General features: G+C 58.0%; 99 protein-coding genes, 2 tRNA genes and 1 other RNA gene (1 of these 102 running past the window's edge). 61 read left to right on the top strand and 41 right to left on the bottom strand.

All coding sequences use genetic code 11. From position 1 onward, the window contains the following. Positions 1-346, top strand: partial view of an enoyl-CoA hydratase-related protein gene (locus GFN93_RS00505; RefSeq protein WP_153501740.1) — the end only. Its footprint begins 416 nt before the window's first position; 346 of the gene's 762 nt are visible here — the last part of the coding sequence; its start codon lies beyond the left edge, outside the window; the stop codon is at positions 344-346. A gap of 102 nt (positions 347-448) precedes the next feature. Here GFN93_RS00505 and GFN93_RS00500 read toward each other — a convergent pair whose 3' ends face one another. Next, a complete protein-coding gene (locus tag GFN93_RS00500) occupies positions 449-910 on the bottom strand; it encodes a flavodoxin family protein (RefSeq protein ID WP_153498501.1) in 462 nt (153 codons plus the stop codon). A gap of 181 nt (positions 911-1,091) precedes the next feature. Next, positions 1,092-1,586: an Lrp/AsnC family transcriptional regulator gene (locus GFN93_RS00495; RefSeq protein ID WP_153498500.1), complete on the bottom strand. Its 495-nt coding sequence runs from the start codon at positions 1,584-1,586 to the stop codon at positions 1,092-1,094. Between the two features lie 299 nt (positions 1,587-1,885). On the opposite strand from GFN93_RS00495, the gene GFN93_RS00490 reads away from it, so the two are divergent. Next, positions 1,886-3,565: a 2-isopropylmalate synthase gene (locus GFN93_RS00490; protein ID WP_153498499.1), complete on the top strand. Its 1,680-nt coding sequence runs from the start codon at positions 1,886-1,888 to the stop codon at positions 3,563-3,565. Positions 3,566-4,055: 490 nt separating this feature from the next. On the opposite strand, the gene GFN93_RS00485 is transcribed toward GFN93_RS00490, so the two are convergent. The 3 genes from GFN93_RS00485 to mtgA all read right to left on the bottom strand — a co-directional run bounded on the left by GFN93_RS00485 (position 4,056) and on the right by mtgA (position 7,199). Then, entirely contained in the window at positions 4,056-4,754 is a 699-nt protein-coding gene (locus GFN93_RS00485; protein ID WP_153498498.1) for a type 1 glutamine amidotransferase, read from the bottom strand. A gap of 178 nt (positions 4,755-4,932) precedes the next feature. Beyond that, positions 4,933-6,297: an META domain-containing protein gene (locus tag GFN93_RS00480; protein ID WP_153498497.1), complete on the bottom strand. Its 1,365-nt coding sequence runs from the start codon at positions 6,295-6,297 to the stop codon at positions 4,933-4,935. Continuing rightward, positions 6,294-7,199, bottom strand: a complete 906-nt coding sequence (gene mtgA, locus GFN93_RS00475; protein WP_153498496.1) for a monofunctional biosynthetic peptidoglycan transglycosylase — start codon at positions 7,197-7,199, stop codon at positions 6,294-6,296. The genes GFN93_RS00480 and mtgA overlap by 4 nt, the downstream gene beginning before the upstream one ends. Before the next feature lie 193 nt (positions 7,200-7,392). Between mtgA and GFN93_RS00470 the strand changes: the two genes are divergently transcribed. From GFN93_RS00470 to ahpF, 3 genes are all read left to right on the top strand, one after another. Beyond that, a complete protein-coding gene (locus GFN93_RS00470) occupies positions 7,393-9,558 on the top strand; it encodes an EAL domain-containing protein (RefSeq protein ID WP_235901606.1) in 2,166 nt (721 codons plus the stop codon). A gap of 154 nt (positions 9,559-9,712) precedes the next feature. Continuing rightward, positions 9,713-10,276, top strand: a complete 564-nt coding sequence (ahpC, locus tag GFN93_RS00465; protein ID WP_153498494.1) for an alkyl hydroperoxide reductase subunit C — start codon at positions 9,713-9,715, stop codon at positions 10,274-10,276. A gap of 94 nt (positions 10,277-10,370) precedes the next feature. Further along, on the top strand, positions 10,371-11,978 hold the full coding sequence (ahpF, locus tag GFN93_RS00460; protein ID WP_153498493.1) for an alkyl hydroperoxide reductase subunit F: 1,608 nt from the start codon (positions 10,371-10,373) through the stop codon (positions 11,976-11,978). Positions 11,979-12,317: 339 nt separating this feature from the next. Here the strand turns inward: ahpF and GFN93_RS00455 are convergent, their stop codons facing one another. The 4 genes from GFN93_RS00455 to GFN93_RS17510 all read right to left on the bottom strand — a co-directional run bounded on the left by GFN93_RS00455 (position 12,318) and on the right by GFN93_RS17510 (position 16,333). After that, a complete protein-coding gene (locus GFN93_RS00455; protein WP_153498492.1) occupies positions 12,318-14,213 on the bottom strand; it encodes a collagen-like triple helix repeat-containing protein in 1,896 nt (631 codons plus the stop codon). Continuing rightward, positions 14,210-15,010, bottom strand: a complete 801-nt coding sequence (locus GFN93_RS00450) for a collagen-like triple helix repeat-containing protein (RefSeq protein ID WP_153498491.1) — start codon at positions 15,008-15,010, stop codon at positions 14,210-14,212. Before GFN93_RS00450 ends, GFN93_RS00455 begins: the two co-directional genes overlap by 4 nt. Continuing rightward, positions 15,007-15,444 (bottom strand): collagen-like triple helix repeat-containing protein, encoded by a 438-nt coding sequence (locus tag GFN93_RS00445; RefSeq protein WP_153498490.1) that lies wholly within the window; start codon positions 15,442-15,444, stop codon positions 15,007-15,009. Before GFN93_RS00445 ends, GFN93_RS00450 begins: the two co-directional genes overlap by 4 nt. A gap of 88 nt (positions 15,445-15,532) precedes the next feature. Continuing rightward, on the bottom strand, positions 15,533-16,333 hold the full coding sequence (locus GFN93_RS17510; protein WP_153498489.1) for a helix-turn-helix transcriptional regulator: 801 nt from the start codon (positions 16,331-16,333) through the stop codon (positions 15,533-15,535). A gap of 149 nt (positions 16,334-16,482) precedes the next feature. Between GFN93_RS17510 and GFN93_RS00435 the strand changes: the two genes are divergently transcribed. The 4 genes from GFN93_RS00435 to GFN93_RS00420 are packed head-to-tail and all read left to right on the top strand — an operon-like array spanning position 16,483 to position 21,090. Further along, on the top strand, positions 16,483-18,003 hold the full coding sequence (locus GFN93_RS00435) for a cryptochrome/photolyase family protein (RefSeq protein WP_328594059.1): 1,521 nt from the start codon (positions 16,483-16,485) through the stop codon (positions 18,001-18,003). Beyond that, the gene (locus GFN93_RS00430) at positions 18,000-18,170 is read left to right on the top strand and encodes a DUF2256 domain-containing protein (protein WP_153498487.1); all 171 of its coding nucleotides are present in this window, start codon (positions 18,000-18,002) and stop codon (positions 18,168-18,170) included. Before GFN93_RS00435 ends, GFN93_RS00430 begins: the two co-directional genes overlap by 4 nt. After that, entirely contained in the window at positions 18,167-19,588 is a 1,422-nt protein-coding gene (locus GFN93_RS00425) for a DASH family cryptochrome (RefSeq protein WP_153498486.1), read from the top strand. The genes GFN93_RS00430 and GFN93_RS00425 overlap by 4 nt, the downstream gene beginning before the upstream one ends. Next, positions 19,585-21,090, top strand: a complete 1,506-nt coding sequence (locus tag GFN93_RS00420; RefSeq protein ID WP_328594057.1) for a deoxyribodipyrimidine photo-lyase — start codon at positions 19,585-19,587, stop codon at positions 21,088-21,090. The genes GFN93_RS00425 and GFN93_RS00420 overlap by 4 nt, the downstream gene beginning before the upstream one ends. A 95-nt stretch (positions 21,091-21,185) precedes the next feature. Here the strand turns inward: GFN93_RS00420 and GFN93_RS00415 are convergent, their stop codons facing one another. Continuing rightward, positions 21,186-22,994, bottom strand: coding sequence for a S8 family serine peptidase (locus tag GFN93_RS00415; RefSeq protein ID WP_153498485.1), 1,809 nt, complete (start codon positions 22,992-22,994; stop codon positions 21,186-21,188). Between the two features lie 135 nt (positions 22,995-23,129). Further along, positions 23,130-23,486 carry a roadblock/LC7 domain-containing protein gene (locus GFN93_RS00410; RefSeq protein WP_153498484.1) on the bottom strand — a complete coding sequence of 119 codons (357 nt, stop codon included), beginning with the start codon at positions 23,484-23,486 and terminating at the stop codon, positions 23,130-23,132. A gap of 141 nt (positions 23,487-23,627) precedes the next feature. Here GFN93_RS00410 and GFN93_RS00405 point away from each other — a divergent pair, with 141 nt between their 5' ends. Both GFN93_RS00405 and GFN93_RS00400 read left to right on the top strand, forming a co-directional pair. Beyond that, complete coding sequence (locus GFN93_RS00405) at positions 23,628-23,924, top strand: hypothetical protein (protein WP_153498483.1); 297 nt, start codon at positions 23,628-23,630, stop codon at positions 23,922-23,924. A gap of 38 nt (positions 23,925-23,962) precedes the next feature. Continuing rightward, a complete protein-coding gene (locus GFN93_RS00400) occupies positions 23,963-24,736 on the top strand; it encodes an HNH endonuclease (protein WP_194285723.1) in 774 nt (257 codons plus the stop codon). 67 nt (positions 24,737-24,803) lie between these two features. On the opposite strand, the gene GFN93_RS00395 is transcribed toward GFN93_RS00400, so the two are convergent. The 3 genes from GFN93_RS00395 to ssrA form a co-directional block, all read right to left on the bottom strand. Beyond that, positions 24,804-26,600, bottom strand: a complete 1,797-nt coding sequence (locus tag GFN93_RS00395; RefSeq protein WP_153498481.1) for an ATP-dependent nuclease — start codon at positions 26,598-26,600, stop codon at positions 24,804-24,806. A 6-nt stretch (positions 26,601-26,606) separates the two neighbouring features. Then, positions 26,607-27,653, bottom strand: a complete 1,047-nt coding sequence (locus GFN93_RS00390) for a DNA cytosine methyltransferase (RefSeq protein WP_153498480.1) — start codon at positions 27,651-27,653, stop codon at positions 26,607-26,609. Between the two features lie 154 nt (positions 27,654-27,807). Then, positions 27,808-28,164: a transfer-messenger RNA gene (ssrA, locus tag GFN93_RS00385) on the bottom strand. A 380-nt stretch (positions 28,165-28,544) separates the two neighbouring features. Here ssrA and GFN93_RS00380 point away from each other — a divergent pair. After that, entirely contained in the window at positions 28,545-28,814 is a 270-nt protein-coding gene (locus GFN93_RS00380) for a hypothetical protein (RefSeq protein ID WP_153498479.1), read from the top strand. Between the two features lie 50 nt (positions 28,815-28,864). Here GFN93_RS00380 and smpB read toward each other — a convergent pair whose 3' ends face one another. After that, complete coding sequence (gene smpB, locus GFN93_RS00375; RefSeq protein ID WP_153498478.1) at positions 28,865-29,344, bottom strand: SsrA-binding protein SmpB; 480 nt, start codon at positions 29,342-29,344, stop codon at positions 28,865-28,867. Positions 29,345-29,487: 143 nt separating this feature from the next. On the opposite strand from smpB, the gene GFN93_RS00370 reads away from it, so the two are divergent. Both GFN93_RS00370 and GFN93_RS00365 read left to right on the top strand, forming a co-directional pair. After that, on the top strand, positions 29,488-31,071 hold the full coding sequence (locus tag GFN93_RS00370; RefSeq protein WP_153498477.1) for a sodium-dependent transporter: 1,584 nt from the start codon (positions 29,488-29,490) through the stop codon (positions 31,069-31,071). Beyond that, complete coding sequence (locus GFN93_RS00365) at positions 31,071-31,373, top strand: RnfH family protein (protein WP_153498476.1); 303 nt, start codon at positions 31,071-31,073, stop codon at positions 31,371-31,373. The genes GFN93_RS00370 and GFN93_RS00365 overlap by 1 nt, the downstream gene beginning before the upstream one ends. Positions 31,374-31,399: 26 nt before the next feature. Here GFN93_RS00365 and GFN93_RS00360 read toward each other — a convergent pair whose 3' ends face one another. Beyond that, positions 31,400-31,807, bottom strand: a complete 408-nt coding sequence (locus GFN93_RS00360; protein WP_153498475.1) for an outer membrane protein assembly factor BamE — start codon at positions 31,805-31,807, stop codon at positions 31,400-31,402. Positions 31,808-31,993: 186 nt separating this feature from the next. Here GFN93_RS00360 and fur point away from each other — a divergent pair, with 186 nt between their 5' ends. Then, on the top strand, positions 31,994-32,395 hold the full coding sequence (gene fur, locus GFN93_RS00355; RefSeq protein ID WP_153498474.1) for a ferric iron uptake transcriptional regulator: 402 nt from the start codon (positions 31,994-31,996) through the stop codon (positions 32,393-32,395). Positions 32,396-32,865: 470 nt separating this feature from the next. Here the strand turns inward: fur and recN are convergent, their stop codons facing one another. Both recN and GFN93_RS00345 read right to left on the bottom strand, forming a co-directional pair. After that, positions 32,866-34,533: a DNA repair protein RecN gene (gene recN / locus GFN93_RS00350; protein ID WP_153498473.1), complete on the bottom strand. Its 1,668-nt coding sequence runs from the start codon at positions 34,531-34,533 to the stop codon at positions 32,866-32,868. Positions 34,534-34,562: 29 nt separating this feature from the next. Next, positions 34,563-35,078, bottom strand: coding sequence for an RDD family protein (locus tag GFN93_RS00345; protein ID WP_328594054.1), 516 nt, complete (start codon positions 35,076-35,078; stop codon positions 34,563-34,565). 124 nt (positions 35,079-35,202) lie between these two features. Here GFN93_RS00345 and hrcA point away from each other — a divergent pair, with 124 nt between their 5' ends. From hrcA to greA, 17 genes are all read left to right on the top strand, one after another. Next, positions 35,203-36,252 (top strand): heat-inducible transcriptional repressor HrcA, encoded by a 1,050-nt coding sequence (hrcA, locus tag GFN93_RS00340; RefSeq protein ID WP_153498472.1) that lies wholly within the window; start codon positions 35,203-35,205, stop codon positions 36,250-36,252. 384 nt (positions 36,253-36,636) lie between these two features. Next, positions 36,637-37,209 carry a nucleotide exchange factor GrpE gene (gene grpE, locus GFN93_RS00335; RefSeq protein ID WP_153498471.1) on the top strand — a complete coding sequence of 191 codons (573 nt, stop codon included), beginning with the start codon at positions 36,637-36,639 and terminating at the stop codon, positions 37,207-37,209. A 144-nt stretch (positions 37,210-37,353) separates the two neighbouring features. After that, positions 37,354-39,273, top strand: coding sequence for a molecular chaperone DnaK (dnaK, locus tag GFN93_RS00330; RefSeq protein WP_153498470.1), 1,920 nt, complete (start codon positions 37,354-37,356; stop codon positions 39,271-39,273). Positions 39,274-39,373: 100 nt separating this feature from the next. Then, positions 39,374-40,501 carry a molecular chaperone DnaJ gene (dnaJ, locus tag GFN93_RS00325; protein ID WP_153498469.1) on the top strand — a complete coding sequence of 376 codons (1,128 nt, stop codon included), beginning with the start codon at positions 39,374-39,376 and terminating at the stop codon, positions 40,499-40,501. A gap of 290 nt (positions 40,502-40,791) precedes the next feature. Next, complete coding sequence (locus GFN93_RS00320) at positions 40,792-43,092, top strand: efflux RND transporter permease subunit (protein WP_153498468.1); 2,301 nt, start codon at positions 40,792-40,794, stop codon at positions 43,090-43,092. Between the two features lie 142 nt (positions 43,093-43,234). Continuing rightward, positions 43,235-44,206, top strand: a complete 972-nt coding sequence (locus tag GFN93_RS00315) for a UbiA prenyltransferase family protein (RefSeq protein ID WP_194285722.1) — start codon at positions 43,235-43,237, stop codon at positions 44,204-44,206. 32 nt (positions 44,207-44,238) lie between these two features. Next, positions 44,239-46,968 (top strand): phosphotransferase, encoded by a 2,730-nt coding sequence (locus tag GFN93_RS00310; protein ID WP_153498467.1) that lies wholly within the window; start codon positions 44,239-44,241, stop codon positions 46,966-46,968. Then, complete coding sequence (locus GFN93_RS00305; protein WP_153498466.1) at positions 46,965-49,691, top strand: phosphoenolpyruvate synthase; 2,727 nt, start codon at positions 46,965-46,967, stop codon at positions 49,689-49,691. Before GFN93_RS00310 ends, GFN93_RS00305 begins: the two co-directional genes overlap by 4 nt. Next, complete coding sequence (locus GFN93_RS00300; RefSeq protein ID WP_153498465.1) at positions 49,681-50,799, top strand: hypothetical protein; 1,119 nt, start codon at positions 49,681-49,683, stop codon at positions 50,797-50,799. Before GFN93_RS00305 ends, GFN93_RS00300 begins: the two co-directional genes overlap by 11 nt. Next, the gene (locus GFN93_RS00295) at positions 50,800-52,464 is read left to right on the top strand and encodes an AMP-binding protein (protein WP_153498464.1); all 1,665 of its coding nucleotides are present in this window, start codon (positions 50,800-50,802) and stop codon (positions 52,462-52,464) included. After that, positions 52,461-53,075: a CDP-alcohol phosphatidyltransferase family protein gene (locus GFN93_RS00290; protein WP_153498463.1), complete on the top strand. Its 615-nt coding sequence runs from the start codon at positions 52,461-52,463 to the stop codon at positions 53,073-53,075. The genes GFN93_RS00295 and GFN93_RS00290 overlap by 4 nt, the downstream gene beginning before the upstream one ends. 4 nt (positions 53,076-53,079) lie before the next feature. Continuing rightward, the gene (locus GFN93_RS00285) at positions 53,080-53,634 is read left to right on the top strand and encodes a cytidylyltransferase family protein (RefSeq protein WP_153498462.1); all 555 of its coding nucleotides are present in this window, start codon (positions 53,080-53,082) and stop codon (positions 53,632-53,634) included. A gap of 156 nt (positions 53,635-53,790) precedes the next feature. After that, on the top strand, positions 53,791-54,957 hold the full coding sequence (locus GFN93_RS00280) for a hypothetical protein (protein WP_235901605.1): 1,167 nt from the start codon (positions 53,791-53,793) through the stop codon (positions 54,955-54,957). A gap of 102 nt (positions 54,958-55,059) precedes the next feature. Then, on the top strand, positions 55,060-55,887 hold the full coding sequence (gene dapB / locus GFN93_RS00275; RefSeq protein ID WP_153498461.1) for a 4-hydroxy-tetrahydrodipicolinate reductase: 828 nt from the start codon (positions 55,060-55,062) through the stop codon (positions 55,885-55,887). A gap of 311 nt (positions 55,888-56,198) precedes the next feature. Beyond that, positions 56,199-57,323, top strand: a complete 1,125-nt coding sequence (carA, locus tag GFN93_RS00270) for a glutamine-hydrolyzing carbamoyl-phosphate synthase small subunit (RefSeq protein ID WP_153498460.1) — start codon at positions 56,199-56,201, stop codon at positions 57,321-57,323. Between the two features lie 71 nt (positions 57,324-57,394). Beyond that, positions 57,395-60,613 carry a carbamoyl-phosphate synthase large subunit gene (gene carB, locus GFN93_RS00265; protein WP_153498459.1) on the top strand — a complete coding sequence of 1,073 codons (3,219 nt, stop codon included), beginning with the start codon at positions 57,395-57,397 and terminating at the stop codon, positions 60,611-60,613. A 65-nt stretch (positions 60,614-60,678) separates the two neighbouring features. Then, positions 60,679-61,155 carry a transcription elongation factor GreA gene (greA, locus tag GFN93_RS00260; RefSeq protein ID WP_153498458.1) on the top strand — a complete coding sequence of 159 codons (477 nt, stop codon included), beginning with the start codon at positions 60,679-60,681 and terminating at the stop codon, positions 61,153-61,155. A gap of 99 nt (positions 61,156-61,254) precedes the next feature. On the opposite strand, the gene GFN93_RS00255 is transcribed toward greA, so the two are convergent. Further along, positions 61,255-61,569: a YhbY family RNA-binding protein gene (locus tag GFN93_RS00255; protein ID WP_328594047.1), complete on the bottom strand. Its 315-nt coding sequence runs from the start codon at positions 61,567-61,569 to the stop codon at positions 61,255-61,257. Positions 61,570-61,684: 115 nt separating this feature from the next. Here GFN93_RS00255 and rlmE point away from each other — a divergent pair, with 115 nt between their 5' ends. The 16 genes from rlmE to GFN93_RS00175 all read left to right on the top strand — a co-directional run bounded on the left by rlmE (position 61,685) and on the right by GFN93_RS00175 (position 78,371). After that, on the top strand, positions 61,685-62,311 hold the full coding sequence (gene rlmE, locus GFN93_RS00250) for a 23S rRNA (uridine(2552)-2'-O)-methyltransferase RlmE (RefSeq protein ID WP_153498457.1): 627 nt from the start codon (positions 61,685-61,687) through the stop codon (positions 62,309-62,311). A gap of 133 nt (positions 62,312-62,444) precedes the next feature. Continuing rightward, complete coding sequence (gene ftsH / locus GFN93_RS00245; RefSeq protein WP_153498456.1) at positions 62,445-64,352, top strand: ATP-dependent zinc metalloprotease FtsH; 1,908 nt, start codon at positions 62,445-62,447, stop codon at positions 64,350-64,352. A gap of 155 nt (positions 64,353-64,507) precedes the next feature. Next, entirely contained in the window at positions 64,508-65,350 is an 843-nt protein-coding gene (gene folP, locus GFN93_RS00240; protein ID WP_235901604.1) for a dihydropteroate synthase, read from the top strand. Then, positions 65,350-66,684 (top strand): phosphoglucosamine mutase, encoded by a 1,335-nt coding sequence (gene glmM, locus GFN93_RS00235; RefSeq protein WP_153498455.1) that lies wholly within the window; start codon positions 65,350-65,352, stop codon positions 66,682-66,684. Before folP ends, glmM begins: the two co-directional genes overlap by 1 nt. A 94-nt stretch (positions 66,685-66,778) precedes the next feature. Further along, complete coding sequence (gene tpiA, locus GFN93_RS00230) at positions 66,779-67,525, top strand: triose-phosphate isomerase (RefSeq protein ID WP_153498454.1); 747 nt, start codon at positions 66,779-66,781, stop codon at positions 67,523-67,525. Positions 67,526-67,558: 33 nt separating this feature from the next. Next, positions 67,559-68,005: a preprotein translocase subunit SecG gene (gene secG / locus GFN93_RS00225; RefSeq protein ID WP_153498453.1), complete on the top strand. Its 447-nt coding sequence runs from the start codon at positions 67,559-67,561 to the stop codon at positions 68,003-68,005. A 10-nt stretch (positions 68,006-68,015) separates the two neighbouring features. Continuing rightward, positions 68,016-68,101: transfer RNA gene (locus GFN93_RS00220), tRNA-Leu, on the top strand. Positions 68,102-68,361: 260 nt separating this feature from the next. Beyond that, positions 68,362-68,438: transfer RNA gene (locus tag GFN93_RS00215), tRNA-Met, on the top strand. A 205-nt stretch (positions 68,439-68,643) separates the two neighbouring features. Further along, the gene (rimP, locus tag GFN93_RS00210) at positions 68,644-69,099 is read left to right on the top strand and encodes a ribosome maturation factor RimP (RefSeq protein WP_153498452.1); all 456 of its coding nucleotides are present in this window, start codon (positions 68,644-68,646) and stop codon (positions 69,097-69,099) included. A 38-nt stretch (positions 69,100-69,137) separates the two neighbouring features. After that, a complete protein-coding gene (nusA, locus tag GFN93_RS00205; RefSeq protein WP_153498451.1) occupies positions 69,138-70,640 on the top strand; it encodes a transcription termination factor NusA in 1,503 nt (500 codons plus the stop codon). Between the two features lie 230 nt (positions 70,641-70,870). Beyond that, on the top strand, positions 70,871-73,561 hold the full coding sequence (gene infB, locus GFN93_RS00200; protein WP_153498450.1) for a translation initiation factor IF-2: 2,691 nt from the start codon (positions 70,871-70,873) through the stop codon (positions 73,559-73,561). A 24-nt stretch (positions 73,562-73,585) separates the two neighbouring features. Continuing rightward, complete coding sequence (gene rbfA, locus GFN93_RS00195) at positions 73,586-73,996, top strand: 30S ribosome-binding factor RbfA (RefSeq protein ID WP_153498449.1); 411 nt, start codon at positions 73,586-73,588, stop codon at positions 73,994-73,996. Positions 73,997-74,024: 28 nt separating this feature from the next. Further along, the gene (truB, locus tag GFN93_RS00190) at positions 74,025-74,942 is read left to right on the top strand and encodes a tRNA pseudouridine(55) synthase TruB (RefSeq protein ID WP_328594044.1); all 918 of its coding nucleotides are present in this window, start codon (positions 74,025-74,027) and stop codon (positions 74,940-74,942) included. A gap of 94 nt (positions 74,943-75,036) precedes the next feature. Next, a complete protein-coding gene (gene rpsO, locus GFN93_RS00185) occupies positions 75,037-75,306 on the top strand; it encodes a 30S ribosomal protein S15 (RefSeq protein ID WP_153498448.1) in 270 nt (89 codons plus the stop codon). Positions 75,307-75,579: 273 nt separating this feature from the next. Further along, positions 75,580-77,673 carry a polyribonucleotide nucleotidyltransferase gene (pnp, locus tag GFN93_RS00180; RefSeq protein ID WP_153498447.1) on the top strand — a complete coding sequence of 698 codons (2,094 nt, stop codon included), beginning with the start codon at positions 75,580-75,582 and terminating at the stop codon, positions 77,671-77,673. A gap of 269 nt (positions 77,674-77,942) precedes the next feature. After that, a complete protein-coding gene (locus GFN93_RS00175) occupies positions 77,943-78,371 on the top strand; it encodes a hypothetical protein (protein WP_153498446.1) in 429 nt (142 codons plus the stop codon). Between the two features lie 95 nt (positions 78,372-78,466). On the opposite strand, the gene acs is transcribed toward GFN93_RS00175, so the two are convergent. The 12 genes from acs to dksA form a co-directional block, all read right to left on the bottom strand. Beyond that, on the bottom strand, positions 78,467-80,404 hold the full coding sequence (gene acs, locus GFN93_RS00170; protein ID WP_153498445.1) for an acetate--CoA ligase: 1,938 nt from the start codon (positions 80,402-80,404) through the stop codon (positions 78,467-78,469). A gap of 347 nt (positions 80,405-80,751) precedes the next feature. Next, positions 80,752-81,132, bottom strand: a complete 381-nt coding sequence (gene panD, locus GFN93_RS00165) for an aspartate 1-decarboxylase (protein ID WP_153498444.1) — start codon at positions 81,130-81,132, stop codon at positions 80,752-80,754. A gap of 88 nt (positions 81,133-81,220) precedes the next feature. Then, positions 81,221-82,078 carry a pantoate--beta-alanine ligase gene (gene panC, locus GFN93_RS00160; protein WP_153498443.1) on the bottom strand — a complete coding sequence of 286 codons (858 nt, stop codon included), beginning with the start codon at positions 82,076-82,078 and terminating at the stop codon, positions 81,221-81,223. A 126-nt stretch (positions 82,079-82,204) separates the two neighbouring features. After that, a complete protein-coding gene (gene panB, locus GFN93_RS00155) occupies positions 82,205-82,993 on the bottom strand; it encodes a 3-methyl-2-oxobutanoate hydroxymethyltransferase (RefSeq protein WP_153498442.1) in 789 nt (262 codons plus the stop codon). Between the two features lie 193 nt (positions 82,994-83,186). Then, the gene (locus GFN93_RS00150; protein ID WP_194285720.1) at positions 83,187-83,888 is read right to left on the bottom strand and encodes a deoxynucleoside kinase; all 702 of its coding nucleotides are present in this window, start codon (positions 83,886-83,888) and stop codon (positions 83,187-83,189) included. Beyond that, the gene (gene folK / locus GFN93_RS00145; protein WP_153498441.1) at positions 83,872-84,375 is read right to left on the bottom strand and encodes a 2-amino-4-hydroxy-6-hydroxymethyldihydropteridine diphosphokinase; all 504 of its coding nucleotides are present in this window, start codon (positions 84,373-84,375) and stop codon (positions 83,872-83,874) included. Before folK ends, GFN93_RS00150 begins: the two co-directional genes overlap by 17 nt. Before the next feature lie 58 nt (positions 84,376-84,433). Continuing rightward, positions 84,434-85,837 (bottom strand): polynucleotide adenylyltransferase PcnB, encoded by a 1,404-nt coding sequence (gene pcnB / locus GFN93_RS00140; protein WP_153498440.1) that lies wholly within the window; start codon positions 85,835-85,837, stop codon positions 84,434-84,436. Positions 85,838-86,429: 592 nt separating this feature from the next. Beyond that, a complete protein-coding gene (locus tag GFN93_RS00135; protein WP_153498439.1) occupies positions 86,430-87,758 on the bottom strand; it encodes a sigma-54-dependent transcriptional regulator in 1,329 nt (442 codons plus the stop codon). A gap of 81 nt (positions 87,759-87,839) precedes the next feature. Then, the gene (locus tag GFN93_RS00130; RefSeq protein WP_153498438.1) at positions 87,840-90,776 is read right to left on the bottom strand and encodes a sensor histidine kinase; all 2,937 of its coding nucleotides are present in this window, start codon (positions 90,774-90,776) and stop codon (positions 87,840-87,842) included. After that, positions 90,766-90,942 (bottom strand): hypothetical protein, encoded by a 177-nt coding sequence (locus GFN93_RS17210; RefSeq protein ID WP_007149317.1) that lies wholly within the window; start codon positions 90,940-90,942, stop codon positions 90,766-90,768. Before GFN93_RS17210 ends, GFN93_RS00130 begins: the two co-directional genes overlap by 11 nt. Before the next feature lie 245 nt (positions 90,943-91,187). Beyond that, on the bottom strand, positions 91,188-92,075 hold the full coding sequence (gene gluQRS / locus GFN93_RS00125) for a tRNA glutamyl-Q(34) synthetase GluQRS (protein WP_153498437.1): 888 nt from the start codon (positions 92,073-92,075) through the stop codon (positions 91,188-91,190). Between the two features lie 164 nt (positions 92,076-92,239). After that, positions 92,240-92,656 (bottom strand): RNA polymerase-binding protein DksA, encoded by a 417-nt coding sequence (dksA, locus tag GFN93_RS17250; RefSeq protein ID WP_153501731.1) that lies wholly within the window; start codon positions 92,654-92,656, stop codon positions 92,240-92,242. 118 nt (positions 92,657-92,774) lie between these two features. Between dksA and GFN93_RS17245 the strand changes: the two genes are divergently transcribed. The 3 genes from GFN93_RS17245 (at position 92,775) to sfsA (ending at position 95,484) form a co-directional block, all read left to right on the top strand. Further along, positions 92,775-93,467, top strand: coding sequence for a hypothetical protein (locus tag GFN93_RS17245; protein ID WP_208993705.1), 693 nt, complete (start codon positions 92,775-92,777; stop codon positions 93,465-93,467). A 134-nt stretch (positions 93,468-93,601) separates the two neighbouring features. Then, a complete protein-coding gene (locus GFN93_RS00110) occupies positions 93,602-94,768 on the top strand; it encodes an aminotransferase class I/II-fold pyridoxal phosphate-dependent enzyme (protein WP_153498436.1) in 1,167 nt (388 codons plus the stop codon). Continuing rightward, positions 94,765-95,484 carry a DNA/RNA nuclease SfsA gene (gene sfsA, locus GFN93_RS00105; protein WP_328594034.1) on the top strand — a complete coding sequence of 240 codons (720 nt, stop codon included), beginning with the start codon at positions 94,765-94,767 and terminating at the stop codon, positions 95,482-95,484. The genes GFN93_RS00110 and sfsA overlap by 4 nt, the downstream gene beginning before the upstream one ends. A 14-nt stretch (positions 95,485-95,498) precedes the next feature. On the opposite strand, the gene GFN93_RS00100 is transcribed toward sfsA, so the two are convergent. The 4 genes from GFN93_RS00100 to GFN93_RS00085 all read right to left on the bottom strand — a co-directional run bounded on the left by GFN93_RS00100 (position 95,499) and on the right by GFN93_RS00085 (position 99,354). Beyond that, positions 95,499-96,794 (bottom strand): NHL repeat-containing protein, encoded by a 1,296-nt coding sequence (locus GFN93_RS00100; RefSeq protein ID WP_153498434.1) that lies wholly within the window; start codon positions 96,792-96,794, stop codon positions 95,499-95,501. A 159-nt stretch (positions 96,795-96,953) separates the two neighbouring features. Further along, complete coding sequence (locus GFN93_RS00095) at positions 96,954-97,910, bottom strand: serine/threonine protein kinase (RefSeq protein WP_153498433.1); 957 nt, start codon at positions 97,908-97,910, stop codon at positions 96,954-96,956. A 61-nt stretch (positions 97,911-97,971) separates the two neighbouring features. Continuing rightward, positions 97,972-98,304, bottom strand: coding sequence for a Rieske (2Fe-2S) protein (locus tag GFN93_RS00090; RefSeq protein WP_153498432.1), 333 nt, complete (start codon positions 98,302-98,304; stop codon positions 97,972-97,974). Positions 98,305-98,349: 45 nt separating this feature from the next. Continuing rightward, a complete protein-coding gene (locus GFN93_RS00085) occupies positions 98,350-99,354 on the bottom strand; it encodes an adenosine kinase (protein WP_153498431.1) in 1,005 nt (334 codons plus the stop codon). A gap of 240 nt (positions 99,355-99,594) precedes the next feature. Between GFN93_RS00085 and mrcB the strand changes: the two genes are divergently transcribed. From mrcB to ybaK, 3 genes are all read left to right on the top strand, one after another. Then, positions 99,595-101,865, top strand: a complete 2,271-nt coding sequence (gene mrcB / locus GFN93_RS00080; RefSeq protein WP_328594031.1) for a penicillin-binding protein 1B — start codon at positions 99,595-99,597, stop codon at positions 101,863-101,865. Positions 101,866-101,930: 65 nt separating this feature from the next. Continuing rightward, positions 101,931-102,380, top strand: coding sequence for a tetratricopeptide repeat protein (locus GFN93_RS00075; protein ID WP_235901603.1), 450 nt, complete (start codon positions 101,931-101,933; stop codon positions 102,378-102,380). Continuing rightward, entirely contained in the window at positions 102,377-102,859 is a 483-nt protein-coding gene (gene ybaK / locus GFN93_RS00070; protein WP_153498429.1) for a Cys-tRNA(Pro) deacylase, read from the top strand. Before GFN93_RS00075 ends, ybaK begins: the two co-directional genes overlap by 4 nt. Positions 102,860-102,953: 94 nt before the next feature. Here the strand turns inward: ybaK and hemL are convergent, their stop codons facing one another. From hemL to hemJ, 4 genes are all read right to left on the bottom strand, one after another. Further along, positions 102,954-104,240, bottom strand: coding sequence for a glutamate-1-semialdehyde 2,1-aminomutase (gene hemL / locus GFN93_RS00065; protein WP_153498428.1), 1,287 nt, complete (start codon positions 104,238-104,240; stop codon positions 102,954-102,956). Between the two features lie 32 nt (positions 104,241-104,272). After that, positions 104,273-104,905 (bottom strand): thiamine phosphate synthase, encoded by a 633-nt coding sequence (gene thiE / locus GFN93_RS00060; RefSeq protein ID WP_153498427.1) that lies wholly within the window; start codon positions 104,903-104,905, stop codon positions 104,273-104,275. Continuing rightward, positions 104,902-105,660 carry a bifunctional hydroxymethylpyrimidine kinase/phosphomethylpyrimidine kinase gene (gene thiD / locus GFN93_RS00055; protein WP_153498426.1) on the bottom strand — a complete coding sequence of 253 codons (759 nt, stop codon included), beginning with the start codon at positions 105,658-105,660 and terminating at the stop codon, positions 104,902-104,904. Before thiD ends, thiE begins: the two co-directional genes overlap by 4 nt. Positions 105,661-105,743: 83 nt before the next feature. Then, entirely contained in the window at positions 105,744-106,187 is a 444-nt protein-coding gene (hemJ, locus tag GFN93_RS00050) for a protoporphyrinogen oxidase HemJ (RefSeq protein WP_153498425.1), read from the bottom strand. 119 nt (positions 106,188-106,306) lie between these two features. Between hemJ and GFN93_RS00045 the strand changes: the two genes are divergently transcribed. The 6 genes from GFN93_RS00045 to GFN93_RS00020 all read left to right on the top strand — a co-directional run bounded on the left by GFN93_RS00045 (position 106,307) and on the right by GFN93_RS00020 (position 111,205). Then, a complete protein-coding gene (locus tag GFN93_RS00045) occupies positions 106,307-107,716 on the top strand; it encodes a chloride channel protein (RefSeq protein WP_328594028.1) in 1,410 nt (469 codons plus the stop codon). A gap of 100 nt (positions 107,717-107,816) precedes the next feature. Then, a complete protein-coding gene (argC, locus tag GFN93_RS00040) occupies positions 107,817-108,872 on the top strand; it encodes an N-acetyl-gamma-glutamyl-phosphate reductase (RefSeq protein WP_153498424.1) in 1,056 nt (351 codons plus the stop codon). A gap of 2 nt (positions 108,873-108,874) precedes the next feature. Next, a complete protein-coding gene (locus GFN93_RS00035; RefSeq protein ID WP_153498423.1) occupies positions 108,875-109,603 on the top strand; it encodes a DUF6776 family protein in 729 nt (242 codons plus the stop codon). A gap of 9 nt (positions 109,604-109,612) precedes the next feature. Next, complete coding sequence (locus GFN93_RS00030) at positions 109,613-110,077, top strand: bactofilin family protein (RefSeq protein ID WP_328594026.1); 465 nt, start codon at positions 109,613-109,615, stop codon at positions 110,075-110,077. An 85-nt stretch (positions 110,078-110,162) separates the two neighbouring features. Next, positions 110,163-110,501: an iron-sulfur cluster insertion protein ErpA gene (gene erpA, locus GFN93_RS00025; protein ID WP_153498422.1), complete on the top strand. Its 339-nt coding sequence runs from the start codon at positions 110,163-110,165 to the stop codon at positions 110,499-110,501. Positions 110,502-110,671: 170 nt separating this feature from the next. Next, complete coding sequence (locus GFN93_RS00020; RefSeq protein WP_235901602.1) at positions 110,672-111,205, top strand: phosphatase PAP2 family protein; 534 nt, start codon at positions 110,672-110,674, stop codon at positions 111,203-111,205. A gap of 177 nt (positions 111,206-111,382) precedes the next feature. On the opposite strand, the gene GFN93_RS00015 is transcribed toward GFN93_RS00020, so the two are convergent. Then, the gene (locus GFN93_RS00015) at positions 111,383-112,471 is read right to left on the bottom strand and encodes an anhydro-N-acetylmuramic acid kinase (protein ID WP_153498421.1); all 1,089 of its coding nucleotides are present in this window, start codon (positions 112,469-112,471) and stop codon (positions 111,383-111,385) included. Continuing rightward, positions 112,461-113,783, bottom strand: a complete 1,323-nt coding sequence (locus GFN93_RS00010; RefSeq protein WP_153498420.1) for a peptidoglycan DD-metalloendopeptidase family protein — start codon at positions 113,781-113,783, stop codon at positions 112,461-112,463. Before GFN93_RS00010 ends, GFN93_RS00015 begins: the two co-directional genes overlap by 11 nt. Positions 113,784-113,955: 172 nt before the next feature. On the opposite strand from GFN93_RS00010, the gene tyrS reads away from it, so the two are divergent. Continuing rightward, entirely contained in the window at positions 113,956-115,155 is a 1,200-nt protein-coding gene (gene tyrS / locus GFN93_RS00005; protein ID WP_153498419.1) for a tyrosine--tRNA ligase, read from the top strand. Positions 115,156-115,343 lie beyond the last annotated feature (188 nt).

Genomic DNA, 115,343 nt, shown 5'->3' with positions numbered 1-115,343 from the left:
GGAAGCGGGTTCGGCCAAGCTGATGCCTGCCTGGATGGGCTATCAGCGTGCTGCTCGAATGCTGCTGCTGTGTGAACCGTTCACGGCGGCTCAGGCACTGGAAGCCGGTCTCATCGCCGACGTGGTCAAGCGCGAAGAGCTGGAAGCCACCGCCCGCCGCTGGGCCGTGACGCTGGCGAAGAAGCCACCCCGCGCTCTTCGCGAGAGCAAGCGCCTGATGCGCGAAGCCATCAACAAGCCGCTGCACGAAGTGGTGAAGGAAGACCTGGCGTTGTTCGGTGAGTTACTGCAGGGCGACGAAGCCAAGGCCGTGATTGCTGCCATGGTGAACAAGAGCAAAGGCTAAAAACAGTAACGAGTTTCGAGTGGCGAAGATCAGAAACTGTAATCGGATTTTCTGAAACAGTGTTTTGCCCTTCGCAACTCGTTACTCGCTTCTCGCTGCTAGCTAAAGAATTCCTGCATCCAGCCCCGCCGCCAGATACATCCCCAACTCCTCAACTTGCCCCTCAAACGCTTCCTGCCAGTCCCCCCGCAATACCAGAGGATCCTGTACCCAGTTCCAGCGCAGGCCGGTGATGATCGTTTCGATGGCGCGTCGGGTACCAGTGCCGTCGTGCCCGGCACGGATGTAGACGGCGCAGGGCAGGCCCTGCTTTTCTTCCAGCACCGGGTAATAGCTGCGGTCGAAGAAGTCTTTCAAGGCGCCGCTCATATAACCGAGATTCTCGGTGGTGCCGAGTAGAATGGCATCGCAGGCCATGACATCGTCAGGCCCAGCCTCCAGCGGCGCCTTGACGGTCACACTCACCGCTTCAATGTCTTCATGCCCGGCGCCGCGGGCGGCCGCCTCGCGCAGGCGCAGGGTGTTGGGAGAGGGGGCGTGGGCGACGATCAGCAGTTTTTTCATGGTCTGAATTTTCAACGCGGTCGATGCGGTCAGCATAGCAGCCAGAGGCGGGAGAGCTGTAGGAGAGCCGCTGGCGGCGCGATCAACAAGCGACGAGTAACGAGAAGCGAGTTTCGAAAATCAAATCCTGAAGACGGTATTGCTCGAAGGTTTTCGCAACTCGAAACTCGTCACTCGCTCCTCACGCCTCCACATAATTCAACGGCAGTGCCGCCGTATCCACCACCCGCCGCATCACAAAGCTGGAGTGCACCCCGCTGACGCCTTCAATGCGGGTGATCCGGTTGAGCAGAAAATGCTGATAGGCATCGATATCCGGCACGACCACCTTGAGCAGGTAATCGGCATCCTGGCCGGTAACCAGGTAGCACTGCTGCACCTCCGGAAAGCTGGCCACCTTTTCTTCAAAATTGGCGAAGCGCTCCGGGGTGTGGCGGTCCATGCTGATCTGGATCATCACGGTCAGGTCGAGCCCCAGTTTGCGGGCATCCAGCACGGTTTCCCGTTTGATGATGATGCCGGCCGCTTCCAGCTTCTGCACCCGGCGAGAGCAGGGCGAGGGGGAGAGGCCCACGGCATCGGCCAGTTGCTGGTTGGTCAGCCCGCCATTCCCTTGCAGGGCCTCAAGAATACGAAGGTCGGTGCGATCCAGTTTTGCCAGTTCTGTGCGTGCCATGATGTTTTATCTCGTATTTTGGCTTCTTGGGGCAATAATATTGCCCATAAAGCCGTTATTAGGTGGAAAAAGCAAGCACATTGCGCGGTCCGAGCCGTAAAGTATCTCTCGTAGGGCGACGACGCAGACAGCCACAAGCTGGACGCCTCTCCTTGCCGCTACCAGCGCCTACCGGCGCCCTGATCGAAACCCAAGATCACATTGAACGCCAGACGCTAGACGCCAAATGCCAGACGCGTAACCCGCTCGGCTTTCTAGCGTCAGGCGTCCAGCATCGAGCGTCCAGCGAGGAACCATCCATGAGTTTTGATCACCGCAAGTACCAGCCCTTTCCCGTTATCGACAAGCCGAACCGTCGTTGGCCCAGCCAGCGTATCGAGAAAGCCCCGCTGTGGGCGGCGGTGGACCTGCGCGATGGCAATCAGGCGCTGATCAAGCCCATGTCCGTGGCCCAGAAACGCCGCTTTTTCCAGATGTTGGTGGAGCTGGGTTTCAAGGAAATTGAAGTGGGTTTCCCTTCCGCCAGCCAGATCGATTTCGACTTCTGCCGTGCCTTGATTGAAGAGAACCTGGTGCCGGATGACGTGCACATTCAGGTGCTGACTCAGGCGCGGGAAGATTTGATTGCGCGTACCTTTGAATCCTTGAAGGGGGCAAAGAACGCCATCGTACACATCTACAATGCCACCTCTCCCACCTTCCGTGAGCAGGTGTTCAATGTGGACAAGGACGGCTGCAAGACCATTGCCGTGCGCGCGGCCGAATGGGTGCGTGATTTCGCGGCACAACAGCCGGAAACCCACTGGAGTTTCCAGTACTCCCCGGAAACCTTCAGTGCCACCGAGACCGATTTCGCCATTGAAGTGATCGATGCGGTGAATGCGGTGTGGCGCCCGGATCAGGGTCAGCGGGTGATTATCAACTTGCCCGCCACGGTGGAAGTGAGTACGCCCAATGTGTTCGCCGATCAGGTGGAGTTGGTCCACGAGAATATGCAGTACCGTGATCACGTGATCATCAGCGTACATACCCATGATGATCGTGGTTGCGGTGTGGCTGCTGCCGAAATGGCGGTGATGGCGGGGGCGGATCGTGTGGAAGGCACCTTGCTGGGCAATGGTGAGCGTACCGGCAACATGGACCTGATTACCGCCGGCATGAATTTGTACAGCCAGGGTATTGATCCGCAAATCGATTTCTCGCGCATGAAAGAAATCGTCGCTCTGGTGGAAGAGATTACCGACATCCAGACCCACCCGCGTCACCCTTACGCCGGTGATCTGGTATTCAGCGCCTTCTCCGGCAGCCACCAGGATGCTATTCGCAAGTGTCTGTCGCGTTACAACGAGGGCGATATCTGGAACGTGGCTTACTTGCCTATCGATCCGGCTGATGTGGGTCGCCGTTACGAGGAAGTGGTGCGTATCAACTCGCAATCCGGCAAAGGTGGTGTGGCCCATGTGCTGGAGCGTGACTTCGGCATCGACTTGCCGCGTTGGTTGCAGCAGGAGCTGGCCAAGGTGGTACAGAAGGATGCCGAGGCCGATGGTGGCGAGATCACCAGCGAGAGCGTGCATCGTCGCTTCAACAGCGATTACCTCAGCGTGCCGATGGGCTGGGCCTTGCGCTCTTACGACCTGAATCGCAGCAATGACCATGTGCAGGCGCAGATCAGTATTGGTGACAATGACCAGACAGTAACCTTGTTGTCTGGTCGCGGTGACGGCGCCATGTCCGCGTTGGTTGAGGCGCTCAATCGCCAGATCGGGCAGGACGTGAAAGTGGTGTCGTTCGATGAGTATTCATTGGGTGACAGTACCGAAGCCAATGCCATGGCCTGCGTGCGGGTTCAGGTGGGTGACAATGTGCAGAGTGCTGTGGCTACTGCGGCAGACACAACAGCGGCTGCACTCCAGGCCATTCTGTCTGCAGTGGGACGAGTCAAAGAAAACCGTGAGCAGTTGATCGTCAATCGCTAGGGACTGTTGTCTCTGTGGGTGCTGGGCTTCAGCTTTTGGAGCCCGAGCCTGCATGGCGGTGCGTATTGCGAGATAGCCCTTGAGAAAGGCAAAACCCTGGGCCAGACATCGGACCGGGCGTTTGATCTTTGCGTATCTTTTTTCTTCACCGAAGCTATCGCCATGCAAGCATAGCTCCTACGAGGAAAACGTCAGGGGATTCATCCAGCACTGGAGCCAAACGGCGCCTCTGTCACCGCTCACGAAACGAGCGATCACGCCCATCTCTGTAGGAGCCCATGCTTGCATGGCGATCTTGCGTGGCAAGGTGTGAGGTAGGCGTTTCGAAAGGCAACACCCCTGGCCAGTGATCCAATCTGGATTTTGACTTCGCTCGCGACACTCGCGCCCCTGGCTATCGCCATGCAAGCATGGGCTCCTACAGTAGGGGGCGTGCCCGTTCTTTTCAGCGAGAGGCGGATGAATCCCCAAGCATCAGTGTGCTGCCCGATCAGGGCTGCTTGCCGAGAAACGCGGTGAGCACCCGGCCCAGCAAATGGTGGGCGTCCTCGAAGCGCTGCTCATCGCCAAGTAGCGAATCTCTGTCTTCTACCCATTCCCCTTCAGCCAGATCGTTCGGGCAGGCGTCGCACAGGGCTGCGGCACTGTCGGCCTCCAGCTCAAGATGAAACTGTAATGCCAGCACGTGGTCGCCATAACGAAACGCCTGGTGGGAGCAGCCCTTGCTCTCCAGCAGATGCACGGCGCCCTTGGGAATGGCAAAGGTGTCGCCGTGCCAGTGCAGCACATGGGCTTGCGGGGAAAAGAGTTTGCCGATGCTGTCGTCCTTGCCGGCGGTGGTGGGGTAGACCGGAAACCAACCCACTTCCTTGTGTTCGTTGGCGGTAACGTCTGCACCCAGCACCCGGGCGATCAACTGCGCGCCCAGACACACGCCCAGCACTTTCTTGCCGGCCCCAATGCAGGCCTTGATCAGGGCTTTTTCGGCAGCCATCCAGTCATGGACATGATCATCATCGGCCCCCATGGGGCCGCCCATGACCACCAGCACGTCAATGTCTTCGGGGTCAGGAAGAGAGTCGCCCTGAAACAGCAGGGAATGGCTGATGGGCATGCCCCTGCGCCTGAACCAGGCCTCCATGGCGCCGAGTTGTTCAAACGGCACATGGGAAAGGTAGTGAATGTGCATGGAAATCCCTTCCTTACAATTATCTGGCGTCGCTATGACGCTACCGCAGCGGCAAAAACTGTGACGAGGTACGGGTCACGAGTTTCGAAAGGCAAAGCCTCCACCGGAAAGCGGTGGGCAGGGGCTCGGAACGCCAGGCCGGAGCCTCCGGGCTCCAGCCATCTGGCGCGGTTGGGATCTAGAGATAAACCGCCTGAAAGCTGGCCACCGGCTTGTCTTCACTATCGAACAGGGTCAGCAACTCGCCGTCGATACGATAGTGATCACTGCGGCCCAGCGCCTGATGGAAGGCCTGTTCGGTCTCCAGTGCCGGGCAAGCCATTTCGGTGCTTGTCAGTGACGTGAAGTTGAGGGTTTGCCCTTCCTGCTGGTAGCCACCCTGGAATCCATTGCAGCCGCCATGGCCGCGAGCCTGCGCTTCAGAAAGGGTCAGGAAAGGCGGTTTGCCGTTTTCAGGAAGGTCAACGGTTTGTTCGCCAAGATGGGTCAGCTGCCAGCGGGTGTTAGCCAGTTCTGCCGAGGGGATGGTGCAGTCTTCCAGAGAGCCCGCTGCGGAGAGACTGTAGCTTTCAACAGCAATGGCTGCCTGAGTGGCGCCTTGCGGGTCACCGGGAATCTTGCGGCGTACGCCACTGACGGTGGCAATGCGCGGCTGTTGCGGGTACGCCATGTTTTTGCGGATGTCATTCACCAGCGCCTCCCCCTGTGGGCCAGAAACCTGCAGTCGCTGGTCGCTGTTACAGAGGATGAATACCGGTGCGCTCTGCTGCCAGACCAGCGCGCCGCGCAGGGTCTCACTGTCGGTCATAACCGGATCCAGCGGCAGGGTGATGTTGTCAAAGCCATGCTCGTTGCGGTTCAGATCCGTAACGTCAGACTGATAAAAAATGCCGCCACCAGCCAGAATCTGGCTGCTGATCTGATAGGTCTGCTGGGGTTCCACGGCGGAGGCCGGGTAGTAGAGACGGAACGGATAGCGGTTATCACTGCCGTTGAGACGAATAACCCGGCGCAAGACGACATCACTCTCGCTGAGCAGGGTCACTGTCAGCACGGCCTGCTGGGGCAGTTCCGCACCGTCCGGTAGCTGTACCCGGCCGCCGAGATAGCCCACGGCATTGCTGTCACGCTGGTAATCACCAGCAAACAACAGGGAAGTGCTGTCTTGCGCTTCGTCCTGTTCAGCATCAGCGGCGGGCTCGACAGCGGGGGCATTATCCCGTGCGGTCAGTGTCAGGGTGTCGTCCTGCTGAGTGCCTTGCAGGGAGCGTTGCTCGATGCGCAGTGCATTGCTGTCCAGAAAGTGGAAGGTGAACTGGTTGTCCTGTTGTTCCCAGCTGAGGCCCTGGCGTAACGGGTCATTGGGCAGATAAAAGTCACCGTTGTTTTCCAGTACCAGCACCTGGTCATCCCTTACCCAGACCCCGCTCAGCGGGTTGTCGCTGCTCGCCTCGGTGGCGGGCGCAGAGGGGGTGGGCTCGCCGTCGCTGCAGCCGGTCAGGGCCAGAGCGGCAGAAAGGAGGATCAGGACGTACTGCTTCATTGAGGGGTTCCTTTTTCGGGCGGGGCTTGTTCGGTGTTGTCGTTGTTGTCCGGCGCGCTGTCTGGCGCACTGGAAAGGATCTGTGTGCTATCGGGCTGGGCCATGGTACTGGTGGCTTCAGCGTCCATTGCGGCGGTCTTTGTTGATTCGCCATCGCCAGGTATGGGAGGTGGGGCGCTGGCATTGGTCTCCGCAGGAATGGCGAGCGGCGGTAACGGTACATCAGTGGGGTCGGGAATGGCCACCAGTCGCATCTGCCCAAGGATCCAGTTTGCCCGTTCGGTGACGTATTCGGTGGGCCCGCGGAAGTCGTACTGGTTGGGCCTTGGCAAAATGGCGGCCAGTTGTGCGGCCTGTAGCGGGGTCAGGTCAGTGGCGCTGACGCCAAAATAGTGCCGGGAAGCCGCTTCTGCCCCATAAATCTGATGCCCCCACTGGACCATATTCAGGTACAACTCCAAAATCCGCCGTTTGCTCAGGCCGGTTTCCAGCGTCAGCGCGATGACCGCTTCCTTGCCCTTGCGCAGGTAGGAGCGGTCGCCAGAGAGGTACAGGTTCTTGGCCAGCTGCTGGGTGATGGTAGAGCCTCCGGCGACGGGTTTGCCTGCTTCCAGATTGCGTTTCAGGGCATAGCGAATCCCTGGCCAGTCGAAACCGCCATGACGGATGAACTGGGCGTCCTCGGAGATCAGGACTGCCCGTTTCAGGTAGTCACTGATCTGGTCGTAGTCACGCCATTCATGGTGTACCTGGCCCTGCTCCAGAGCCCGGGACATGTAGGCGCTGTCTGTGGGGTTGTGGTGTTGCAGCCTCAATACCTGGCCGAGATACCAGAGCGGGTAGAGGGCTGCGACCATGGCCAGCAGTACCAGCAGCTTTAGCAATCGTCGTCGAAACGTCATGGTGGGTACGGAATCACACCGAATCGCGCATACCTTTGTGAGTGGATGTGAGTGGAAGGCATTCTCCAGATTCTCACCTGAGTCCCCAATTGTCGGTGAAAGTTCCTTTTTTGTCAGTTGGCACTGGCCTACGGGTGTACACTATCTAAAGAATGCCCGGATACAACTATTCTAAAGCCATTGGATGGTCATCATGGGGATTACGCTGCTGGTAGCGATTGCTGCGGGGGCCTTGTTGCTTCTGATATGGCGTCGTCGTGCCCGAAACGCGGGGCAGCCGATCTGTGATGAAGACTGCTACCGGCTGGCCATGAATCATACCGGCGTGGGCATGGCCATGCTGTCGGCCAGCGGGGAGTGGCAAAACTGCAACCCTGCCATGTGCCGGATTTGCGAAACCCCCCAAGACATTCTCTTCCTGCGCCCTTTCACCCGACTTTTCCACCCTGACGACATCATCGCACTGACCTTGCCCCGGGAAGGAAACCGAACCAGCCTGGAAGCCCGGCTGCAGCTGGATTCCGGGTGGCACTGGATGAGGCTCACCCTGACCGGTATCGAAGGGGGTAATGGCTGTGTGCTGATGGAACTGGAATCCACCCAGGCCAGTCATGATGTCCAGGCGGAACTACTGGACAAGCAGCGCACCCTGGCCCGGGAGTCCGATCATCTGCGTGTCACTCTGGACGCCATCGCCGATGCGGTGATCGCCACCGACGAAACCGGGCGGATTACGTTTATGAACCCGGTGGCGGAGTCCCTGACTGGCTGGACGGAACAGAATGCGCTGGGTGTGCCTGTGGATGAGGTGCTTGAACTGGTGGATGACGATACCGGGGAGCGTCTGCCCAGCCCGGTTAGCGCCGCACTGGAAGGGCTACAAGTTTGCTATCTGCGCGACGGTAACCGGCTGCGCAGTCGTGATGGCAGTCTTTATGAAATTCAGGATTCCGCCTCGCCACTGCGCTCTGATGATGGCCAGTTGGTGGGAGCGGTGGTGGTGTTCCGCGATATCACCAGCCGGCGGGCCATGCAGAAGGCGCTGGATTTCCATACCACCCATGATGCGCTTACCGGACTGACCAATCGGCGTGGCTTTGAGTTGGCACTGCAGATGGCACTGAGTGAAGAAGGGCGTGAGCCCAATATTCTCTGCTTTATCAATCTGGATCGTTTCAAGGTAGTGAACGACACCGCCGGTCATGTGGCCGGGGATGCCCTGTTAAGAGAGTGTGCCAGCGTGATTGGCCACCAGATTCGTGATGACGATGTGCTGGCCCGTTTGGGAGGGGATGAGTTTGGCCTGTTGCTGCGCCATTGCCCGGTGGAGCGTGCCCGCCTGATCACCGAACGACTGATTGATGCCCTGGATACCATTCGTTTCAGCTGGGAAGAGGCAGTGTACGACATTGGCGCCAGCGTGGGTCTGGTGGAGCTGGATGACGGTATCGTCTCCGTGGAAGAAGCCATGAGCCGGGCGGATGTGGCCTGCTATACCGCCAAGCATCGTGGGCGTGGGCAGCTGGCGGTGTATACCGCTGATGACAGTGATGCTTCACGCCGACATCTGGAACTGCAGATGGCCGCCAGCCTGCGCGAATCGCTGGAAGCGGACCGCTTCGTCCTTTTCGTTCAGGAAATTCGGCCGCTGGCCGAGGGGGACCCGGGGCATTACGAAGTGTTGTTACGGCTGCGTGGCCGTGACGGGGAAATGATCAGTCCTGGCGCCTTTATCCCGGCGGCAGAGCGTTACCAGATGATGCCGCATATTGATCGCTGGGTGTTGCGCCAGCTGTTGCAGGAGCGGGGGGCGGAGCTGGCCGCCATAGGCGGGCTGAATCTGGCCATCAACCTTTCCGCGACCACTCTCGACGACCCCAGCTTTCCGGCCTACCTGGAAAGCCTGCTGGCAGAGACGCCTCTGGCGGCGGAGCGGCTGACGTTTGAAATCACTGAAACCACGGTGGTGAACCAGATGGGGTCTGTCAGTGATGTGCTGATCTGGCTACGTGAGCAGGGCTGCAAGGTGGCTCTGGATGACTTTGGCAGTGGCTTCAGCTCCTTCAACTACCTCAAGCATTTCAAGGTGGATTACCTGAAGATTGATGGCAGTTTCGTTCGCAACCTGATGCGCTCAAGCGTGGATCACACCATTGTGGAGTCCATCAATGAGGTGGCCCACCGCCTGAGTATCCAGACCGTGGCAGAGTATGTGGAAGATGCGGCCCTGATCCCGCTGTTACGAGAAACCGGGGTGGACTACGTGCAAGGCTATGCTATTGGTCGCCCCGAGCCTCTCGAAACCCTCTTCAAGCACCGCCAGTACCACGCCAACGACGCCCACCCGCCGTTGCATTGAACCGTATTTCCTTAGCTCCCCGGGTTACCCGCCGGAAGCGCAGTTATTAGCTTTTCCTATCGCCACTATAAAGACTTTCAAATTTACCAATCGTTGGCGTTTCCGCATTCTGTGTCTGCAAACGCAAACAAGCCAACCGAGGAGTCTTAACGACATGGCACAGATCAACAGCGAGATCAAACCGTTCAACGCCACTGCATTCAAGCAAGGCGAGTTTGTCGAGATCTCTGAAGCGGACGTGAAAGGCAAATGGGCCATCTTCTTCTTTTACCCGGCCGACTTCACTTTCGTATGCCCCACCGAACTGGGCGATGTAGCCGACAAGTATGAAGAGCTGCAGCAGATGGGCGTGGAAGTGTTCTCCGTATCCACCGATACCCACTTCACCCACAAGGCATGGCACGACACCTCTGACACCATCGGCAAGATCAACTACTACATGGTTGGCGACCAGACCGGCACCATCACCAACAACTTTGGTGTGATGCGTGAAGGCCAGGGTCTGGCCGACCGCGCCACCTTCCTGATCGATCCGGATGGTGTGATTCAGGCCATGGAAATCACGGCTGAAGGTATTGGCCGCGACGCAGATGATCTGATGCGCAAAGTGAAAGCGGCCCAGTACGTTCGCAACCATCCCGGCGAAGTGTGCCCGGCCAAGTGGAAAGAAGGCGAAGCCACCCTGGCGCCGTCTCTGGATCTGGTAGGCAAGATCTAAGCCTGCCCTCGGTCAGCTGTCCCGGTGTATTCGCCGGGGCAGCCCCTCCCAATTTCTTGTCACTGATTACTTAATTCACGTTAAGGGAATACTCATGCTCACGAATGAAATTTTGCAGGCTCTCAAGGGTTACGCTGCCAACATGCAGAAGAAAGTGACTTTCGTGCTGCAAAGCGGCTCCCATAGCAAGCGCGATGAACTGGTCAAGTTTCTCTCCGATATCGCCGGTGTCAGTGACAACCTGGCGTTCGAAGAACGCGATTTGGGCGGCACTTTGCGCAGCCCGATCAGTTTTCTGCTGGAAGCCGACGGTGAAGACACCGGCATCCGCTTCTCCGGCATTCCCGCAGGCCATGAATTCAACTCCCTGGTACTGGCCTTCCTGCACGCATCGGGAACCGACATCAAGCTGGATGAAAGTCTCCAGCGCATGGTGGCCAATGTGCAGGGTAAGCTGCACTTTGAGGTGTTTATCAGCCTGAGCTGCCATAACTGCCCGGACGTGGTTCAGGCACTGAACCAGTTCGCGCTGCTGAGCCCGAACATTACGGCGGAGATGATCGACGGTGGCCTTTACCAGGATCTGGTCAATCAGCGTGATATCCAGGGCGTTCCCAGCGTGTACCTAAACGGTGAACTGTTCGCCAACGGCAAGGTGACCGCCGCTGAGTTGATCGACAAGCTGATGGCCTACGAGCCGACGATTGCCCAGGCCGGCGCCGGTGAGAAGCTGCCGCTGCAGGACGTCACGGTCATCGGTGGTGGTCCGGCAGGGGTGTCTGCGGCCATCTACAGCGCCCGAAAAGGCCTCAAAGTAACGCTGATTGCCGACCGTATCGGTGGCCAAGTAAAAGACACCATGGATATCGAAAACCTGATCTCCGTGAAGAAGACCACCGGTCCGGAATTGTCTGGTGCGTTGTTGGCACATATGAACGAGTACGATGTGACCGTGAAGGAACACCTGAAAGTTGCCCGCGTCGAGAAGGGCGAGATCAAGACCGTGGTGTTGTCGTCCGGTGAAGAGATAGATACCAAGACGATCATCGTGGCGACCGGCGCCAAATGGCGCGAGCTGGGCGTTCCCGGTGAGAAGGAAAACGTGGGTAATGGCGTGGCCTACTGCCCGCACTGTGATGGTCCCTTCTTCAAGGGTAAGGACGTGGCCGTGATCGGTGGGGGTAACTCCGGTATCGAAGCCGCCCTGGACCTGGCCGGTATCGTGAAGTCGGTGACCGTATTCGAGTTCATGCCCGAGCTGAAGGCGGACAAGGTGCTGGTGGACAAGGCGGAAGAAAAAGCCAATGTCACGATTCACAGGAACGTGGCCACCCGCGAGATCAAGGCCACCAACGGCAAGGTCAGCGCTATCGAATTCATGGACCGTGCTACCGAGGAAGTCAAAGAGCTGCCGCTGGAAGGCGTGTTCGTGCAAATCGGCCTGGTCCCCAACAGCGAGTTCCTGGGCGACCTGGTGGCGCGCACCCGCTTCGGTGAGATCGAAATCAACGAGAAGTGTCAGACGTCGCAGGAAGGTATCTACGCGGCCGGTGACGTGACCACCGTGCCCTACAAGCAGATCGTTATCAGCATGGGCGAAGGTTCCAAGGCCTCCCTGGCCGCCTTCGAATACCTGATGACCCAGGGCGACCGTCTGGAAGCCCTCTACAACGAACAGCAGCAGGAAGCTGCCGTCGCCTGACCCGCTGCGCTCACCAGCCCCTAACCAGAAAGCCACCGCATTTGCGGTGGCTTTTTTGTTTGGCTTTTCTGTGGGAGCTCTGTGTGCCCTTTAGGGTACGCCTGCAAGCTCCCACACCATGTTGGCATACCCGTTTTTGTAGGGGTCCATGCTCGCATGACGATCAGCGTAGCGAGATACGAGATACGAGTCACGAAGGCAAAGCCGGGGATGATAATCGTGTTATGAATTTTGATCTTCGCAACTCGTGACTCGAAACTCGCTTCTGATGAAGGCTTTCATCGCTATGCGAGCATGGGCTCCTACAGGAGAAGCACATGTAATGCGTGCAGCGTTTATTCAGTCCGTCGCCACCTGACTGTTACTGATCATCCACATGTACAGCATGTTGTTGATCATGTTCTTTCTGTCTTCGAGGGGCAGATCAATGTTATGCAATGAGCCCGGGTCTTCCGCATGGATGTGAAAATTCATGAAGGCCTCATAGCGCACATCTTTTTCGCCCTGGGCAAACACTTCCATGCCTTCCATCACGCCGGCGATGCCCGCAACCACGAGGATGGCGAGCGGGCCTGTCGCTGCGCTGGCAATACCGGTAGAGCCGCCAAGGGCGGCAGTGGCCGTGCTGACGGATGTGGTGCTAAATGCAGAGTACAAGCCAACGGCAACGGTCCCGGCGGTTTTTGCGGCGGCAATACCTGCGCTAACACCGAATCCGGCTGCGGTGACACCAACAAGAGAGGCTGCAACGCCGCTGGCAGCCATGGCAGTTTGCCAATCCTGCAGGGCTTTAGGCTGTTTGCTCAGATACAGATCACCCACCCTGGTGGCGCCAGCATCAACAAAGTCTGGTGTGCTGGGTGCACCAAGTAATCCTTCAAGATTGGAGCCCACGTAATTCTGGAAAAACAGGTCTCTCTCCTTCTTTGCCGCAGCTTTCCATTTGATGAGGAAGTCCTCGGCAAAGTACATGAAGCGGAACTCAAAGGTTTGCCAGGCGGCACGTTCATCGACGCTCATCAAATTCGGGTTTTCCTTGTACTGCCAGTACAGTTGAACGGCGGAATTGATCAAAGTGACGTAAAGCAGATCGGAATCATTGATGTAGTTGATCAGACGTTGCTTGCGCAAACCATATTCGTCACTGCTCAGTGATTCAAACATCACGAGACCGTCTTCAATGGCTTGTCTGGAAGACGCATGCTCACTGCTTAGCGTATCCAGTTGTTGTTGGAACTGGTCTTTGTGTTCCTGTGTATTGGCAAGATCAATGTTCGATTGCAGAAGGTTTGACTCGATATCGAACGTCGCATCAAGCAATCCCAGTGCTTCATTCATGTTGTCGATGACGGCATTCTTGAAGTCGGCCTGCCCGAACAGTCCCAGCATGTGGTCGATGACCATCTGGAAGGCTGGATCATCTTGATCCATGCCCAGCTTGTAGATCGAGAACTCGCGGGCACTGGTGACAGTCAACTCCTGGGGGGCGTCCCTGAGCAACTCAAGATCGAGGCTGCCGATGAAGCGGGATGAGGCAAGGTTGGAATAATCACCGCTGCAGAAGGTCGATTCTGGCCGCAAGGTGCAGTATTCGGCAACCGTGTCCACATGCTCCTCCACTGGCTGCCCCTCGAACATATAGCCGATGCGAAGATTGTCTTCACTGTCCAGGTCAGCCACGTAGAGCACTTTTCCAAAGGTGTCACTGAACGCATTCAGATAGTCGCCGTTACTGCCCTGCGGGAAATCCAGCCACACCGGATCGGCTTCGCTGCGCTGTTGAGGCGTCACCCCGATAATGTTCGGGTTACGATTCAGGTCGGCAAGACGCCGCGGGAAGGCATCAATACCGCTGGTTTCAATCTGGAGCACCTTGAGCCCGGGAGTGAGAATCTGGGAGCTGATGTTCACCGAGCGGTTTGTCAGACTCTGATTACGAGTCGTGAACTCATTGTAAAGCGCCTGCTTGTTGTCGCGACCAGTGATGCCTTTCGCGCCCTGTGGGCCGTCGCTGCCCTGTGGACCAGGCTCCCCTTGCGGTCCTTGCATACCTGTCGGGCCCGGCGTTTCATTCAGATACCGGATTCGGTCCGCAATCAATGCGCTTTGCTCGGAAATTTTTGTCTCTATACAGGCAATTTTGTCTGCAGCACTTTCACAGGGATCGGCCAGAGTGGCGGCCAGTGACGGAGCGCTGGCCATTACCAGAAGGGTGGTCAGAATGGTTTTTTTCATTGTGCAGCCACCTTGCCATGCATAGACACCAGAAGAGCGATTACTGGCTCAAGTTGCTTTTCAATCTGCACCAGCTTGCGTTCATTGGTTTCAAGTTCGGAGCTGTCACGCTGTGCGGCAAAGCCACTGAAGGTGGTGAACGAACTGTACATGCTGTTCACATCGTTACGAGTGAAGTGCGCGCCTTCATCGCCAGCTACCCCTTGCGGGCCTTTGATACCCTTGGGACCCTGGATGCCTTGTGCTCCTTGCGGGCCCATGGGGCCGGGGATCAGCTGGATGTTTTGGGCCTCGGATGAAAGGGAGACCAGCAGGGCCCTGGCGTCAGCTACCTTCTGCTCAAGCGCAAGCAAGGTGTCAGACATGCTGTCGAGCAGCTGGGCGATGTTGTCGAGCCCCGGCTCAAGCTCAGGTAGCTGGCTGCAGGCTTCTACCTGCTCGGCATCGAGCGCTTTCAGTTCCTCCAGCCGGCTGTAATTGAGTTCCGGGGTGTCGGCAATCTGTTGCTGGATGCGTTGGCGCAGGGCGTCACATTCTTTCAACAGGGCAATGTGGCTGGCAAGCTGCGCCTGATACTCGGCGGCCAGCTGGTTAACCACGACGGAAGAAGGACCGGATACCGCGCGGGATTCCTGCTCCAGGCTTTGCAGGCTGTTGTCGATATCCTGCTCCAGTGCCTCGGATTGGCGCTCGATCTTGTCGATCTGGTTGCTCAGCACAGAGGTGCTGGTATCGCTGTCACTGCCGCCGCAGGCGGCCAGAGCCGCGGCAAGCAGGATCGGGGTGAGTTGTTTCATTGCGCGCCCCCTTCCAGAGCGTCCAGTTCACTATTCAGCTCAAGGGCAATCCAATAGGCGCTTTCCGCTCTCTCGGAAAGGCTTTGGGCAAGCGGTGTGATGTCATCCATCCACTGCTCGGACTTGCTCATTTCCAGAAACAACACACTGAGCTTGTTGTTGACGAAGTCGCGGTCCGCGGTGGATAGCGAACTGCCACCCGCAGGGCCCTCTGCACCGGTATCCCCCACGTCACCGGCCAGGCCCTGGTTGCCTTGTGGCCCCTGCGGCCCTTGAGCCCCCTGAACCAATGCGGTCTGATCTAGCGATTCACGCAGGGCGACCAGTTCGTGATAAGTGCTGAGCAGTTCCTGATAGTGATCGTCCCCGGCGAGCACTGGCGTCGATGCCAGTGTGCCGAGCAACAATCCCCCCAAGGCGCGATACCGGCGCATGGTGACCCCCTTCCCAATGTGTACTTTTGTAATTGGTACATTTTAGGGAGGGGGAGTGAGCGCCATAACCCCTACTTTTTAGTGGTAGTCAGTGATGATCCGCAGACGCCAGCCAGAGAGACATCAGCTCAGGCCGGCTGCTTACATTAAAGTTTCGGTACAGGGCCATGGTGTAGCTGTGCACGGTGCTCTGCGCAAGGCCCATGCGCTCGGCCACTTCGGTCTTGCCAAGTGGTTGCAGAAGCAAGTGCACCAGCTGTCGCTGGCGGGGCGAGAGTGGACGCTCGCACTGGTCGGCGAGGCCGCGTTCCAGCATCAACCAGTAATGAAGACGCGGGAAGGTTTTCATCAGTGCCAACAGAGACTGGCTGTCGTGATCGCCAAAGCTTCCTTTATCCCGGTTGGCGATCAGGTAACTTTCGGTGCCGGCATGCAGGTGATGTATGCCCAGTAGGCGATCGTGAATGTCGAACCTGCTGAAATGCTCGGTTCTCACCCAGTGGGGGGCGTCGTCGTCATCGCCAAGTTGGCTGAGCCGATGGCAACGGTGCTGGCCAGTGTGTTCGATGGCTTGCAGTGTCAGAGGATCCAGCTCTCCTTTCTCTGTGGCGAGGGCCTGGTAATCCTTGCTGCGTGTCCAGTATTCGTCGCGGGTCAGCTGGTTGTGCGCCACATCCATGACTTTCCAGCTATCCAGCAATTCAATCACCGGCGTGTCGCGGCCATAGTCTCCGCGAAAGGCAATCAGCCAGCCAGTGCTGTCAGCGTTCAATGTTCGGCGTGCCAGTTCCAGTAGTGCTTGCAGAGCCCGGTCGGTGTGCCAGGGTGCCAGACTGTTGATACAGCTATACAGTGCCTGGTCGCTGTAGCCTTGCCATATGGATGTCACTGGAGTCTCCCCTTCGCAGTGCCACCCCCATGGCACAAGGATTTCATCTTGCCAGAAACGCGGGGGAAAAACCCCGTGGAAGGCCTCCTTCACTCTCCCTGTACGGTTCAGCCAGCAAGCTAAGCTATGGATTTGGACAGGATCATGACGTGAAAATCGGAATTGTCCTCGGTGACCAGCTGAGCCACTCGTTGCCCACACTGGCGCAGCTGAACAAGCAGACCGACAGGCTGGTGATGGCGGAGCTGGCTGACGAAGCTCGCTATGTTAAGCATCACCAGCAGAAGCTCGCACTGATCTTCAGTGCCATGCGCCACTTTGCGGCTGAGCTGCGGAGCACAGGCTGGCAGGTGGATTACCATGCCTTTGGTGAGCACGGGTTCCACAGCTTTGAGTCCTTGCTGGAAACGGTGTGTGACGGCGCGGAAGCCGTGGTGGTGACCCACTGTGGCGAGTACCGTTTGCAGCAGCGCATTGAACACCATTGGCAGAAAAGTGCTGGCGTTCCGGTTCACTGTCTGGAGGATTCCCGCTTTCTGTGCGCTGCCGATTTTTTTCAGCGCTGGGCGTCCGGCAAGAAACAGTTGCGCATGGAGTTTTTCTATCGGGAAATGCGCCGGCATACCGGCCTGCTGATGGAGGGCGATGAGCCTGTCGGCGGGCAATGGAATTTCGACAGCAGCAATCGCCAGCCATACAAGGGCAAGACGCCACTTCCTCCCGTATTGGCATTTGACAGAGACGAGATTGATCGCGATGTCCTTGCACTGGTGAGCGAAGAGTTTGCTGATCACATCGGCACTTTGGATGACTTCCAATGGGGCACCACCAGCGCCCAGGCACAGCAGGCGCTGGATCATTTTATTGAGCATCGCCTGCGGCACTTTGGTGATTATCAGGATGCCATGGTTACCGGGGAGGACACCCTGTTTCACAGTCTGTTGTCGCCCTACATCAATATAGGTCTGCTTGATCCCATGGTGGTCTGTCAGGCCGCTGAGCAGGCGTATTTTTCCGGTGATGCGCCACTCAATGCGGTGGAGGGTTTTATTCGCCAGATCATTGGCTGGCGCGAATATGTGCGGGGTATCTACTGGTTATTGATGCCGGACTACGCAAAGGAAAACCGGCTCGGTAACGACCGCCCGCTGCCGTCGTACTACTGGACCGGCGAGACCAAAATGCACTGCATGGCCGAGTGCTTTCGCAATACTCTCGATCATGCCTACGCGCACCATATTCAACGCCTGATGGTTACCGGCAACTTTGCGCTGTTGCTTGGCGTGCTGCCGGAAGCGATTTGTCAGTGGTACCTGGAAGTGTACGCGGATGCCTTCGACTGGGTGGAATTGCCGAACACGCTGGGCATGGTCATGCATGCGGACGGTGGCTATCTGGGCAGCAAGCCCTATGCCGCGTCAGGCAGTTACATCAATCGCATGTCGGATTACTGCAAGCACTGCCAGTACAACGTGAAAACCGCCAGCGAGCCAGACAGTTGTCCCTTCAATAGCCTCTACTGGCATTTTGTTCATCGCCACCGTCAACAGTTTGCCGGCAATCATCGCATGCGCATGATTTACCGCAATCTGGAGCGGATGGAGGCAGCGAAAGTGGATGCCATGCTGCAGCGGGCGGAACGCTTGCTGGCGGATCCGGATGCGCTATGAGTGGCCAGGAGAAAAGTGCCCGCTGGAAAGGCAACAAGGCATCGCTGCCTGAAAAAAACTGCCCGGTTTGCGGCCGTGCGTTCAGCTGGCGCAAGAAGTGGGCACGCAATTGGGCGTCAGTGATCTATTGCAGTGAGCGCTGTCGACGGGAGAAGAGGGCGGAATGATCACGGTAGTGTGGTTTCGTCATGACTTGCGGGTGCAGGATCAGCCCCTGTTGCACAAGGCGGCGGAGCTGGGCGCGCCGGTGTTGCCACTGTACGTCTTGCCGGAGCACTGGACGCAACCCGGGCCGGAGGGCATGGATCGTCTTGGGCCCGCCAAGGCGGCTTTTCTGCAAGAGAGCCTGGCAGACCTGGAAACTTCCCTTAGTTCACTTGGCCTGCCCCTGGTCATGGTAGTGGCGTGTCCGAGAACATTCTTGATCCGGTGGCATGAGTCCACGCCCATGCAGGTGGTCACCGCAGAGGCGGATGCACCGGAAGAGGAGGACGTGATCCAGGCGTTGAGGAGCGAGGGGGTTGTGGTAAGTGAAGTGGCCAGCCGAACCCTGTTGTCGTCCTCCTCTTTGCCCTGGCCGGATCGTTTTCCCTCTACATTCAGTCGCTTTCGAAAACAGGTTGAACGTGAGGGTGGTCCTGCGGTCATGCGTCCACCGGGTACGCCTGCAGAATTGACCCCGGCAGAGGTGCCAGCCTTAACGAATGAACGTCCCTCGGTGCAAGCCCTACTGACGGCGCGCCGTGGCCGCTGGCAGCGTGTTCCCGAAGACTATTTTTCGTTACCCGGCGGAGAGACTGCAGCGCGGCAATGGCTAGACCAGTACTTGTTCGAAGATCGCTTCATTGCCCATTACAAGCACACCCGCAACCAGCTGATCGGCACCGGCTATTCAAGCAGGCTTAGCGCCGCCCTGGCCTGGGGCTGCCTGTCCGTTCGTCATGTCTGGCATGCCATTCTTGAGTACGAGCAGGCATTCGGTGCGGACCAGCACAGTTACTGGTTGCGCTTTGAATTGTTGTGGCGTGAGTTTTTTCACTGGTCCTTGCGGGAGCATGGTGCGCACGTCTTCCGCTATGCCGGGCTGGGGCTCTTTGCAAAGGCGCCAGCTTCCCCGCCGACGCATCAACCGGCGCTGTGGTCGGCCTGGTGCGAAGCCCGAACCGGGCTGCCGTTTATTGATGCCAACCTCAAAGAGCTCATGGCCACGGGTTACCTTTCCAATCGGGGACGCCAGAATCTGGCCAGCTTTCTGATTCATGATCTGGGGCTCGACTGGCGTTTGGGTGCCCGCTGGTTCGAACATCACCTGGTGGATCATGACGTGGCCTCGAACTGGGGTAACTGGGCCTATATCGCCGGTGTTGGACATGATGCCCAGGGTGGTCGCCGGTTCAGCCCAACCCGGCAGTGGTGGCGTCATGATCCGGAGGGGCGTTATCTGCGGTATTGGTTGCCCGCCTTGCGAGACCTGAGCCGGGAACAATGTCTGGCGTTGCACTTTGCCGCCGGTGCCGACGCTCGTCCTGATGATTATCCTGTTCCGATCGTTGCCCTGCCCGATGCTGACCGGGAGGTTACGTGACCGCGCAAGTGGTGTGGTTCAAGCGCGACCTGCGCACCCATGACCATTGGCCGCTGGCCGATGCCTGCGGGGCCGGGCCGGTGCTACCGATATACATCATCGAACCGGAGTATTGGCAACAACCCGACAGCAGTGCGCGGCAATGGGCGTTCATCGCGGAAAGCCTGCGAGACCTGCGTCGGCAGCTGGCACGGATCGGCTTGCCGTTGTGGGTGGTGGAAGGCGATGTGGTGAGCGTGCTGTCGCAGCTGTATGCACAGTTTGGCCGCTTTACGCTGCGCAGCCATCAGGAATATGGGGCCAACTGGACCTACCAGCGGGATCGCCGGGTGAAACAGTGGTGTGATCACCACCAGGTAACGTGGAGCGAGGCGGCTCCCTTTGGCGTCCTGCGTCCCTGCGTGGATCGGGATCAGTGGGCGGGTCACTGGCAAGAGTTCATGAGCGCCGCGCAGGCCCCCCTGCCCGCGCGTGCCGAGGCCGCCGCGGTGGCACCCCCCTGGCCGAACCTGAACACGCCGCGTGGTGCTGGCCGGGAGCCCTGCCCTGGGCGCCAGCGCGGCGGAACAGAAACCGGCGAAGGTATCTGGCAGAGTTTTCTGTCGCAGCGGGCGCGGGGTTATCGCGGGGGCATCAGTGCCCCACAGCGTGCCGAGCATAGTGGCTCGCGCATCAGCCCGTATCTGGCCTGGGGTTGTCTCTCCCTGCGCAGGGTGGTGCAGGAATTGTGGGCCCATCAGCAGGCTGCGCCATCAGGGCCATTGGCGGCCGGGTTGGCCGCCTTCGAATCGCGGCTGTGGTGGCATTGTCACTTCATCCAGAAGCTGGAAGACCAGGTAGAGATGGAATACCAGAGTCTCCATCCGGCCTTGCGTGATCTGCGTGAGGATCCCGGGCAGGTCGCCTGGCTGCAGGCCTGGCAACAGGGACAGACCGGTTGGCCGCTGGTGGATGCGGCCATGCGCTACCTGCATCACCATGGCTGGATCAATTTCCGCATGCGCGCCATGTTGGTCTCCATGGCGTGCTATCCGTTGTGGTTGCACTGGCGAGAGCCAGCGTTACATCTGGCCCGACTGTTTGTGGACTACGAACCGGGCATTCACTACCCACAAATACAGATGCAGGCGGGGGTGACTGGCATCAATGCCCTGCGCATGTATAACCCGACACTGCAGGCACAGAAACTCGATCCGCGCGGGGAGTTCATTCGTCGCTGGGTGCCCGAGTTGGCCTGTGTATCCGATAGCTGGATTCATCAGCCCTGGGGCATGGGCGCGCGGCAACAAAATGAAAGTGGTGTGCGCATTGGCGAGCACTACCCGGCGCCGTTGGTGGATTTTGATGTGGCGGCCCGCCACGCCAGGGCGAAGTTGGCGCACGCCCGACACCAGGCCGGGTTCCGTGAGCAAAGCCGCGCCGTGAATCAAAAGCACGGCAGTCGCCGGCGTCGGGCCCGACGCGGACAAACCGTTAACGATGATCAGCTGAGTCTGTTCTGACAGTAGGCCTGACCCACATCGTGCGCGCGCCGCCGAGCGGCCAAAAAAAACCGGCGCACCAGGAGGTTAACGCCGGGGTTAAGGCAGATACGTAATTACGGATTGGTCAGCAGAGTGTAAGCGCCGCTTCCGGTTTCGGCTTGCAGGCTCCAGCGATAGGTGCCGCTGGCGACATTGGCATGCAGCTCGGCCAATCCATACTGGGTGGATGTGGTAGCTACTGTGGACCAGCTGCAGGCAAACAGGAAGCAGCTGCGGCGTTGCAGGGACAGACTGAAGCTGGCATTGGCCGGACTCTCCAGAAAGGCATTAATGCTGCCGCCATTGAAACTGAAACCACTAGAAGGCAAGGCCACGCTGGCCCCGTTGGCCAGTTCACCATCATAGCGGGTGCAATCCGGGCAAGGTGAGACCGCTTCGCCGGCGCTGACGATGTTGGTGCTGGAGTCGGTCTGGTTGGCCGTGTCGGTCACGGTCAGGGTCACGGTGTAATCGCCGGGGGTGGTGAAATCATGGGTAATCTGTTCGCCACTGGCGACATTGCCATCCCCCAGATCCCAATCCCAGGCAGCCACGCCACGGTCATCGCTGGAACCGCTGGCATCCAGTGCACACACGGTGTCCTGACATTCCACGGTAAAGGCGGCGGTGGGCAGGCGATCCACCACAGAGCCTGCGTCCTGGGTGACCTGTAGCAAGCGATTGGGTGACTGACTGCCAGCGTTGCTGATCACCCCGGTTGCGCTGTCATCGATCAGTGCCTGAGCCACCAAGGCGGGGTTGGCACTGGGGTGGGCCGCCAGATACAGCGCCGCTGCACCAGCCACATGGGGCGCCGCCATGGAGGTGCCATTGAGGCGGGCGGTTTGGGTGTCGGACTGGTACCAGGCTGAGGTGATGTTACTGCCCGGCGCAAACAGATCCACGCAGGCACCGAAATTGGAGAATGAAGAGCGCTGGTCGGTATTGGTGGTGGCTCCCACTGTCACGGCTTCGGCCACCCGGTTGGGCGAGCCGCTGCAGGCGTTGGCATTGTCGTTACCTGCGGCCACCACCATGGTGACACCTGAGCTCACCGCATTACGCACGGCATTATCCAGCGCGTCGGAGTTGCCGCCACCCAGCGACATGTTGGCCACGGCAGGTTTGCTGTGGTTGCCTGCCACCCAGTCCACCCCGGCGATCACGCCGGAATTGCTGCCGCTGCCGTTACAGTCCAGCACCCGCACCGGGGCAATGCTGGCTTGCTTGGCGACCCCGTAGGTGCTGCCCACAGCAGTGCCGGCCACATGGGTGCCGTGGCCATTGCAGTCATTGGTGTCGGAGGCATCAACACTGCCGCCGCCAAACAGGAAGCCGCCGCTGCCCACAAAGTTACGTCCTGGCAGTACCCGTCCGGAAAACTCAAGATGGCTTGAGCGCAAGCCGGTATCAATCACATAGACCGTCACATCACGGCCACCACTGTCGGGGTAGCGGTAATCACCATCCAGAGGCAGGGCAGGCTGATCCACCCGGTCCAGCCCCCAAGTGGCACCGTCCTGTACGGCAATGGCGCTCACCGTGCGATCCGGCTCCATGGCAATGACACCAGGCAGGGCCTCCAGCAAAGAAGCCTGCAGCGGGCTGAGCTTCACGGTCATCCCGGTCAGCGCATGTTCATAGGTATACAGCACTTCGCCTCCGCCCACGCCAGCGAGCAAAGTGGCAATGGCGGTGGGGAGATCCACCACACCCAGCCGGCTGACAATGTCCGGTGCCAGGGTCACGATGTACTGGTCTTCAATAATCTGGCCGGTCTCGATACGGTCCTGTGCGGTATCAGAACCCGCCCAGGCCAACGGCAACCCCGCCCCGACAATTGCCGCAGCGAACAGCGCATTTCTTGTAGATATCAGAGACATACAGATCACTCCAGATTTTGTATAGGCAAAATCTAGAGTGGTGGCAGGTATCTCTCTATGGGAGGGGTGTGTCTTTTTGTAGCTTTGCGAGCGGGTTAGCGGAGTTGGAGGCTGAACAGGTTGGGAAGTGCGCGGTTAGATCAGCCCGCGCAGTTGCGACACCGTCTTCCACACCAGCATCTGCATACGCTGGGAATTGATCGATGGTTTGGCCAGGCAGGCGAATACCATGTCGTTCACCGGCCAGATGCTGATGCAGCCTTTGCGGCAGCGAATAAACACTTCCTCGCTATGGCCCAGCCGGAGGCTGTCCAGCACACGGTCACAGGCCTTCTTCATTTCAAAGAACAAGGCACTCTGATCATCAAAATCCAGCCCTTCCCCAAAATGCACCACCGGCAGCCCATCATTGCTGATCAGGGACACCAGCAGAATGTCGTCAGACGAGGCATGCAGGTCTTCCAGTGGCGGGGTGAGGGTAGTGAGCTTCATTGCTGTTATCCGTCCGTGGCGCTTTTGTTCAGCTTAGGGGTGGGGGTGTTCAGGGTCAAAGGGGGTAGGGTGGTCCAGGCATTTAGGCGGATTGATGGGCCGATAAAGTGTTGTTAGAAGGAGGGGGGGGAGGATGAAGTAATGAGATTTGAAATTCGCTACCTCTACCGAGACGCCAGCAACTATAAGCAATATGAATCTGTCGTGGTGGAGCTGCTAGGTCTCCAAAGTGCTGAGGACGTTGAACGCATGCTACGTGATCGGTTTGCGGATCTGCAGGTCTGGCCCGACATTTTGCATTTTCGCCCAGAAGAGTTGGGTTGGCCTACTGCCTACTTTGAGGGGCACGATTGTGGCGGGGATGATCTAGCTCTTCATGAGTTAAAAGATATTGCTGAAACGGACAAACCCGTGACAAATGTACAGGTTAGTCGATAGTTTTGAGTTAAATGGGGATAACGAGAATAGAGGAATTCATGGCAGGAAAGAAATGGACAGAAGCCGAGCTGATGACTGTGTTGGGCGTATATTGCCGTCTCACATTTGGTCAGTTGAGTCAGACAAATCAACTGATCCGCGATGTGGCAGAGCGTTTGGATAGAACCCCAAGCTCCGTGGCGATGAAGTTAACGAACCTTGCGAGCTTAGATCCGGCAATAACAAGTACGGGGCGAAAGGGGCTGCCGGGCGCATCGGCACTGGATAGAAAGGTATGGGCGGACTTTTCCTCTAATACTGAAACGTGGATGCCGATCATCGAAAACCGGTTAGACGAATTACTTGGGGATCAAGGTGCAGCTGAGGCTCCGGGCACTGATACCCCTTCAGACGTTGATTACTCGGGTAGCGATGTGCTGACGATGGCAAAGCGCAGGCAAGGCCAGAGGCTATTCCGAGATGCGGTGTTCACCGCGTATCAATTTCGTTGCTGTATTACTGATATTGCCGATACGAGGCTGCTAATTGCGAGTCACATCAAGCCATGGCGAGAAGACAAGGCGAACCGTTTTAATCCGGGCAATGGGCTTTGCTTGAGCGCATTAGCAGATAGAGCCTTTGATCAGGGTTTGATTAGTCTTTCTGATAATTATGAAGTGATAGTGTCGTCGGTGCTGAAGGCGCAGTCAGAGAACAAATACATCCATAATATGTTCTGTGCTAATGAAGGACGGGCGATCAGGATGCCGGAGAAATTTCGCCCCGCTAAGGAGTTCTTGGCGTGGCATCGTGAGAATCTGTTTTTGGGGTAGGGTAGAGAAATCGTGAGGTTGCACGGTGCAAGACCTGACCCTGGAGCCGCGGATCAGTGTATATGGATTAGCCATTCCTATTCGTGTGCTTTTTCTTTTCAGAATTGGCCAGCCAGTTTGAGATGGTTGCCCGGATGTTCACCAGGTCTTGATTGTCTTGAGGGATTTTGGCGATAGATATCATTTGGAGGGCAGATGCCAATTCTGAAGGATCCGGAATGCCGTGCTCTTCTGCAGTAATCTTAACAAGTAAGTCTTTCTGGTCTTTGTTGCTCATTGCTGTGGTGTCAATCTTAGGGGCTAACGCATTGATAATGATGGTCTCAGGGATGGGTTTGGGTAAATAATCAAGGTGTTCTCCAAGCCATGATAAGTAATTTAGCTGAGCTTCGACTTTGGCTTTTTCATGGGCTGCATCGCCATCACCCCCTGGTATATGGAAAAGCGGATCCAAACCGGTTTCGGACTTTAATATCTGGCCAAGAGATTTGTAGTCAGAAGGAGGGATTGATTCAGGGTTGGTGAAGCTGTCGGCCTTTCTTTTGTCACCGTCAAGCATTACATAAACGTCATCACCGGAAGTCATAGCTGCGGTTCCAAGATATTTAAGAATGGCATCGGCTCCGCCTGGGGCTACTTTTACTTCGATGGTTTCCTGGTCTCCTTTGTCAAGGAATTTTATTGCATGCTTCACAATCGATTCAGCTAAAACATCTTCAACCAAAATTCTAACTTTTTCTGTATTGAGGCTCCCTAGCCTATTTAGTGCTGCAGCAGGAGAGCTGCTGGGGATTACCCTGGTTTTAGAGTCGCCGTTATCTTCAAATACTTTTATTGCCTCATATGGTAGCCCTTTTAAGAATTCGTGAGAGTGTGTGGAAATTATGATCTGATGTTTTTTTAGCTTGATTTGTTCTAGCAGGAATTGCAGGAGGGCCCTTTGTGCGCCAGGGTGAAGAGATGTTTCTGGTTCGTCTAGTAATATCAGTGAGTATTCTTCCGCGGAGAGGATGTCAATAACAATGCTGACAGCGGAAATCTCACCACTTCCCGCGAATGCCTCAGAGTATTCATTGCCTCTTTTGAAGATTACGCTAAGATCTCTTCCCCTGTTTTTTGGATAAAGAGAGTGTCTTAAAATGTGTGCTCCCTCGTAATTTCTTCCAAGTATTTTCGATACTGCATCTGTTTCTTCGGGAGAGAGTTCTCTGTTTTCAAAAAGTCGCTCCCTTTTTCCTAAGATATAGGAATTTCTTTTCGTTTCTTTAATCTTTTTTAGTCTTTTTGCTTCTCTGAGCATGTCGTCTCTATGGCTGTCGATATTTTTGTCAAAATAAAAATATCGATCAAAGGATCCAAAGACTGCTCTGGAGTTTATGTATACGACATTTCTTTTTACCGGCGTCCATCTGTCCTTGGATTTTCCTGGGTAGTTTTCTTTGGGCAGCGGTTGCATTCCGTCACGAATGCTAAGTCTGTATGGTTCCCAGTAGTCTCTCTTTTTCCCCAGTCGTGCCTTCCTCGTCTCAACAATTCCGTTGTACTTCTCATGCCAATGTCCATAGAAGTAACGCTGAGGATTTTTTCTTGAGCCTTCTATGGGATCTAGATCTGTGGAGAACCAGAACTTGTTTGTTGAGTATCCAAGAGGCATCCCCCACATTGCGTGAAGTATGGACGTTTTTCCAATTCCGTTCGGGCCTACTAAAGCGGTAAGAGGAAAATCGAAATCAACTCTTGTACCTGGCTCCAAATTTTTGAATTTGGGGAAAACTGCGTGGGCAATGTATTTCTTTAAGGGTTTTCCAGGCTTGAACGTTGATATTGTTTTTATTAGGTCTTCCATTTTTTCTTCTTTTGACATCGATACTTACCCTTCATGATAGGCAATGTGGCGTGCGATTTCTTTTCCTTGAATGCTAGAAAACTTTGGAGGAAAAGCATTGCCGATCATTTCTGCTGCAGCATATTTCCCTTTTCGCAGTGAGAATTTATATGATATTGGAAAGCTTTGAAGGAGTGCCGCTTCCCTGAGTGTTATTGCTCTATCCTCTTCCGGGTGTAAAAACCTTCCTTTTGATGGGTTTATGCACCCTCCTGTAATGGTGGGCGATACATCATCCCATTTCATTCGGCCGTAAACATCGTAATAACCGTCGTTTCTTTCATGGCACTTAAGGCGAAGATCTTCTGATAATGCTGTACGGCTTCCGCCGTCTTTTGGTATTGCCTGGATTAACCGCATTATGCGTTCACTTCGCTTTTGATGGGTGTCGTGAAGAGGGTCCGCGCAATTTGTTTCGCCGGGAATTATAGTAAAGGCCTCCCTAACTGTTGACCTCCGAAGAGGTGCAGACGGGAGGTCTATAATTCCAAGTCTGGATGCGAGAAAAACAAGCCTTTTTCTTCTTTGAGGGACACCAAAGTTTGAGACGTCGATAACTTGGTCCGTGACAAAGTAGCCTAGCTTTTTTAGTTCCCTTTTGAATGTTAAATACCTGGAGTATTTTTTCAGGTTGGGAACATTTTCTAGCATGATAACCTTCGGGTAGATCTCCCTTACGAGTCTCAATACTTCGTCAATCAGTCTGTTTCTTGGGTCTCTTAGATAGCCGCTTTTGTTGTTGAGTTTCATCCTTGAAAAACCTTGGCAGGGCGGGCAGCCAGCCAATAAGTCTATAGGGGAAACCGTTTTTTCTTTAATGGGTATTAGGTCTGTTGCACCAATGGTTCTGATGTCAGAATTGAGCAAGTTAACTTCTGGGTGGTTTTGGGAATATGTTTCAGCAGCAAGCGGCTCAATTTCTACTGCCGAAATTACATTAAACCCTGCTTGCTTTAACCCCTCCGTTAAGCCCCCGCATCCAGAGAATAAATCTATGGCTGTTTTATGGGTGTTGTGAATTCGAAGGCTCATTTATCAGAAACTCTAGGTTGGTTTAGCTGTGATTTTTGGCCCAGGTTAAATACCAAATATTTTTCATTGTTCCTCAAGTCGCCCTGGCTTGAGAACCCTTTAACCTCAACATATTTAAAAAAAGGGCCACCCCATCGGGGTGGCCCTTTTTGTTTGGTGGAGCCGGCGGGAATCGAACCCGCGTCCGTCAGCAATCCATCTGCAGATCTACATGCTTAGCCAGATCTATTGATTTAAGCCCACACAACCCGATTGGCAGGACGTGAGAGCCGAGCCCCTAAGAGTTTTAACAGCGCGATCCGGGGCGGACGTTGCTGCGAGCCTGTGTTGCGATGCTCGCCGCTCTTCCCCACAGGCAGGGTCGATTGGCGATAAGCAGGGATTAAGCTGCTAGTGCGTAAGAATCGTCGTTTGCGATTACTTTAGTGTGCCACAAATGATTTACGAGACTCGTGACCTTCTCGACATGCACCACAGAGTTCAATACCGGCGTCGAATCCAGGTCGGCCCCTGTCGAACTCGTATTGTAGGAGATGGGGTGGGGGAAGTCACTTAACAACTGTGTCGGACGCAGAAATTTGATTTTGATCAAATAATAACCGTAAAACGTAACTGGTTCGTAAAAAGTGTTACCTGAATACACATTCGTTGTCCTACAATCTTACTGAAAGTGCTTCATTAGTCATATTCAGGAGGCAATATGAAGTTGTCACTGAGCGATGTCGCAATCCTTGGTGATGGTGCAGCGCCCCGGCTGCGGGTGGTCAAAAGCCGTTGAGCGGGCAGGGCGCAGCAAATTGTGTATCTCGCAATGACTTTACTGCGTTTCAGGATGGCCAAGGCCCCGAAACGCCAAGCAAGGCATTGTCGTTCATTCAAAGGAGAAGGACGATGAACACGATCATTCGATCTGTTGGACAGGTAACTGAAAAGGCGTTCATGGCACAGCCGGTAGTGTTCCGCGCGTTGCAGCTGATGTTTGCGTTGGCGGCCTATGCTGCGGGTATTTACCTGGTGGATCTGGCAACGGCAGACGCACGAATCCCGGTGATTCTGTTTGCGGTGTACTTCTTGCCAGCGGTCTTGCGTGCGTGGTTGCAGCTTTATTGGCAGTTGCGCGGTGACGTGCGGGCGGTAAAGCCTGAGCGCCATTTGGCGTAAGACGGATGAAATATCGTGGGTTGCGTGCAGGGTAAGCCCGTTCCGGCGCTTTAACCCTGCCGCATCAGACGCTGTTTCTGACGATTCCAGTCGCGCTCTTTCTCGGTGGCGCGCTTGTCAAACTTCTGTTTACCCTTGGCCAGTGCGATGTCGCACTTGGCGAACCCTTTCTTCCAGTACAGGCTCACCGGCACACAGGTGAAGCCGTCTTTCTGTACGCCTGAATAAATCAGACTCAGCTCCCGGCGGTTCAGCAGCAGCTTGCGCGTGCGAATCGGATCCGGCGTGATGTGGGTGCTGGCGGTGTTCAGGGGTTCGATGCGGGCACCAAACAGGAAGGCCTCGCCGTCCTTGAGCAGGACGTAGGCTTCGCTGAGGTTGGCTTTGCCGGCACGCATGGACTTCACTTCCCAGCCTTCCAGAACCAGACCGGCTTCAAAGTGTTCTTCCAGATGGTATTCGTGACGCGCCTTGCGATTTTGCGCAATGGTGGCGGACGGTGCTTTGGCTTTTTTGTTGGCTTTTCCCATAGGGCGGCGATTATAGAGCAAGGTAGAGTGACCGGATAGCGCTTTGCATTTGGCAAAACCCGGTAAGTGAGTGTTTGCTTCGTCTTGAGCCGGGACGGCAAATAATAAGACAATACCGCCACGTCAAATAAGGTATGGGTGTTATGAAGCAAGAAAACAAGCCGGTCCATGGCATGTGGGCCAACCGCTGGGTGTTTATTCTGGCGGCGACGGGGTCGGCAGTGGGGCTGGGTAACATCTGGCGCTTCCCTTATATCACTGGCGAAAACGGCGGCGGCGCCTTCGTGTTGCTCTATCTGCTGTGTATCGCCGTAGTGGGTGTGCCGATCATGGCTGCCGAGGTCATGATCGGACGCAAGGGCGGCATGAGTCCGATCAATTCCATGCGCAAGTTGGCGCTGGATTCCAAGGTGTCACAGCGCTGGTCTGGCATCGGCCACATGGGGGTGCTGTCGGCCTTCCTGATTCTGTCTTTCTATTCGGTGGTGGCCAGCTGGGCGCTGTATTACGTCTGGGAGTCCGTCATTGGTGGCTTCCAGGGCATTACGGCGGCGGAATCCGGTGCGCGCTTTGATGCGCTGCTGGCCGATCCGTGGTTGATGATGGGCTGTCATACCCTCTTCATGGTGCTGACCATGGTGGTGGTGGGTCGTGGGGTGAAAGGCGGGCTCGAGAAGGCGGTCGAGATCCTCATGCCGTTGCTGTTTGTGCTGCTGGTGGTGCTGGTGGGCTATGCGGCGACCACTCCCGGGTTCAAGCAGGGAGTAAGCTTCCTGTTCGCCTTTGATTTTTCCAAGCTCAACGGTCAGGCGGTGATTACTGCGGTGGGCCAGGCGTTCTTTACGCTGAGCCTGGGGATGGGGGCGATCATGGCCTACGGTGCCTATATGCCCCGTGAGACGGTGGGCAAGAAAGGCGGCAAGCCGCAGCCGGTATCGATCATGTCCACGGTAATTATCATTGCGTTGCTGGATACGCTGGTGGCGTTGGGTTCCGGTGTGGCCATGTTCCCGCTGACCTTCTCCAACGGCCTGGAAGTGGGTCAGGGTCCGGGGATGATGTTTGTTACCTTGCCGCTGGCCTTTGGTCAGATGCCGGGCGGGGTGTTGTTTGGCACGTTGTTCTTTGTGCTGGTGGTGTCGGCGGCCTGGAGTTCGTCCATCAGTCTGGGTGAGCCGGTTGTGGCGTGGCTGGTCGAGCGTGGGCTGGGCCGTGGCAAGGCGGCGGCACTGGTGGGTCTGGGCGCCTGGCTGCTGGGTATTGGCTCGGTATTGTCGTTCAACCTGTGGAAGGACCATACCTTCCTGGTGGGTACCTTCTTCGACAATGTGGAATTCCTCTCCACCACGGTCATGCTGCCCCTTGGTGGGGTACTGATTGCCATCTTCGCCGGTTGGGTCATGAAAGAGACCCATGCCCGCAAGGAGCTGGCCATGAAGAGCTTCCCGCTCTATCTGGTATGGCGGGCGCTGGTGCGGATCTTCTCCCCGGCGGCGGTGATAGCCCTGTTCACCTACACCATCTGGAAGATGGTATTCCCGGATGAAGCGGTGGCCGCCCCGGAGCCTGTGGCTCAGGAGCAGGTAGAAGCGGCAGATAGCGCCGCTGCGCAGGAAGAGAGTGAAGCCGCTGAAGTGATTGAGGCGGTGGAGCAGGAGCAGGGCGAGGCAGAAGTGCCTGCCGCCCCCGCTGAGTCCGATGTACCGGTCGTGCCGGAGGGGCAGTAATGTCCGACGCCAATATTCATGTGGAAGTGGCCTACGCGTTGCCGGAAAAGCAGCGCCTGATCGGGCTGGATGTGCCGGAAGGCACGACCATGCTGGAGGCCGCACGGTTGTCCGGGATTGCCGAACAGTTTGAAGGGCTGGAGCTGGACAAGGCGCCCATGGGGCTGTTTGGCAAGGTGGTGGCCAATCCAGCGGCGCATGTCTTGAAGGCGGGTGAGCGGGTGGAGATCTATCGCCCGCTCAAGGCGGATCCGAAGCTGAACCGCAAGAAGCGGGCTCAGGAGAAGGCCGCCAAGGCCTGATTTGGAGGCGGCCGGGGAGGTGTCGGTCAGTCCGACCCCTCCTGGCGTTCTTCCGCTTTCTGTTGCAGTTCACGGTCGTTGCGGCCGGAGGTTTTGGCCTTGAAGTCATCCACAACCTCACCTTCATAGCGGCTGTAGACGCCGCCATCAAAGTAAACGGCAATCTTCTGGCTGACCTTGTCGCCTTTGCCCGGCCGGTAGGTCATCGGGTAGAACCACACGTTGGGTGTGAACGGATCAATCAGGGTCGGCGCGCCCAGAGCAAAGCGAACCTGCTCCGGGCTCATGCCGGGCTGGAGCTTGCTGAGCATGTCTTCTGTGACAAAGTTGCCCTGGGGAATGTCGATGCGATAGACCCCGGGGAAGCGCAGGCTGCTGCAACCGCCCAGCACCATCAAGGTGGAGAGCAGCAGCAGGGTGGTAATTCTTGGCATGTTTTTCGACTTCGCTGAGTGTTCGGGCGATAATACAGGCTTGGGAAGCGATGACAAATTCCCGGCTGACGAATATACCCTCTGATTGACACCGGATTGGGGGTGAGAGTTCGTGTTTTCTTGCCGGGCGGTTGGATTTCCCGGGTTTTTATTTCGCCATTGAGTTAGGCATACGGAGCATACGCATTGGATAATCAGGATCTCAGAAAGGCGGGCCTGAAAGTGACCCTGCCGCGGGTGAAAATCCTGCAACAGCTGGAAAAGTCAGAAGAGCGCCATCTGAGTGCCGAAGACATCTACAAGTCGCTGATGGAGTCGGGTGAGGATGTGGGTCTGGCTACCGTATACCGGGTGCTGACCCAGTTCGAGCAGGCGGGCATGGTGCTGCGTCATAACTTCGAGGGCGGCTCTGCGGTGTTCGAACTGGCCGATGAAGATCATCATGATCATATGGTCTGCATGGAAACCGGTCAGGTGATCGAGTTCATGGATGACGTTATTGAAAAGCGTCAGCATGCCATTGCTGAAGAGCACGGCTACGAAATCGTCGACCATTCCCTGGTCCTGTACGTGAAGCCGAAGAAGTAATTACGCTTCGCGCATCATGCTTCACGCAACACGCGGGGCCCCGGGTGTTGTGTGGGCATGTCTCCCCCCCCAGCCAGTTCCACCCAGAAAAAACTCCCCCTTTAGGAGTCCATGCTTGCATGACGCCAGGTGCTCGCGGGCAAAGCCCGTGGGGATCGCCTGCAGGCAGGCTCCTACGGGGACTGGCGTTGAGTCGATGTCTGACCGTGGGAGTGGTCGTTTGCTATGCCCTCCGGGTGCGACCACGATACCCGGCGTTGCCGAGTAAGAGTCGCGGTGGAACCACCGCTCCCACAATAGGGCGGGTCCAGGCTCCGCCGTAGGAGCCAGCCAGCTGGCGATCTTTCGCTTGAAAGCAGTTTGCCGCAGCAGGCTAGAGACCGCAGGTTGAGCGCGGGCACGGCATCTCTGCTCGCACCAACCCCGCCCGCGCAGCTATTAACTCTTCACTGTTAACTATTAACTGCTCTTCAAGCTGCCTGCGCCTTGCTCAGCATTTCTTTTGCATGGGTGCGGGTGGATTCGGTGATCTCCACACCACCGAGCATTCTGGCCAGTTCTTCGATGCGGGCCGCTTCGTCCAGGCCGTGAATGCGGGTGTGGGTGGTGTCGTCGCCCTGGATCTTGTGCACCTGCCAGTGCTGGTGGCCCTGGCTGGCGACTTGCGGCTGGTGGGTGATGCAAAGCACCTGCGCATGGCTGCCCAGCTCGCGCAGAAGACGACCGACGATTTCGGCCACGCCCCCCCCCACGCCCACATCCACTTCATCAAAGACGAGGCTGGGGACGGTGAGGTTGCGGGCACAGATCACCTGAATGGCCAGGCTGACCCGTGACAGTTCACCGCCGGAAGCCACTTTGCCAAGGGCCTTGAGGGGCTGGCCGGGGTTGGCGGTAAACAGGAACTCCACTTCTTCCAGGCCGTCGGCGCCCGGGTTGCACTCACTCAGCCGGGCTTCCATCACCGCCGCTTTCATACCGAGGGCGGTGAGCTGCTTCTGCACTTGCTGGGTGAGGGTCTTGCCGGCACTGCGGCGGGCCTTGCCCAGCTTGAGCGCGGAGTCCATGTACTGCTTTTCGGCAGCGCTTTCGGCTTCTGCCAGGGCGTGGAGGTGGGCATCCACATTGCCCAGGGCCTCGGACTCGTTAAGCAGGTTCTGGTGGTGCTCCACCAGCTCCTCCGGGCGAATGCGGTATTTGCGAGCGAGGGTGTAGCACTGGCTGAGGCGCTCTTCGACCTGGTTGAGGCGTTCCGGGTCCAGATCCAGCCGTTCCAGGTAATGACGCAGGTCCTCGGCTGCAGCTTCTACCTGCAACCGGGCGGATTCCACCGCATCGGCCACATTGCCAAGGCCGTCGTCCTGACGGCGGGCGTCGTCCAGCCAGTGACTGACCTGACTGAGGTGGTCATTGCAGGTGCCGTCGTCACCTTCGTAGAGGGCGTTGAGGGATTGCTGGCAGATCCGGATCAGACTGTCGGCGTTGGCCAGACGCTGCTGTTCCTGCTCCAGTTCGGCCAGCTCGCCTTGCTGAAGACCCAGGGCATCCAGCTCTTCCAGTTGAAAGCGCAGCAGCTCCTCGCGCTCATTCTGCTCGCGGGCCTGGTTGAGGGCATCGTCATGGGCGCGACGGGCCTTCTGCCAGCTGCGCCACTGTTCACGCACGGTGACCGCCAGCTCGCGGGCGTCGGCGTAGTTGTCCAGCAGCTGACGGTGGGCTTCTTTCTTGAGCAGAGCCTGATGCTCGTGCTGGCTATGGATGCTGATCAGGCGTTCACCCAGCTCGCGGACTTCCGCCAGCGGGGTAGGGGTACCATTGATATAGGCCCGGGAGCGGCCATCGGCGCGCACAGTACGGCGCAGCAGGCACTGGTTGTCGTCGTCCAGTTCCCGTTCGGCCAGCCATTGCTGGGCAGCCGGGTTGTCGCTGACATCAAAGGTGGCGAGCACTTCGGCACGATCATGGCCGTGACGGACCACGCTGGAATCGGCCCGATCACCCAGGGTCAGGCCAAGGGCGTCAATGATGACGGATTTGCCCGCCCCGGTTTCACCACTGATGACGGTGAGACCGTTCTCCGGTTCCAGCTCCAGCTGGTCTACGGTAGCAAAGTGGCGAACGCTCAGATGTGTCAGCATGGTACGTCTCCGAAACGGGTGTTGCGTGTTCAGGCTGTCTTGAGATCAACAACCTGGGTGCCTGCCAGCAGATCATGCAGGCAGCGCTTGTCCTTGCGGAAAATCAGCAGTGGATCAACGATACCAATCAGGTTAACTACAGGAATCTGGCTGGCCACGTGCAGCACCAGGTATCGCAAGCCATAGAGTTTGCCGGCCGGCACCTGCTCCTGCTCCATGCCCACGATCTTCATGTTCAGCAGCCATTTGCCGATGGTCTGCTGGCGATTGAAGAGCAGGTATCCCTGCAGGGCGAGGAAAAGGACTTCGCCAATAATGAACCAGGTGAGGGTCCCAACCAGGTCGAGAGAGCCATTGCTCTGCATCATTTCGTCCCAGGTGCCGCTGAAGTAGACCATGGGACCAATAATCGCTAGCTGAATGAGCCCGTCGATCAGGGCGCCGAAAAAGCGCTTGCCCCGGGTTGCCAACGGTACGTCCTGTTCTGCGTGGGCAAGGGGTGGAGCGGCATTCGGTGTCTGGTAGGGATTGTTGTTGTCTTGCACGATAACATCCTTGTTACTGTTCGTATGGTCAGTTGTGCCAATCTTAGGGGATTCGGGGCGTCAGTGTAAGCCCCTGGGAATTTTATATAATGCCGGGGCTGTTTTCTGGTACATATATAGAACTATGACCAAGCTGGATCTCAACGAACGTAAACAACGCCTGCTGATGACGCTGGTGGAGCGGCATATCCGTGACGGCCAACCGGTGGGCTCGAAAACCCTTGCCTCCGGCAGTGGCCTGCAGGTGAGTCCTGCCACCATCCGCAATATCATGGCGGAGCTGGAGGATCTGGGTATTCTCGCCAGCCCGCATACCTCTGCCGGGCGTATTCCCACGGAGCTGGGGTACCGCATGTATGTGGATTCCCTGCTCGCCTCCAGTGTCATGGAGCGCCCGGATCACAAGGATTTGCGACGTGAGCTCAATCAGTTGCTGGCGCCGGAACAGTCACCCCAGGAGCTGATTTCCCAGGCGTCCAAAACACTGGCTGAGCTGACGCGCATGGCCGGGCTGGTGGCGGTGCCGCGTCGGGAGGTCACCACCTTGCGGCAGGTGGAATTCCTGCCGCTGTCCGGCAAGCGGGTGTTGGTGGTGCTGGTGGTGAACCGTTCCGAGGTGCAAAACCGCATCATCCATACCGATCGTGACTATGATGAGGCCGAGCTGCGGCAGGCGGCCAATTACATCAACCACACCTATGCGGGCTGTGACCTGAACAGCATCTGCGATGGCCTCCTCAACACCATGAATGCGGATCGGCAGCATATGGATGCGCTGATGCAGACAGCCGTGGCCGTGGCGGACAAGGCGTTGCGGACGGAAGAGGCTGATTCGGATTATGTGGTGTCGGGGGAGTCCAATCTGATTCAGTCCGCCGAGGCGGAAAATCTGGGGCAGCTGCGGGATCTGTTCGAAGCTTTCAATCACAAGCGCGACATCCTGCATTTGCTGGAGCGCTCCATGAAGGCGGATGGAGTGCAGATCTTCATTGGTCGCGAGTCCGGTTTCCGGCCCTTCGAGGAGTACTCCCTGATCTCGGCGCCTTACCGCGCAGAGAATGGTCCGGTTGGGGTGCTTGCCGTGGTTGGGCCCACCCGCATGGACTACGAGAAAGTGATCCCCACCGTGGATATCACCGCCAAAATCCTCTCCGCAGCGCTGACTCAGCTCTAAACCCCGTCTTGTAGAAGCTTGCCTGCAAGCGGTTTTCGCCAGCAGGTTGGCTCCTACGGCGGTGCCTCGTTGCAGGAGCGGTCGTCCGACCGCGATCCTTTCTAACGCCAGAAATCGCGGTGGAACACCGCTCCTACAGCACGATCTGGCGGAAGCGGGGCTCTGGAGGGTAATCGCTTTCAGGCAAGCCCCACAGGATGCGTTGACAGCCGCCTGAGCGCGGCCTGCGCCGTGCCAGTTCCCGTCCAACCCCGCCCGCGCAGCTGTTAACTATTCACTATTCACTGTTAACTGCCTCTATCCCCCCTTGAATCCCGACCATCAGTTCCCATATCTTTGCCCGCTTTCCTGGTAAAAGCCCGGAACGGGATGTGGAGTGGAAGAATGAGTGAGCAGGAAAAAGACCAGAACAATGCCGAACCGCAGGTAGAGACTGTGGAAGAGCAGGAAGCGGCGGCTGCGGCTGAACAGGCTGAGCCTACCGCTGAAGAGAAGCTGGCTGAGCTGGAAGCGGAACTGGCGACCGTGAAGAAAGCGCTGGGTGAAGCCGATATCCGTGCCCAGGCCGAGATCCAGAACATGCGCCGCCGTGCCGAGCGCGATGTGCAGCATGCCCACAAGTTTGCCCTGGAGAAGTTTGCCGGCGATCTGCTGAGCGTGGCAGACAATCTGGAGCGGGGTCTCGGGGCGCTGGATGCGGATGATGAGAACGTCAAGGCTGCCCGCGAAGGCATCGAGCTGACGCTGAAATCCCTGCTGGATGTGTTCAGTAAGTACAACCTGGAGCAAATCAGCCCCAGCGATGAGCCCTTTAACCCTGAGCTGCACGAGGCCATGACCATGGTGCCGGTGCCCAACGTGGATCCCAATACCGTGATCGACGTACTCGAGAAGGGTTATCAGCTCAATGGCCGCCTTATTCGCCCGGCACGGGTGGTGGTCAGCAAGGCTCCCTGAACACGTTCAGGCAAATCGCGAAAAAAGCGTGAAGGCCCCTTGAATCGGTTTAAAACACCGCCATATAGGTGCCAGTAGAGTTAACAAGTTCAACTGTCCGGTGCGCCGATAGGGTGCCGGTTGGTGTGAAGGAGAAAGAGAGACATGGGTAAGATTATCGGTATCGACCTGGGTACAACCAACAGCTGTGTGGCGGTGCTCGAAGGTGACAAGGCCAAGGTTATCGAAAACAGCGAAGGCACCCGTACTACGCCTTCCATCATCGCGTACACCGACGACAAGGAAACCCTGGTCGGTCAGGCTGCCAAGCGTCAGGCCGTGACCAACCCGGAGAACACCCTGTACGCGGTGAAGCGTTTGATCGGTCGTCGTTTCGAAGACGACGTGGTTCAGAAAGACATCAAGATGGTGCCCTACAAGATTGCCAAGGCCGACAACGGTGACGCCTGGGTCGAAGTGAAGGGCGAAAAGATGGCGCCGCCGCAGATTTCTGCGCAGGTGCTGAAGAAGATGAAGAAGACCGCGGAAGATTACCTGGGTGAGACTGTCACCGAGGCCGTTATCACCGTGCCGGCTTACTTCAACGATTCCCAGCGTCAGGCCACCAAGGATGCCGGTCGCATCGCTGGCCTGGACGTGAAGCGTATCATCAACGAGCCCACCGCTGCGGCCCTGGCCTACGGCATGGACAAGAAGGGCGGCGACCGCACCATCGCGGTTTACGACCTGGGTGGTGGTACCTTCGATATCTCCATCATCGAGATTGCCGAAGTGGACGGCGAGCACCAGTTCGAAGTGCTGGCCACCAACGGTGACACCTTCCTGGGTGGTGAGGATTTCGACCTGGCCCTGATCAACTTCCTGGCGGATCAGTTCAAGGCCGATTCCAGCATCGACCTGAGCGGTGACCCGCTGGCCATGCAGCGCCTGAAAGAAGCGGCTGAAAAAGCCAAGATCGAGCTGTCTTCCAGCGAGCAGACCGAAGTGAACCTGCCGTACATCACTGCAGACGCTACTGGTCCCAAGCACCTGGTGGTGAAAGTGACCCGCGCCAAGCTGGAATCGCTGGTGGGTGATCTGGTGACTCGCTCCCTGGAGCCTTGCAAGACTGCACTGACCGATGCGGGCGTGAAAGCGGCTGACATCACCGATGTGATCCTGGTGGGCGGTCAGACCCGCATGCCGATGGTGCAGAAGAAAGTAGCAGAGTTCTTCGGCAAGGAGCCGCGCAAGGACGTGAACCCGGATGAAGCGGTTGCCATGGGTGCTGCCATTCAGGGCGCGGTACTGAGCGGTGACGTGACTGACGTGCTGCTGCTGGATGTGACTCCGCTGACCCTGGGTATCGAAACCATGGGTGGCGTGATGACTCCGCTGATCGAGAAGAACACCACTATCCCGACCAACGCGTCTCAGGTGTTCTCCACTGCGGATGACAACCAGACTGCCGTCACCGTGCATGTGCTGCAGGGTGAGCGCAAGCAGGCCGCGCAGAATAAGTCTCTGGGTCAGTTCAACCTGGAAGACATTCCGCCGGCACCCCGTGGCATGCCGCAGATCGAAGTGACCTTCGACATCGACGCCAACGGTATCCTGCATGTAAGCGCGAAGGACAAGGCCACCGGCAAAGAGCAGTCCATTCAGATCAAGGCCTCTTCCGGTTTGTCCGATGAAGAGATCGATCAAATGGTGAAGGATGCCGAGGCTCACGCGGACGAAGACAAGAAGTTCGAAGAGCTGGTGCAGACCCGTAACCAGGCCGATCACCTGGTGCACGCGACTCGCAAGACCCTCGACGAAGCTGGCGACAAGGCCACTGACGAAGAGAAAGAGTCCATCACCAAGGCGGTGAACGAGCTGGAAGAAGCGGCCAAGGGCAGCGACAAGGACGACATCGAAGCCAAGATCAAGGCGCTGTCCGAAGTGTCTGCGCCGCTGGCCCAGAAGCTCTACGCCGAGCAGGCGCAGCAGGCTGAAGGTGCTGCGGAAGGCGGTGAGCAGGCTGCAGGTGACGACGTTGTTGACGCCGAGTTCGAAGAAGTCGACGACGACAAGAAGAAGTAATTAAGCCTGACGCCTGACGCCGGATGCTGGACGTGAACCTCCTTGTGGATTTGCGGCTGGCCTCCGGCGTTCAGCGTCTGGCTAAGCCAAAGGCTTGATTATGTCCAAACGCGATTATTATGAAGTGCTGGGGGCAGCGAAAGACGCCAGCCAGCAGGACCTGAAAAAGGCCTATCGCCGTCTGGCGATGAAATACCATCCGGATCGTAATCCGGATGACCAGGAGGCGTTGGCCAAATTCAAGGAAGCCAAGGAGGCCTACGAAGTCCTGTCCGATGAGCAGAAGCGCGCGGCCTATGATCAGTTCGGCCACGCCGGCGTGAACGGCCAGGGCCAGGGCGGCTTTGGCGGTGGTGCCGGTGCGGGCGGCTTCGGTGACATCTTTGGTGATATTTTTGGCGACATCTTCGGTGGTGGCGGCGGCGGACGTCGTGGCCCTGCCCGTGGTGCTGATCTGCGTTACACCCTGGAGCTGAGCCTTGAGCAGGCCGTGCGCGGTTGCGAAGAAAAAATTCGCGTCCCCACCTGGGAAAGTTGCGACACCTGCCATGGCAGCGGTGCCAAAGAGGGCTCCAAGCCGGTGACCTGTTCCACCTGTGGTGGTGCCGGTCAGGTGCGTATGCAGCAGGGCTTCTTCACCGTGCAGCAGGCCTGTCCTACCTGTAAGGGTGAAGGCCAGATCATTGAAGACCCCTGTGGCAGCTGTGGTGGCCAGGGTCGGGTGCAAAACACCAAGACCCTGTCGGTGAAGATTCCGGCCGGTGTCGATACCGGTGACCGTATTCGCCTGGCGGGTGAAGGTGAAGCGGGCATGCACGGCGCGCCTTCCGGTGACCTCTATGTGCAGGTGGCGGTGCGTGAGCACGACATCTTCCAGCGCGACGGAACCAACCTGTATTGCGAGGTGCCGATCAGCTTTGTGGACGCGACCCTGGGTGGTGAGCTGGATGTGCCGACACTCAGCGGCAAGGTGAAGCTGAAGGTGCCGGCAGAAACCCAGACCGGCAAGATGTTCCGTCTACGCGGCAAGGGAGTGAAGTCGGTGCGCGGTGGTGCCACCGGTGACCTGCTCTGCAAGGTGGTGGTGGAAACCCCGGTGAAGCTGTCCAGTGAGCAGAAAGACCTGCTGCGCAAGTTCCAGGATTCGCTGGAAACGGGCGGTGACCGTCATAACCCGAAGAAGACCAGTTGGTTCGAAGGCGTAAAACGCTTCTTTGATGCCAAGTAAGTCGAGCCGTTAACCCGGCTACCAAAACGGAGCAGGCAAAACCTGCTCCGTTTTTTATGGACGATGGTGGGGTATCAGCAGGGTACTTTGATGGCGGACCTGTCAGGCCCGCAACGATATGGGCCATTGTTAAGGAGGAAAGTATCGCCTTTGGGTTTGGCGAGGTTTGCATGGCAGGATTTGCCATGCCTATAACAGTATTTGCACATGAGGGATGGGGCGCTATCGCTGCTAAGGTCGCGCGCTCCGTTGTAGCCATCTGATGCCGCCAAGGTTTCAAGGAGCCCCTCTTGAATCTCGCCCCCGTCTGGGAGTTTGTTACCCAGCGTTATCGCCTCACGACTTTTCTCAGCATGATGGTGCTCATCCTTGTCGCGGCGGGCGCCGCGAGATTGACGTTCACCCCTGATTTCAGAACGTATTTCAGCGACGACAATCCGCAGCTGCAAAGCTTTGAAGCGCTGGAAGACGCCTTCAACAAGCGTGATAACGTCAGCCTCATCCTGTCGCCAGTGAATGGCGATATCTATGATCCCCGGTTTCTTGCTCTGGTGGTCGAGTTGACGGAGCTTGCCTGGCAGACGCCTTACTCAAGGCGGGTGGATTCGTTAAGTAATCATCAGCACCTGCAAGCAACCGTTGAGGGGCTGAGTGCCAGTGACCTGATCGATGAAGGTGTCCTTGCCGACGAGCAAGCGCTGAGAGCGGTGCGTGATTACGCCAGCGAGGAAGAAACCTTACTGCACAGCATCGTCAGTCCCGACGGGAAAGCCACTGCGATCAACGTGACCTTAACGTTGCCAGCGGACAACGTGAAAGCCACCGGCGAGGTGGTGACGTGGTTAAGGGAACAGTTGGCGCCGATTCAGGAGGCCAACAAGGACAAGGCCACTATCCAGCTGTTCGGCAGTGCGGTGATTAACCTGGCCCTGGAAGAAGCCGTTGCTGGCGATCTCGCTCTTTTGATTCCCGTCAGCACTTTGCTGATGTATGTGCTGCTCGTGATCCTGCTGCGTAGCTGGACTGGCATGCTCATCACCATGAGTGTCATCACCCTTTCGATTGTGGCGGTTTTCGGCCTGGCGGGCTGGGCGGGGGGCGCACTCACGCCGGTGGCGGGCATTATTCCCAATATGGTGATGATCATCGCGGTGGCGGACTGTGTCCATTTGCTGGTGAGTTTTTATCACTATCTGAGTGAAGGGCAGGAGCGACGCGAGGCGGTGGTTAGCGCGTTGCGGATTAACTTCAAACCCATGCTGATCACCTCGGTCACCACCGCCATTGGCTTGCTGTGCCTGAATTTCAGTGAGGCACCGCCTTACCGGGCACTCGGCAACATGGCGGCGAGTGGTGCCCTGATTGCCTTCCTGCTCACGATCACTCTTGCCCCTGCGCTGATGTGCTGGCTGCCGCCTGGGCGCAAGAGCAGTCAGGGGCACGGCAGCGCCCGGCTGTACCCGGTGATGCAAAAGCTCGCGGATATGATCATTGCCCGGCGTTACCTCACCCTGGCCATCAGTGCTGCGGTGGTGGTGGTGTGCGCCAGCCTGATTTCGCAGAACAAGATGTATGAACGCTGGTATGTCTACTACGACGACTCGTTTGCTGTTCGCAAGGCCATGGAGTTCAGTGACGAACATTTGTCCGGTATCAACTTCATTCAGTACCGGATTGATGGGGTGGGCCCCGGCACCATCAATGATCCCGAGTATTTGCAGCAGCTCGATCAGCTGGTTGCCTGGATAGAGACGCAGCCCGGCGTCACCAACGTGGACAGTATTGTTCCGTCGCTACGCCGGGTGCACCGGTTGCTCAATACCGGTAGCGAGGACGACAGTCGTCTACCCGAAAGCAGAGAGCGTGCTGCGCAGAATCTGTTGCTCTATGAAATGTCGCTGCCCTTCGGGCTCGGCACGGATGAGTATTTGAATATTGACCGCTCGGCGGCGCGTATCGGGGTGTTTGTCCATAAAACCGATTCCCGCACCTTGCTGGCCCTGGACGAGACTATTCGTCGCTGGGCCGAGGGCAATACGCCGGTCTTGTCGCTCTCCGAAGGGACGGGGCTGGACATGGTGTTCGCCCATATCTCCGATCGCAACATGATCAGTCTGCTACAAGGTACCGCAATTGCGTTGGTGCTGATTTCCCTGTTGTTGGCTCCGGTGGTGCGCAGCTGGCGGATCGGCGTGGTATCGCTGGTGCCTAACCTGGTCCCGGCCCTGGTGGCCTATGGCATCTGGGGAATCACAGTGGGTTATGTGGATCTTGGTTTGAGTGTGGTCGCCTGCATGAGTCTCGGCCTGGTGGTGGATGACACCATTCACTTTCTCAGCAAGTACGTCCTTGCACGGCGTGAGTTGGGTAAGTCACCCGAGGATGCCATTCGTTATGCCTTTGGCACAGTGGGTACCGCGATGCTGGTGACGACCGTCGTGCTGGCAGCGGGTTTTGCCATTTTGGTGCTGTCGCCGTTTTCTCCTACCTGGGGAATGGGCGGGTTGTTGTCACTGACGATCGTGGCCGCATTGGTCTTCGATTTTCTTCTCGTGCCTCCACTCTTGCTGCTGGTGGATCGGGATCGATAACGGGTTTGGCTCGGTGGTTGCCGCGATAAGCATCGGGTCGAGAGCGACTCGGAGAGCGTCAGCGTTGCTGCTGCCGGGAAAGCAGATTTGTGGATAGCGAAATCGCTATCCGATGGGTTGGGATTATTGGGGTGAATGATCAATGAACGAAGAATCAGTATCACAGACATTGAAGGGCGCTGAAGAGAATGTGGGGTTGGGGCTCGATAGCCCGCTCTATCGTCGTGTGCTGGCGTGGATGAACGAGCGTTTTCCGTTCGCTAATGCATTGCTGTTTTTCATTCTGTACCTGAGCGCTGCCAGTGTGGCGCGGCTGCCCGATGCGGCACTGATCGGTTATGTGGATGTTGTCGGCTGTATCGTGACCTGGTCATTCTTCCTGCTGCTACGCATTTTTGACGAACATAAAGACTATGCGATTGATGTGCAGAACCACCCACAGCGTGTTCTGCAAAGTGGGCTCATCACCCTTTTTCATCTACGTGTTATGGGTGGCATCGCCATCGCCCTGCAACTCGCCTGGTCGCTGTATCGCGACGGAGGCTTGGGTTATGCCGCTGTGTCCTGGGGCGCGATGATGTTCTGGACATGCCTGATGGGGAAGGAATTCTTCTGCGGAGCCTGGCTTGAAAAACGTCTGACACTGTATGCCTTCAGCCACATGCTGGTCATGCCGCTGATCATTCTCTGGTTGGCAAAGATTGCGAATCCTCAGGCCGCCGTGGATACCAACATGATCATCCTCATGGTGCTTGGATTTGTTGGCGGCTTCTGCTTCGAAATTACCCGCAAGGCAAAGGGGGCAGAGGAGGAGCGGGCTACCATTGATTCCTACTCGAAAATTTTCGGGGTTAACGGGGTCAGCCTCATCATCCTGCTGCTGACCTTGATCATGCTGGTGCTGCAAATCTGGTTGATGCAGCGCATTGCGGGTGCCCTGCCCATCATTGCCTTGCTGCCTTCCTTACTGTGGTTGCTCTGTGTCTGGCTGGTGCTTTCCTATCGGAAGCGACCTACCGAATCAGCACGAAAAAAGAATGAAGCGATTGTGGCGCTTGTCATGTTGAGTAGCTACGCCTGCATCGCGGGTGAAGCCCTGTTCGTCGCTGCTTGAATCTCAGCAGATCACATCCAGAGAGGCCAGACATGAATTCCAGAGCACAAGCCGCCGTCCTCGTGACACCCAAGGCAACACACACCCGCGAAACCGACATTTCCCTCAGGCTATCGATGGACGGGCAGTCCCTGGTGGCGGCACTCATCAGCGTCGACAAACATCAACTGGTCGTCAGTGTTGAGAGTACATTGATTGACAGTCGTCACGCCGCCTGTGCCTGTGATGTAGAGATGGATGGGCAGCGATTCACTATCCCGGTACTGGAAATGTCTCCAGGGGCAAGCACGAAGGGCGGAATGCAGTTCGTGATGCAGCCGGGTGACTGTGAAGAAAGCCGGGCGAGACTTTGGCAGTTTGCCCGTCTTGTCCATACCCAGACGGTATTGGGGGAGCCCTGCCAAACCGACCCGCAAGCGTTGCCCAAAATACCTGGCCGCGGCCTGTACAGTGAAGAGGCACGTCAGGAGCGTCTGGCTTTCGCCCGTGAAGTGACCGGCGCCAGTCTGCAAGGTATTGCCGAAACCTCTTTCAATCCACGCAAATTGGTCAGCAACATCGAAGGGCTGATTGGCTCTGTGGAAATTCCGTTGGGCATTGCCGGGCCGTTGTATGTCACCGGGAAGCATGCCAGTGGGTACTACTATGCCCCGTTGGCTACCTCCGAAGGCGCGCTGGTGGCATCGGCGACGAGAGGTGCAACGGCCATGTCACGAAGTGGCGGTGTGCGTGCCCGCGTACTGGAGCAACGCATGCTGCGTGTGCCCATGTTTCAGCTTCAGGATTTGTCCCAGGCGCTGTTTTTCGCCGACTGGATCGCTGATCACAGCGAAGAAATTGCGGATCAGACGGCGCGATACTCCAACTATGCCCGGCTTCGTCAGGTTCGCCCGCAGGTCATTGGCCGCGCCGTGCATGTCCACTTTGTGTATGAAACGGGGGATGCGGCGGGACAGAACATGACCACCACCTGCACATGGCAGGCTTGCCAGTGGATCATGAGTCACATGCAGCAGCACCATGGCCTGCAGTTCGAGAATTTTCTGGTTGAATCAAACCTGTCCAACGACAAGAAGGTGACCTATCAGTCGTTCCTCAATGGGCGAGGAATTCGCGTTCTTGCGGAAACGGTGATTACGGCCAGGGATTGCGAGCAGGTGCTGAAAGTCACCCCGCAGCAACTGGTGCGGGCGTTTCATAATCTTCAGTCGGGCGGTATTGCTGCGGGCATGGTCGGCAGCAATATCAATGTGGCGAATATTGTCGCGGCCATGTTCACCGCTACAGGCCAGGATATTGCCTGTGTGCATGAATCCGCGATTGCTCACCTGAACATGGAAGTGACCGATCAGGGAGACCTTTATGCCACGATGACCCTGCCAAGCCTGGTGATTGGTACGGTCGGGGGTGGCACCAACCTGCCCCAGCAGCGTGAAGCGCTGGAATTGATGCAGTGTGCCGGTCCTGGTAATGCCCACAAACTGGCGGAAATTATTGCGTCGTTCTGTCTGGCGCTGGATCTGTCCACGTTATCGGCCATTGCCTGTGACCAGTTTGCCCGGGCGCATGAAAAACTGGGCAGAAACCGGCCAGTGGACTGGCTGCGCTCCGGTGAGCTGGACACCGCATTCTTTAACCGTCACGTGATGCGCGATGGCGAAGCCGCTTTCCTTGAATGTCAGCCGTTGCCCAGTAATAACAACGGCTCGTCGATCATTACGGAATTGACCTCGCATCGCATCAACAAGTTTATTGGCTTGCATGGTTTTCGACTCACGGATGAAAACAAGCGATCCCTCGACGTGATGACCAAGATCAAGCCCCTGGATGGTGAAGTGCTGTTGATGCTCAACAGCATGGCGGCGATGTGCGATGCCCGTCTGGCGCAAGAGTTCAACAAGAAGAAAGAGGATCTCGGGTTTACGGGGTGTCACCGCCGCGAACTGCAGGTGATGAGTCAGACGGACCCGCGCTTTACCCGTCATGCACCTGCAGTGCACGGCACGTTGGAGGATGCGGAACGGGAAATTTATCTGATCATTCAGGAAAAGCTTCAGCAGCTTGAGTTGATGGACAGCGCCGATGACATTTCTGGCTGGGGACAGGGGCATATTGAGGCGGCGATTCGCGGGATCGCTGAAGTTCACAGTATCTGGTTTGGCAAGGAAGACGAGTTGCTGGCCCAGGGTTGGGACATCGACGTGCCGGATGCCGAAGGCATGGAGGACAAGTTGCGACTCTGGGAACTGCTGGGCGCGCATGCCCGGGAAGAATTTCCGGAATGGTTCAGTGACCGTGACATGGAGCTGTTCCGTGCACGGGTGCGGAGTATCGGCGATTGGTGGAAGCAGATTGAGACGCTGCCCCGAACACTGATCCACAACGACTTTAATCCGCGCAATCTAGGCTTTCGACGTGATGCCGACGGTGCGCTTACCCTTTGTGCCTATGACTGGGAGCTGGCAACGCTGCAGTTGCCCCAGCACGACCTGGCTGAACTGTTGGCCTTTACGCTGCAAGACCCCACGCGTGAGCAGGTTGACCATTATGTGGAGTTGCATCGTACTCACCTGCAGGCCGCAAGCGGGCAGAGCATCGACCCGGAGCAATGGCGCCTTGGTTACCGGTTGTCCCTCAATGATCTGACGGTGAACCGTCTGCCGCTTTATCTGATGGCGCATACCTTCCGTGATTACAAGTTTATGCCCAGGGTAGCCGGAACCTTCCGTTCACTGCTGCAGTTGGAGGGGTTTGGCGTATGAATGCACTTATCGCATCCTCCCATGAGGCAGGCTTTCTCCCTCTGACCGAGATTGGGGGCAAGGCATCAAACCTGGCCTGGCTCAGCGACAATGCCTTCCCTGTTCCTGCCTGGTCAGTGTTGACGGTATCAGCCTTCCGACAGCAGCTGCGTAGTGAAGGGATTGATGCCTGGATTGAGCAGTGTATTGCCCGCATCGATTCAAAAGATCCCGCCTCCGTTGCTGATGCGGCTAGCCGCATTCAGGATCGTATTCTGGCTATGCCTCTGGATGCCGAGATCCGGGTGGCAATTGCCGACGTTATTGCCGGTCGTGAAGGGGTTCGTTTTGCGGTTCGCTCGTCCGTGGTGGATGAGGATGGCGATGCCGCCTCCTTTGCCGGGCAAATGGATTCGCAGTTGTACTGTCTGGGGCAAGAAGCCATTGAGAAAGCGGTGCTTGTGGTCATGGCCAGTGCGTTTAACGAGCGGGCACTGATTTACCGGCTTCACCGCGGGGTTTCGCTGGAGCATATCCAGGCGGCGGTGATCCTGCAGGAAATGGTCGACAGTGATGTGGCAGGGGTCATGTTTACCGCTCATCCGGTGACCGGAAGTCGTCGCCATGCATTGATCTCCGGGACATGGGGATGCGGTGAGGGCATCGTCTCCGGGCTGTGTGTGGCCGATGAATTTACGGTCGAACTGGATGGCTCTACCATTGATTCTACCATCCAGGAAAAAGATACCTACCTGGTGATGCATGACGGCGGGCACGGGACCGTCGAACGAGAGGTTGAGGAGCGTCGGCGGCTCCAGCCTGTGCTCACCACGGAGCAAATCATCGCGCTGCGAGATCTTGGCAAGCAGGTCGCCAATCTGAAACGGTTTCCCCAGGATATTGAGTGGGCTCTGAAAGATGGCGAGTTGTATCTCTTGCAGACCCGCCCGGTCACTTCGTTGCCAGCCAATACCAGCGTCAAAGCGCACCCCCTGGTCTGGGACAATTCAAATATTCAGGAATCCTATTGTGGCGTGACCACGCCGCTGACGTTTTCGTTCGCGCAGCGGGCCTATACCACGGTCTATACACAAACGTTGCGGGTGCTGGGAGTCAGGGAAGAGGTGATTGAGGCGCACCGTGGCATGCTGGAAAACATGCTGGCCTTTGTGCGTGGCCGTATTTATTACAACATCAACAACTGGTATCGGGGGCTGCTCTTCCTGCCGTCATTCTCGACGAACAAGGAAGATCTGGAGCGCATGATGGGGCTGCAGGATCCTGTCGATATGATCCAGGATCAAACCCTCACGTTCATCGAGAAACTGAAGCGGTTACCTCAGTTGCTGCGGGCGCTGATTCGCATGTTGTCCGGGTTCCGCAAGATGCCGCTGATGGTGGCTGACTTTCGACAGCATTTTGAGAATACCTATCAGGATTTTGATCGCAGTACCCTGCATACCCGGTCGCCAGGTGAGTTGATTCGTCTGGCTCGGCATCTCGACAAGGTGTTACTGGATAACTGGACGACGCCAATCATCAATGATTTTTATGTGATGATGAGCAATGGCAAGCTGCATCGCTTTCTGGTCAAGGCAGGCATCAGCGACCCGGGGATTATCCAGAATAATCTGCTCTCAGGTGAGGCGGAGATCGAAAGTACCGAGCCCACCAAAATGTTGCTCGGGATGTGTGACTATCTTCGGGAACGGCCTTCACTCAGACGCTTGGTGGTGAACGGCGATAATCAGGATATGCTCAAACGCCTCCGTCACGCCGATCCGAATTTTCATGCTTTGTGTCAGGAGTATATCGAGCGCTATGGCGACCGCGTGATGGGCGAGCTGAAGCTGGAGTCGATTACCTTGCGCCAGGATCCGGGGTTCATGTTCTCGGTGCTGCGTAATTTCCTCAGCCGGGATGACCTGACACTGGAGGCACTGAATAACCGTGAGTCGGCATTGCGCCATGAAACGGAAAATACCATTTTCCCGCAGGTGGAAGCTGCATTGGGGCGTCGTCAGCGCCGCAAGTTCGAGAATGTGCTGCAGCAATGCCGCAGTGCGATCAAACATCGTGAAAACATGCGTCTGGCCAGAACGCGTACCTTTGCACTGTATCGTGATATTTTTATCGAAATCGGCAACCAGCTGGCCTTCTACGGCAACCTCGATGCACCGCGGGATATCTTCTGGCTCACCGTGGACGAACTCTATGCCTGGAATGATGGGCGTGCCGTCCAGACAGACTGGAAGCCGCTGGTGGCTGCCCGTCAGGCAGAGTATCAGGGATATCACGATGAAGAGCCGCCGCACCATTTCATTACTCATGATGTGCCCTATCTTCACAATGAATACCGCTATCCCCACGAGCAAACCATTGATGAAGATGCCTCCACATTGCGTGGCATCGGCTGCTATCCCGGTGTGGTGGAAGGCAATATCCGGCTGATTTTCTCTCCGGATGACGAGCTGAACCTCAACGGTCAGATTCTTTGCACCGTGCGCACGGATCCCGGCTGGGCGCCGCTTTTTCCCACTGCCGGCGGGTTGCTGGTGGAACGGGGTTCCACGTTATCCCATTCCGCCGTGGTAGCCCGGGAGTTGGGGATTCCTGCGGTGGTCGGTGTGCCGGGGTTAACCGCCATCCTCAAGGATGGGGAAGCTGTGCGGATGGATGGTGCGGCGGGCACGATCCATCGTTGCGCCAGTGAGTTATCAGGTGAGGCTGACGATGCAGCCTGATGCCGGATCCTGGAACCCGGCGGAAGCACTGCCGGATGCGTTTTTGCAGCTGCCACAGCAACTCTTCGCCAATGATCTGCGCTGGATTCCGGAAAACCCTGCGGCAGTGCAGGCTGCATTTGCTCAAGGGAATCGCTGGTTTGACAGCAATCATGCCTGGCTCGGAGTGATACCGGGTGTCGCCCGTCTGGCGGGGTTCTGCTACCCGGATATGCGTATCGACGGTAAGCCTGCGGCCTTCTTCGGCTACTTTGACTGCCTGCCGGATTTACAGGCGTGCCGGACACTGTTTGCCGAGATGGAGCAGTGGGCTCGCTCGCAGGGCGCGCAGGTGGTTTATGGCCCGATCAATTTCTCCACCTTTGGCCACTATCGTTTGCGGCTGGACAATTTTAACCGGGCTCCTTTTGTCGGCGAGCCCTACAACCCCGAGTGGTATCCCGAGCTGGTACAGCAACTGGGCTATCAATTGAGTCACCAGTACAGTAGTGAGCTGCTTGGTGACACTCGCGTGCTGTTGACGGACGTGGGGGACAAATATGCAAGGCAGGCCGCGGCGCTGACTGACGATCTCACGCTACGGCCGCTCACCGCTGAGGTCTGGAACAGTAATCTGGATCAGCTTTATCCCTTGGTGCATTCCATCTTCGCGGACAACTTTGCCTTCACGCCTATTGATGAAGACAGTTTCAGGGGTGGCTTCTCACGATCGGTAACCCGGCAGCTATGTCCGAAGACATCTGTCGTCGCGTTTGATCACAATGAAAACATTGCCGGGTTCTTTCTCTGCTATCCCGATTATGCGCCGTTGACCAATCGCGCCAGCGATGGGCTGCTGTGCGCAGACACTGTCGGTTTTGATCAGCATGCCGATTTGTTGCCGAGCCCGCGCCGACTGATTGCCAAGACCGGTGGCGTGGCGCCGGCCTATCGCAACCGCAAACTGTTTTCCGTGTTGAGTGCATCTATTGCACTCAAATGCCCGGGTCACTATGAACAGGTCGTCGCGGCGACGGTGCGCGAAGACAATCTGTCCAGAAACTTTGCCAGCCGACATTGCACGAGCGGTCGAACCCATTACGGTCTGTTCTGTCGGGAGATCGCCTGAATGTTTCCGCTTCCCGATAGTGGCAACCTTGTCGAGTTGATCTGCCAGCAGATTGAGCGTGGCGGTGGCAGGCTAGCCATTCGTATTCCTGACATGGACGGCAATACGTTATTAGGCGAGGACAGTATCAGCTGGCGACAGCTCGGTGCGGAGATGGCTGCTTGTCAGCATGGGCTGCAACGGCTCGGGCTTGCTGTGGATGATCAGGTCGTGGTCGTACTGAAGCCCGGCTTGCGTCTTTATACCCTGACGCTGGCCTTGCTGGCCTCGGGGATGGTGCCGATCTTTGTGGATCCCGGCATGGGATTGAAAAAGGTTCGCCAGGCCATGGCCTCTGTCGAGCCGAAGCTGTTGATAACCTATCGGCACGTGCGGCGGTTTGCGAGATGGCTGCCGGAGTTGCGCAAGGTGCCAAGCCTGGTGGTGGATGGGCCAGCAGAACACAAGAACAGCCTGGCCGGATTGTACTTGCCGGTGGAGCAGGCTCTGCCGGTCTGCGTAGCCCGGGACAAGAAAGACATTGGTCTTATCACGTTCACCTCTGGAAGCACTGGGGCGCCGAAGGGTTCCAATCGCACCCATTACAGCCTCATTGCCCAGCACTTCACCCTGCAGGCGCACTTGCCGGCCAGCGCAAACGAAATCGAAATGCCCTGCTTGCCGGTATTGGTGATCCATAACCTCTGCAACGGCGTGAGCAGCATCCTGCCGCGGGTCTCGCTCAATGCGCAGGCGGCGGGCGATGGCATGCAATTATTGAAGCAGATGCAATCGGAGGGCATTACCCGATTGGCCTGTGCGCCGGCTTTTCTTGATGTGATCGCGGAGGCTGCATTGGCCAGAGGGGTGAGTGTGCCCACCTTGCACACCGTTGCCGTGGGTGGCGCTACAGTGCCTGCCGCTCTCTGTGACAAGGTCAGCCGTGCTTTCCCTCAGGCGCAGGTGCACATTGTTTATGGCTCCACCGAAGCGGAACCGATCAGCAGTATCACCGTACAGGAATGGTATAAGGCGGCTGCTGTCTCGGGGTACCGGGTTGGTCCCGCGGCGCATGGTTGTGAAATCTGTATCGCCAATCTTTCCGGGGAGATTGCTACGGAGGAGGCGCTGATGGCGCTGCGCCAGCCAGCAGGAAAAGTGGGTGAGGTTCTGGTCAGCGGTGAGCATGTTCTGGACAGTTATTACAATAATGACGCAGCCAATGCGGCCTTGAAGATTCCTCGTGCTCAGGGTGGGGTGTGGCACCGTACTGGAGACTGCGGCTACCTGGATGACCGGGGGCAACTGGTGTTGACCGGGAGACTGGGGGATCGCTTGCATTGGGATGGGGTGTGGCTGGATGTTTATCCGGTAGAACGCAGGCTGGATCAGTTGCCGGGTGTCCGGCGTAGTGCGCTGATTCAGGTCGGGCTGCATCACTATGTGTTTCTCGAGGCTGACAATACCGATCGCAAGACGCTTCACCAACAGGTCTCTGCAGCCCTTGTGGACATGGCCTGCCCGCCGATGACTCTGATCTGGCTGGACACCATGCCGGTGGATGGCAGGCACAACAGCAAGATTGACCGACCGCTGTTGCGTGAGCGTGCTGCGCGCTACCGATTCCGTCTGCGGCGCAGGTTTTTGCCGGTTGCGGGTGCCCACGAAAAGAGGCTGCTGCCATGAGTGGCCCCGTCTGGATTGTCCGCCTGAATCGCGTCGACATGATCACGCTGTCCGGAGTGGTAACGACCAGTCTCGCCGCCGTCCTGGTGGTGTCGGGCGAGTACTGGGCTGGCTGCGGTCTGCTGTTCATTGCCATGCTGGGGGATGCGCTGGATGGCTGGCTGGCCCGTGCCTGGGGTTTGAGCAGTGAGTTCGGGCGTTACCTGGACAGTTTTATGGATACGCTGATGTATCTGGTGGTGCCGGCGTTGTTGTTATACCTGTGGGGGCTGCAGGGCTGGCAGGGACTTCCGTTGATACTGATGATTGCCTGCGGGTCCATTCGCCTTGCGGTGTTCAACCAGATTGGCAACATCAGCAATGAGCAAGGTCAGAGCGCCTACCTTGGCATGCCGGTATTCTGGAGCCCTTTTATTGTGGCGGGTGTTCTGTTTCTGGACATCTGGCTGTCCCCCGGTATCTCCCGGTTAATAGCGGGTCTGGCTATTACCGTTTTTTCATTGTGCATGCTCTGGCATCGCCCGTTTTTCAAGTTCAGCTCATTGAGACAAATGGTCGCGCTGACCCTGAGTCTCGCGATGCTGTGTTTCTTCGCGGCCTGGAGTCTCTGATCTCATGGCGTTGATTGATACTCTCCGTCTGGTGTTGTTGCTACAGATCCCGATTGTATTTGGTGGGGTCATGCACATGGTCGCCGTGAAACGGCATTGGTTGCCAGGTCTGGTTCGCCCGGTTTCACCATCCTGCTTTGGAGCCAACAAAACCTGGCGGGGAATGCTGCTGGTGCCGATCTACAGCGGCGCAGGCGCGCTTATCTTGTGGCCACTGATGTGGCTGCAGCCGCAATGGTTGCCGTCCGCTCTGCAAGGCGGTGCCACATTGTTGTTGGCGGGGATGGCTGGCGGGTTGGGGTACGTGCTGGCCGAGCTGCCCAACTCCTTCATCAAGCGCCGACTGGGTGTCGCGCCGGGAGCAACTCCCCAGCGCCATCGCTCTCTTTATATCCTTGCCGACCAGGTGGATTCCGGTATCGGGGCTGGCCTTGCCTATTTCTGCTTCCCCGGCATTCCGCTCGGGGCAATGTTGCTCTACGTCGCAGTGTTTCCGCTGACGGCCCTGGTGGTGAAACGTTTTCTGTATCTCGGTGGGTTGAAGGCCTCTCCGGCCTGATGCCCGATAGCCTCCACTCCCCCGTCCGGGCCTACGCCAATGGGGCAGGGTGCAAAGCCCTGATCTAAGGCAATAAGCTTAAATTTGCACTCTTTCATTTTCGGGTTTTGGCCCCCCTGCTAGACTTGCGTAAAAAAACAACAACAAGAGTTCGTCATGACTATTCGCAATCTGGCATGGATGCTGGTGCTGGCGGTGTTGCCCCTGTGTTTTTCTTCGTGGGCGTCTGCGGCGCCAGTGGATCAGGCCTACGCACGCGCCAAGGCGACCTTTGCCCAGCGCTCTCCGCTACCGCTGGATGAGGCCGTGCTTGAGGCTCCCTGGGTGCAGGCACCGTTTGATCAGGCGCCCTTCACCTATACCTATGCTGAAATCGAGTCCAACTGGCCACGGTTCATGCGCGGCTTGCAGCTGCCGTTCCCTTCTCCGGAATACCTGAAATCCCGCTATCAGCGATTCCCGGCTTTGTATCGGGATCTGCGCTATCAGGACGATGACTGGGAGCAACACAGTCGTAATGTGCTCGAGGTGTGGCAGGCCTTCTTTCGCGGTGATCTTCGCCATGCCCGGGATCTGGGGCGCCAGTACGGCGGCTATGCGCGGGTGCCGGCGATGGTGTCGCAGATCATTTACGCCACCTACCTGGCACCAACGCAAACCCAGAAGCAGCAGCTGCTCCAGCAGACCATCAATGAGATGGCCTGGTTTGGGGAAAATGCCCCGGTGCTGCCCGGTGATGAGCCGCTGGAAGGGGATTACTGCATGGTGCGGCTGGGATTTGGTTATGCGGTGGCACGGTTGGCCGAAGATGAATCGGTGCCAGCCATGCTGCAGCGCAATTACGCCCCCATGGTGATCAATGCGGCCACCGAGATGTTGGGCGTGGAGCCGCAGCATCCGCTGGCGCTGTCGCTGTATGCGGCCTTTGAAGCCAATGTGTTGCGCCGGGTGGGCAAGGCGGCAGGGCGTCTGACGCTGGATGCGGATAGCCGGGATGCCACAGAACTGTTCGAAACGTCGGTGAAGAAGGTGCCGGATCTGGCCATTGTCCGCTACGAATATGCCAACAGCCTGCTGTATACCTTCCATGATGAGCGGGCCCAGCAGGCGATTGCCCAGCTGATGTTGGCGGCACAACTGCCTGCCGAGTATTCCATGGAATGGCTGGATCGGGCCTACGCCCGCAAGCGCCTGAAGGAAGTGCAAGCCTGGGTGGCCAGCGGCATGAGCTTTGGCCGTTTTGATCGCAAGCGGCGCAAATATATGGCCAAGGGCGACCGTAACCTCTACGCAGTGAATCAGCCGCCCTTTCTGGTAAACTAATTCGCCTGATGCCGGACGCCAGACGCCGGACGCTTGCAGGGCTCTCAGTGAGGGCGCAGGCGTTCTGCCTCTGGCGTCCGCCTTTATGATCAAGGAGACAGCATGAAAGTAGGCATTATCGGCGCTGCGGGTCGCATGGGTCGTATTCTTATCGAGGCCACCATTGCCAACCCGGATACCACGCTGGCGGCAGCGGTGGATGTGCCCGGTTCCAGCCTGATTGGTGCGGACGCCGGAGAGCTGGTGGGGCAGGGCACCGCGGGTGTGGTGCTGGCCGATGACCTGGCGGCGGTGGTGAACGACGCTGATGTGTTTATCGACTTCACTGTGCCGGAAGCCACAGTGAAGAATGTCGAGGTGTGCCGTGCGGCCGGGACCAAACTGGTCATTGGCACCACTGGCCTGAGCGACGAGCAGATCGCCGGCCTGCGCGCGGCCAGTGAAGAGATCGCCATCTGCTACGCACCCAACTACTCCATTGGTGTGAATCTGTGCTTCAAGCTGTTGGAAACTGCGGCGGCCGTACTGCAGGACGAGGTGGATATCGAGGTGATCGAGGCTCACCATCGTCACAAGATTGATGCGCCCTCCGGTACCGCCCTGCGGATGGGGGAAGTGGTGGCTCAGACCCTCGGCCGTGACCTCAAGGAAGTGGCAGTATTTGGCCGTGAAGGCCGCACCGGTGAGCGCGATCGCAAGACCATTGGCTTCGAGACCATCCGTGCGGGCGACATCGTGGGCGACCATACTGTGCTGTTCGCGGCTGATGGCGAGCGGGTGGAGATTACCCATAAGGCCTCCAGCCGTATGGCCTTCGGCCGTGGTGCAGTGCGTGCCGCAGCCTGGTTGGGCGGTCAGGACAAGGGGTTGTTCGACATGCAGGACGTGCTTGGCCTGGCGGGCGAGTCCGCGGGCTGGGGCAAGGGCTGAAGTAAACATCGACCGCAGGAGCCTGCCTTTAGGGGATTATCGCTTGCAGGCAAGCTCCTGCGGCGGGTTGCCCGGCGTGTTGCATGTTGCATGCCGCGTGTCAGCGGCTTTAGACGTGACATTTGTTTCCCGAGGCCCTAGAATAGCGCGCAGCCCGTGATGGGCGTGTGGGGCGCACGAATGAAGAATTCTACGAAAAAGCGAGATGGAGCAATCCATCTCGCTTTTTTGCGAGCAGCCGGCAGCGCTGTAACTGCCAGTGCGCGTCCCACCGCATATCTCCCTAATTTCTTGCCAGCCTGGAGGTTGCGTTGACGGTTCCCGCCATTCTCGCTCTCGAAGACGGAAGCATCTTTCGAGGTGTTGCTATCGGTGCCACGGGTCAAACCGTGGGTGAAGTGGTGTTTAACACCGCAATGACCGGCTACCAGGAGATCCTGACGGATCCCTCCTACGCCAAACAGATTGTGACCCTGACCTATCCGCATATCGGCAATACCGGTGTGACTGCGGAAGACGAAGAGTCCTCGCAGATCTGGGCCTCTGGCCTGGTGATCCGCGATCTCGCCATGACGGTCAGCAACTGGCGTAGCCAGCAGTCCCTGCCGGATTATCTGCGAGCGAACAACATTGTTGCCATCGCGGACATCGATACCCGCCGCCTGACCCGCATCCTGCGTGACAAGGGTGCCCAGAATGGCTGCATCATTGCCGGTGACAACCTGGACGAAGCCCAGGCGCTGGAAGCGGCCAAGGGGTTCCCCGGCCTCAAGGGCATGGACCTGGCCAAGGAAGTGACGGTCAGCGAGTCCTACACCTGGACAGAGTCCACCTGGGATCTGGAAGACGGTCACACCGAGCAGAAAGAGGCCCGCTTCAATGTGGTGGCCTACGACTACGGTGTGAAGCGCAATATCCTGCGTATGCTGGCGGAGCGTGGTTGCAAGCTGACCGTGGTTCCCGCCCAGACCCCGGCATCTGAAGTGCTGGCCATGAATCCGGACGGCATTTTCCTGTCCAACGGCCCGGGTGACCCGGAGCCCTGCGACTACGCCATTGAGGCAATCAAGGAAATCGTGGCCACGGGCAAGCCGGTATTCGGCATCTGTCTCGGTCACCAGCTGCTGGCGCTGGCCAGCGGTGCCAGCACCATGAAGATGGGTACTGGCCACCATGGTGCCAACCATCCGGTGAAGACCCTGGAAGACGGCACGGTGATGATCACCAGCCAGAACCACGGTTTCGCAGTGGACATGGATAACCTGCCGGACAACCTGAAGGTGACCCATGTATCCCTGTTCGATGGCACCCTGCAGGGCATCCATCGCACCGACGTACCGGCCTTCAGCTTCCAGGGGCACCCGGAAGCCAGCCCAGGTCCGCACGATTGCGCACCACTGTTCGATCATTTCATCGAACTGATGGAAGCCAAGTAAGACACGCCAGAGCCTGACCCGGCCAAGGCCGGGTCCCGATGCAGCCATTAACGTCTGACGGTTAGTGAACTATGCCGAAAAGAACTGACATACAAAGCATTCTCATCATTGGTGCTGGCCCGATCGTGATCGGCCAGGCCTGTGAGTTTGACTACTCCGGTGCCCAGGCCTGTAAGGCCCTGCGGGAAGAGGGTTACCGGGTGATCCTGGTGAACTCCAACCCGGCCACCATCATGACCGACCCGGCCATGGCGGATGCCACCTATATCGAGCCGATCACCTGGCAAACCGTTGCCAAGATCATCGAGAAAGAGCGTCCGGATGCGCTGCTGCCCACCATGGGTGGTCAGACCGCACTGAACTGTGCGCTGGATCTGGATCACAACGGTGTGCTGAAAGAGTTCGGTGTGGAAATGATCGGCGCCACCGAAGATGCCATCGACAAGGCGGAAGATCGCTCCCGTTTTGACAAGGCCATGAAGGCCATTGGTCTTGAGTGTCCGCGCTCTGCCATCGCGCACAACATGGAAGAGGCCAATGCGGCCCTGGAAGAGCTGGGGTTCCCCTGCATCATCCGTCCCAGCTTCACCATGGGCGGCTCCGGCGGCGGTGTGGCGTATAACCGCGAAGAGTTTGAAGAAATCTGTCAGCGTGGTCTGGACCTGTCTCCAACCAACGAGCTGCTGATTGACGAATCCCTGCTCGGCTGGAAAGAGTACGAGATGGAAGTGGTTCGTGACAAAAACGACAACTGCATCATCGTCTGCTCCATCGAGAACTTCGATCCCATGGGCGTCCACACCGGTGACTCCATCACCGTAGCCCCGGCCCAGACCCTCACCGATAAAGAATTCCAGATCATGCGTGACGCCTCTCTGGCGGTCCTGCGTGAGATCGGCGTGGAAACGGGCGGTTCCAACGTGCAGTTCGGGGTGAACCCGGACAACGGCCGCATGGTGGTGATCGAGATGAACCCGCGGGTAAGCCGCTCCTCGGCGCTGGCGTCCAAGGCTACCGGTTTCCCGATTGCCAAGGTGGCGGCCAAGCTGGCAGTGGGCTACACCCTGGATGAGCTGCAGAACGAGATCACCGGTGGCAAGACCCCGGCCTCCTTCGAGCCGTCCATTGATTACGTTGTGACCAAGATTCCGCGCTTCAACTTTGAGAAGTTTGCGGAAGCCGATGCCGTGCTGACCACCCAGATGAAGTCGGTGGGTGAAGTGATGGCCATTGGTCGTAACTTCCAGGAGTCGGTCCAGAAGGCCCTGCGCGGTCTGGAAACCGACTCTATTGGTTTCGATCCGAAAGTGGATCCGTCCGCACCGGATGCCCGTGAGCAGGTGGCCCAGTTACTGGCGACCCCGGGTCCCGAGCGTATCTGGATTGTGGCCGATGCTTTCCGGGTCGGCATGACCGTGGAAGACGTGTTCAATATCACCAAGATCGATCACTGGTACCTGGTGCAGATCGAAGATCTGGTCCGCGCCGAGCAGAAGCTGGTCGAGACCACCTTTAGCGGCCTGGATCGCGACAGCCTCTACGCGCTCAAGCGCAAGGGTTTCTCCGATGCCCGTCTGGCTCAGCTGCTGGGTGTGAAAGAAGCGGATGTGCGTGGCAAGCGTGAAGAGCTGAACATCCAGCCGGTGTACAAGCGTGTGGATACCTGTGCGGCGGAATTTTCCACCGACACCGCCTACATGTACTCCAGCTACGATGAAGAGTGTGAGGCCAACCCGTCTGACCGTGAAAAGATCATGGTCATTGGTGGTGGCCCGAACCGTATTGGTCAGGGTATCGAATTCGATTACTGCTGTGTGCACGCGGCGTTTGCCATGCGCGAAGACGGTTACGAGACCATTATGGTCAACTGTAACCCGGAGACCGTGTCCACCGATTACGATACCTCCGATCGCCTGTTCTTCGAGCCGATTACCCTCGAAGACGTGCTGGCCATCGTGGCCAAGGAAAAACCCAAGGGCGTGATCGTTCAGTACGGCGGTCAGACCCCGTTGAAGCTGGCCCGTGCCCTGCAGGCCGCAGGTGTGCCGATCATCGGTACCCCGCCGGATGCCATTGACGAAGCGGAAGACCGTGAGCGCTTCCAGCAGATGGTCAACAAGCTTGGCCTGAAGCAGCCGCCGAACCGTACGGCCCGCTCCCTGGAAGATGGTGTGCGCCTGGCGGAAGAAATCGGTTATCCGCTGGTGGTGCGTCCTTCCTATGTATTGGGTGGTCGCGCCATGGAAATCGTGTACAACGAAGCCGAGTTGCGTAACTACATGCTGAACGCGGTCTCCGTTTCCAACGATTCTCCGGTGCTGCTGGATCGCTTCCTGGATGACGCCATCGAGGTGGACGTGGATGCCATCTGTGACGGTACCGATGTGGTGATTGGTGGCATCATGCAACATATCGAGCAGGCTGGCGTTCACTCCGGTGACTCGGCTTGTTCCCTGCCGCCTTACTCTCTGGACGAAGACGTGCAGAACGTGATGCGTCAGCAGTCCAAGGACATGGCGCTGGAACTGGGCGTGATTGGTTTGATGAACGTACAGTTCGCCGTTAAAGATGGTGACGTGTACGTACTGGAAGTGAACCCGCGTGCCTCACGGACCGTGCCCTATGTGTCCAAGTGTATTGGCACGTCCCTGGCCAAGGTGGCCGCGCGCTGTATGGCGGGCACCAGCCTCAAGGAACAGGGCTTCACTGAAGAGGTCAAACCGAAGCATTACTTCGTGAAAGAAGCGGTGTTCCCGTTTGCCAAATTCCCGAAAGTGGATCCGATCCTCGGTCCGGAAATGAAATCTACCGGTGAGGTCATGGGCGTCGGTGCCACCTTTGCCGAAGCCTTCGGCAAGGCCTCCCTGGGTGCCGGTGAGCGATTGCCAGAAAAAGGCACTGCCTTTATCTCTGTGCGTGAAGTGGACAAGCCTGCTGCAGTGAATGTGGCGCGCATGCTGATCGAGCGTGGTTTTGATCTGGTGGCCACCCGTGGTACCGCCAAGGTGATCAGCGAAGCCGGTCTGGCTGTGAAAGAAGTGAACAAGGTACTGGAAGGGCGTCCGCATATTGTGGATATGATCAAGAACGACCAGATCGCCCTGATTGTGAACACCACCGAGGGCAAGCAGGCGATTCGCGATTCCTTCGCTATTCGTCGCTCTGCCTTGCAGCACAAGGTGTTCTACACCACTACCATTACTGCGGCCCACGCGGTGTGTCAGGCGTTGGGTATTAGCGGCGATATCGAAGTGCGTCGCTTGCAGGACTTGCACGCAGAAATGCAGTAAATCGTCGTCAGGAGTGCTCGGAGCCGAGTGCTCCGGGCGATTTCCTTTTAGACGCGAGGATAACTATGCAACGTGTACCGATGACCGCCAAGGGTGCCAAGGCCCTGCGCGAGGAACTGGAAAAACTGAAAAAAGAAGATCGTCCGCGCATTTCCGCCGCTATCGCTGAAGCACGTGAGCATGGCGACCTGAAGGAAAACGCGGAATACCATGCGGCGCGTGAGCAGCAGGGTTTCTGTGAAGGTCGTATCAATGATATCGAGGGCAAGCTGTCCAATGCGCAGATCATTGATATCACCGAGATTGAAAATACCGGCAAGGTGATCTTCGGCACCACCGTCACCATTCTTGATGTGGATACTGACGAAGAAAAGCAGTACCAGATCGTGGGTGACGACGAAGCCAACATCAAGTTGGGCAAGTTAAGCGTCAACTCCCCCATTGCCCGTGGCCTGATTGGTCGTGAAGAGGGTGATGTGGTGCAGATCGACACTCCCGGGGGCACCCGTGAGTATGAAATCGACAAGGTTGAGCACGTGTAATAACGCTTGATGCTGGACGCTTGACGCCAGACGAAATAAAAAAGGCGGCGTGGTGACACGCCGCCTTTTCTTTTGGCGTCCAGCTTCGGGCGTCTGGCTTCAGGTGTTCATATAGCGCAGCAAGTTGGAAAGCTTCGGGTTGGGCTTTTGGGCGGCGCGGTAGAGCAGGGCGATGTTGCCGATGCGCTGGATCAGTTCGGCGCCACTTTGCGCGCACAGGGCAGAGACGATCTCTGCGCGGTCTTCACGGGTTTCGGCGTTAACTTTAACCTTGATCAGCTCGTGATCTTCGAGGCGGGCGTTGAGCTCCTCGGCGAAGGTCTCGGTCAGTCCCTTGTCACCCAGAATGAGGATGGCTTTCAGGTGATGGCCAATGCGGCGCAGACGTTTGATGTCCTGGGAAGAAAGCGGCACGGTGTGGCTCCAGAGCTTGCAGCAATAATGAATGGCCGGGGATCCCGGTAATGCGCGTATTCTAAGGGTTGGTTGTGGTAAAAGCAGCCTCTGGATAGGGAAGAGAGAGAAAACAATGGCGAAATCCAGTCGCTCCAAGACCAGCAAGGCCTGGCTCAAGGAGCACTTCAGCGATCAGTGGGTGGCCAAGGCCCAGGAGCAGGGCTATCGCTCCCGGGCCAGCTTCAAACTGCTGGAGATGCACGAGAAGGACAAGCTGTTTCGCCCCGGCATGACCGTGCTGGATCTGGGGGCGGCGCCGGGGGGCTGGAGCCAGGTCGCCGGGCAGCTGATGGCGGGTAAGGGTGTGGTGATCGCCAGCGACATTCTTGCCATGGACGCCTTGCCGGATGTGACCTTTATTCAGGGTGATTTCCGTGAAGATGCGATTTATGAGCAAATTATTGCGGCGGTAGGGGATCGCAAGATGGACCTTGTAATGTCAGACATGGCCCCCAATATGAGTGGTAACAGCGGCGTGGATCAGCCGCGAGCCATGTACCTGGCAGAATTGGCGCTGGAGATGGCTGAGCGGGTTTTGGAACCCGATGGCCAGTTTCTGGTCAAGGTATTCCAGGGCGAAGGGTTTGAAGAGTATCGCAAGGCCCTGCAGTCACGATTCCGTAAGGTGGTAACGCGAAAGCCGGCGGCAAGCCGGGCTCGTTCCACTGAGGTCTACCAGTTGGCCACTGGTCTTAAATAAGCCTAAAAACCTGTTAAATCCGGTTTTACGTGTCCGAACCGGCATTACGCACCCTTTAACAAATGGTGTAAGGTGTAGTTTCGCAAGTGTGCGCAGATGCGCCAGGAATTGATCGAGGTCTCCCTTGAACGACATGACCAAGAATATCGTGCTGTGGCTGGTGATTGCCGGCGTCCTCTATGTGGTGGCGTCCAGCATCAGTAACCAGCCCAGCAGCTCGGAAATCCCTTACTCCAGCTTCATCTCCAAGGTTGAAGACGGAGCGGTGCAGGCGGTGACCATTGGTGACACCGGCATTACCGGCACCTACCGGGATGGTGGTCAGTTCAAGACCATCAAGCCGCCGATGCTCGATACCAACCTGATGCCGACCCTGATCCAGAACAAGGTCGAAGTAAAAGGGGTGGAGCCGCAGCGTGACAGCTTCCTGATGCGCCTGTTCCTGTCGATTCTGCCGATTCTGCTGATTCTGGCCATTTTCATTTTCTTCATGCGCCAGATGCAGGGTGGCGGCAAGGGTGGCGGTGGTCCGATGACCTTCGGCAAATCCAAGGCCAAGCTGCTCGGCGAAGACCAGATCAAGACCACCTTTGCCGATGTGGCCGGGGTGGAAGAAGCCAAGGAAGAAGTGCAGGAGCTGGTGGAGTTCCTGCGCGATCCTGCCAAATTCCAGCGCCTCGGCGGCAAGATTCCCCGCGGTGTGTTGATGGTGGGCTCTCCGGGTACCGGTAAGACCCTGCTGGCCAAGGCCATCGCCGGTGAAGCCAAGGTGCCTTTCTTCAGCATTTCCGGCTCTGATTTTGTGGAAATGTTTGTGGGTGTCGGTGCCAGCCGGGTTCGTGACATGTTCGAACAGGCCAAGAAGCACTCTCCGTGCATTATCTTTATCGATGAGATCGATGCGGTGGGTCGCTCCCGTGGCGCAGGCCTGGGCGGTGGTCACGATGAGCGTGAACAGACACTCAACCAGCTGCTGGTGGAAATGGACGGCTTCGACGGCAATGAAGGCATCATAGTTATTGCTGCCACCAACCGTCCTGACGTGCTGGATCCTGCGCTGCTGCGTCCTGGCCGTTTCGATCGTCAGGTGACGGTGCCGCTGCCGGATATCCGTGGCCGTGAGCAGGTGCTGAAAGTGCACATGCGCCAGGTACCGATCGCGGATGATGTTGAGCCTTCAGTGATTGCCCGCGGTACCCCCGGTTTCTCCGGTGCCGACCTGGCCAATCTGGTGAATGAGGCGGCCCTGTTTGCTGCCCGTGCCAACAAGCGCATGGTCTCCATGGAAGAGTTCGAAAAGGCCAAGGACAAGATCCTCATGGGGGCCGAGCGTCGCTCCATGGTCATGAACGAGAAAGAAAAGCTGAACACGGCGTATCACGAGGCAGGGCACGCCATCGTGGGCCGTCTGGTGCCAGAGCATGACCCTGTCTACAAGGTCAGCATCATTCCCCGTGGTCGCGCCCTGGGTGTCACCATGTATCTGCCGGAAGAAGACAAGTACTCCCAATCCAAGCGTGGCCTGGAGTCCTCGATCTCCTCCCTGTTCGGTGGCCGTATTGCCGAGGAAATGACCCTGGGCTTTGATGGTGTGACCACCGGCGCATCCAACGATATTGAACGCGCCACCAAGCTGGCTCGTGCCATGGTGACCAAGTGGGGCCTGAGTGAAAAGCTGGGACCGCTGGCCTATGACGAGGAAGAGGGTGAGGTGTTCCTGGGTAAGCAGATGTCCCAGCGCAAGCATGTGTCCGAGCAGACTGCCGAAGAGATCGACCGTGAAGTGCGTGCGATCATCGATACTTGCTATGCCCGCGCCAAGACCATTCTGGAAGAGAACCGCGACAAGCTGGATCTCATGGCCGATGCACTAATGCAGTTTGAGACCATTGATGCCGACCAGATCAACGACATCATGGAAGGCCACAAGCCACGCCCACCCAAAGACTGGCGTGATCAAGGTCCGGGTGACGGCGCTGCTGCCTCTGGCGACAAGAAGCCGGGCGATGACGCCATTGGTGGGCCTGCCAAGACCCATTAAGAAAATCCGCATCACGCCTGGCCCGGGTTTCCCGGGTCAGGCGTTTTTGCAACTGGCCCCTGGATAGGGGTCATGGATAACAACTCCGGGAGCCTGCCACCCCAAAGCAGGACAGCCGGACATTACTGTGAACGATTGAGCCTGGATACCTCCCAATGACCCAGTTACGTTGCGGTTCGCGGATGCTGGATCTGTCTGCTCCGGTTGTTATGGGCATCCTCAATGTGACCCCCGACTCCTTTTCTGACGGCGGTCGTTTCACCGAGCGCGATGCTGCCCTGCGCCAGGCTGAGCAGATGCTGAAAGATGGCGCAGCACTGATCGATGTGGGGGGCGAGTCGACCCGCCCGGGTGCTGCTCCGGTGAGCGAGCAGGAAGAACTGGACCGTGTGGTGCCCATTGTTGAGGCGCTGAATCAGGAGCTGGGTGCGTTGGTGTCGGTGGATACCAGCACGGCTGTGGTGATCCGGGACAGTGCTGCCGCAGGCGCCGGGTTGATTAACGATGTGCGAGCCCTTCGTCGCCCGGGTGCGCTGGCAGCGGCCGCCGAGTCCACTTTGCCGGTTTGCCTGATGCACATGCAGGGCGAACCGGGCAATATGCAGGACAATCCGCAGTACGACGACGTGACGGCGGAAGTGATCACTTTTTTGCTGGCGCGCATTGATGCCTGCCTGGCGGCAGGCATTGCCCGCGACAGCCTGTTGGTGGATCCCGGGTTTGGTTTTGCCAAGTCGGTAAACCACAATCTGCAACTGATGAAGGAAATGTCGGCGTTGCGGGGGCTGAATTTGCCAATTCTGATCGGTGTCTCGCGCAAGTCCCTGTTTGGCAAGGTGCTGGGGCGAGATGTGAATGAGCGGCTGTCAGGAAGTCTGGCGGCGGCAGTAATGTGTGTGGAGCGCGGCGCGAAGATTGTGCGTGCTCATGATGTACAGGAAACGGTGGACGCGGTGCGTTTTGCCCATGCCGTCCTCGAAGCGCACAAGGAGTCATGATGGCGCGTAAATATTTTGGTACCGACGGTGTTCGCGGTACGGTGGGCCAGTTCCCGATTACTCCGGATTTTGTCCTCAAGCTTGGCTGGGCGGCAGGCAAGGTTATGGCCGCACATGGCGGGAGCCGCATTCTGATTGGCAAAGACACCCGTATTTCCGGTTACATGTTTGAATCGGCACTGGAGGCCGGCATATCGGCGGCGGGGGTTGATGTGCGCCTGTTGGGCCCGCTGCCGACCCCGGGTATTGCCTATCTGACACGCACCCTTTCGGCCCAGGCGGGCATCGTGATTTCTGCGTCCCACAATGCCTACACGGATAACGGTATCAAGTTCTTTGGTCCGGATGGCCGCAAGCTCAATGATGAGATCGAGCTGGAAATTGAGCGGCTTCTGGATGAGGAAATGTCAGTGGTGGCCACTGACCAGATCGGCAAGGTGCGTCGCATTGACGATGCTCGTGGCCGCTACATCGAGTTTTGCAAGAGCACCGCACCGGGTCTTGATCTGAGCGGCATGAAGATCGTGGTGGACACTGCCAATGGCGCTGCCTATCACATTGCCCCAGACGTGCTCGAAGAGTTGGGCGCCACGGTGATTGCCATGGCTAACCAGCCGGACGGCTTCAACATCAACCGTGATTGTGGCTCAACGCATCCCGAAAAATTGCAGCAGCGCGTGGTCGAAGAGAAGGCCGATCTTGGCATTGCCCTGGATGGCGACGCGGATCGTCTGATCATGGTGGATGAGCACGGCAAACTGATTGATGGTGATCAGCTGCTTTATGTCGTGGCGCGTGATCGCAAGGAAACCGGGGCCCATGTCCCCGGTGTCGTGGGCACGCTCATGTCCAACTTCGGGTTGGAGCTGGCTTTGCAGGCGCTGGGAGTGGAGTTTGTTCGCGCCAAGGTCGGAGACCGTTATGTCATGGAGCAGCTGGATCAGCGTGGCTGGATGATTGGCGGTGAGTCCTCCGGACACCTTGTCTGTCTCGATCGCACCTCGACCGGTGACGGCACGGTATCAGCGTTGCAGGTGCTGGCGGCGCTCGCACGCCGCAAGCAATCCCTTGCGGATGCGGTGGCCGATGTGGCGTTGTTGCCGCAGACGATGATCAATGTGCGCGGCCCCAATCGTGATGGTTTTGATGAGCTGCCAGCGGTGAAAGCTGCCATGGCCGAAGTGGAAAGCAAGCTGGCAGGCAATGGCCGCATCCTGTTGCGTCCTTCCGGAACCGAGCCGCTGGTGAGGGTGATGGTGGAAGGCAAGGAGCCGGGGCAGGTGGAAGCCCTGTGCCGTGAGCTGGCGGATGTGGTGGAAAAGGCGATCGCCTAGTGTTTAATGGCCGGCCCACGAGGTGGTCGCCGGTCAATTTGTGTGAGTGCGCGCGCAAGGCGTTGCGTATAGGCGTTGAAATCAAGGAATACGCATGAGCAAAAGAAAGCCGCTTGTGGCCGGGAACTGGAAAATGAATGGCAGCCAGGCCCTGCTGGGTGAAATCGCGGGTGCCCTGGTGAGTTATCAGGGAGAAGCGGAGGTGGTGGTCTGTCCTCCGTTCCCTTATCTGGCGGCGGCCCGAGCGGCATTGTCTGCGGGGGTGCATGTCGGGGCGCAGAATCTCAGTGACCAGCCTGAAGGGGCTTTCACGGGCGAAGTGGCGGGTGCCATGTTGGCGGAAGCCGGCTGTGGCTACGTGATCATTGGCCATTCAGAGCGCCGCGCCTTGTACGGTGAAGATGATGCCCTGGTGGCGGCCAAGTTTGCCCGCGCCCAGGAGGCTGGCCTTGTGCCGGTGCTGTGCGTGGGAGAAACCCTGGAAGAGCGGGAGGCGGGCAACACTGAAGCGGTGGTGTGCGGCCAGCTGATGGCGGTGATAGAGGCGGTGGGGATTGATGCGTTTGCGTCTGCCGTGGTGGCCTATGAGCCGGTCTGGGCCATTGGCACAGGCAAGACTGCCTCGCCTGAGCAGGCTCAGGAGGTGCATGCAACCCTGCGTCAGACGTTGGCAGAAAAGAGCCCGGAAATTGCCAGTTCAACACGCTTGCTTTACGGCGGCAGTGTAAAGGCGGATAATGCCGCCCTTCTGTTTTCCCAGTCAGACATCGATGGGGGTCTGATTGGCGGGGCGTCACTTACCGCCGACAGTTTTCTCGCTATTTGCCAGGCAGCGCAGTAGCGGACCAGTGATCAATGAACAAATAGAGTAACTATGGATATTGTCGTACACGTAGTGCACATCCTGACCGCCATTGGCCTGATCGGTCTGATCCTGATTCAGCATGGTAAAGGTGCTGATGCGGGGGCCTCGTTTGGTGGGGGCGCGTCCCAGAGCGTTTTCGGTAGCGCCGGTTCTGCCAACTTTCTGACCCGTGCTACGGCAGTGCTGGCGACACTGTTCTTCGTGACCAGCCTGGTGCTGGCATGGATGGCTCGCCAGGAAGCCAATGGCTCGAATGTCTACCTGCCCGAGCTGGAAACCATTGAGGAGCAGGCAGAAGTACCTGTGTCTGCGGATCAGGCAGAGGTTCCTGCGGTGCAGTCCGAGGTGCCTGAGGCAGCTGCAGCAACAAATTCTGAAAAAGAAGTTTCAGAACAGCAGCAAGCTGATGTAGAATCCGCGTCCCCGGCTGAGGTGCCTCAGCCGGAACAGCAGTAAAGCGTTCTTTGCCGAAGTGGTGGAATTGGTAGACACGCTATCTTGAGGGGGTAGTGAGCTTCGCTCGTGCCGGTTCAAGTCCGGCCTTCGGCACCAATTTGGGAAGGATGATCCGCTGCCTTTGGGTGAGGGATCATCTGGTTGAAAAAGCATCAGGTTAAGTGGCTTTTCCTGGTGCTAAGGCTTCGAAAAATAAAACCTTTTTTCGAATATGCCTTGACAGCGCAGTGCTCCATAAGTAGTATTTGCGCTCTCGGATTTGAGGTGATTGCAGAGATCAGACGCTGCGTTCACTGGTTCAGGTTTGACCTGACCAACAGCCCGGTGCGAAGGGCTTTAAAGGGCACAAGGTTTATTGCGGGGTGGAGCAGTCTGGTAGCTCGTCGGGCTCATAACCCGAAGGTCGTAGGTTCAAATCCTGCCCCCGCTACCACTTAGAGGAGTCGGCCACGGTCGGCTCAAAGCGGACAAAAAGCCCCTCTAGCAGGGGCTTTTTGTTATTCGCAGCAGTGGAATGGGCGGTGGATGTGCGGTCGATTGCATGTTTTCCTTGCGGTCGCCTGTATTGTCTCCAGGCCCATTTTTTGTTTCTACCTGCAACGATGAAGTCATGGTTTCAGGTGTAACGTCGAGAAAGTATGTCGAAACGCGTAGAGCAATTAACGGAGCTGCTGGCTCCGGTAGTGGAAGATCTGGGCTTCGTGCTTTGGGGTATTGAATATATCCAGGGGCGCGGGGCTGTTTTGCGTGTGTTTATCGATCATGCCGACGGCATTACTGTAGATAACTGCGCGGCGGTGAGTCACGAGATCAGCGGCGTGCTGGATGTGGAAGATCCTATTCCGGGTGAGTACAACCTGGAAGTCTCCTCTCCGGGGATGGATCGTCCCATGTTTGAAATTGCGCAATATGTCGATTACATCGGTGAGGATGTTCAGCTGAAGTTGCTGGCACCGGTGTCCGGCAAGCGTAAAATGACGGCGGCCATTGTGGCCGTAGACGGCGAAACGCTGGTGGTGGAGCTGGATGGCGAAACCCTGCGTATTCCTTACAGTCAGGTAGATCGTGCCCGGTTGCAGCCCCGCTTCGACTGAGCACGCCCTGGAAACTTTGTCTTTGTAAAGGCCTGGCCATGAACAAAGAGATCCTGCTGGTAGCGGAAACGGTATCAAACGAAAAAGGCGTCAGCCGCGATGTAATCTTCGAGGCCATCGAGCTGGCCCTGGCTGCTGCTACGAAAAAGCGTTTTAAGGAAGAAGACGTGGAAATCCGCGTGGACATCGATCGTGTGTCCGGCGATTCCCGTACTTACCGTGTCTGGCATGTGGTGCCTGATGAAGACCTCTATGAGTTCGGCAAGCAGCTGACTCTGGATGAGGCTCATGAGCAGGATACCTCGCTGCAGATTGGTGATACCTGGGAAGAGGAAATCGAATCCGAAGCCTTTGGTCGCATTGCAGCGCAAACTGCCAAGCAGGTTATCGTGCAGAAAGTGCGCGAGGCTGAGCGTCGTCAGATCATCGAAGAGTACCGTGATCGCATTGGCGATCTGATCAGCGGCACTGTGAAGAAGGCTAGTCGCGACTCCATCGTGCTGGATCTGGGTGGCAATGCCGAAGCCCTGATCACCCGCGAGCATATGATTCCTCGCGAGGCAGTACGTCAGAACGATCGCATTCGTGCCTACTTGATGGGCGTGAACGAAGAAAACCGTGGTCCGCAGCTGTTTGCCAGCCGTGCCTGCCCGGAAATGTTGATCGAACTGTTCAAGATTGAAGTGCCGGAAATCGGTGAAGAGCTGATCGAGATCAAGGGCGCTGCCCGTGATCCGGGTTCCCGCGCCAAGATTGCGGTGAAAACCAATGACCAGCGCATTGATCCGGTGGGTGCATGCGTGGGTATGCGCGGTGCGCGTGTCCAGGCTGTCTCCAACGAGCTGGCTGGCGAGCGTATCGACATCGTGCTGTGGGATGACAATCCTGCCCAGTTGGTGATCAACGCTATGCAGCCTGCGGAAGTGGCTTCCATCGTGATGGATGAAGAAAGCCATTCCATGGACATTGCTGTGGAAGATGAGTCTGCACTGGCACAGGCCATTGGTCGTAGTGGTCAGAACATTCGTCTTGCCTCCGAGCTGACTGGCTGGGAGCTGAATGTGATGACGCTGGACGACGCCGAGAACAAGCAGCAGGAAGAAGCAGCACAGGCTCTGGAAACGTTCATTAATGAACTGGACGTGGACGAGGATGTGGCTGCAATTCTGGTAGAAGAAGGCTTCTCCACGCTGGAAGAAGTGGCTTATGTACCGGAAGAGGAAATGCTGGCCATCGATGGGTTTGACGAAGATATCGTTGAAGCCCTGCGTCAGCGCGCCAAGGATGTATTGTTGACCAAGGCGTTGGTTTCCGAAGAAAAGTTTGAAAACGCAGAGCCTGCGGAAGACCTTCTGACCATGGAAGGCATGGATCGTGAACTGGCTGTAGAGCTGGCTTCCCGTGGCATTGTCACGATGGAAGACCTTGCCGAACAAGCGGTAGATGATCTGCTGGAAATTCAAGGTCTGAGTGAAGAGCGTGCTGCTCAGTTGATCATGACTGCGCGAGCTCCCTGGTTCGAGAACGAAGACGGGGAATAACGGCCTCTTTCGGGCTGGCTCGCCTTCGCAGGCACCCACTGAAGTACTGCAGTTTCTCTGCAGGATATGGGAAGGGCAGCATCTGCCCTTTTCCGGCATTTTGGCATTTGCCAAATTGCACACAGACAGCTTGGCCGGCTACCAGCCGGCCACAGTAGCCAACCGCATTGGCGGTGGCTCAGGCTATAGCCATAGCCTGCAAGAGACGCGGACAGGAGAGTGTTGCTGACATGGCAGAAACGACCGTAAAGAAACTGGCCGAAACAGTAGGCATGCCCGTTGAGAAGCTGCTTTCTCAAATGAAAGAAGCGGGATTGCCTCATGGCGACGCCAGCGAAGAGGTCTCCGGTGAGCAGAAGCAGCAGCTGCTGGCTCACCTGCGCAAGTCTCATGGTGCAAGTACTGACGACGCCAAGAAAATTACCCTCAAGCGCAAGTCCACCAGCACCATCAAGACCACGGGTGCGGCGGGCAAGGCCAAGACTGTCAACGTGGAAGTACGCAAGAAGCGTACCTATGTGAAGCGTGAAGTGCTGGAAGCGGAAGAGCGCGAAGAAGCAGAGCGCAAGGCAGCGGAAGAGGCGGCCCTGAAAGCCGAGCAGGAGAAGCGCGAAGCTGAAGAAGCCGCCAAACGTCAGGCGGATGAAGAAGCTGCTCGCAAGAAAGAGCAAGAGGCCAAGGCCGCTGCTGAGGCAGACCGCAAGGTAGCGGAAGAGAAAGCCGCTGAAGACAAGGCCAAGCGCGTTGCTGTTCCTAAGACGGCCACCGCCAAGAAGCCGGCTAAAGAAGAGACGCCGGAAGAAAAAGCCAAGCGTGAAGAGGAAGAACGCAAGCAGCGCGAGGCAGAAGAAGCCAAGCGCAAGCAGGAAAACGAAGCACGCAAGAAGGCAGAGGAAGAAGCTGCCCGTCGTACCGCTGAAGAAGCCGCCCGTATTGCTGCGGAGCTGGAAAAGCGTGGCGAACAGCCTGAGAAGAAGGCAGAAGAAGAAGTGGATGATGGCTCCTCCATCGTTGTGGCGGCCCAGGAGGCCAGCTATCAGCGTGAAGAGCGCCAATCCCGTCGTCGTCGTCGCAAGCCGAAAGCGGCTGGCGTTGCTCATGGGCAGATGAAGAGCTCCATGAACAAGGCGCACGGCTTCAAGGCTCCGACCGAGAAGAAAGTTATGGAAGTTGAGGTGCCGGAAAGCATCACCGTTGGTGATCTGGCACAGCGCCTGAACATCAAGTCCAAAGAACTGATCAAGTCACTCATGAAGATGGGTGAAATGGCGACCGTGAATCAGTTGATCGATCAGGAAACCGCCATCCTGCTGGTTGAGGAAATGGGCCATAAGGCCGTTGCCGGCAAGGGTGAAGAAGAGGTTCTGGAAGATCATCTGGCGACCATGGTTAACCGTGATGGTGCCGAGCTGTCTGATCGTGCTCCGGTGGTGACCATCATGGGCCACGTTGACCACGGTAAGACCTCGCTGCTGGATTACATCCGTAAAGCCAAGGTGGCTGCCGGTGAGGCCGGGGGTATTACCCAGCACATCGGTGCTTATCACGTAGAGCACGAGAAAGGCATGATTACCTTCCTCGATACTCCTGGTCACGCTGCCTTTACCGCCATGCGTGCCCGTGGTGCCAAGGCAACTGATATCGTGGTGATCGTGGTGGCTGCCGATGACGGTATGATGCCGCAGACCGAAGAGGCGATTAATCACGCCAAGGCCTCCGGTGTGCCGATCATCATCGCGGTGAACAAGATTGATAAAGAGCAGGCCGACCCGGATCGTGTGCGCACTGAGCTGGCTGCGAAGGACGTGATTCCGGAAGAGTGGGGTGGTGAGCATCAGTTCATCAACGTTTCCGCTCACTCGGGTCAGGGTGTGGACGATCTTCTGGACTCCATTCTGGTTCAGGCTGAACTGCTGGAACTGAAGGCACCGGATCACGGCCCGGCTACCGGTGTCGTGATTGAATCGCGCATCGAGAAAGGGCGCGGTACCGTGGCCTCCATCCTGATTCAGGGTGGTGAGCTGAACATCGGTGATATGCTGCTGGCGGGTGCCCATTTCGGTCGCGTTCGCGCCATGATCGATGAGAACGGTCACCCAATCAACAAAGCAGGTCCGTCCATTCCGGTAGAAGTGCTGGGCCTGGATGGTGCGCCGGAAGCCGGTGAGCAGGTACAGGTAGTATCCGATGAGCGCAAGGCCCGTGAAGTGGCTGAGTTCCGTCAGGACCGCGACCGTGATGTGAAGCTCAAGCGTCAGCAGGCATCCAAGCTGGAAAACCTGTTTGCCAACATGGGCAGCGCAGAAGCCAGCACCGTCAATATCGTTTTGAAGACCGATGTGCGTGGTTCTCTGGAAGCCCTCACGGGTGCCCTGACCGATCTGGGTACCGACGAAGTGAAGGTGAATCTGGTGTCCGTGGGCGTGGGTGCCATCAACGAATCCGACGTCAACCTGGCCATGACCAGTGAAGCGGTACTGTTGGGCTTCAACGTGCGTGCCGATACCAAGGCCAAGAAACTGTGTGAGCAGGAAGGTATCGACCTGCGTTACTACAGCGTGATCTACGAGCTGATCGATGATGTGAAGCAGGCCATGAGTGGTTTGCTGGCACCGGAGAAGCGCGAAGAGATTCTCGGTACCGCACAAGTGCGCGATGTGTTCCGTTCTTCCAAGTTCGGTGCCGTTGCCGGTTGTATGGTTATCGAAGGTACCCTGTACCGCAATCGTCCGATCCGCGTTCTGCGCGACGATGTAGTGGTCTTCGAAGGTGAACTGGAATCCCTGCGTCGCTTCAAGGACGACGTGGCGGAAGTTCGCAACGGCATGGAATGTGGTATCGCCGTGAAGAGCTACAACGACGTTAAAGAAGGCGACAAGATCGAAGTCTTCGAAGTGAAGGAGGTGGCGCGCTCCCTGTAAGGGGCGTGCCCGGCCAGATTAGCCATGAGTCGTCATCGTCGCCCCCAGGGCTTTAACCGTACAGACCGGATTGCCGATCAGATTCAGCGTGAGCTGTCCCGTCTGCTGCAGTTTGAGATGAAGGACCCGCGCGTTAATCTGGCCACTATTCAGGATGTGACTGTCTCCCGCGATCTTTCCTATGCGGAAGTCTATTTCACTCTGCTTGGCAAAGGCGAGGAAGAAGGCGTCGAAGCCGAGAAGGTACTGGAAAAGGCGGCGGGCTTTCTGCGCAGCAGCCTGGCCCAGACCCTTAACACTCGTACTACCCCCAAATTGCGTTTCCATTACGACACCACTCCGGAACATGCTGCGGAAATTTCTCGTCTGATTGACGATGCTCGCGCAGAGGACCGGGAACTGGGTCTGGATAGCGACGAGCCCGAGCAGGACTAGCCGGGCAGGTTTAACGGAGAGTATCCAGGTGGCAAAACGTCGTCCCCGTGGCCGTGATCTCAACGGCATTCTGTTGTTGGATAAAGTCGGTGGTGTCAGCAGTAATGGCGCCCTGCAGATGGCCAAGAAAATGTTTGCAGCGGCCAAGGCCGGCCACACCGGCAGCCTGGATCCGCTGGCTACGGGCATGCTGCCGATCTGCTTTGGTGAAGCCACCAAGTTCAGCCAGTTCCTGCTGGAATCTGACAAGAGTTATCGGGTGACAGCCAAGCTGGGCGTGACCACCGAAACCGGTGATGCCGATGGAGAGGTAGTTAAGACCACCGAAGTGACTGCTACTGCGGCCCAGATCGAGGACGCACTGATGTCCTTCGTTGGCAATATCGAACAGATTCCCAGCATGTACTCGGCCATCAAGCATGAGGGGGTGCCCCTCTACAAGTTGGCCCGGGAAGGTAAAACCGTTGAGCGCAAACCGCGCGCGGTCACTATCTATGACATCCGTATCCTGCGCATCGAAGGCGATGAGCTGGAATTCGAGGTGGACTGTTCCAAAGGCACCTATGTGCGCTCGCTGGTGGAAGATACCGGCGAGAAACTGGGTTGCGGCGGTCATGTGACCGTGTTGCGCCGACTGTCGGCGGGTCCTTATCCGACCGACAAGATGCTGACGCTGGAACAGTTGGGCAATATCAAGGCTGAGGGTGGCTTCGAGGCAATCGACGAACTGCTCTTGCCTTTATCGACCAGCGTGGCAGACTGGCCGCGCGTTGAATTGGGCGACAATGCCGCCTACTACATTCAGCAGGGTCAGCCAGTGATGGCCTCTGACCGTCCAGCGGATGGCTGGGTTAGTGTTTATCAAGCCTCCAGCGGCGAGTTTCTTGGCGTCGGTGAGGTATTGGAAGACGGGCGAATCGCGCCGCGTCGACTGGTTTCAAACTGAGTTGCCTTGTGGCGGCACGGGTTGGAAGGAACGACGGCAGCTATAAATATGCATGGCTGGCCGTGACATTCATTGTGCATATTGGAGAAATACCATGGCGTTGAGCGCTGAACAGAAAGCTGAAATCCTGAAAGAGCATGGCCAGAAAGAAGGCGATACCGGTTCCCCGGAAGTGCAGGTTGCCCTGCTGACCGCCAACATCAATGGTCTGCAAGGTCACTTCAAGGACCACAAGAAGGATCACCACAGCCGTCGCGGCCTGATCCGCATGGTAAACCAGCGTCGTAAGCTGCTGGACTACCTGGCCAAGAAAGACCGCACCCGTTACCTGCAGCTGATCGAGAAACTGGGTCTGCGTCGTTAAGATGCGGATCTGAGGTAACAGCAACAGAAGCTCGGCCTTGCCGGGCTTTTGTTGTTTCTGGCGGCCGGAATTTTGGGCCGCTTGGGGAGTGTGCCTGCGAGGGATTCAGGTTTGGGGCTCGCAAACGCCCACGGGCCGCCTCCCACAAGGGCCTTGTCCCAATTACCGGTTGGGCTGATGCGCCTGCCGGGCTATTATGCCCGGGCAAAAGAAAGATGTTGTCAGAGGCATGGGCCTCGAAGATTGTCGTGAAGAAGAGAGAAGAGACGAGATATGTTCAATAAAATCACCAAAGAAATTCAGTACGGCCGTGACACGGTCATCCTGGAAACCGGGCAGATTGCCCGCCAGGCGACTGCAGCTGTCATGGTTCGCATCGGTGCCACCGAAGTGCTGGTTACCGTGGTAGGCAAGAAAGAAGCCGATCCAAGCAAGAACTTTTTCCCCCTGACCGTTAACTATCAGGAAAAGACCTACGCTGCAGGGCGTATCCCGGGTGGCTTCCTCAAGCGTGAAGGCCGTCCCAGTGAAAAAGAAACCCTGACCTGCCGCCTGATCGATCGCCCGATCCGTCCGCTGTTCCCGAAGGGCTTCATGAATGAAGTCCAGGTCGTGGCCACCGTGATGTCCGTCGATAAGGAAAACGATCCGGATATCGCTGCCATGATCGGTACTTCCGCGGCTCTGTCTATCTCCGGTATTCCCTTCAATGGCCCCATCGGTGCTGCCCGTGTCGGTTTCAAGGACGGTATGTACATCCTGAACCCGAGCTACGCCGAGCTGGCTGACTCTGCACTGGACCTGGTGGTTGCCGGTACCGAGCCTGCGGTGCTGATGGTGGAATCCGAAGCGAAAGAGCTGTCCGAAGACCAGATGCTGGGCGCTGTGCTGTTCGGTCACATGGAAATGCAGCCTGTAATTCAGGGCATCCGTGAGTTTGCCGCCGAAGTGGGCACCCCGACCTGGGAGTGGACTGCACCGGCCGTGAACACCGAACTGAAAGAGGCCATCAAGGGCAAGTTCGAAGCATCCCTGGCAGAGGCCTACACCATCACCGAAAAGATGGCGCGTTACGCCAAAGTCGGTGAGCTGCGTGATGCCTGTGTTGCCGAATTCGCCACGGGTGAAGAAGGTGCGCCGGATGCGGGTGAAGTGAAGGACCTGTTTGCCAAGATCGAGAAGAACGTGGTGCGCGAAGCCGTGGTATCCGGCAAGCCGCGCATCGACGGTCGTGCCCTGGACGCGGTCCGTGCCATCGACTGTCAGGTAGGCACTCTGGCCAAGACTCACGGTTCTGCGCTGTTCACCCGTGGTGAGACCCAGGCCATCGTGGCAGCAACCCTGGGCGGCATGCGCGATGCCCAGTTCATCGACGCACTGGAAGGATCCCGTCAGGATCACTTCATGCTCCACTACAACTTCCCTCCTTACTGCGTTGGCGAGACCGGCATGATCGGTTCTCCCAAGCGTCGTGAGATTGGTCACGGCCGTCTGGCTCGTCGTGGTGTTCAGGCCGTGCTGCCTACTGTGCAGGACTTCCCTTACACCATCCGTGTGGTGTCCGAGATCACCGAATCCAACGGTTCCTCTTCCATGGCATCCGTTTGTGGTACCTCCATGGCGCTGATGGATGCGGGTGTACCGCTGACAGCCCCCGTGGCCGGTATCGCCATGGGGCTGGTGAAGGAAGAAGATGGTCGCTTTGCCGTGCTGTCCGATATCCTCGGTGACGAGGATCACCTGGGCGACATGGACTTCAAGGTGGCTGGTACCGCACGCGGTGTGACTGCCCTGCAGATGGACATCAAGATCGAAGGTATCACCGAAGAGATCATGGAGAAGGCACTGGAACAGGCTAACGCCGGTCGTCTCCACATCCTGGGTGAAATGGCCAAGGCCATCGGTGCATCCCGTACCGAAGTATCCGAGAACGCTCCGACCCTGCTGACCCTGAAAATCAACCCGGACAAGATCCGTGACGTGATTGGCAAGGGCGGCGCCACCATCCGTGCGCTGACCGAAGAAACCGGCTGTACCATCGACATCGAAGACGATGGCAGCGTGAAGATCTACGGTGATACCCGTGAAGCGGCTGATGAAGCGGTGCGCCGTGTGGAAGAGATCACCGCGGAAGCGGAAGTGGGTGTGATCTACGAAGGCAAGGTAACCCGTGTGGTCGACTTCGGCGCCTTTGTTGCCATCATGCCGGGCACAGAAGGTCTGCTGCATATCTCCCAGATCGCTGAAGAGCGCGTGGAGAAAGTGACTGACTACGTTAACGAAGGTGACCTGATCAAGGTCAAGGTCCTCGACGTAGACCAGCGTGGCCGCATCAAGCTGTCCATGAAGGAAGCCAAGGAAGACTGATTCCTGATCAGTTAACCGAAGCACAAAGAAGGCCGGCATTTGCCGGCCTTTTTTGTGCTGTCACACTGTGGTTTCCCCACTTAATCCTATTCAGTGGCGCTTGAAAAAGCCGATTGGCTCTTTTGGGGATCGGAGAGTCCGCTGATTCGGTTCCAGAAACTGAGATCCAAAATTTGACTGATACATTTATGACGTTGATGTTGCAGTCTTTTGTGCAAAAAGTAGAATTGCTCCCCTCAAAAAAACTCATCAAGGATTAGAGGGATAGAATGCAAAAGGTATTGGTTTTAGCTGCCGTTTTGATCGCGGCCTGTGTGCTGCAGGGGTGTACTTCTTTGGGGCGAGCAGATGAAGTGCGGCTGCGAGAATTAAATGCGGTTGGGATTCAAGACACAGATGTAAAGGTCAAGCATCCGGGGCTAGCTGCAGGCCTGAATATTCTGCCGGGCTTTGGTAACTTTTATCTTGCCGCGGGAACTAATGAAAGCGCGCAGTGGACTTACGGCTTTCTGAACTTGTTGCTGTGGCCTGTTTCTGTTGTGTGGGGGGTGCCTGAGGCTGCGATTGACGCGAATACCATCAACAAGAAAGAGACAGTGTATTACTACACCTACGACCCAATGGGTAAAAAGGAGCTGAAAGAACTGCAAGTCCAGTTTGAAGAGCCTTCTGACGTTGAAGATCAGGCCTCTTTGTAAGCTGACACAGTAACTGACGCTAGCCTGTGACATAAATGACAGGTAGAAAAAACGGCGGCCTTTTGGGCCGCCGTTTTTTTGGGGCTGATGAATCGTTACTTGTTAAGCCGCGTTTCAATCAGCTGATCTACCACGCCCGGATCGGCCAGGGTGGAGGTGTCGCCGAGGCTGTCCAGCTCGTTGGCGGCAATCTTGCGCAGGATGCGGCGCATGATCTTGCCGGAGCGGGTCTTGGGCAGGCCCGGTGCGAAATGGATCAGGTCCGGTTTGGCGATGGGGCCGATTTCCTGGGTGACCAGATCACGCAGTTCCTTCACCAGTTCATCGCTGCCTTCCTTGCCTGCCATCAGGGAGACGTAGGCGTACACCCCCTGGCCCTTAACGTCATGTTGGTAACCCACCACTGCCGCCTCGGAAATGCTCGGGTGCAGTACCAGTGCGGATTCGATTTCGGCAGTACCCAGACGGTGGCCAGACACGTTCAGAACGTCATCTACCCGGCCTGTGATCCAGAAGTAGCCATCCTCATCGCGACGGGCGCCGTCACCGGTGAAGTAGTAGCCCTTGTAGGCGCTGAAGTAGGTGTCGATCATGCGCTGGTGATCGCCATAAACGGAACGGATCTGGCTCGGCCAGCTGGACTTGATGGCCAGGTTGCCGGAGGTGGCGCCTTCCAGTTCATTGCCGTCCGGATCCATGAGAACTGGCTCGATGCCAAACATGGGCAGCGTGGCGGATCCGGGCTTCAAATCGACGGCGCCTGGCAGCGGCGCAATCATGATGGCGCCCGTCTCGGTCTGCCACCAGGTATCCACGATCGGGCAGCGGGATTCGCCCACAACCTTGTAATACCACTCCCAGGCTTCCGGATTGATAGGCTCGCCAACGGTGCCGAGCAGCTTCAACGTGGCGCGGGAGGTCTTTGTCACCGGCTCATTACCCAGCCCCATTAGTGCGCGAATGGCGGTCGGCGCGGTATAGAAGATATTGACCTTGTGCTTGTCCACCACCTGCCAGCAGCGGGAGGCGTCGGGGTAGGTAGGTACACCTTCGAACATCAGGGTGGTGGCGCCATTGGCCAACGGCCCGTAGACGATATAGCTGTGGCCGGTGATCCAGCCCACATCGGCGGTGCACCAGTAGATGTCGCCCTCGTGGTAGTCGAACACATACTTGTGTGTCAGTGCGGCGCTCAGCAGGTAGCCGGCGCTGGTGTGTACCACACCCTTGGGCTTGCCGGTGGAGCCGGAGGTGTAGAGGGTGAAGAGGGCATCTTCTGCTTCCACCCATTCCGGCTCGCACTCTGCCGAGGCGGAGGCAATGGCTTCGTGGTACCAGACGTCACGATCGCCATGCCAGTTCACGTCACCACCGGTACGCTTCACGGTGATGCAGGTATGTACAGTGTCGATGCCGGTCATGGCCTTGTCGGCATTGATCTTCAGCGGCACGGTTTTGCCGCCGCGGACGCCTTCGTCAGCGGTGATGACGGCACAGGCGCCGGCATCATTGATACGATCCTTGAGAGCTTCCGGCGAGAAGCCACCAAACACCACAGAATGGATTGCGCCGATACGGGCGCAGGCCAGCATGGCGTAGGCGGCTTCCGGGATCATGGGCATATAGATAACAACACGATCGCCTTTCTTGACGCCGCGGTCCTTTAGCACATTGCCGAACTTGCTGACTTCCTCGAACAATTCCTGATAGCTGATGTGCTTGTCCTGGTCGGGCTCGTCGCCTTCCCAGATGATGGCGGTCTGGTTAGCGCGCTCGGGCAGGTGGCGATCCACACAGTTGTAGCAGACGTTCAGCGTGGCGCCCTTGAACCAGGCGGCGCGGCCTTCTTTAAAGTCCCAGTCGCTGACGGTGTCCCAAGGTGTTTTCCAATCCAGAAATTCGTTGGCGCGATCCGCCCAGAAGGAATCGGGGTCGTTGATGGACTGTGCATAAAGGCGATCGTAAGTGTCGCGGTCCATCAGGGTCTGTGCCTTGAAGGCTTCTGGTACAGGGTGAATATTGGGCTTGGACATCAAGGGCCTCCTTGGAATACTGCCTCTGAGTGCCTGGTTGGCACCCGTTTTTCCTTCATTATTGTGAGTATCTCGTCCCTCGCCTATTCCACCATGGTCGTAGGGGGAGGCGGGGAGAAATGGGTTGAATCAAGAGTAAACAAAGCGTTGAGCAATGGCCAAGGTCCATTGCGGAAAGCGGTACAAAAGCAGCGATTTTTTTGTATTTTGGGCGAGAAAAAGGAAGCGGTTCGCTGTTGTGGCTGGCGAACGATGTTCATCAGGAGGCGGTGATCTTGTTCTGGATGACATAAAAAAACGCCGGCAAAAGCCGGCGTTTCAAATGTTCTTGCAGAGCGAGACAGGGATCAGGCGACCTGAACCGGAATCGCGTTGCTGGTGCCTTTGACAGCATTGCCTTCGCCCAAATAGATAAGGCTGGGCTTGAAGTTGATCAGCTCGGCGCTGGAGTAGCTGGCATAGGCGCAGATGATCACACGGTGACCAGGTTGAGCCTTGTGTGCAGCTGCACCGTTGACAGAAATGATCTTGGACCCGGCTTCGCCACGGATAGCGTAAGTTTCAAAACGCTCACCGTTGTCGATGTTGTAAATCTGGATTTGTTCGTACTCCAGGATACCAGCCATGTCCATCAGATCACCATCGATGGCGCAGGAGCCTTCGTACTCGAGTTCCGCATGGGTGACACGAGCCTGATGGAGTTTTGCTTTCAGCATGGTGCACTGCATCTTGGTTACCTCTCACACTACCCGAAGCCTGCAATTACAGGACGTTAGAACCAAGCAGGCGCTTCAAGGGGCCCGAAGTATGCACGAATCAAGGGTTGTCTACAACGGCCAGTGAGACATTGTCTATCAATCGTGTTTGGCCCAGTTTGGCGGCTACGGCAATCACCAATTGGGTGTCGCTTTTGGCCGCTGGTGCCAGGCTGCGGGCCTCGGCAATGGTCAGGTAATCCACCTGAAAGCCCGCCTCATTCAGCTGGTCGGCATAACGCTGTTCAAGGGCCCGATAGTCCCTTTCGCCTTGCTCGATCTCGGCGCGCAGGGCCTTAAGGTTGGCATAGATAGCGGGCGCTAGTTTGCGCTCACTATCGCTAAGAAATCCATTCCTCGAGCTTCGAGCAAGCCCATCGTCTTCACGGCTGGTGGGAGCGCCGACGATCTTGACCGGAAACAACAACTCTTCGCTCATGCGTCGCAGGATGGCCAGCTGCTGGAAATCCTTCTCGCCAAATACGGCCACATCAGGCTGAACGATATTAAAAAGTTTCGAGACCACCGTGGTGACGCCACGGAAGTGCCCTTCGCGGCTGGCGCCACACAGGTAGTCACCAAGCTGATCGACGTCTACCCAGGTTTGATTCTGTCCGAGCGGATACATGTCCTCGACGGCAGGGGCGAACAGGAGGTCGGCACCGGCATCAACCAGCTGGGCGGCATCGGCGTCCAGCGTACGAGGGTAACGGTCGAAGTCCTCATTGGGGCCAAACTGGGTGGGGTTCACGAAAATGGACACGACCACCTTGTCGCAGCGGGCCAGAGCTTCGCGTACCAGGCTGATGTGGCCACTGTGCAGGTTGCCCATGGTCGGGACAAAGCCCACGCTCAAACCTTCACGGTGCCAGCCTCGAACGACTTCGCGGACCTGGGAAACGGTATGGGCAGTTTGCATTAATGAACCCTCAGGAGCATGGCTGGGAGTGTTAGAAGCGAGTAACGAGTTTCGAGTTGCGAAAAGCGGGAAGACTACGCTGTTTCAGGTTTTCGAAACTCGCTTCTCGCAACTCGTTACGGTCTTCTAAAAACAGTGTTCGTCCGCCGGGAAGCTGACGTTCAGAACCGCTTCATGATATGCCTTGAATGCGCTCTGGATGTCAGGAGCGTCGACCATGAAGTTTTTCACGAAGCGGGCGGGCTTGCCCGGGCTAATGCCGAGCATGTCGTGCATTACCAGTACCTGGCCGTCGCACTCCGGGGCGGCGCCAATACCGATCACCGGAATACTCACGGACTGGGTGATGCGGGTACTCAGTGCGCGGGGCACGCATTCCAGCAACAATGCAGCAGCGCCGGCGCGCTCCAGGATGCGGGCGGCTTCCAGCATCTCTGCGGCGCTGTCGTCGTCTTTACCCTGAACCCGATAACCGCCCAGGGCATTGACTGCCTGAGGTGTCAGGCCCATGTGGGCACACACCGGGATGCCATTGCGGTTCAGGAGTTCGATGCTTTCTGCCAGCCAGGCGCTGCCTTCCAGTTTCACCATGTTGGCACCTGCCTGCATCAGGCTGGTGGCGCTCTCCAGTGCTCGCTCCACGGTGGCGGCGCCCATAAAGGGGACGTCGGCAATGATCAGGCTGCCCTTGTTGCCACGGGCCACGCACTCGGTGTGATACGCCATTTGTTCAAGTGTTACCGGCACGGTGCTGGACTGGCCCTGGATGACATTGCCGAGGGAGTCACCTACCAGAATGGCATCGATGCCAGCGTCAGAAATCAGCTGGGCAAAACAGGCGTCATAGGCGGTCAGCACGGAGAATTTTTCACCGTCCTGCTTGCGTTTCTGCAGGGTGCGAATGGTCACGGACATGGGATACCTCCCAGGGAAATTCAGGGGCGAGCTACAAGCTTCAAGCTGCAAGCTACAACGCGGTTGAGGCAGTCGGTTTTTGCGGCCTCTGTGTCCGCGCACCAGCTGGAGCGCGGCGTCCGGTCTCTAATGTCCGACGGCGCGCAATCGCGTTGTAGCTTGCAGCTTGAAGCTTGCCGCTCGAAGCTCGTTTTCAGTCGACCAGCGGCCGGGGGTTAAAATAGTGTCGCCCGGAGCGGATGTCCAGCAGCTCGCTGATCAGTTGCTGGTAATCACGATCATGGTTGACCAGGTCAATCTCGGCGGCATTAACGATCAGAAGCGGGCCGCGATCGTAAAAGTGGAAGAACTCGGTGTAGGCATTGCTGAGTTTATCCAGATAGTCCCCTTCGATGCGCTGCTCAAAATCATTGCCACGGAGACTGATACGCTGGCGCAGGACGGGGGGCGGCGCCTGCAGGTAGATCACCAGGTCTGGCTGGGGAGCGTCCAGTGTCAGGTGGTTATCCACGTTCCGATACAGCTCGAATTCATCTTCATCCAGGGTCACCTGGGCGAACAGACGGTTCTTGTCGATCAGAAAATCGGCAACGCGTGGGCCGGCGAACAGATCCTGTTGTTGAATCTGGCGTAGCTGGTCGGCGCGCTGGAACAGAAAAAACAGTTCGGTTTGCAGGGCGTAGCGGGCCGGGTCCTGATAAAAGCGGGTGAGAAACGGGTTTTCATCGGCCTGCTCAAGTAGCAGGTCGTAGCCGAAGGTCATGGCCAGACGTCGCGCCAGACTGGTCTTGCCGGCGCCAATGGGGCCCTCTACGGCAATAAAACGTGGCAGGTTGCCAGCCTGTCGGCGCTGCTCGATCTTTTCGGTGAGACTTTTCTCATTCAATGAGTGCATCGCAATCCAGTTCTTCCAGTGGCGAGAGACGCTGTTCCCTGACCTGCTCCAGAAAGCTACCGAGTGGGGTGCCATCGGGCAAGAGGGCGTGTGGAGAAATCTCCAGCAGTGGTTGAAGGACGAAGGCGCGGTTCACCATCTGTGGGTGAGGAACCTGCAGATCCGGGGTGTTGATGCACTGATCGTCGATCAACAGGATATCCAGATCCAGTGTACGCTCGCCCCAGTGGCGCAGGCGCTGCCGGCCCCCGGCAAGCTCCAGTGCCTGCAGGGTGTGCAGCAGATCATGGGCCGCTCCGGCAAAGCGCACCAGGGCGACGGCATTGACGTAGTCCGGCTGATCCTGGGGGCCGATGGGTGCGCTGCGGTACAAGCGAGAGTGATGCAGTAGTTGCAGCCCTGGCATTCGCTGCAGCGCACAAAGGGCGCTGATCAGGCGTTGTGCCGGCTGGTCCAGATTGCTGCCGAGTCCGATAAAGGCCTGCATGACGGGTCTCTACCTGCGTGATGGGGAGGGGAGGCTGAACGGCGGCGGGGGCCGGCTTTCAGCTGTCTGCCTTGGGCTTGCGTGGGCGGCGACGGCGGCGCTTTTTGGCGGGCCCCTGATTGCCCAGATCGCTGACCATCTGACGGCGACCGGGCTCATCTTCTTCCTGATAGCGGGTCCACCAATCACCCAGCCCAGGTTTGATTTCGCCAGCTTGCTCTCGCAACAGCAGGAAATCATAGGCCGCGCGGAAGCGCGGGTGCTCCATGAGCGCGTCGGCGCGTCGGCCTGCTCGTTTGTCCATGCGCAGCTGCAGCTCCCACATTTCCCGCATCACGGTTGAGAAGCGACGCGGGATGGCCGTGTGCTTGATCTGGTCATTGAGAGCCCGGGTAGCAGCCTTGTGCAGGGCCTGGGCCGGAGGCAGGCCGCTGGACAGGTAGCCACCCATGCGCTGCTGAATTTCCGGCCACAGCAGCACTGCGTAGATAAAGGCGGGGGTAACCGGCTTGTCCACGGCCAGGCGGCGGTCGGTGTTATCCATGGCAGCCAGCAGCATGTCTTCCCAGACCGGGCCTTGTTCGCCATCCAGCGCCGCCTGTGTACCAGGGAAAAGGAAGCGGAACAGATGCAGGTTTTGCAGCTGTTCATAGGATGCTCGGGCATGGCCGCTGAGGAACAGCTTTAATACTTCATCGAACAGGCGGGCAGAAGGCACCTGCAACAATAGCTCGGCCAGTTCCGGGATCGGGTCGGACGTGGCCTTGTCGATGTGAAAGCCCAGCTTGGCGGCAAAGCGGGCGGCGCGCAGCATGCGTACCGGGTCTTCTCGGTAGCGGGTCTGCGGATCGCCGATCAGGTGAATGCGTTTATTCTCGATGTCCTGCAGGCTGCCGGTGAAATCATGCAGGGTGAAATCAGCGATGTTGTAATAGAGTGCGTTGCAGGTGAAGTCGCGACGTTGGGCATCTTCTTCAATACTGCCCCAGGTATTGTCGCGCAGTACCAGGCCGGTTTCTTCGTGGGCATGATGCTGTTGCTTGTCCGGGTTTTCATCCTTGTTCATGGCCCGGAAGGTGGATACTTCGATCACTTCCCGGCCAAAGCGAACATGGACGATCTGGAAGCGGCGGCCGATGATGCGGCTGCGCTTGAATATACGGTGTACCTGTTCCGGTGTGGCGTCAGTGGAAACGTCAAAATCCTTGGGCTCGCGACCGCTGAGGATGTCACGCAGACAGCCGCCCACCAGAAATGCCTCAAAGCCAGCCTTGTGCAAACCATAAAGCACGTTGAGGGCTGCGCGGGAGATTTGCTGGCGGGAGATGGGGTGTTGATCGCGGGGGATAACCTGGGGGGAATTTGTTTCCGTTTTATCGGAACCCTTTCCAAACCACCCTGTCACATGTTCCAGAAGCTGGTTGAGCCAGGTGATGATGCTTTTTATAAGCTTGCGGGGCATGCGTGAATGTCCGGACTCAGAGAAGGAAGCAGTAAAGCGGCGATGTTAGCACTTTTTTCTCGCCGGGTGACGGATTCGTCACGTATACTCTGCAATTGGGTTTTGAGGAGCCCAAAAGTAAAAAGGAGCCACAACCGAAGTTGTGACTCCCATATTTTGCGCTGATTCTGTTGTTATTATTTTTTGTGTTGTTATCTGCCTAGTGCTGCGAGCAGCACTGCATTGGCTCGTGAAATTCTTCTTATTCTTTCTTGTTGTTATTTTTGAGCCGTTACGCCGTTTGTTTTTGTTGTTTGCTGGCGTGGGATTCATAGTGCCTGCCGACCCGACTCAATGCAACAATGCCAAAATCTCTTTAAAAACAGCATGTTGCAATGCTTTTGTGAAATGCCCCTTGAATCTACCCTGGTGAGGGTAACAACAGTGTTACTTTTCTGGGTAGCGAGGTAACACTTGAACCGGATTCTGGGTAAATTAACGAAAATCGGAGAAATGAGACCTTTGGTCGCTGCAATTTTTTGATTGACCAAAGTGACGGGCGAGCCAGATTAAAGGGTCAATGGCAAAGCTAAAATACAGCGATGCTCCTGATTTAACGCCTGCTGCCGCCTTTTTTGCGTGGAATGCCCAGTCGCTGGCGCCGCTCCCACAAGCTTTTTCTGCTAATGCCCAATTTCTGCGCCAGCTCTGTCTCGGTCATGCTGTCCTGGTTTTCCATGACAAAACGGGTGAAGTAATCCTCCAGAGAGAGGTCCTCACTCGGATCCAGGCTGGCACGGCTGACCCGCTGCGGGGTCCGATTAGGATTCAGGCCCAGCTGTGCGGGGCCAATGCCCTCTTCCTCAGTGAGGATGATGGCCCGCTCAATAACATTCTCCAGTTCCCGCACATTGCCCGGCCAGCTGTAGTTATGCATGGCCTGGCGTGCCGATTCCGTGAAATGCAGCCCGGGGCGGTTCAGTTTTTCACAGCCGCGTGCCAGCAGGGCGTCAGCCAGCAAATCCAGATCATCCCCGCGCTCCCGCAAGGGGGGCAGGGTCAGTTCCATCACGTTGAGGCGGTAATAAAGGTCCTGGCGGAAGGTGCCTTCGGCCACTCTTCCTGGCAGATCAAGCTGGCTGCTGGCCAGCACCCTGACATCGACCTTGCGGGGGGCCAGAGAGCCTTGACGGTGTATCTCGTGATGCGTCAACAGGGTGAGGAGGCGGCTCTGTACTTCGCTGGCCAGTTCTCCGATTTCATCCAGAAACAGGGTGCCGCCGTCAGCTTCTTCGATACGACCCGAGTTGGCGTCATCGCCGAACAGCTCGGTAATTTGCAGATCGCGGGGTAATGCGGCGCATTGCACCGACACCATGGGCCCGGAGGCACGTTCACTATTCTCATGCAGGGCTCGGGCGGTGAGCTCCTTGCCGGTGCCTGCTTCCCCCATGATCAGGACCGGGGTATTGGTGGGGCCCACCCGGCTGATGCGGTGCAAGAGCTCCTGCATGACGCCACTGTCGCCGACCATGTTGCGAACCGGATAGCTGCGTTCAAGGTCGCGGCGCAAGGCGCGGTTGCCACGGTTGAGGCGGCCTTCCTTGAGCACCCGGTCCACGGCCAGCAGCATTTCATCATGATCGAAGGGCTTGGGGATGTAATCCACGGCGCCCTGGCGCATGGCATCCACGGCAGAACGAAGACTGGCATAACTGGTCATGATCAGCACAGGGGTGCTGCCGGCGGCCTCGATCATGTTGGTGCCGGGTTCTCCCGGCAGGCGCAGGTCGCTGATGATGAGGTCAAACTGATTGAGGTTGTTTTCGCGAGCCTGCTCTACGGATTCGGCTTCTGCCACCGAGTGGTCGTGACGTTCCAGCAGTTTTCGCAGTGCGCCGCGAATCACGGGTTCGTCTTCAACAATCAGGATGTGGCTCATGTATTACGGGTTCCTGTACTGACCGACAAAAGCTTCCGGGCTGCATAGTTTGTATGGCAACGCTACCAGGAAAATACTACCTCAAGATGGGGTGCTGTGGTTTGGCAGTCGAATAATAAAGCGCGTGCCGCCTTGCTCGGTAATCGGGCTTTCCACGCTGATGCTGCCAAAGTGCTCCTCGATAATACTGTACACCAGCGCCAGGCCAAGGCCGGTGCCGCGGCCCGGGCTTTTGCTGGTTACGAACGGTTCAAACAAGGCGTCACGCACTTCCGCCGCGATGCCATGGCCCTGATCTTCCACTGCTATTTCCAGCCAGGGGGCCTGGGTTGCACAGCTAATAACGATGGGCTGATTGGGCTGGCAGGCGTCGGCAGCATTGCCAAGCAGGTTGATGAAGACCTGTAGCAATCGTTGAGGATCGCCTTTAACCCAGCTGTCGGACGGGCAGTGATTTTCAAATTGTTGCTGACGGTGATCCGGATCAAGCAGCAACAGCGAGATGGCTTCATCTACCGTATCGCGAATGCTCACCGGAACATGCTCACTCTGGCGAACGCTGCCAGAGTGGCTGAAGGTCACCAGAGATTCCACGATGCGGGTGATACGTCGAGTCTGCTCAAGAATCTGCTGGCTGGATTCCATCTGTTCGCGGGCATCGCTCTCACTGTCCAGATTTTGTGCCAGACAGGCGATGGCGGTAACCGGATTACCGATTTCGTGGGCAACCCCTGCAGCCAATCGGCCAATGGAGGCCAGGCGTTCATTGTGGGCCAGGTGGGCTTCCATATGGCGCAGTTCGGTAATGTCCTCGATGACCAGCACCTGACCTCCGGCCTGCTCGGCCGTGCCCACACCCATGACCGAGGATTTGTGCAAACTCAGCCAGCGAGTCTGGCCGTCCATTTCCAGCGACTGCTGGGGTTGGTGTGGGCTGGGGTCGCGGCTGAACCGGGTCAGGAATTCGCCCCAGGGATTCTCCAGATCGGCCAGACGGGAGCCGATGGTGTCGGCGGCGGGAATGCAGGTCAGCGCTTCCATGGCCTGGTTCCAGCCGATGATTTCATCGTCCGCGCCGAGTGAAATCACCCCCATGGGAAGCTCCAGCAGAGTTTGGCGATGAAAACGACGTAGCCCATCCAGTTCTGCAGCCAACCCTGAAAGCCGGTCGCGATATTGCTCGAGGCGGGACTCGATGAACTGGATGTCCTCGCTGGTACTCTGTTCTTCCTTCGGCAGGTAGGGCAGATGATCATCCATCAATTGATGAGATACGGAGGGGCCGAGCAGGCCGGACAGGTTGGTTTCCAGCTGGTCGCGCAACCGGCGTAGAGCATAAGGGCGAGCCTCGGTGCGAGGCAGTCGCAGGTCCCTCAATGCCATCTCCACTTCGCGGGTGGCAGTGATCGGGCCCAAGGGCATGCTCAAGGCGTCAATGAAATCATCCACGCTCTTGGCTTCCAGTTCCCAGCGATAGGGGCGGCGCAGGCTGTCCACAGCGCAGGCCTCGGCGGCATTTTTCTCTGCCCGCGACATGGGGGTGACGATGGAAACAATGGCAAACAGCAGGCCGTTGGCAGACACCGAGGCAATAGCCACATGGTGCCACTGGCTGGCGCCGCTCTGGTAACGCATGCCGGCCAGTTCCATCAGCTGAGGGATTTGCAGGCTGGGATAGGTAATGGGCAGCACGAGTAGCAACAGCCACAGCAGGAAACCGACAATCAGGCCGGCAAACAAACCATTGCGATTGCCGGTGGGCCAGAACAGCGCGCCGATCAGGCCGGGAACAAACTGCAGGGTAGCGACAAACGACAGCACGCCCAGCTCCACCAGCGTGTGATTGGCGCCGGTGAAGCGATAGAACAGATAAGCCAGTGCCAGGATGGCGGCAATCAGAGTACGCCGGGTCCACAGCAGGTTGCGGTACAGGTTTTGTCCCTGGCGCAGGGGGCTGGCAGGCAGGATCAAGTGGTTGAGGCACATGCCGGACAGGGCCAGGGTGGCGACAATCAGCATGCCGCTGGCACCGGCCAGGCCGGCTATGTAGCCCAGTACGGCACCGTAGCCGCCGGTAACCATGCCAATACCCAGGGCGTAGTAGTCTGGTGGGGTGGGGGCGTTACTGGCGGCGGCTGCCCACAGAATCACCGGCACGCACAGGGCCATCACCAGGAACATCAGAGGCAGTGCCCAGCTGGCCGTAATCAGTGCGCGCGGGTTGAGGTTCTCGGTAAAGGCCATGTAGAACATGTGTGGCAGCACTACAGCCGACACAAAGAAGGCCATGATCATCGAGTGCCAGGTGCCGTCCTGCAGCGGGTAATAAAGACGGGCCAGCATCTCTGGATGCTCATCCAGCCAGCGCCCCAGGTCCCCCGGGCCATCGAAAACGCCATACAGTCCCAGCAAGGCCACAGCCCCAAAGGCCAGAAGTTTAATCAAAGACTCGGTGGCAATGGCCACCACGAGGCCTTCGTGCTTTTCCCGGGCCGTGGCGTGGCGAGCGCCGAACAGGATGGCGAAGATCACCATCATCAGGCAAAAGCCGCCGGCCAGAGAGCGCGGATCATCCGTGCCGGTGAGAATCTGAATGGATTCGCCCACCGCCTTGAGCTGCAGTGCCAGTAACGGCAGCACCCCGATCAGCATGATGATGGTCGTCAGGGCCCCCGCCATGCGGCTGCGATAGCGGAAGGCAAACAAGTCGGCCAGCGAGCTCAGTTGATAGGTGGTCGTGAGACGGAGAATCGGAGCCAGCAGAATGGGGGCGAGCAGGAAGACCCCGGAAATCCCGAGAAAATACGACAGGAAGTTGTAGCCAAACTGGTAGGCATAGCCGACGGCACCATACACCGCCCAGGCGCTGGCATAGACCCCAAGAGAAAACACATACACCGCCGGGTGGCGCACCAGCCGTGAGGGAAGCCAGCCCCGCTCCGTGATCCAGGCGACCAGAAACAGAAACAGCAGGTAACCGCCCGCGATGGCGATCAGTTCACTGACACTATAGACCATCAACGTCTTTGCTCTTGGCGATCCAGTAACTCAGGGCAATCAGGCCCAGCCAAATGAGATAAGGCCGATACCAGGCTCGACCGCCTTCACTCCACCAGTCGATGATGGCGGGGGAAAGCAGATAGGTTCCCAGGATAAAAATGATCAGCAGGCGATCGGTATACATGGTGGTTTTGCCCCTTCAAGGCGAAGAGCATACGTCAGGTGGGGGAGGTGTGTAAAAGCGGGGGGGGCAGTTGACAGTGGCCAGTTGATAGTTGGCAGCGAAAATCAAAACCGGGGCCTGGCTCGGGGTGGGTGAGTTGAAAGTTGAAACGCGGTGCAGGTTGCTGCGGGTGCGAAGGTTGTGCCCGCGACTCAGGGTTTGGGCGCGGGCACGGCGGGGAAGCAACCTCAACCCCATCTCGCGTTTCAACGTTGAACTTTCAACTCGCTTGGCAAGGGTTGCTGGCGGCCGGGAGGCCAGTGGTGTTCAGGGTAATGCAGTTTGCCCCATTCCAGCAGTGTGGCTGGAGGTGCGGTCAGAAGATCTGTTGGCGGTTGCAGGCCGATGCAGTGCAGGGCTGCAGTGAGTAGCTGACTGGCATGAGCTGGGTCAAGCGCTTCACTACCGCCGGACTTGGACAGTTTGGTGTCGCGGCCATCGATGATGACCGGCAGGTGAGCGTAATGCGGGGCGGGACGGCCGAGGCATTCCAGCAGCCAGCGCTGGCGCAGGGTGGAATCGATGAGGTCGGCGCCACGCAGCACATGAGTAATGCCGTCGTCAGCGTCATCCAGGGCGCAGGCCAGTTGATAGCCATACAGACCATCGCGACGGCGGATCACAAAGGCACCGCCATCCTCGTGGAGGTTGTTGCAGACTTGGCCCTGGATGCCATCGTCATAGCACAGTTCACGATCCGGCACCGCCAGACGGATAGCGGCATCTTGGCAGGGCGGGGTAGCAGCGGTGATGCCAGGATGGTTGTGATCAAGCGCCGTCAGCTGCTTGCGGGTGAGCGTGCAATGGAAGGCGTTGCCCTGCGCGAGCAGATGATCGACGGCGGCCTGGTAGGCAGCGTGGCGCTGGCTTTGATAACGCACCGAGCCATCCCACTCCAGGCCGAATTGTTCCAGCTGCGTCAGAATGGTGTCGGCGGCACCGGGCACTTCCCGCGGCGGATCCAGGTCGTCCACGCGCACCAGCCACTCCCCGCCCCGAGACCGCGCTTCCAGCCAACTGGCCAGCGCAGCCACCAGCGAGCCGAAATGCAGTGGGCCGGAGGGGGTGGGGGCGAAACGTCCGCGATAGGTCATAAAACAGTGAACAGTGAATAGTTAACAGTGAACAGCGGCGGGCCTGAAGAATGCAGTGGAGTAAAACGCAGGAGGCCGCGCACAGAGTGTGGGCGCGGCCTCCTGTATAGCAAAGAGCAAAAGCCCGCTACCGCGAGCTGTTCACTATTAACTCTTCACTGTCTTTAGCCTGCCAGCTGCTTTTCCTTGATTTCCGCCAGTTCCTTGCAGTCAATGCACATCTCTGCGGTGGGGCGGGCTTCCAGACGGCGGATGCCGATTTCGATACCGCAGGCTTCGCAGTAGCCGTAGTCGTCCTTGTCGACCAGATCCAGGGTTTTTTCGATCTTCTTGAGCAGTTTGCGCTCACGGTCACGGGTACGCAGTTCCAGGGCAAACTCTTCTTCCTGGGTGGCGCGGTCGGCCGGATCAGGCAGGTTGACCTGCTCATCCTGAAGGTGGTGCATGGTGCGATCAGCTTCTTCCATTAGCTCCTGGCGCCAAGCCAGAAGAATCTTGCGGAAGTGCTCACGCTGGCTCTCGTTCATGTATTCCTCATTTGGCTTGGGCTGGTAGGGCGCGAAGCCGTGCAGCTGAGCCATGGAGGAAGCGGATTTGGATGACTTTTTCACGTTCTTTTTTACCTGAGCAGAAGAGGTGGATCGGCTCGGCGACAGTCCATTGCCGGCAGACGCTGTCCTTGCGGCACCGGAGTACGATGTGCTGGTGGCCGCAGAGGCGCCTGCGGACCGTGCCTTCCCGGAGGTAGGCAGCTTTGTTCTTGGTGCAGCGGGTGCTGCTTTCTTGGCCGCGGCTTTTTTCGCCGCTGGCTTGGCAGTGGCGGCCGGTTTGGCTGCCGCTGCTTTGGTTGTCTTGGGCTTGCTGGCGGGCTTGGCAGCCGCCTTGGTGGCTGCGGGCTTCGCTGCTGGCTTGGCAGCAGGTTTCTTCACTGTCGCTTTCTTCGCCGGCGCCTTTGCCGTGGCGGTTTTCTTGGCAGTGGGTTTTGTTGCCGCCTTTGCTGCAGGCTTTTTCACTGCTGCCTTCTTGGCTGCGACTTTCTTTGCAGGCGCCTTCTTTGCAGCGACCTTGGCCGCTGCCTTCTTGGCGGGAGCCTTCTTCGCTACAGTCTTTTTCGCTGCAGGTTTGGCTGCCGCTTTCTTGACCGCTGCTTTTTTCGCGGGAGCTTTCTTGGCCGCTGCCTTCTTTGCCGCAGGCTTGGCTACAGCTGCTTTCTTGGCAGGCGCTTTCTTGGCTGAGGATGCAGAGGCTTTCTTGCTGGCTGCAGTTCCGGTGGTTTGTTTTTTAGCCGCCGCTTTCTTCGGCGCTTTTTTCTTGCCGGTGGCCATTTTCAGTAACTCCCTTAGCATCGTCTTGACTCTCTGTCCTGTGCCCGAACTTCCCGCGAGGGCATAATGTAATCTTCGACCTTACCCCTTATAGGCAAGTCTTGTCACCAATTACAGGGTCTGCCGCAGGGAGGGAGCCTGATTGATGAAAATCTGGCCGATTATAGCCATGCCGGCAGTGCATGGAAGAGGAAACTTGCTATGAGCCAATTGTCCCGATACGCCAGTGAAGTGCCGCCTTTTCATGTGATGGCTCTGCTGGAGCGTGCCCAGCAACTTGCCGCCCAGGGCCGCGACGTTATTCATCTGGAAGTGGGGGAGCCGGATTTCGCAACCCCGGAACCGGTAATGGATGCCATCCGTGATGCCATGGCCCATGGTCAGACTGGCTACACGCCTGCTGCGGGTCTACCCGCTTTGCGTGAAGCCATTGCAGCGGACTACCGGGACCGCTTCGGTGCGGCAGTATCTCCGGGGCAGGTGGTGGTGACGCCGGGGGCGTCCGGCGCCCTGCAATTGGCGCTGGCGGCACTGATCAATCCTGGCGATGGTGTGCTGATGCCAGACCCGGGCTACCCCTGCAATCGCCAGTTTGTGCGCCTGGTGGGGGGCGAGGTGCAACCGCTGGTGCTTTCTGCGGACAATCAATTCAGCCTGTCTGAAGAGAAATTAATGGAGGCATGGCAGCCCAATACCCGGGTCGCCATGGTCGCCAGCCCGGACAATCCCACCGGCAATATGCTCCCCACTGAAATCCTGGCCAGGATGGCTGTCGCAGTCAAAGGCAAGGGAGGTACTTTGCTGGTAGACGAGATCTATCAGGGGTTGTGCTACGGCCAGCCCGCCAGTTCGGTGCTGGCGGTGACCGATGATGTGGTTGTCATTAACAGTTTCAGCAAGTACTTCTGCATGACTGGCTGGCGCCTTGGCTGGCTGGTGGCGCCACCGGCGCTGGTGCCGGCCATTGAGCGGCTGGCACAGAACCTGTATCTGGCGCCATCGACACCGGCACAATACGGCGCCATGGCAGCACTGGAAGAAGCCTCGCTCAGTATTCTGGAGCAGCGCCACCAGCTGCTGGCTCGTCGTCGTCAGTGCCTGCTCAATGGTCTGGCCCATCTCAAGGTGCCAGTGGTATCCCGTGGAGATGGTGCCTTTTATCTGTATGCCGACGTGAGCGCCTGGACCGATGACAGTTTTGCTTTTTGTGCGGATTTGTTGGAGAAGGCCGGGGTCGCCATGACGCCGGGGCTGGATTTTGGCCAAGGGCATGACCACCGTCGTTACGTGCGCCTTGCCTATACCTGTTCGGAGTCTCGACTGAGCGAGGCTCTGCATCGTATCGAGCATTATCTGGAGTCGCTGTGAAGTTTGATCCGCCACTGGAAACGGTGACCCTCCTGCGTCGCTACAAACGCTTCATGGCGGATGTGGTTCGGGCTGACGGCTCGGAGATTACCGTGCACTGCCCGAATACAGGTTCCATGAAGAACTGCGTGCTGGGCGTACCCCAACAGGCGTTGATTTCCGACAGCGGCAATCCCAAACGCAAGTATCGTCATACCCTTGAGGCGCTGCAGGTGGCCCACGGGCACTGGGCGGGAGTGAACACCAGCCGCACCAATGCACTGGTCGAAGAGGCGGTTCGCGCGGCGCGCATTCCTTCGTTGGCGCCTGAGGATGGTGTCGAGCGTGAGGTGAAATATGGCGACAGCCGTTTTGATCTGGCGCTGGGCGACCGAGCCGACCCGCATACCTTTATCGAGGTGAAAAACGTGACCCTGGGGCCCGGCCCGGAGGAGGCCGACGATGGGGTGATTGCCTTCCCGGATTCGGTCACTGAGCGTGGCCAGAAACACCTCAAGACCCTGATGGAGGTGGTGGCGTCCGGCAAGCGCGCCGTGCTGGTATTCTGCGTTCAGCACAGCGGGGCGATGGCTGCCCGGCCCGCGGACGAAATTGATGTGCGTTATGGCGAACTATTGCGAGAAGCCGCTCAGGAAGGAGTGGAAGTGCTGGCCTGGAAAACGGCCATGTCAGGGCAGGAATTTACCCTGACTCAGGCTGTTCCGATTCTGCTTTGACCGTTGCGGTAACGCTACTTGCGGAAAATCAGGAAGCGGTTGTTCTGACGGTCACCCACGATCAGTGTTTGTGCATCAATAATCTTTACGCCGGTAGGTTCGTACAGCGTTTGTGCTGAAGGCTGGGCATCCACCAGGCCATCTTGATCACTGTCATTAGGCCGATTGTTGACGAAATCAGCCTGGCCAATGACTTCGTCCGCAGGCTCGAAATCAGACGTTGGGAACTGGTTCCAGATCAGCACTCGGTGGTTGTCGGAATCGGCAATGACCAGGCGGGTGCCATCGGAGTCGACGCCATCATAGGGGTAATTCAGCGTGCGGCCGCTGGCGCCGGCGTCAGGGCTGCCGTCCTGATTATCGTCGTTGGCCGTGTTGCCGGCGAAGTCCGCCTGGCCTAGCACCAGATCGGCAGGGGCAAAATTGCTGCTCGGGAACGTGTTCCAGATCAGTGCCCGATTATTGTCGGAATCCAGCACCACCAATCTACTGCCATCGGTCCACACCCCGGTGGGGAATGCCATTGTCCTGTTGGTGGGGGTGGCATCCGGGTTGCCATCCTGATTGTCATCATTGGCTTCGCAGGTGGTAAAACCGTTCTGCCCCAGCACCAGACTGGCCTGGCTGCCATCGGTCAGGGTGGAGGTGTCATTCCAGATCAACACGCGACTGTTGCCCGTGTCGGCAACGACCAGCTTGCCGCCCGCCGCTGATAGCGTTTCCGGCTCGGTGATACCGCTCTGCGAACAGGCCGCTGCATTACTAGTGACATCGGCCTGACCCAGTGCAAAGTCAGCCGAAGCGGGTCCGCTGGAAGGCACAGGGTTATAGCCCAGTGCGCGATTATTGAAAAAATCGCTGATGAAAAGCAGGCCGTTGTCGATAGCTGGAGATTGGGGTGCATCCAGTGCACTGGCGCTGATGCCAGCGGTGTTGCTACTCAGACCGCCCTGGCCCAGGGCGAAATCCGCAGTGACATTGTTGGTCGTGGGGAGCGAATTGAATCCAAGAATACGGTTATTGCCGGTGTCGGGCAGATAGAGGATGCCGTTGTGATACGCGGGACTGCCGTAGGGGTCGTTGATGGTATTGGCGTCAACGCCCCCTCCCTGATTGGGGCTGCCGCTGGTGAAGTCGGCCTGGCCAATGACCACGGTCGCCGCCTTGAAGTTGAAGCTTGGCGGTGGCGGGGTTGAACTGCTGGTGCCGCCCCCTCCACCACTGCTTCCCCCTCCGCCACCACAGCCGGTGAGTGCGGCAGCCACCAGAACGGTTCCTGTGGCAATGAGTAACGGCATCCCTGCGTTCATTGGCATATCCCCCTGAGTCCATCGTGCGGGCGAAAGTAGCGCCAGAGAATCCTTCTCCGGCATAAGAATTAATATAGACCTGTGAGTGAGGTTAAAAAGTAACCAATGGTAATGTTTTGAAGGGATCGCCAGGGGCTCTGTTAACAACTTCAGGGTGTGCTATCGCGATTGCATGTCCCGCAGCTGCTGTTGAAGCAGGTTGAGTTGGCCGCTCCAGTAATTCATGGATTCAAACCAGGGGAAGGCCGGAGGGAAGGCCGGGTCGTCCCAGCGGCGGGCCAGCCAGGCGTCGTAGCAGACCATGCGGCGGATGCGCAGGGGCTCGATCAGGGCTTTCTGTTCCCAGGGAAAAGGCAGAAAAGTGTCGTAGCCTTTGGCGAGCACGCGCAGTTGATGCTGTTGTTCGTCATCTTCTCCTGATAGCAGCATCCACAGGTCCTGCATGGCTGGCGCGCGCAGGCTGTCGTCCAGGTCCACGAAGTGGGGGCTGTCATCTCGCCACAGGATGTTGCCGGTGTGGCAGTCACCGTGAACGTTCAGCAGGGGAAAGTTCAGGTCCGCCAGGCGTTGTTCGATGGCTTCCAGTAGCTGCCCGATCAGATCGCGATACTGGCCCCGGTAGTTGAGGTCGACCACATCGTTGATCAGAAAGGTGCTGGCGGTACGAATGTCGTCGACGGCATCGAGGGTTGGGCGCTGCTGGTAGGGGCGGTCGCTGCCACAGGCATGCCAGCGAGCCAGGGTTCGGCCCAGCTGTTCCAGGTGGCTGTCGTTGGCCAGTTCCGGAGCATGGCCGCCGGCACGGCGAAATACGGCAAAGGAAAACCCGTCGCAATGAAACAGGCTGATGCCATCGCGTACTTCTGGTGCTACTACGGGCAGATCCCGCTCAACCAGAAACAGGCTGAAGGCGTGCTCCTCCAGAATCTGCTCGTCGCTCCAGCGCTGCGGGCGGTAGAACTTCACAATCACTGGCGGGCCTTCTTCCTGGCCCACCTGATAGACCCGGTTTTCAAAGCTGTTCAGCTGCAGCAGTCGGCCGTCGCTGAGGAAGCCCGCGCCATCCACCGCATCGAGCATGAAGTCCGGGGTGAGATCGTCAAAGGGGTGGGACATGGATTGGCCTCAGGGTTGGCGTTGTCAGCGTGGGGCTTTCGGACTCCGGCGTCCAGCCAAATTACGCGGGCTCCGGAACCTCGCCCAGCCAGACCTGCTCGCCGCGCACTTCGACTGGCACAGGCACCAGCTTGTCGCCCAGGCAGGGGCCTGACAGGCAGTGACCTGTCTGCACTTCAAACAGGGCGCCATGGTTGGCGCACATGATGAACTGCTTGTCGCTATCCATGAATTCGTCCGGCATGAAATTCAGCTCGATGCCCAGGTGCGGGCACCAGTTGATGTAGGCGTGAATCTGTCCGTCGAACTTGGCCACCAGAATGGGCTGGCCGTCTTTCTGAAACTCCCGGGCGCTTTCGTGCTCGATATCGTCCAGGTTGCAAATGTGTTCCATGGTCTTTTCCGTGCTGCTTTCTTTAGGGCGGTAGTAGTCAGTGAGTTATTCGCCCAGAACCGTTTTGCGAATGTCGAGATGATCTTCGGCCGGCAGGCGCGGGCCGAACCGGGTGACCAATTTTGCTGAGGACACCGATGCCAGTTTTCCTGCGGTGGCGAAGTCGTGGCCGTGGGTAATGGCATACAGGAAGGCGCCGGCAAAGAGGTCGCCTGCGCCGTTGCTATCCACAGCGTCGACGGCCACCGGTTCGATTTGATGGGTGTCGGTACCGTCCCACACCAGAGCGCCCCTGGCGCCCAGAGTGATCACCGCAGAGCGGCACACCGCTTTCAGGGCTTGCAGAGCCTCGTCCACACTGTTGGTGTCAGTGAAGCTTGTGGCTTCTGCCTCGTTGCAGAACAGCAGGTCGACACCGTCACCGAGCATTTCGATGAGGCCATCCTTGAAAAACTGGACCATGGCGGGATCGGAAAAGGTCAGCGAGGTTTTCACGCCGTGCTTTTCTGCCAGCTGGCGAAGTTTGACCGTGGCGGCTCGGGAGCTGTCGCCACTGACCAGATAGCCTTCCAGATAGACATAGTGACTGTCGGCAATGGCGGCTTCATCCAGATCCTGCACGGACACTTCGCTGGAAATGCCCAGATAAGTATTCATGGTACGTTCCGCATCCGGGGTGAGCATGACCAGGCACTTCCCGGACACGCCGCTGACACGGTTGCCGTTCATATTGGTGTCCACACCGGCGGCGGTCAGGTCGTTGACAAAAATATCGCCGGTGGCATCGCTGGCCACTTTGCAGGCGTAGTAGCTGGTACCACCGAAATAGCGAGTGGCAACGACGGTGTTACAGGCAGAGCCGCCACTGGTCTGTTTACGCGGCTCTGCTTCTTCGGCCAGAGCGGTCAGTAGTTCGGCTTGACGGGCCTCGTCCACCAAGGTCATGACTCCCTTGCCCACGTTCATGCGCTCCAGAAAAGCGTCGCTGACCTCGATTTCGGTATCTACCAGTGCATTGCCAAGGGCATAAACGTCATATTTCTTGGTCATGGGTGCTCCAATTCGCGTTGTGGGCGGGCAAGGGCGGCTATTATGGGCCGCCGCGAGCCAGTTGCAAAACCTGTCCCGCATCGATGCGGAACATATTGGGCATCCCGCACTCTGAATAGACTCATAAAACGCCCACAATTTTCTCTATACTCCGTCCCCATGGCTAAAAACACGAAAAAGACCCCGGCACGATCGCGGGGGCAATCACCGCGCAAGAAAGCACCTGCGCGCAAGAAAAAAGTGGCGAATCGTCGTTGGTTCAGCTGGGCCTTTGTGGCCAAGGTGTCGCTGGTCCTGCTGGTTATCGGGGCGGCGGGCATGGCGTATCTGGATGCCATGGTACGCCAGCGTTTCGATGCCCATGTGTGGCAGCTGCCGGCACGGGTGTATGCGCGCCCTGTGGAGCTCTATGAAGGGCGCGTGCTGTCCCGGGAGGACATGCTCAAGCTGCTGGACCTGATGCGTTACCGCAACGATTCGCGAGCGTCCACACCGGGGAGTTTCTCTGCCCAGGGCAACAGCTTGCTGATTCATACCCGGGGTTTCCACGACAGCGATGGTGGTGAAAAGCCGCGACGGATTCGCCTGTCGCTGTCCGGCGGCCAGATTCAGTCACTGCAGGCGGGGGGCGACGGGCTGGCAAGGCTGGAGCCGCTGCAGATTGGCAGTATCCATCCGCAGCATGCTGAAGACCGGGTGCTGGTGCCGCTGGAAGAAGTGCCGCCGCTGCTGGTGGACATGCTGCTTGCCACCGAAGATCAGAGCTTTTATGAGCACCACGGAGTGTCGCTGCGTGGCTTGGCCCGTGCCATGCTGGCCAACTTGAAGGCCGGAGGGCTGGTGCAGGGCGGCAGTACCCTGACCCAGCAGTTGGTAAAGAATTTCTGGCTCAGTTCTGAGCGCACCCTGTCGCGCAAGTTGCTGGAAATGCCCATGGCCTTGCTGCTGGAGCTGCACTACAGCAAGCAGCAGATCCTGGAAGCGTATCTGAACGAGGTCTACCTGGGCCAGGATGGCGCCCGCGCCATTCACGGTATGGGGCTGGGCGCCCAGTTCCTGTTCGGCCGCCCGCTACAAGAGTTGGAGCCCCATCAATTGGCCACACTGGTGGCGCTGCTCAAGGGGCCCAGCTGGTACGACCCGCGTCGCCGGCCTGAGCGTGCCATGGAGCGTCGTAATACCGTGCTGAGAGTCGCGCTGGAGCAAGGCGCGTTGTCCCAGTCGGATTACGATAAATACAGCACGCGGCCTCTGGAAGTGGTGCCCCGTGGCGCTTCTGCGCTGTATGCCTTCCCGGCGTTTATTGATCTGGTGCGCCGACAGCTGGCGCGGGATTACCCGCCGGAAGTGCTCAGTGATGAGGGCCTGAATATCCATTCTACTCTGGACGTGCTGGCACAGTTGGCTGCGGAAGGGGCGCTCAAGGAGCACCTGGATAACCGTGATCCCAAGGAAGACAAGAAGCTCAACGGTGCGGTCGTGGTGGTAGCGCCTGCCCAGGGTGATGTGTTGGCGCTGGTCAGCAACCGCCACTCCCGGGAGGCCGGTTTCAACCGGGCACTGGATGCCGAGCGCCCCATGGGCTCGCTGGCCAAGCCTGCCGTGATTCTGTCCGCCGTACAGCAACCGAAAAAATGGTCACTGGCGACCCTGGTGGAGGATGGCCCGATTCAGGTGGCCATGCCCAATGGTGACCTCTGGGACCCGCAGAACTTTGACAAACAATCCCGTGGGGCGATGCCCATGGTGGATGTGCTGGCGCAGTCCCGTAACCAGGCCACCGCCCGCCTTGGGTTGGATGTGGGGCTGGACAGGGTAGCCGGTACCATGGAGACCCTTGGGGTTACCCGTCAGGTACCACGCTATCCGAGTATTCTGCTGGGCAGCCTGGCGTTGACGCCGTTTGAAGTGGCCATGATGTACCAGCCCCTGGCCACCGGAGGCTTTAGCACACGCTTGCGTTCCATCACGGATGTGCTGGACAAAGATGGCCAGCCGCTGGCTCGCTATCCGGTCAGTGCGGATGAAGTGGTGGCGGCGGGGCCAGCCTTCCTGACCCAGTGGGCCATGCAGCAGGTAGTGGAGAATGGCACCGCCCGTTCTGCCCGCGCTTACCTGCCGGAAGATCTCAAGGTAGCGGGGAAAACCGGCACCAGTGATGATTTCCGTGATGCCTGGTTTGCCGGTTTTTCTGCCAACCATCTGGCAGTGGTATGGGTCGGGCGAGATGATAATGCCAGTGCTGGCATCACCGGTACCAGTGGAGCCTTGCCGATCTGGGCGCGGCTGATGGGCAAGCTGCCCCAGCGCAGCCTGTCGCAAGCGCCACCTGCCGGGATTGAATGGGTCTGGATGAACCCGGATGGCCAGCGCGTTAGCGCAGAAGGTTGTGGTGAGGCACGGCGTTACCCCATGCTGGAGGCCTCAATTCCCCAGCAAGCAGATGGCTGTGGTGCGGTGAAACAAACCGGCAAGGGCATCAAGGGGTGGTTCAAGGGATTGTTTGACTAATACCCGATGCGCGCTACTCGCAGGCGGGGCCAGGGGGCGAGTGCCGGGATGACAGGATGAAGAGCATGCAAGGGTTGATTCGAGTATTGGTGATAGGTGTTTTGCTGAGCGGCTGCGCGGTACGCGGGCCGGAGATGCCTGCGGAGCCGATGACGGCCAGTGTGGAACTGGACGGTTCACCGGCCCTGTCGTTGCTGCACAAGGCGGAAGCCGCGCGCCATCAGGGTGAAACTGCCGCAGCAGAGCGCTATCTGGAGCGGGCATTGAATATCGCCCCGGACTCGTCCTGGCTCTACAAGACGCTGGCGGACCTGCGCCTGTTTGAAGGGGACGCGCGAGGTGCCGAGGGTTTTGCCCTCAAGGCCCTGAGGCTGGCGCCAGACTACCCGCAATACCGTGCTGAGCTCTGGGAAATGGTGGCCACCGCCCGCGAGCGCCAGGGTGACAAGGCCGGCGCCGACGACGCCCGCGAGCGGGCCGCCAAGGCGCTGGAGCCGAGGACGCAACCGGTATGACGCCGGCAGTACAGGCAGCCAAAAAAGCAAAGGTCCGCCACCAGCTGCTGAGTTATGAGCACGACCCTAAAGCCGAAAGCTATGGTCTCGAAGCGGCGGAGCTGCTCGGCCTGCCGCCCGAGCGGGTATTCAAGACACTGGTGGCACTGGTGGACGATGAGCCCGTTGTGGCCATGGTGCCGGTGGCCCATCAGCTGGACCTGAAGTTTCTTGCCAAGGCGTATGGTGGCAAGAGGGCGGTCATGTGCCCACCGGACAAGGCGCAACGCCTCACCGGCTATGTGCTCGGTGGCATCAGTCCGTTGGGGCAGAAGAAACGATTGCCGTTGTACCTGGACAACAGTGCGGAATCACAGGCAGAAATCTATATGAGTGCTGGACGCCGCGGCCTGGAAATCGCCATGGCGCCGCAGGATTTGCTCACCCTCACTGGTGGCAAGCTGGCCGAGCTGGTGCGCGATAAAAGCAGTAAGGAGTAACGAGAAGCGAGTGACGAGTCGCAAAAACCTTTAAACAATGTGGTTTTTGCTTTTGATTTTCGAAACTCGCTTCTAAAAACTCAAACCTGTTTCTTCAGACCTTCCCGAATGCCTTGCGCGCCGCCGCGATGGTAGCCTCGATATCGTCATCACTGTGCGCTGCAGACACGAATCCGGCTTCGAACGCGCTGGGCGCCAGGTAGATACCCTGATCCAGCATGGCGTGGAAGAAACGGTTGAAGCGCTCGCTGTCACAGGCCATCACTTCTGCAAAGCTGCTCACCCGGCTCTGGTCGGTGAAGAACAGACCGAACATGGCTCCAGCTTGAGCGGTGGTGAAGGCCACGCCTTCGGCGTGGGCGGCTTCAGTAAGGCCGGTCAGCAGTCGGGTGGTTTTCTCGGTCAGGGCGTCATGGAAGCCAGGCTTGCTGATCAGCTTCAGGGTGGCCAGTCCTGCGGCCATGGCCACCGGGTTGCCGGACAAGGTGCCAGCCTGATAGACCGGCCCCAGCGGTGCCAGGTGTTCCATGATTTCCTTCTTGCCACCAAAGGCACCTACCGGCATACCGCCACCGATGATCTTGCCCAGGGTGGTCATGTCAGGTGTGATGTCGTAAAGGGCCTGGGCGCCCCCCAGGGCGACCCGGAAACCGGTCATCACTTCGTCAAAGATCAGCACGCTGCCGTGCTCATCACAATACTTGCGCAAGGCCTGCAGGAAAGCCGGGGTTGGCGGCACACAGTTCATGTTGCCCGCCACCGGCTCCACGATGACGGCCGCGATCTGCTCGCCGAATTCGTTGAAGGCGCTTTCCACGGCGGCGGCATCGTTGTAGTTGAGAACCAGCGTATCGGCGGTAACCGCGTCCGGGATCCCCGGAGAGCTGGGGTTGCCCAGGGTCAGGGCGCCGGAGCCGGCCTTGACCAGCAGGCTGTCCACGTGGCCGTGGTAGCAACCTTCAAACTTGATAATCTTGTCGCGGCCAGTGTAACCACGGGCCAGGCGGATGGCGCTCATGGTGGCTTCGGTGCCGGAGTTGACCATGCGCACCATGTCCATGGAGGGCACCAGCTTGCAGACCTTGTCGGCCATGGCAATTTCGGCGGCCGTGGGGGCGCCGAAGCTGAGGCCATTTTTCACCGCCGCTTCCACGGCGGCAATCACGTCCGGATGGTTATGGCCGAGGATCATCGGTCCCCAGGAGCCCACATAATCGATGTAGCGATTGTCATCTTCATCGTAGAGATAGGGGCCTGCGGCCTGGTGGAAGAACACCGGGGTGCCACCGACGCCCTTGAAAGCGCGCACCGGGGAATTCACGCCCCCGGGAATGTGCTTCTGGGCCTGACGAAACAGTTTTTCGGATTGCTTGCGGGGCATGGTGTGTCTCCTGAATCTCGGGTCTGAACTGGTCAGAAAAGGTCGCTGATACGGCGTGCGGCGGCTTCGATGTCAGCCGGGTCGGAATGGCCGAACAGGGCCTCGATAACGGCCACGCTGGCGGCGCCAGCCTGGATCAGCAGGGGCGCATTATCCGCATTCACTCCGCCGATGGCTACCACGGGCAGAGGAAACTCGTCGCAGGCCTGTTTCAGGCTGGCAATGTCGGCCGGTGGCGCCTGGGGCTTGGTGCGGGACGCGAAGAAGCGGCCCATGGCCAGGTAGTCCGCGCCCGCATCCGCTGCCTGACGAGCGAGCCTCAGGTCGCCATGGCAGGTCACGCCAATGATGCGGTTGTCACCCAGCAGGGCGCGGGCGGTGGCAATGCCTCCATCGCTCTGGCCGATATGAACGCCGTCGGCGCCCACTTCTGCCGCCAGTGCCGGGTCGTCGTTGACGATGAACAGGGCATCGTATTCGTGACAAAGCGCCCGTAACTGGCTGGCGCGGCGACGGCGCTGGTCTGCAGAGGCGGTTTTGTCGCGGTATTGCAGCAGCCGGGCGCCGCCAAACAAAGCCGCCTCAACCGCCGGAAGTAGTCGCTCATCAGGGGTCAGTGCGGGGTCGGTGATGGCATAGAGGCCATTAATGGTTTTGTTTGTCATCGGCGGTCCGGGACGTACTGGCCGTTACCGGGGCGGAAGGCGCTGCGCAGGAAGCGATCCACGTGGGCCTGTCCGTCCGCCACCGCGTTGGCCAACGATTCGCCGTGGCCGCGCAGGCAGGCAATAGCGGAAGCGAGGGTGCAGCCGGAGCCGTGATAGCTGTGCGGCAGGCGCTCCCATTGCCATTGCTGCATGCCGCCAGCGGTGAACAGGTGGTTGGTCACATGGGTCGTGTCATCGTGGGTGCCGGTGATCAAGACCGCCTGACCGCTGGCGTTGACCAGGGCTTCACCACAGGACGACACCCCTTGCAGGCCGCACAGTTGTTCTGCTTCCGGCAGGTTGGGTGTCATCACCTCGCATCGCGGCGCCAACGTGTTGAGCATCACTTCAGCCAGGGACTCACGGGTCAGGCTGCCGCCTGCTTCGGCGGCCAGTACCGGATCCAGCACCACCGGTACCCCGGGTAGTCGGTCCAGCAGCCGGGCGATGAACTCGATGATGGCGACCGAGCCGGTCATGCCAATTTTCACTGCCTGATACTCGAAGTCATCCAGCAGGGCATCGGCCTGTTGTTCCAGCAGGGCGATGTCGGTGAGCTGGAAGCCTCTCACGTTCTGGCTGTTTTGCACCGTCAGCCCGGTGATCAGAGTGGAAGCAAAACCGCCCAGCGCCCGGATAGCTTCGATATCCGCGTGGATACCTGCCCCTCCGGAGGGGTCATGACCAGCAATGACAAGAATATTCGGTTTCATTGGCGCGCCTGAATCAGGACACCCAAGACCTGACGCAGCTGCCGGTTAGTCGTCCGGCGTTTGGCGTCAGGCTTCAGGGGTCATCAAAATGGACGAACGATGACGAGGATAACGATCGCCACCAGCATGAATACAGGAATCTCGTTGAAGATCCTGTAAAACTTGTCGCTTTTGGTGTTGGCATCGTTGGCGAACTTTTTCATGTAGGCCAGACAGACATGATGGTAGCCGATCAGCAGGAACACCAGCGCCAGCTTGGCGTGCATCCAGCCGCTGCCCTTGTAGGCTTCCATGTTGGCCATGAACATCCACAGGCCCAGCACCACCGTCACGATCATGCTGGGGTTCATGATGCCGCGATACAGCTTGCGCTCCATGATCTTGAAGCGGTCTTTGCTGATCTGGTCTTCTGCCATGGCGTGGTACACGAAGAGGCGCGGCAGATAGAAGATGCCGGCAAACCAGCAGATAACGGCAATCAGGTGGATGGCCTTGATCCAGAGAAAGTGGTCGAGAGCGAACTGCATGGGCTGATCCTGTGGTTGTGGCTGTCGTTATGGGTGTAGTTGTGGAATAGAAGTGGCGGTTCAGTGGGCGTACACTATACCGCCTTCCGTTTCCCGTTTTCGAATTCTCAAGGACTCCTGTGAACAAGCGGCCCCGTCATCGTCGATTGATGCGTTACTACCTGTTTCGCACCCGGCGTGTCAGCCGCAGGCAGCTGGGCTCCTGGCAGGACTGGAAACTGCGCATGGTGTTCTGGACTGGCGCCATTCTGGTCGGGCTGGTGGTGGTCGCGTTTGCCTGGGTGGCAGAGCTTGCCTCTCACACCTTTGTGCAGCTCCATGAGCGCTCCCCTTATCTGCCTGTTCTGGTGACTCCGCTAGGCATGCTGTTGATTGTGTGGCTGATGCGTCAGCTGGGCACCGAGTCTCAGGGCAGTGGTATTCCCCAGGTATTGGTGGTGCTCAAGCAGCGTTATCACTGGTTGCGGCCCACCTTTCTTTCTTTGCGGGTGATTCTGGGCAAGTTTGTGCTCACCTGCCTCGGGTTGCTGTGTGGCGCCAGTATCGGCCGTGAAGGGCCCAGTGTGCATATGGGGGCAGCCATCATGTATTCGGTGGGGCAGGTCGGCAGGCTCAACCAGAAATACGTGGATAACTCACTGATTGTGGCCGGGGGCGCCGCTGGCGTGTCGGCGGCCTTCAATGCGCCGTTGGCAGGGATTGTATTTGCCATTGAAGAGCTGTCTGGCTCGTTCGAGCAGCGCACCAGCGGTACCCTGATTCTGGCCATCATTCTTTCTGGGGTGGTGGTGTTGATGATCATGGGCCATTACAGCTTCTTCGGTCACCCTGGAGGCAGCCTCGATATCACCAGCGACTGGGCTGCCATTGGGGTAACGGCGCTGGTCTGTGGCCTCTTTGGCGGTCTGTTCAGTCGCTTGTTGATTCGTGGCAGCCAGTTCCTGTCGCCCTTCGCCAAGGCTCACCCGTACCGGGTCGTATTGATGTGCTCCCTGGTGCTGGTGTTCCTCGGGCTGGTCACTGGTGGCGCGACCTACGGGAGTGGCTACGAGCAAGCCAGCACCCTGCTGGATGGGGAGCACCCGGGAAACTGGAGTTTTGCGCTGGCCAAGATGTCGGCCACACTGGTGTCCTACTTTACGGGTATCCCCGGCGGGCTGTTTTCACCCAGCCTCGCAGCGGGTGCAGGGTTCGGCAATCTGGTGGGTGGTTTTTTCCCGGACGTGTCACTGGTGGGGCTGACGCTGGTGGCCATGGCGGCCTTCCTGGCGGCCGTGATTCAGCGTCCGATCACGTCTTTTGTGATCGTGATGGAGCTGACCGGGAACCGACACGATATTCTGTTGCCTCTGATGGCGGGAGCGTTCCTGTCGGCGGCGGTAGCCAAGCTGGTATGGGCACGCCCCCTGTACGATACCCTTGCCGAGCGCATGGCTGATGGACAGGGCATGGCGCTGGAAAAGCCCCGCGCGGATGAGGCGCCGACAGAAACGGGCAGTGATGAAAGCGAGCGCAAGCTACCGGGCTAGGTGATTTGGCATGCCCATTAGTTGCTGCAAGTACGGTGCGCCGCCTATCATGCGTGGCCCGCCTGTGCGGCGAAGAAGTTAACTGGTTGGAGTAAGCGATATGGCAACGGGGTCTGTCCTCAAGGTAGGGGTGGTTGGCGGTACCGGTTATACCGGGGTCGAGCTGCTGCGCCTGCTGGTCAACCATCCCCAGGCTGAGCTGGAGGTGATCACCTCCCGTGGCGATGCCGGCACGGCGGTGGCTGACATGTTCCCCTCGTTGCGTGGTCGCACGGATCTGGTGTTCTCTGAACCGGATGTGGCGCGTCTTGCCCAATGCGATGTGGTGTTCTTTGCGACCCCGCACAACGTGGCCATGCGCATGATGCCTGAACTGATGGAGGCGGGTGTGCGCGTGGTGGACCTGTCTGCCGATTTCCGGTTGCGTGATCATGAGCTGTGGAGCGAATGGTACGGTGAGCCCCATGCCTGCCCGGAGCTGCTGGCGGAAGCGGTGTACGGCCTGCCGGAAGTGAATCGGGAAAAAATGCGTGATGCGCGGCTGGTGGCTTGTGCCGGTTGCTACCCCACGTCTATCCAGTTGGGTTATCTGCCGTTGCTGGAAAACGGCTGGATCAAGCCGGACCAGCTGATTGCCAACTCGGCCAGCGGTGCCAGCGGAGCCGGAAAAGGGGCCAAGGTGGCCATGTTGCTGGCGGAGGCCGGCGAAAGCTACAAGGCGTACGGCGCCAGTGGGCACCGTCATCTGCCGGAAATCGAGCAGGGTCTGGCGGATATCGCTGGCGGTCCCGTCAAGGCAACCTTTGTGCCGCACCTGATCCCCATGATTCGCGGTATTCACTCCACCCTTTATGGTCAGCTGGTGGAAGGGGCCCCTTCTCTGGAAGAAGTGCAGGCCGCCTATGAGGCCCGTTATGCCAACGAGCCTTTTGTCGATGTGATGCCGCTTGGCAGTCACCCGGAAACGCGTTTCGTGAAAGGTGCGAATACCTGCCGCATCGCCCTGCACCAGCCCCGTGGCGAGAATGTCATCGTGGTGCTTTCGGTGATCGATAACCTGGTCAAAGGTGCCTCAGGTCAGGCGGTGCAGGCCATGAATATCATGTTCGGACTGAATGAGGATGCGGGGCTGTCTGTTGTCCCGCTGGCACCCTGATCATGGCGAAGAAACCGAAAAGCCGCGCGGGTATTGATGATGTGATGCTGGTGCCGGTGAGCCCGTCCCAGCAGAAGAAGCGCCGCCGTATTCTGGTTGTCAGCGCCATCGTGGCGGCGCTGCTGTTGTTCTTTGGCGGATTGTGGACAGGTAACAGCGGTGCGCTGGATACCTCGGAGACCAACCGTCGCCTGCGAGCCGAACTCAAGAGTGCCTCCCGGGAGCTGGAGGCGGCTCGTAACGAGTTGGCGCTGTACCGCACGGATACTGAAGTGACCCAGCAGGCCCGGGAAAACCTGCGTCAGGAGATCAAGGGGCTGCGTGATCAGGCTGCCGAGCTTGAGGAGGCGGTGGCCTTCTACAAGAACGTGATGGCGCCCGGTGGCACCGAGCGCGGCATGCAAATCGAGAAATTGACCCTTCAGCCCACGGAGAAGGAAGGCCAGTACAGTTACAAAGTGGTGCTGGTGCAGTCCGGCGATAACCGTAATTATCTGTCTGGTGACATTGATCTTGTGCTGCGCGGGAGTCGCGATGGCGCCGCGATCAAGCTGACCGGAGATGACTGGTTGGATGATGGAAGTGAGACACGCTTCCGATTTCGCTATTTTCAAGAGCTGAATGGGCGCTTTCAACTGCCGGAAGGGGTAGAGATTACCGCGCTGGATGTGGATGCTGAGAGCGACGGCAGAAACAGTTATAAAACACAGAAAACTTTTAAGTGGCAGTAGGAGAGACGCGTGCTAGGCCGAGACAAGAAAAATGCAGCTAACAGTGGTGGAGCTGCGCAACAGGATTACCGGAACCATACCCTGATCGCCCCCAGTGCAACCGTTAAAGGGGATCTTGAGTTCACCGGCGGCCTGCATGTCCAGGGCACCGTGGAAGGCAATATCAGTGTGGGCAAGGAAGGCGGGCGGCTGATTATCGGTGAGACCGGCACGGTCAAAGGCGAGATTCAGGTTCCCCAGGTGGTTATCAATGGTCGGGTTGAAGGCGATGTGCACGCCACCGAAAACCTGGAGCTGGCGGAGAAGGCCTCCGTGGAAGGTAATGTTTATTACCTGATGATCGAGATGGTCATGGGGGCTCGGGTTAATGGCAAGCTGGTACGTCTTGATGACGAGCGTCGCAACTTGCCGGCCCCGGAAAAGAAAGGCGAAAAGGCGGATGCTGGCAAGCAGGTGGCCGCGGATAATTCTTGACTGTTTTAGTCGGGTACTGGAACATAGATAACCCGCTGCCCGAACAGGGCCGCGGGTTTTCTGTCTTTACAGCCTTAGCGAGCCTATGACCGAGCAAGCCCCGATATCATTCACTGACGCCGCCGCAGCCAAGGTCAAGGAGCTGCGTGATGACGAAGGTAATCCCGAACTCAAACTACGGGTGTATATCACCGGGGGCGGCTGTGCCGGTTTTTCCTACGGCTTTACCTTTGACGAAGCCGTCAACGACGATGACACCATCGTTGAAAAGGACGGGGTCACCTTGCTGGTGGACGCCATGAGCATTCAGTACCTGGACGGCTCACAAGTGGATTATGAGCAGGGTCTGATGGGCTCGCGCTTCGTGGTCAGCAACCCCAATGCCGCCACCACCTGCGGCTGTGGTTCCTCCTTCTCGGTCTGATAACGCAACACGCACCACGCGCGAGCCAAGAAGGCGCCTATGGCGCTTTCTTGTTTTTGGCGTGCGCCCGCAGGGCGTCGTATAGCGTTGTGCGTGCATTGCCTCCTTTTGTCATAAAACCTTAATCAATTGATCAACATTTCGTCGTTTTCAGGGTGGACACTAGACCCATGATGACGACAAAACCGACATTTCAGAAAATGACCGCCGCGGATACCCGGGCCATGTGCTGGCTGCTTCAGCAGCCGCAGGCCGCGCGCCGTGCGCGTTTGGCACGACAGGTGTCCCGGCTTGGCGACGGCCCCTTCTATGTGGCGTTAACGCTGTTGATCTGGTGGTTCGACAAGGAGGGCGGCAGCTTGTTTGCGCTCACAGCCATGGCTGCGTACGCCCTTGAAGTGCCACTGTTCGTGGGGCTTAAGCACCTGATTCAGCGACCGCGGCCAGCGGACGCGCTGGAAAGCCTGTCCGCGTTCATTCAGCCTGCCGACCGCTTCAGTTTCCCCTCGGGGCATACCGCCGCGGCGTTCGTCATGGCTTCCCTGTTGTCTGTCTTCTATCCGCCGGTAATGGCGTTGGCCCTCGGGCTGGCAGTGATGGTGGGCTTGTCCAGAGTGCTGCTCGGGGTTCACTACCCGTCAGACATTCTTGCGGGCGCGACCTTGGGTTTTAGCTGCGCCATGATTGGCCTCTGGCTGGTTTGAGGAGCTGGCCACGAGCTGGGAGCTACGAGGCGCAGGAAAAGCCGGAGAAAGATTCGTTGCGATGCGTCGCATCCGCGCGATGCTGAAGCAGCGCCGAGGTGCGGCTCATGAGTTTGTCCGTTGACGCAATCCCTGGTTCACGCCTGAAGGCTCGTAGCTCGTAGCTCGCAGCTGCTCTTATGGCAGTGTGACCTGTCCCAGAATCGCTTCCCTTGCTGCCCCGGTAACCACGGGGGCATTCCCGGGTTTTTCCTCCCAACGCGCCCAGGCCAGCCAGGCAAAGGCGGCGGCCTCCACCCAGTCCGGGTGTAACCCGGCCAGCTCCGTACTTTCCACAGGGACGTCGCAACAGTCCTGCAATCGCCCGAGAAGGTAGGTGTTATGAGCGCCACCGCCGCACACCAGAATCCGCTGTGGCTGGAACCCGGTCAAGCTGTCGGCGATGCTCCGAGCCGTCAGTTCTGCCAGGGTAGCCTGCAGGTTTTCCGCCGGCAGATCTTCCTTGAGGTGCTGGGTGAGCCACTGTCGGTTGAAACGTTCCCGGCCGGTGCTTTTTGGGGGGGGCTGCTGGAAATAGGGGTCGCGAAGCAGGCGCTTGAGTAATGGCTTGTTGATCTTGCCGCTGGCAGCCCAGGCGCCATTGGCATCGTAGTTGTCGCCACGATGCAGTTGGGTCCAGAGATCCATCAGCACATTGCCCGGGCCGGTATCAAACCCGCCAACCAGCGTGTCCCCGTCCAGCAGGGAGGCATTGGCCATGCCGCCGATGTTGACGACGGCTCGCCGTTCGCCTGCCGCCCCAAATAAACGCAGGTGGAAGGGTGGCACCAGCGGCGCGCCCTGGCCGCCCAGCACCATGTCCTTGTTGCGAAAGTTGCTGACCACCGGGATCCCGGTGGCACAAGCCAGGGTATCCGGGCAGCCCAGCTGCACACTGAACCCGTCCGGGCCGGGGCGGTGGCGCACAGTCTGGCCGTGGCAGCCGATGGCCGTGACCAGGTGCGCTTCGGTGTTGGTTTTTGCCAGCAGTTCGCCACAGGCTTCCGCATAAATGCGTCCGAGTTGTCGGCTGACTTTGCCGGCTGCATCCAGTTCACTCTCGCCGGGTTGGCAAAGGGTCAGGATGTCTTTGGAAAGTGCTTCGGGGAGAGCGTGGCTATGAGTGGCAACCAGGGAAAAATGATCGCTGCCAACGTCGACCAGCACCGCGTCGATACCGTCGACGCTGGTGCCGGTCATCAGTCCGATATAGAGATCAGAAGGCATCGCTGCTGGCCAGTGTGGCGGCTTCAGCAAACAGGGTCATCTGTGCCTTGAGCCGGTTGGCGGCGATCAGGAATTCGGATCGCTCGTTGTCATTGATGCCGCGCGCCTTGGGCAAAGGGACGGTCTGTGGGTTGCGATGCACGCCATTGATGCGGAATTCATAGTGCAGATGTGGCCCGGTGGATAATCCGGATGTGCCCACATAGCCGATAGTTTGTGATTGCTTTACACGTTTTCCGACCCTGATTCCCTTTGCGAAATTGCGCATATGTGCATACAGGGTGGTGTAGATCTGGCCATGCTTGATGATCACAACATTGCCGTAGCCGCCCTTCACCCCGGCAAAGATCACCTTGCCGTCTCCCGCTGCGCGAATCGGGGTGCCTCTGGGGGCGGCATAGTCAGTGCCCTTGTGGGCGCGGATGGTATTCAGGACGGGGTGTCTGCGTCCCAGATTAAAACGGGAACTAATGCGGGCAAAGGCCACCGGGGTGCGAATGAATGCCTTGCGCATGGAATCGCCCTTGATATCCAGGTATTCCACGTCACCAGACAGGGTTTCATAGCGGAACGCAGACAGGTGGCGGTCCTGGTTCCAGAATTCCGCCATCAGGATGTCGCCTTCGCCCACCTTTTCACCGTCCAGGTAGAGCTCTTCATAGAGTATCCGGAAGCGGTCGCCCTTGCGGATGTCCAGCACAAAGTCGATATCCCAGGCAAACAGCTCGGCCAGTTGCATGGTGAGACGGTCACTGATGCCTGCTGCTGCACCGGCCAGGAAGAGTGAGTCGGTGATTTCGGCCTGGGCAAAGCGAGTTTGCTTCTGGTACTCACGCTGGCTGAGTCGAACGGTCCAGCCTGCTCCGGTCAGTTTGGCGGTCAGGGTTTCCACCTTGCTGGGGTTGTAGCGCACGCCACGCAGGGCACCATCGTCTGTAACCAGTACCTCGAGTTGCTCGCCGGGCCTGAGCTTGGTCAGGCGATCCAGCTTGTCATCACTCTTCAGCAGGGCGTACACCTGGCCGGCACCTACTCCCACTGGATGCAGCAGGGCTGAAAGACTGTCTCCGGGTTTGACGGTGAGGGTTTGCCACTGAGGGCCTTGGGGTGGTGCGGGCTGCTTGGCTGGGCTGGGAGTGGGCGAGGTGCGGGCGGGCAGTTCAATCGTCTTGGCGGCTTGCTCGGGCGCCCTGGATCTCTCGGGTTGAAGGGCGATAATGATGACGCCACCGAGAAGCACCATGGCCAGCAGTAAATGGGTGCGGGGAAACTGGCGCACCAGTCTGCCGACAGCAGAAAAGAATTGTTTCATGAAAATCGCGGGATCTGGTTGGGTGAAAAGCGTGCCGTGATACAAAGACACAACGAAAAACAGAGCTGCAAAGATACCTGCCTTCTCTGGCTGCATTCAAGTGCTACAATGGCGCGCTTTCATGGGGCCGCCTGGTCCCGCCCAAGATAGCCGCAGATCAGCAGAGGTAGGCATGGCCACGGTGGAAGAACAACTGGCACTCATTTCCCGGGGAGCGGATGAGATCATCCAGGAAGAGGAATTACGGGAAAAGCTGGCTTCAGGGCGTCCCTTGCGGGTCAAGGCAGGCTTTGATCCTACAGCACCGGACCTTCACCTTGGGCATACGGTGCTGATCAACAAGTTGCGTCAGTTTCAGGAGCTGGGCCATGAGGTCATCTTCCTGATTGGGGATTTCACCGGGATGATCGGCGACCCCACCGGTAAAAGTGCTACCCGCCCACCCCTCAGCCGTGAAGATGTGCTGCGCAATGCCGAGACCTACAAGGAGCAGGTGTTCAAGATTCTCGATCCGGCCAAAACCCGGGTGGAGTTCAACTCTACCTGGATGAACGAGATTGGTGCTGCTGGCATGATCAAGCTGGCTGGCCAGTACACCGTGGCGCGGATGCTTGAGCGTGATGACTTTGACAAGCGTTACAAGGGTAATCAGCCCATTGCCATTCACGAATTTCTCTATCCTCTGGTACAGGGCTATGACTCTGTGGCGCTGGAGGCGGATGTGGAGCTGGGTGGTACAGATCAGAAGTTCAACCTGCTGATGGGGCGTACCCTGCAGAAGTCTCATGGTCAGGCACCGCAAATCTGCCTGACCATGCCAATTCTCGAGGGCCTGGATGGCGTGCAGAAGATGTCCAAGTCACTGGGTAACTATGTGGGGGTGAACGATGCCCCGGGTGAGATGTATCGCAAGTTGCTGTCTCTTCCCGATGACCTTACCTGGCGCTACTATGAGCTTCTGAGTGCCTGCTCCAATGAGGAGCTGGAAGCGATCAAGGCCGAGGCAGACACACTTGGCTCTCCGCAGGAAGCCAAGAAAGCCTTTGCGCTGGAAATGGTGACCCGGTTCCATGGCGCTGAAGCTGCGGAGGCGGCTCCCAAGTCTGCGGGCAACCAGATTGCCCTTGGTCAAATCCCGGACAATGTCCCTGAAGTGGTGGTGGAGCTGGGTGATCAGCCCGATATTCATATTGTGCCACTGCTTCGTGAAGCCGGGCTGGCACAGAATGGCAAGGCTGCCAAGGATGTCTTTGCTCGAGGCGCGGTGTATCTGGACGGTGAGCAGCTCAATGAGGAGCGCAGTTTTCAGGCCGGTGACAGCCACGTGATTCAGGCGGGCAAGAAAAAGATCGCCAGGGTGATCATCAAGTAACCAGAAAAGGCCCGGAACGGGCCTTTTTGGGCAGAAAGTGAACGGTCAGCAGGTTTTTTGAGAAAAGTGCGAAAAAGGAGTTGACGGTTCTCCGTAAATCTCTAGAATGCGCACTCCTCGACGGGGCAACAACGCGAAGCGCGGCACCGGACGAGACGCTCTTTAACAATCAGGCAAGCAAACGTGTG

It is taken from the genome of Alcanivorax sediminis (genome assembly GCF_009601165.1).
GTDB lineage: Bacteria > Pseudomonadota > Gammaproteobacteria > Pseudomonadales > Alcanivoracaceae > Alcanivorax > Alcanivorax sediminis.
This window is presented reverse-complemented; position numbering and strand designations above follow the sequence as displayed.

Bases quoted from the DNA above. Each gene is read 5' to 3' on its own strand.
- argC (WP_153498424.1), top strand. From the start codon at position 107,817: ATGGCAACGGGGTCTGTCCTCAAGGTAGGGGTGGTTGGCGGTACCGGT.
- GFN93_RS00300 (WP_153498465.1), top strand. From the start codon at position 49,681: ATGCAGCCTGATGCCGGATCCTGGAACCCGGCGGAAGCACTGCCGGAT.
- GFN93_RS17210 (WP_007149317.1), bottom strand. From the start codon at position 90,942: ATGTATACCGATCGCCTGCTGATCATTTTTATCCTGGGAACCTATCTG.
- rbfA (WP_153498449.1), top strand. From the start codon at position 73,586: ATGAGTCGTCATCGTCGCCCCCAGGGCTTTAACCGTACAGACCGGATT.
- ahpF (WP_153498493.1), top strand. From the start codon at position 10,371: ATGCTCACGAATGAAATTTTGCAGGCTCTCAAGGGTTACGCTGCCAAC.
- GFN93_RS00395 (WP_153498481.1), bottom strand. From the start codon at position 26,600: ATGTCAAAAGAAGAAAAAATGGAAGACCTAATAAAAACAATATCAACG.
- GFN93_RS00010 (WP_153498420.1), bottom strand. From the start codon at position 113,783: ATGAAACAATTCTTTTCTGCTGTCGGCAGACTGGTGCGCCAGTTTCCC.
- mtgA (WP_153498496.1), bottom strand. From the start codon at position 7,199: ATGACGTTTCGACGACGATTGCTAAAGCTGCTGGTACTGCTGGCCATG.
- panD (WP_153498444.1), bottom strand. From the start codon at position 81,132: ATGCAGTGCACCATGCTGAAAGCAAAACTCCATCAGGCTCGTGTCACC.
- GFN93_RS00365 (WP_153498476.1), top strand. From the start codon at position 31,071: ATGTCCGACGCCAATATTCATGTGGAAGTGGCCTACGCGTTGCCGGAA.
- GFN93_RS00130 (WP_153498438.1), bottom strand. From the start codon at position 90,776: ATGGTCTATAGTGTCAGTGAACTGATCGCCATCGCGGGCGGTTACCTG.
- GFN93_RS00445 (WP_153498490.1), bottom strand. From the start codon at position 15,444: ATGCGCCGGTATCGCGCCTTGGGGGGATTGTTGCTCGGCACACTGGCA.
- ftsH (WP_153498456.1), top strand. From the start codon at position 62,445: ATGACCAAGAATATCGTGCTGTGGCTGGTGATTGCCGGCGTCCTCTAT.
- dapB (WP_153498461.1), top strand. From the start codon at position 55,060: ATGAAAGTAGGCATTATCGGCGCTGCGGGTCGCATGGGTCGTATTCTT.
- GFN93_RS00480 (WP_153498497.1), bottom strand. From the start codon at position 6,297: ATGAAGCAGTACGTCCTGATCCTCCTTTCTGCCGCTCTGGCCCTGACC.
- GFN93_RS00035 (WP_153498423.1), top strand. From the start codon at position 108,875: ATGGCGAAGAAACCGAAAAGCCGCGCGGGTATTGATGATGTGATGCTG.
- pnp (WP_153498447.1), top strand. From the start codon at position 75,580: ATGTTCAATAAAATCACCAAAGAAATTCAGTACGGCCGTGACACGGTC.
- dnaJ (WP_153498469.1), top strand. From the start codon at position 39,374: ATGTCCAAACGCGATTATTATGAAGTGCTGGGGGCAGCGAAAGACGCC.
- pcnB (WP_153498440.1), bottom strand. From the start codon at position 85,837: ATGCCCCGCAAGCTTATAAAAAGCATCATCACCTGGCTCAACCAGCTT.
- rpsO (WP_153498448.1), top strand. From the start codon at position 75,037: ATGGCGTTGAGCGCTGAACAGAAAGCTGAAATCCTGAAAGAGCATGGC.
- GFN93_RS00415 (WP_153498485.1), bottom strand. From the start codon at position 22,994: ATGTCTCTGATATCTACAAGAAATGCGCTGTTCGCTGCGGCAATTGTC.
- GFN93_RS00360 (WP_153498475.1), bottom strand. From the start codon at position 31,807: ATGCCAAGAATTACCACCCTGCTGCTGCTCTCCACCTTGATGGTGCTG.
- GFN93_RS00015 (WP_153498421.1), bottom strand. From the start codon at position 112,471: ATGCCTTCTGATCTCTATATCGGACTGATGACCGGCACCAGCGTCGAC.
- erpA (WP_153498422.1), top strand. From the start codon at position 110,163: ATGACCGAGCAAGCCCCGATATCATTCACTGACGCCGCCGCAGCCAAG.
- GFN93_RS00285 (WP_153498462.1), top strand. From the start codon at position 53,080: ATGGCGTTGATTGATACTCTCCGTCTGGTGTTGTTGCTACAGATCCCG.
- glmM (WP_153498455.1), top strand. From the start codon at position 65,350: ATGGCGCGTAAATATTTTGGTACCGACGGTGTTCGCGGTACGGTGGGC.
- infB (WP_153498450.1), top strand. From the start codon at position 70,871: ATGGCAGAAACGACCGTAAAGAAACTGGCCGAAACAGTAGGCATGCCC.
- GFN93_RS00100 (WP_153498434.1), bottom strand. From the start codon at position 96,794: ATGAACGCAGGGATGCCGTTACTCATTGCCACAGGAACCGTTCTGGTG.
- nusA (WP_153498451.1), top strand. From the start codon at position 69,138: ATGAACAAAGAGATCCTGCTGGTAGCGGAAACGGTATCAAACGAAAAA.
- GFN93_RS00455 (WP_153498492.1), bottom strand. From the start codon at position 14,213: ATGAAAAAAACCATTCTGACCACCCTTCTGGTAATGGCCAGCGCTCCG.
- GFN93_RS00295 (WP_153498464.1), top strand. From the start codon at position 50,800: ATGTTTCCGCTTCCCGATAGTGGCAACCTTGTCGAGTTGATCTGCCAG.
- greA (WP_153498458.1), top strand. From the start codon at position 60,679: ATGCAACGTGTACCGATGACCGCCAAGGGTGCCAAGGCCCTGCGCGAG.
- GFN93_RS00280 (WP_235901605.1), top strand. From the start codon at position 53,791: ATGACTATTCGCAATCTGGCATGGATGCTGGTGCTGGCGGTGTTGCCC.
- grpE (WP_153498471.1), top strand. From the start codon at position 36,637: ATGAGTGAGCAGGAAAAAGACCAGAACAATGCCGAACCGCAGGTAGAG.
- carB (WP_153498459.1), top strand. From the start codon at position 57,395: ATGCCGAAAAGAACTGACATACAAAGCATTCTCATCATTGGTGCTGGC.
- recN (WP_153498473.1), bottom strand. From the start codon at position 34,533: ATGCTGACACATCTGAGCGTTCGCCACTTTGCTACCGTAGACCAGCTG.
- rimP (WP_153498452.1), top strand. From the start codon at position 68,644: ATGTCGAAACGCGTAGAGCAATTAACGGAGCTGCTGGCTCCGGTAGTG.
- hrcA (WP_153498472.1), top strand. From the start codon at position 35,203: ATGACCAAGCTGGATCTCAACGAACGTAAACAACGCCTGCTGATGACG.
- GFN93_RS00020 (WP_235901602.1), top strand. From the start codon at position 110,672: ATGATGACGACAAAACCGACATTTCAGAAAATGACCGCCGCGGATACC.
- ybaK (WP_153498429.1), top strand. From the start codon at position 102,377: ATGACGCCGGCAGTACAGGCAGCCAAAAAAGCAAAGGTCCGCCACCAG.
- smpB (WP_153498478.1), bottom strand. From the start codon at position 29,344: ATGGGAAAAGCCAACAAAAAAGCCAAAGCACCGTCCGCCACCATTGCG.
- GFN93_RS00090 (WP_153498432.1), bottom strand. From the start codon at position 98,304: ATGGAACACATTTGCAACCTGGACGATATCGAGCACGAAAGCGCCCGG.
- GFN93_RS00450 (WP_153498491.1), bottom strand. From the start codon at position 15,010: ATGAAACAACTCACCCCGATCCTGCTTGCCGCGGCTCTGGCCGCCTGC.
- hemL (WP_153498428.1), bottom strand. From the start codon at position 104,240: ATGCCCCGCAAGCAATCCGAAAAACTGTTTCGTCAGGCCCAGAAGCAC.
- thiD (WP_153498426.1), bottom strand. From the start codon at position 105,660: ATGAAACCGAATATTCTTGTCATTGCTGGTCATGACCCCTCCGGAGGG.
- GFN93_RS00425 (WP_153498486.1), top strand. From the start codon at position 18,167: ATGATCACGGTAGTGTGGTTTCGTCATGACTTGCGGGTGCAGGATCAG.
- thiE (WP_153498427.1), bottom strand. From the start codon at position 104,905: ATGACAAACAAAACCATTAATGGCCTCTATGCCATCACCGACCCCGCA.
- folK (WP_153498441.1), bottom strand. From the start codon at position 84,375: ATGCAGGCCTTTATCGGACTCGGCAGCAATCTGGACCAGCCGGCACAA.
- GFN93_RS00150 (WP_194285720.1), bottom strand. From the start codon at position 83,888: ATGCACTCATTGAATGAGAAAAGTCTCACCGAAAAGATCGAGCAGCGC.
- GFN93_RS00405 (WP_153498483.1), top strand. From the start codon at position 23,628: ATGAGATTTGAAATTCGCTACCTCTACCGAGACGCCAGCAACTATAAG.
- GFN93_RS00470 (WP_235901606.1), top strand. From the start codon at position 7,393: ATGGGGATTACGCTGCTGGTAGCGATTGCTGCGGGGGCCTTGTTGCTT.
- rlmE (WP_153498457.1), top strand. From the start codon at position 61,685: ATGGCGAAATCCAGTCGCTCCAAGACCAGCAAGGCCTGGCTCAAGGAG.
- GFN93_RS00135 (WP_153498439.1), bottom strand. From the start codon at position 87,758: ATGAGCCACATCCTGATTGTTGAAGACGAACCCGTGATTCGCGGCGCA.
- dnaK (WP_153498470.1), top strand. From the start codon at position 37,354: ATGGGTAAGATTATCGGTATCGACCTGGGTACAACCAACAGCTGTGTG.
- panB (WP_153498442.1), bottom strand. From the start codon at position 82,993: ATGTCCGTGACCATTCGCACCCTGCAGAAACGCAAGCAGGACGGTGAA.
- GFN93_RS00175 (WP_153498446.1), top strand. From the start codon at position 77,943: ATGCAAAAGGTATTGGTTTTAGCTGCCGTTTTGATCGCGGCCTGTGTG.
- tyrS (WP_153498419.1), top strand. From the start codon at position 113,956: ATGGCCACGGTGGAAGAACAACTGGCACTCATTTCCCGGGGAGCGGAT.
- GFN93_RS00400 (WP_194285723.1), top strand. From the start codon at position 23,963: ATGGCAGGAAAGAAATGGACAGAAGCCGAGCTGATGACTGTGTTGGGC.
- GFN93_RS00310 (WP_153498467.1), top strand. From the start codon at position 44,239: ATGAATTCCAGAGCACAAGCCGCCGTCCTCGTGACACCCAAGGCAACA.
- GFN93_RS00430 (WP_153498487.1), top strand. From the start codon at position 18,000: ATGAGTGGCCAGGAGAAAAGTGCCCGCTGGAAAGGCAACAAGGCATCG.
- hemJ (WP_153498425.1), bottom strand. From the start codon at position 106,187: ATGCAGTTCGCTCTCGACCACTTTCTCTGGATCAAGGCCATCCACCTG.
- GFN93_RS00305 (WP_153498466.1), top strand. From the start codon at position 46,965: ATGAATGCACTTATCGCATCCTCCCATGAGGCAGGCTTTCTCCCTCTG.
- acs (WP_153498445.1), bottom strand. From the start codon at position 80,404: ATGTCCAAGCCCAATATTCACCCTGTACCAGAAGCCTTCAAGGCACAG.
- GFN93_RS00380 (WP_153498479.1), top strand. From the start codon at position 28,545: ATGAACACGATCATTCGATCTGTTGGACAGGTAACTGAAAAGGCGTTC.
- folP (WP_235901604.1), top strand. From the start codon at position 64,508: ATGACCCAGTTACGTTGCGGTTCGCGGATGCTGGATCTGTCTGCTCCG.
- GFN93_RS00110 (WP_153498436.1), top strand. From the start codon at position 93,602: ATGAGCCAATTGTCCCGATACGCCAGTGAAGTGCCGCCTTTTCATGTG.
- GFN93_RS00095 (WP_153498433.1), bottom strand. From the start codon at position 97,910: ATGTCCCACCCCTTTGACGATCTCACCCCGGACTTCATGCTCGATGCG.
- gluQRS (WP_153498437.1), bottom strand. From the start codon at position 92,075: ATGACCTATCGCGGACGTTTCGCCCCCACCCCCTCCGGCCCACTGCAT.
- GFN93_RS00485 (WP_153498498.1), bottom strand. From the start codon at position 4,754: ATGCACATTCACTACCTTTCCCATGTGCCGTTTGAACAACTCGGCGCC.
- panC (WP_153498443.1), bottom strand. From the start codon at position 82,078: ATGCAAACTGCCCATACCGTTTCCCAGGTCCGCGAAGTCGTTCGAGGC.
- GFN93_RS00370 (WP_153498477.1), top strand. From the start codon at position 29,488: ATGAAGCAAGAAAACAAGCCGGTCCATGGCATGTGGGCCAACCGCTGG.
- GFN93_RS00500 (WP_153498501.1), bottom strand. From the start codon at position 910: ATGAAAAAACTGCTGATCGTCGCCCACGCCCCCTCTCCCAACACCCTG.
- GFN93_RS00085 (WP_153498431.1), bottom strand. From the start codon at position 99,354: ATGACCAAGAAATATGACGTTTATGCCCTTGGCAATGCACTGGTAGAT.
- secG (WP_153498453.1), top strand. From the start codon at position 67,559: ATGGATATTGTCGTACACGTAGTGCACATCCTGACCGCCATTGGCCTG.
- GFN93_RS00075 (WP_235901603.1), top strand. From the start codon at position 101,931: ATGCAAGGGTTGATTCGAGTATTGGTGATAGGTGTTTTGCTGAGCGGC.
- dksA (WP_153501731.1), bottom strand. From the start codon at position 92,656: ATGGCTCAGCTGCACGGCTTCGCGCCCTACCAGCCCAAGCCAAATGAG.
- ahpC (WP_153498494.1), top strand. From the start codon at position 9,713: ATGGCACAGATCAACAGCGAGATCAAACCGTTCAACGCCACTGCATTC.
- GFN93_RS00390 (WP_153498480.1), bottom strand. From the start codon at position 27,653: ATGAGCCTTCGAATTCACAACACCCATAAAACAGCCATAGATTTATTC.
- GFN93_RS00290 (WP_153498463.1), top strand. From the start codon at position 52,461: ATGAGTGGCCCCGTCTGGATTGTCCGCCTGAATCGCGTCGACATGATC.
- tpiA (WP_153498454.1), top strand. From the start codon at position 66,779: ATGAGCAAAAGAAAGCCGCTTGTGGCCGGGAACTGGAAAATGAATGGC.
- GFN93_RS00490 (WP_153498499.1), top strand. From the start codon at position 1,886: ATGAGTTTTGATCACCGCAAGTACCAGCCCTTTCCCGTTATCGACAAG.
- GFN93_RS00410 (WP_153498484.1), bottom strand. From the start codon at position 23,486: ATGAAGCTCACTACCCTCACCCCGCCACTGGAAGACCTGCATGCCTCG.
- GFN93_RS00495 (WP_153498500.1), bottom strand. From the start codon at position 1,586: ATGGCACGCACAGAACTGGCAAAACTGGATCGCACCGACCTTCGTATT.
- GFN93_RS00315 (WP_194285722.1), top strand. From the start codon at position 43,235: ATGAACGAAGAATCAGTATCACAGACATTGAAGGGCGCTGAAGAGAAT.